Source organism: Actinocorallia sp. A-T 12471 (assembly GCF_033875155.1).
Taxonomy (GTDB): domain Bacteria; phylum Actinomycetota; class Actinomycetes; order Streptosporangiales; family Streptosporangiaceae; genus Actinocorallia.
In genome coordinates this window covers 1-115,343 of sequence record NZ_JAWZTE010000016.1, presented here as the reverse complement: position 1 = coordinate 115,343, position 115,343 = coordinate 1, and the positions used below count along the sequence as shown (strand labels likewise).

The following is a 115,343-nucleotide window of genomic DNA, read 5'->3' as shown; positions in this document are numbered from 1 at the left end:
CGTCCCGTCCGGGCCCGGGGGTCAGCCCTTCGGCTGGGAGACCGACTTGATGCTGATCGTGCCGGACGCGATGTCCGTCTTGATCTGGTCGAGCTCGGTCTTCAGGTCGGCGGGGACCTTGGAGTCGAACTCGTGGAACGGGGCGAGGCTCGTGCCGCCGTTCTCCAGGGTGCCGAGGTAGGAGCCGGTCAGCTCGCCGGAGCCCGCCTTGGTGACGGCCTGCTCGACCGCGCCGTTGACGTTCTTCATCACGGAGGTGAGGAAGACGTCGCAGTAGTCGGCGGCCGACTCACAGCCGTCGGTGTCCACCCAGATGACGCTCACCTTGCCGCCGGACTCCTTGGCCGCCGCCGCCGAGCCGAGGCCGGTGCCGCCCGCGACCGGGAAGATGATGTCCGCGCCCTGCTCGATGAAGCCCTTGGCGATGCTCTTGCCCTTGGCGAGGTCGCCGAACGCGCCGGCGATGGAGCCGCTGTCGGGCTTGGCCGGGTCCCAGCCGAGGACCTCGACCTTCTTGCCCTTCTTCTCGTTGAAGTACTGGACGCCCTCGTAGAAGCCGTCCATGAAGATGGTGACCGGCGGGATCGCCAGGCCGCCGTAGGTCGCGACCTTGCCGCTCTTCGACATCGACGCGGCGAGGTAGCCGGCCTGGAAGGAGCTCTGCGCGGTGTTGAACTCCATGCCGTAGATCTTCTGGCCCGCCACCGAGGGCGAGTCGACGATCGCGAACTGCTGGTCGGGGTGGGCCTTGGCCGCCTCGGTGGTGGCGTCGCCCATCAGGCCGCCGACCGTGACGATCGTGTCGCAGCCCTTGTTGACCAGCTCGTTGATGTTGGGGATGTAGTCGTTCTCGTTCGTGGAGGCCACGTACTCGGCCTTGCCGCTCGTCGCCTTCGCGCCGGCCTGCATGCCGACCCAGGCCGCCGCGTTGAACGACCGGTCGTCGATGCCGCCGGTGTCGGTGACCATACAGGCGAGGGGGCCCTCTGCGGTGCCCTCCTTGCTCTCGTCGGGCGCCTCTCCACAGGCCGAGACCAGCAGCGCGAGACCAGCCAGACCGGCTGCGAGCCGGATCCCCTTGGACACTTCTGCCTCCAGATTCGTCCGAGCCACGGCAACCCTTGCCTGGCTTGTCGATACCCCACAGGTTCACCGTCCGTGGCCGTAACAGTCGACATGCCCGGTTAACTTGTGGGCATACCGTTACGCAACAGCCGCGATCAGTTCATGGGGATCGTCATACGTGTGACGGTTACGATAACCAGCAAAGCGTAAGAAAGCGAGCCCCGCCCTGACCTGCTCCCGAGGGCTACGCTCGCGCCATGACCGCCATCGACTGGCCCGCGCTGAGGGCCGCCGCGACCGCCGCGATGAAGCGCGCGTACGCCCCTTATTCACATTTCCCGGTCGGCGCGGCAGCGCTGACCTCTGACGGCAGAATCGTCACGGGGAGTAACGTCGAGAACGCCTCGTACGGCATGACCCTCTGTGCCGAATGCAGTCTGGTGTCGGCTTTGTACGGCGCGGGAGCCCCCTCCGACGCCACATTCCCCACCCCGCCCCGGTTGCTCGCCGTAAGCGTCGTCGACGCCTCGGGCGCCCCCCTGACCCCCTGTGGCCGCTGCCGTCAACTCCTCCACGAACACGGCGGCCCCACCCTCCAACTCGAGACCACCACAGGCGTCCACCCCCTCTCCACCTACCTCCCCGACGCCTTCGGCCCCGAATATCTGTAACCAGAACTTAAACAACCACCCCCCTCCCCGGCCCGACCGGGCGGCGTCCGCGCACGCCCGTTCCGGGCTCCAGGCCAGGCGGGCGGCGTCCGGGACGCCCGGTCCGGGCGCAACCCCGGAGCAAGCCGACGTCGGCCACCCCAACAGAGCCGTCGGCCACCCTCAGAGATGGGCCGAGCGGAGCGAGGCCCGATACAGCGCGGATCGCACGGAGACGGAGAGGGCGCTCATCCAATACAGTCATACGTGTGACTCGATAAAGGAGGGGGGCTGGGTGGACGTCATTGATGTGATTGTCACCAAGCGGGATGGCGGGGTGCTCAGTACGGCTCAGATCGACTGGGTGATCGAGCACTACACGTCGGGGGTGGTGGCCGACGAGCAGATGGCGGCGTTGAACATGGCCGTCCTGTTGAACGGGATGAACCGGCGTGAGGTGTCGGACTGGACGAAGGCGATGATCCGCAGCGGTGAGCGGATGGACTGGTCGGGGCTCGACCGTCCGACGACGGACAAGCACTCGACCGGCGGCGTCGGCGACAAGATCACGCTGCCGCTCTCACCGACCGTCGCGGCGTGCGGCGGCGCGGTCCCGCAGCTTTCGGGGCGCGGCCTCGGCCACACCGGCGGCACCCTCGACAAGCTGGAGTCCATCCCCGGCTGGCGGGCGCAACTCTCCGGCCCCGAGATGCTCGCGGTGCTGCGCGAGGCCGGGGCGGTCATCTGCGCGGCGGGCGAGGGCCTGGCCCCCGCCGACCGGAAGCTCTACGCGCTGCGCGACGTGACGGGCACCGTCGAGTCGATCCCGCTGATCGCGTCCTCGATCATGTCGAAGAAGATCGCCGAGGGCACGTCCGCGCTGGTCCTCGACGTCAAGACCGGCTCCGGCGCGTTCATGAAGACCCCGGACCGCGCCCGCGAACTCGCCCGCACGATGGTCGAACTCGGCCAGGACGCCGGGGTGAACACCGTCGCGCTGCTCACCGCGATGGACCGGCCGCTCGGCCGCACCGCGGGCAACGCGCTCGAGGTCGCCGAGTCCGTCGAGGTCCTCGCGGGCGGCGGTCCCGAGGACGTCGTCGAACTCACCGTCGCCCTCGGCCGCGAGATGCTCTCCGCGGCGGGCATCTACGGCAAGGACCCCGCCGACGCCCTGCGCGACGGCACCGCCATGGACCACTGGCGGCGCATGATCGCCGCCCAGGGCGGCGACCCCGACGCGGCCCTGCCCGTCGCGCGCGAGACGCACACCGTGAACGCCCCCGCCACCGGCGTGCTCACCAGGCTCGACGCGCTCGCCGTCGGCGTCGCGGCGTGGCGGCTCGGCGCGGGACGCGCCCGCAAGGAGGACCCGGTCAGCGCGGGCGCGGGCGTCACCTGGCACGCGGTCCCCGGCGAGGTCGTCAAGGCGGGAAGCCCCCTTTTCACCCTCCACACGGACGAACCCGCCAGATTCGACCGCGCGCTCCTCGCCCTCGAAGACGCCTTCGACATCGCTCCCGACGGCACGCCCGACCTGCTGCCGCTGATCATTGAGAGGATCGTGCCGTGACGAGCGCGACAGTGCTGCCGACCCTCGCCGAGATCCGCCGCGCCCCCAAGGTGCTCCTGCACGACCACCTCGACGGCGGACTGCGCCCCGCGACGATCGTGGAGCTCGCCGCGCGCTACGGCTACACCGGTCTGCCCGAGCACGACCCCGAGCCGCTGCGCGTCTGGTTCCGCGACGCCGCCGACAGCGGTTCCCTCGAGCGTTACCTCGAGACGTTCACGCACACCGTCGCGGTGATGCAGACCGCCGACGCGCTCCACCGCGTCGCGTATGAGTGCGCCGAAGACCTCGCCGCCGACGGCATCGTGTACGCCGAGGTGAGGTACGCCCCAGAACAGCACCTCGCGGGCGGCCTCACCCTTGACGAGGTCGTCGAGGCCGTAGGCGCGGGCTTCGCTGACGGGGGCCGCGACCACGGCATCCGGATGCGCTCCCTCCTCACGGCCATGCGGCACCAGGCGCGCAGCCGGGAGATCGCGGAGCTCGCCGTCAGGTACCGCGACAGGGGCGTCGCCGGGTTCGACATCGCCGGGGCCGAGGCGGGCAACCCGCCGACCCGGCACCTCGACGCGTTCGAGTACCTCCAGCGGGAGAACGCGCACTTCACGATCCACGCGGGCGAGGCGTTCGGGCTCCCGTCGATCTGGCAGGCGATCCAGTGGTGCGGGGCCGACCGGCTCGGCCACGGCGTCCGCATCATCGACGACATCACCCCCATGGGCGACGGCGCGAAGCTCGGCAGGCTCGCGGACTATGTCCGGGACAAGCGGATTCCGCTGGAGATGTGCCCGACGTCGAACCTGCAGACGGGCGCTGCCGCGTCGATCGGTGAGCACCCGATCGGCATCCTCAGCAGGCTCAGGTTCCGGGTGACGGTGAACACCGACAACCGGCTCATGAGCGGGACGACGCTCTCGGAGGAGTTCCTGAAGCTCAGCCAGGCGTTCGGGTACGGATGGGAGGACCTGAGGTGGTTCACCCTTAACGCGGTGAAATCTGCGTTCATCGACTTCGATGAGCGGTTGGAGATCATCAACGGGATCGTCAAGCCCGGTTATCCCGACTTGCGCTAGGTTGAGGCGACCTAGATCTTGATGCGTCCCTCCGAGGTGAATCTCCGATGCGACCCTTCGAACCCGGCGATCCGGGGCTCGTCGGCGGGCTCTGGCTCAGCGGGCGGCTCGGTTCCGGCCCCCGCGGCGTCGTCTTCCTCGGCCGCAGGCAGGACGGCGGGGAGATCGCCGTCAAACTCCTGCACGCGCATCTCACGGAGGACCCCTCCGTCTGGGAGGGCTACCAGCGGGCGATGGAGACCCTGGTAGCCCTCGACATCCCGCACACGGCCAAGGCCCGCACGACCGGTCTGGTCGGCGCACGCCCGTACCTGATGTCGGATTACGTCGAGGGCACGCCGCTGTCGGAGGCCGCGCTCCCGCTCAGCCCGCCCGACCTGGAACGCCTCGCGATGGAGACGGCGACCGCCCTCGCCGCCCTGCACGCCTCGGGCATCGCGCACGGCGCGCTGACCCCGTCGAACGTCTTCCTGACCGGCGCCGGCGCGATCCTCACCGACTTCGGCCTCACCCCGCCCACCCCCGACGCCTTCACCCAAGACCTCAACGCCTGGGCCACCCTCATCACCCAGGCCGGTGCCCCCACCCCCCTCCCCCCACGCCTGGCCCCCCTCATCCAAGCCTGCTCCACCCCCACCCCACCCCCCGCCCAAACCCTCCTCCACCCCCTAACCCCACCCCCCACCCCCGCCCCCTTCGCAACCCCCACCCCCGCCGCCTTCGGAACCCCCGCACCTGACGCGTTCGCCACGCCCACCCCCGAAGCCGCAAACCCCGGAACCTCCGCCCCCGCCTCCTTCACCACGCCCGCCGCCGACGCCTCCGCCCCCGGAACCCCCGCCGCCTTCGCCGCCCCCACGCCCGACGCCGCCGCCCCGGGCACCCCCGCGCCCGCGCCCGCTACCTTCGGAACCCCCGCGCCTGACACCTTCGCCCCCGGGACCCCCGCGCCCTTCGCCGCGCCCGACGCCGCCTCGCCTCCCGGCACGCCCGCGCCCGCAACCTTCGCCGCACCCCACGCCGACGCCCTCGGGACGCCCGCCCCTGCGGCACCCGGTGCCGACGGCCCCGCAACCTTCGCCGCGCCCGATGCGGCCTTTCCGGGGACACCCGCAGCGTTCGCCGCGCCCAACGCCGACCCCTTCGGCACACCCGCCACCTCGCCCAACCCCGACGCCCTTGGGGCGTCCGGCTCCGCCGCGCCCGGGGCCGAGGCCCCCGGGGCCTTTGGCGCGCCCGATGCGGCCTTTGCGGGGACGCCCGCCGCGTTCGGCGGGGGTGGGCAGGAGAGTGATCCGCTTACCGCGTCGGCGTATGGAAGCGGCGGGCCCAGGACATTTGGCGCGCCTGTTGTGGAATCCGGGCAGGGCGGGCCTCTTGGTGGGCAGGCGCCGGGGGTCGCGGCGGCCGCCGCGTTCGACGGCGCGCCCGGCATGGACGCCGTGTCGGCGTCCAACGGGCGGGTCGGGGACGGGCTCGGCGCGCAGGCTCAGGACGGCGCTCCGGCCGCAGGGGCCGGGCAGGTCCCGTCGCTGGTGAAGGCCGCCTCGTCCGCACCCGCCGACGCGCCCGACCCCGCGCCGGGCTCCTCCGACGCCCCAGGCTTCGCCGACGCGTCCGCTGCGCCGACCTTCGCCGCTGACGCGTCCGCTGCGCCGTCCGCGCCCGGAACCGCTGCGGCCGCCCCTTCGGAGCCCGCGCCCGCCCAGGGGTTCTCCCTGCTCAAGGATGCCGCCGCGCCCGTCGAGCGGCCCGCTGGCGTCGTCACCGCCGCGTCCCTGCTCGCCGAGGCCGCCGCACCGCGCCCCGCGGCCCCCAGCGGCGAAGCCCTCGCCGCCGCAGCGGCCGCCGCCGCCCAGTCCGAGCAGAGCGCACCCTCCGAAGCTTTCACCGCCACCCCCGACCAACCCTCCACCTTCGCCGCACCGGACAAGCCCACCTTCAGCAGCACACCTGAGCAACCGTCCGGCTTCGGAAGCTCGCCCGCGCAGTCCTCAGGCTTCGCCGCGACGCCGGACCAGCTCGCCCTCGGGAACTCGCCCGAGCACGCCTCGGGCTTCGCCGCGACGCCCGAGCAGCCCGCCTTCGGCACCGCGCCCGAGCAGGCTTCCGAGTTCGCCGCCGCATCGCAGCATCCCGGGTTCGCGAACCCGTCCGAGCAGGCCGGCGGGGTCGCCGCGCCGTCGCAGCCGTCTGGGTTCGGGGGTTCGGCTGAGCAGGCGGGGTTCGCCGCGACGCCGGAGCAGTCGTCCGGGTTCGGGGTTGGGCCTGGGGCGGAAGGGCGTGGGGTTGGGGAGACCGTTGTTGAGCGGCTGCCTGAGGCCGGGGTGACCGTCGTGCAGGCGGTGGCCGCCGATCCCTATGCGACGTCCGTTGACGGGGGCGCGTTCGCCACCCGGGTCGAGCAGGGGCTGGGGGCCGAGGCCGTCGCGGACGGGGCGGGCGGAGAGGCGTTCGCCACGCGGGTTGAGCAGGGGCTCGGGGTCGGGGCCGTCGCGGACGGGGCGGGCGGGGGCGCGTTCGCCACGCGGGTTGAGCAGGGGCTCGGGGTCGGGGCGGTTGCGGGTGGGGAGCCTGCGGGCGGGTGGGGTGGGCCGGCGCAGCCGTGGGATGCCGGGTTGCTTGTGGGCGGCACAGCCGAGCCGCCGCGTAAGGGGCGGCGGGGGGCGCTCGTCGCCGTGGCCGCGTCCGTGACGGTCATGCTGGCGCTCGTCGGCGTGTTCGTGCTCACCCGCCTCGGCGGCGACGAGCCCGCCGACGCGTCGATCGCGAAGCCCGGCGTGCCCGCCGCGACCCAGACGCCCACCGCGACGCCCGAGCCGGAAGCGCCGACGCCCACGCTCGCGCCCGGCGAGGAGGCCCAGAACGGCGGTTCGCCGAAGCCCAAGCCGAAGCCGACGTACACGCCGCCGCCGCCCAAGCCGAAGCCGAAGCCCAAGGTGAACCTGATCGCCAACGGCGGCTTCGAGAAGGGCTTCGGCAAGTGGGAGCCGCGCGCCGTGGAGTTCCTCGGCGGCAAGAAGGCCCACTCGGGCGGCAAGGCGATCCTGCTGAAGCCGGGCGAAGGCTACGACTCGGCTGTCGAGCTCGTCGTGACGGGCCTGAAGCCGAACACCACCTACACCGTGGTCGGCTGGGTGACGGCCAACGGCGGCGCGACGTTCGTCGGCGCGAAGGACTTCGGCGGCGACGCGAAGTTCGCGAGCTCCACGAACAAGAAGTGGACCCGGCTGAGCGCCACGTTCAAGACGGGGAACCAGACGACGGCGCGCCTGTACTGCTGGCGGCAGCTCCCCGGCACGGGCGGCTGCGACGACATGGCGCTCTTCCGCAAGTAACCGCGATGCCCGCAGGCAAAGCGCCGCCCCCGGTTCGGGGCGGCGCGGTGGCGTCACGCCCCGGTGGACTCCAGGTCGTCCGGGACCGTCGCGCGCGGCACGTCGCACAGCGCGGTGAGTACCGTCGAGACGAGGATGCGCACCCCGACGGGGATGCAGCCTTCGTCGACGTCGAAGTCGCCCCGGTGCAGGTCGTATTCGGCCTTGCCAGGGGTGCGGACGCCGAGCCTGCCGTACGCGCCGGGCACGGCCTCGACGTAGTAGCCGAAGTCGTCGCCGCCGAGGCTCTGCGGCGCGGTCACGACCCTGTCGTGGCCGAGGACGGCCGAGCCCGCGTCGCGGAACATCTGGACGCTCGCGGAGTCGTTGACGGTCGGCGGCACCCCCCTGACGTACTCCAGGGACGCCTCGACGTCGTAGGCCCCGGCGACGGAGTCGAGCAGCGCGCGCATCAGTTCGGGGGCGCGGTGCCATGCCTCGTCGTCAAGGCAGCGGACTGTGCCTTCGGCGAGGCCCTGGTCGGGGATGGCGTTGGCGACCGATCCTGCGTTCATCCGCCCCCACACGAGGCTGAGGCTGGAGCGCGGGTCGACCCGGCGCGACAGCGCGGCGGGCAGTTCGGTGACGATCTTGGCGAGGGCGTAGACGAGGTCGGCGGTGAGGTGCGGCCGCGCGGTGTGCCCGCCGGGCCCGGTGACCTTGACGTACACCTTGTCGCAGGCCGCGGTGATCGGTCCCGGCCGGACGCCGAGTTCGCCGACCTCGAAGCGCGGCTCGCAGTGCAGTCCGAAGATCCGGTCGACGCCGACGAGCCCGCCGGCGGCGATCACGTCGAGCGCCCCGCCCGGGTTCTCCTCGGCGGGCTGGAACAGCAGCCGCACTCTCCCGGGCAGCAGGCCCTGTTCGGCCTGCCTGGCCAGGAAGAGCCCCGCGCCGAGCACGACTGTGGTGTGCACGTCGTGTCCGCACGCGTGGCTGATGCCGGGGACGGTGGAGGCGTACGACACGTCCTTTTCGTCCGGCAGGGGCAGCGCGTCGATGTCGGCGCGCAGCGCGATCGTCGGCCCGTCCGCCGGGCCGATGTCGCAGATCACGCCGGTGCCCTTGGGCAGGACCCGGGGTTCGAGGCCCGCCTCCTTGAGCTGTTCGACGAGGCGTGCCGTGGTGCGGTACTCGGTGAATCCGAGTTCGGGGTGCATGTGCAGGTCGCGGCGGAAGCCGATCAGGGCGTCGGCGTGCCGGTCGAGGTAGGCCGCGAGGTGACCGTTCAGGTCGAGACCTTCGGCGACCGGTGGTTCCAGGGACGGGATCACCCCTGGATGAAGCTGCGTCATGTGCTCCCCCTCAGGCATGACGGAGTCGACGGAGTCGGCGTCCGGCCCGGAGGACTCACCGTCAGGTCGTCCCTGCATGGACGACCTCCCGTGGCCCGACGAACCTGTTCTCGTCGAACTCCATGATCGTGGCTGTCACGACGTCCTCCAGGCTGCCGCCCTCGTCGCGGATCGCGCGCTGGCGCTCGTAGGAGGCGCCGTGTTCGAGGACATCGCCGACCACCTTCAGCTCCTGTGTGCATCCGAGGCGTTCTGCCACGGGGGCCAGCTCTGAGGCGAGTTCGTAGAGGTCGTCACGTAGCGGCGCGGTACGTCCGTAGTCATCAGTGATGATGATGGCGTCGAGCCCGTATCGGGTCGCTCGCCATTTATTATCACGGACAACCCAGGCCGCCGGGCGCGGAAGCGCATATCCGCGATCGATTTGCTGCTCGAATAGTGTGACGAGGGCCTGGCAGAGCGCTGTGACCATCCCTACCTCCCGCATTGTCGGGATTCCGTCGAACATGCGGATCTCCACAGTGCCGAAGTCGGGATGCGGCCGGATATCCCACCAGACTTCCTTGATCGACCGGATTGTCCCAGCGCGTAGCAGGGTGTCCATGTAACCCTCGAACTCCGCCCAGTCACCGAGCGAGTGCGGCGGCCCGGCCGTCGGCAGGTCGCCGAAGATGATCGAGCGGGCGGAGGCGAGGCCGGTGTCGTCGGCGTTCCAGAACGGGCTCGAAGCGGTCAGCGCCAGAAAATGCGGGAGGTACCGGGACATCGCATTGATGATCGGAATCGCCTTGTCCTGGTCCGTCACCCCGACGTGGACGTGCACCCCGAACGTCTGGATGCGGCGCGCGAGCCACTGCATCTCCTCGACCAGCTCGTGGTAGCGGGCCACGGGCGCCATGACGGCGTCACGCCAGTCGCTGATCGCGTGGCTCCCGGTGCAGGCGAGTTCGATCCCGCGCGGCTTGGCCGCCCCCCGCAGCCGTCCGATGGTCCGCCCGAGGTCGGCCATGATCTCCTGGACGGTGAAACACGGGTCGGTGACGACCTCGACGGTCGACTCCATCAGCTCGTGCCTGATCTTGGTGAACTTGCCCTCGCTCAGCTCCGGCAGCTCCCCGAGGACCTCCCCGGCCTCCTGCCTGAGCTGCCGCGTCTCCCCGTCAACGAGCTGAAGCTCCCATTCCACGCCGAGCGTGGCCCCACGGGACGGGTTAAACCGAATACCCACAACGCCTCCAGATCACCCGTAACGAGCCGGAAGCCCCGACCCATCCCCACGATCTGCCCGCTATCCCCTGTTTCCTACCCGCCCCGTCAGCGAGACGACCCTCACCCGGGGCGGGCGGGACGCGGGCTAGTCGGCCGGGGTGGTGAAGGCTTTGAGGAGGAGGTCGGCGGCGGTGGCCGGGGTGGTCTCGCCGGAGGCCACCTGGGATTCGAGGACGGAGGTCAGGGCGCGGACTTCCGGGTGGGTGTGCAGGGCGTGCAGCAGGCGATCTTCGACCATGGACCAGGTCCAGCGGATCTGCTGCTGACGGCGGCGGCGGTCGAGTTCGCCGGAGGCGCGCAGGTCCTCCTGGTGCGCCACGATCTGATCCCAGATCTCCGAAAGGCCGGTGCCCTCAAGCGCGCTACAGGTGAGCACAGGCACAATCCGGTCACTCCCCCGCAGGAGGCGCAGGGCCCCGGCGAGTTCGCGGGCCGCCTTCTTGGCCTCGAGCTCGTGCGGCCCGTCCGCCTTGTTGACGGCGATCACGTCGGCGAGTTCGAGGACGCCCTTCTTGATGCCCTGGAGCTGGTCGCCGGTCCTGGCGATCGTGAGGAACAGAAAGGAGTCGGTCATCTCCGCGACGGTGGTCTCGGACTGCCCGACCCCGACCGTCTCCACGAGGACGACGTCGTACCCGGCGGCCTCCATGACGACCATGGCCTCACGCGTCGCCTTGGCCACCCCGCCGAGCGTCCCGGCCGTCGGCGACGGCCGGATGAACGCGTCAGCACTCGCCGAAAGCCGCACCATCCGGGTCTTGTCGCCAAGGATCGAGCCGCCGTGCCGGGTGGACGAGGGGTCAACGGCCAGCACGGCGACGCGGTGGCCGCGTTCGATGAGGTGCATGCCGAGCGCGTCGATCGTCGTCGACTTGCCGACGCCGGGCACGCCGGTGATCCCGACACGCCGGGCGTTCCCGGCGAACGGCGTCAGCTCCGCCAGGACGGCCTGGGCGAGTTCGCGGTGGTCGGGCCGGGTGGACTCGACGAGCGTGATCGCGCGCGCGATCCACGCCCGTGAGCCCTCCCGGACACCGGTCACGTAGTCCTTGACGTCAGGCATCGCGGGTCAGCCGTGCCCGAGGGCCGCCGACAGCTCCTTCAGCAGGTCCAGCGCCGCCTCAGCGAGCACGGTGCCGGGCGGGAAGATCGCCGACGCGCCCGCCGCGCGCAGCTCGTCGAAGTCCTGCGGCGGGATGACGCCGCCCACGACGATCATGATGTCGGGACGGTCGAGCTCCGCGAGCGCGGCCTTCAACGCGGGCACCAGGGTCAGGTGCCCGGCCGCCAGCGAGCTCGCGCCGACGATGTGCACGTCGGCCTCGACCGCCTGGCGGGCGACCTCCTCCGGCGTCTGGAACAGCGGGCCGACGTCGACGTCGAAGCCGAGGTCGGCGAAGCCCGAGGCGATCACCTTCTGGCCCCGGTCGTGGCCGTCCTGGCCCATCTTGGCCACGAGGATGCGGGGGCGGCGGCCCTCGGCCTCGGCGAACTCGTCGGTGGCCGCGCGGGCGGCCTCGATGGCGGACACCTCTCCAGCCTCCTGCCGGTAGACGCCCGAGATCGTGCGGATCGTCGCGGAATGCCGACCGTACACCTTCTCCAGCGCGTCGGAGATCTCCCCGACCGTCGCCTTCGCGCGGGCCGCGTCGATCGCGAGCTTGAGCAGGTTGTGCTCGAGGTCGCCGACGACGTCGGACCCGGCGGCGGCCGTCAGCGCGGCCAGCGCCCGCCGGACGGCGTCGGGGTCGCGCTCGGCGCGCAGCCGCTCGAGCTTGGCGATCTGCTGCGCCCGGACTGAGACGTTGTCGACCTTGAGCACGTCGATCATCTCGTCGACGTCCGGCCGGTACTTGTTGACGCCGATGACCGGCTGCCGCCCCGAGTCGATGCGGGCCTGGGTGCGGGCCGCCGCCTCCTCGATGCGCAGCTTCGGCAGGCCCTCGTCAATGGCCTTAGCCATGCCGCCGTACTTCTCGACCTCCTCGATGTGCTCCCACGCGCGGGCGGCGAGGTCGTGCGTCAGCCGCTCGAGGTAGTAGGAGCCGCCCCACGGGTCGATCACCTGCGTGGTCCCGGACTCCTGCTGGAGCAGAAGCTGGGTGTTGCGGGCGATACGCGCGGAGAAGTCGGTGGGCAGCGCGAGGGCCTCGTCAAGCGCGTTGGTGTGCAGCGACTGGGTGTGGCCCTGGGTCGCGGCCATGGCCTCGATGCACGTGCGCGCGACGTTGTTGAACACGTCCTGCGCGGTGAGGGACCAGCCCGACGTCTGCGAGTGCGTGCGCAGCGACAGCGACTTGTCGCTCTTGGGGTCGAACTCCTTGACGAGCTTCGCCCACAGCAGGCGGCCCGCCCGCAGCTTGGCGACCTCCATGAAGAAGTTCATGCCGATCGCCCAGAAGAACGACAGGCGCGGCGCGAACGCGTCGATGTCGAGGCCCGCCGCCCGGCCCGCCCGGATGTACTCGACGCCGTCGGCGAGCGTGTACGCCAGCTCCAGGTCGGCCGTGGCCCCGGCCTCCTGGATGTGGTAGCCCGAGATGGAGATCGAGTTGTACTTCGGCATCTTCTGCGAGGTGTAGGCGAAGATGTCGGAGATGATGCGCATCGACGGCGCGGGCGGGTAGATGTAGGTGTTGCGGACCATGAACTCCTTGAGGATGTCGTTCTGGATGGTCCCCGCGAGCTGCTCCGGCTTCACCCCCTGCTCCTCGGCCGCGACCACGTAGAGCGCCAGGACGGGCAGGACCGCGCCGTTCATGGTCATCGACACCGACATCTTGTCCAGCGGAATCCCGTCGAACAGCTGCCGCATGTCGTAGATCGAGTCGATCGCCACCCCGGCCATGCCGACGTCGCCCGACACGCGCGGGTGGTCGGAGTCGTAGCCGCGGTGGGTGGCGAGGTCGAACGCCACCGACAGGCCCTTCTGCCCGGCCGCGAGGTTGCGGCGGTAGAAGGCGTTGGACTCCTCGGCGGTGGAGAAGCCCGCGTACTGCCGGATCGTCCAAGGCTGCGTGGCGTACATCGGGGCGTACGGGCCGCGCAGGAACGGCTTGATGCCCGGGTAGGTGCCCAGGAAGTCGAGGCCGTCGAGGTCGGCCGCGTCGTACAGCGGCTTGACGGCCACGCCCTCCGGCGTGTCCCAGGACGGACGCTCGCCCGCCGCGGACCGCCACAGCCCCTCGGTGACGGCCGGGGCCTCCGGCTCGCCGAGGGACAGGTTCGAGAAGTCGGGGATGCTGCTCATACCGTCACTCCAAGGTCCCGGAGAGTGTCCTCAAGGACGTCGATCGCGTTGCACCCGGCATAGACGTTGCCATCGACCCCGGCGTAGTCGCCCTTGCCCGCGAGCCACACCTTGACGGCCCCGCGCTCGCGCAGGGCGCGCGCGGTCTCCTCGGCCTGCTCGGCGTACAGCTTGTCGCTCGAGCAGATGACGGCGACGCCGCCGTCGAACTCGTCGGCGGAGCCGGACACGGTCTCGATGCCGCCCGCCTGGAACAGGTTGGCCGCGAACGTCGCGCGCGCGGTGTGCACGGCGACCGGGCCGAGCGTGGCGAGGAACACCTTCGGCCGGACGGCCTGGGCGTCGGAGATGTCGCGCAGCGCCTCGAAGTCCTGCCCGTAGGTGTGCCGGGGCAGGCCGCCGCCGAGCGGCTCGGGCGCGGGCGGACGCTCCGGCAGGGTCTCGCCCAGGTTGGGGAACTCGCTCAGGCCGGTCAGCGGGGCCTTGCGGCGCGCGACGTCCTTGCGCCGCGCCTCCCACGTCTCGGCGAGCGCGTTCTCCAGGAAGCCCGAGTCGAGCGCGGCGGCGAGCCCGCCCTCCTTCTCGATCTCGGTGAAGAACTCCCACGCGGCCTGCGCGAGCGCCTCGGTCAGCGCCTCGACGTACCAGGAGCCGCCCGCCGGGTCCACGACCCTGGCCAGCGACGACTCCTCGAGCAGGAGCGTCTGGTCGTTGCGCGCGATCCTGCGGGAGAACGCGTCCGGCAGGCCGAGCCGCGCGTCGAACGGCTGGACCGTGACGGCGTCGGCGCCGCCCACCCCCGCCGCGAAGCAGGCGACGGTGGTCCGCAGCATGTTCACCCACGGGTCGCGCCGCGTCATCATCGCGCTCGAGGTGACCGCGTGGATCGTCGCGGTGGTGTCGGCGACGCCGGAGAGCGAGGCGACCCGCGTCCACAGGCGGCGCGCGGCGCGCAGCTTGGCGATCGTGGCGAACTGCCCGGCGTGCGCGGCGTAGCGGAACTCGAGCTGGCCCGCCGCCTGGTCGACGGTGAGGCCGGCGTCGGTCAGCTCGCGCAGGTAGGCGACGGCGGCGGCCAGGACCGCGCCGAGCTCCTGGGCGTCGGAGCCGCCCGCGTCGTGGTAGACGGTCCCGTCGACCGCGAAGGTGCGGATGCCGGGGAACTCCGCGACGACCTTCTGCGCGAGGTCCACCGGGACCGGCACGAGGAAGCCGGTGCGCGCCGCCAGGCCCAGCGGGTCCGCGCCGAGGTTCCCGCGGGTGTCCGGCTTGGCGATCTTGAGGAACGCCTCGGCGGCCTGCCGCGTCTGCGGCCCGGCGTCGATGACGACCGGGGCCAGCTCGGTGTAGACGTCCTTCAGGACCTCGGCGAGCGCGGTGACGGGCAGGCCCGCCGCCCCGACCGTCAGCCAGACGGACGTCGCGCCGTTCTCCAGGTCGTCGTGGATCGCGGCACGGGTGGCCGCGGGGTTCGGGTCGTCGTGCCGCTGCCTGACGTCCCACCCGAACGACGTGCCCTCGCCGTCGCGCGGCGCGGTCGGGAAGGGCCGGGACGGCACCGCCTCGTCGGCGGTGTACAGCGGGGAGATCGGGACGCCGTCATAGGACCGCCTGGTCAGCAGGTCCTCGACGGCGTCGAGTGGGGTGTCCTCGGTGGCGGCTCCGGACTTGCGGAGTACGCCCTTCAATAGCTCCCGCCAACGCTCGCGCTCAGCTTGGGGGAAGGCAGATGCCAACTCCATGGAAGGGATCGTAGGCGAGCGCTTATGGGGCATCCGCGACCGGGGTGTCAAGATGCGCTCTTCCATGCTTTCCACCCGATACGCGCAAGAATCACAGCGAAGACCACATTGACTGCGGCCAGGATGTAGTGGATCACGTAGAAGGCCGTGGCGCGCCTCGGGCCGCTGCCGAGATTCTTGGCCAACATGATCCACTCGAAGACCATGAAGGCGGCCAGTGCCATCAGGAACAGGCCGGTCGGACGAGATTTCACCCTTAGAGACTATGGGTCTGTCCCGGCCGGGCGGTTTAGGCTCTCGTCTTCATGGGACTTCCATTGCGCGCGGCGTCCGCGCTCGCCGCCGCCTCGCTCGTCGCGCTGCTCACCCCCGGCACCGCCGTGGCGGCCGCGCCGCCGAGACTCGGGCAGCTGAAGAAGATCAAGGCGGGCTCCTGGATCATCGCCGACGCCGGGACCGGCAAGGTGCTGGCCGCCAAGAACCCGCACAAGCGGTTCCTGCCCGCGAGCACCCAGAAGGTGCTGACCGCGGTGACGCTGATCCCGCTGCTCGGCGCGGACACCGCGATCAAGCCGACCGAGGAGACGTGCTACCCCGAGGGCACCAAGGTCGGCATGACGCCCAAGCTGACCTACAAGGCGGCCGACCTGTTCCGCGCGCTGCTCATGGTCTCGGCCAACGACGCGGCGATGTCCCTGACGATCCCGCAGGGCGGTCTTGAGCCGACGCTCGACCTGATGAACGCCGAGGCCAAGCGGCTCGGCGCGAACGACACGCTCGCGGGCTCGCCCAACGGCCTCGACGTCGACCTCGGCCTGAGCGTCAAGACCCAGTACACGACCTCCTACGACCTCGCGGTGATCCTCAGGCAGGGCCTGACCATCCCCGAGTTCGTCGAGTACTCCCAGACGAACGACGCGACGTTCCCCGCGCTGCGCCCCGCCAAGGTCGACAAGGAGACGAAGAAGAAGACCAAGGCGAAGAAGTACAAGATGCCGATCTACTCGCACATCCGGATGCTGCCGACGCAGTCGCAGGCGTACGACGGGTTCCTCGCGGGCAAGAACGGCTACACCAACGCGGCGCGCCAGACCTTCGTGGGCGCGGCAGAACGCGACGGCCGCACGATCATCATCGCGCTGATGGCCGCCGACAGCCTGTGGGACAACGCCAAGACCCTGTTCGACTGGGGCTTCAAGAACGCCGACCTCGCCGAGCCCGTCGAGTCGCTGCCCGCGCAGCCCTCGCCCGAGCCGACCGGGCTCGCCGCTGGCCCGGACGCGACGACCGCCGCCGCGCCCTCCCCCGACGACTCCGAGGCCACGGTGCCGCTCGTGCTCGCGGGCGTGGGCGGCGGCTTCGCCGTCACCGCGGGCGCGGCGGTCCTGGTGATCCGACGCCGCCGCAAGCCCGCGCCCGTGCCCGGCCCGGGTCCCGGTCCCGGGCCGCTGGACTAGCGTCCCCGGGTCTCGATCTCGTTGTCCGACGGCTCCCGGTCGGGGACCTCGGTGACGGCGCGGACGCGGATCGGGCCGTGCCCGTCCGGGCGCAGGGTCACGGTGAGCGCGCCGCCGGGGGCGAGGCCGCGCGGCCAGACGCACGCGCCGCAGTCGGCCGGGGCGCGGTGGCGCGCGTCGAACTCGAGGGTGAGCCGCCCGGTCCGCGCCCGGCTGACGTTCTCGATCCTGACCTGACGCCGGTCGACGGTCACCCTGACGTCGGTCCCGTCGACGGGTTCGCGCACGACCGGCGGGGTGAGCGTCTCCACGGCACGGCCCGTCTCTTTGACGGGTTCCGGCAGCGCGAGCACGACCGCGCACACGAGCCCGCCGCCGAGCGCCCCGAGCCCGAACGGCAGCAGCGCGCCGAGCGCCGTCCTCGGCGGCCGCTCGTCCCCAGTGATCACCCTCGGCACCCCTTCGGTAACGGAACGCGAGAACGCGGACGTCATGAAGGTAGCGCGCCGGGCACGGGTTCAGGCAGCGGTTCCGCGACGCGTCCGCGCTCCCCCGCCGCGGCGGCGCGCAGCGCGCGCAGGAGCAGCACCGCGGCCGTCAGACTGGACAGGACGAGCGCCGCCTCGACCCGGACCAGCGCGGGCCCGGGCAGCAGGCACGCGGCCCCGAAGACCACGAAGGCGGCCGTCCAGCACAGGGCGTTCACCCGGTGCGCCCCGAGCGCGACGAGCCCCGCCTGGAAGACCTGGGCGACCATGCAGACCCCGGTGACGGCGGCGAGGACCACGAGATGGCCCCTGCCGAGCGTGAACCCGTCGCCGAACGCGATCTCCAGCGCGAGCGGCCCGGCCACGGCCGCCCCCACGACGCCGAGGGCCGCGACGGCCGAGGTGGCCGCGAGGACCCCGCGCAGCTTCACCGCGAACAGCGCGCGGTCGCCCGCCGCGAGCGCGCCCGCGAGGCCCGGCAGCAGCACCGCCTGCACCCCCTGGAACAGGAACAGCGGCACCCGGACGATCACGAACGCGGCGAGGAACCTTCCGGCGGTCCCGTCGGCGTCGCTGAGCACCTGGACCGCGACGGTCGGCGCGTGCGCGACGGCCTGGGCCGCGACCCCCGCGAGCAGCAGCCACCCGAGGTTCGCCGACAGCTCCGACCAGGCGGCGGGCGGGCCAGGACTCCCGGCTCCGCGCAGCCCCGGCAGCGTCACCGCGAGCGCGACCAGCGGCGCGGCCGCCAGCAGCCACAGATACGGGCCCGGCGCGGCGACCCCCGCGCCGAGCAGCAGCCCGCACGCGACGATCCGGACCGCGCCCTCGACGCCGAGCTGCCCCGAGTACCAGCCGAACCGCCCGGCCCCCGCGAAGACCCCACGGCTCACGTAACCGGCGGCCATGACCGTCATGGAGAGCGCGAACACCCCGGCGTGGACGAGGCCGCCGCCGAACAGCGCGGGGACCGCGAGCGGCGCGAGCGCGACCGAGGCGACCAGCAGCGCCGCGAGCACCGCGCCCGCCGCAAGCGCGACCCGGCCGACCAGCGGCCCGGTGCCCGTCCGACGGGCCCGCCGCGCCGCGAACGCCCGCCCGAGCTCCTGCTCGAACGGCAGGAACGCGCCGATCCCGAACGTGTACACCAGCGTCCAGAGCGTGGAAAGAGCCGCGAACTCTGCCGAACCGACCGCCCGGGCGCAGACCACAAGGTAAACGCTCGCCGACCCACCGAGCAGGACAAGCCCGACACCCATGCGTGCCGTGCCCGAGCGCACGGTTCTTGGTTCGTCCACGGCGAGGTCGCGTCCATCGGCTGGGGGAAGGAAGGGGCGGATCAGGCTTCCAGGGGTGCGAGTGTGGGCATGTTATGCCCTAAGTGTCACTGGACGGTGACCAGAGGCGGCGCGCTTGAAAGGTAATGTCCCGAGGATGAAGGGGCGTTTCGCGCGCTTGAAGGCCGCGTTCTCCGGCGAGGCGCTCGGCGCGCGGATGCGGGTCGCGCGGTCGAAGTACCGCTGGCTCGACCATCTGACGCGGACCTGGTCCTGCTACACCGCGCGCGGCGGCGACGACATGGCCGCCTCCCTCACCTTCTACTCGTTCCTGTCGTTCTTCCCGATGCTCGCGCTCGCCTACGCCCTGCTCGGCTACTCCCTGCACTTCAGCGACACGTTCCAGGGCTGGCTGATCACCGCGATGAACGACTACCTGCCGGGCCTCGCCTCCCGGCTCGACGTCGAGCGGATCGCCGGGGCGCGGGTCGGCGCGAGCGTCGTCGGGCTCGTCGGCCTGGCCTGGACGGGGCTGGGCTGGGCGGGCAACCTCCGCAAGTCGATCCGCACCCTGTGGGGGCTTGAGCCGAAGGCCCCCGGCAACTTCTTCGTGCTGCGGCTGCGCGACCTGTGGGTGCTGGCGTTCCTCGGCGTCATGCTGATCTGCTCGGTCGCCGCGACGACGTTCGCGACGAGCCTCACCGGCCGCGCGCTCGACTTCACCGGCATCGGCGGCATCTGGGCGACGCTCACGCTCCGCCCGATCTCCATCGTCGTCGCGCTGGTGTTCAACACGCTGATCTTCCTCGTCCTGTTCACCAGGCTCTCGGGGACCAAGGCGTCGTGGCGGCACGTGTTCAAGGGCGCGCTGCTGGCGGCCGTCGGGTTCGAGGTGCTGAAGACGCTCGCCGCGCTGCTGCTCGGCATGGTCACCTCCAACCCCGTCTACGCCTCGTTCGCGGTCCTGGTCGGCGCGCTGCTGTGGATCAACATCGTGTGCCGCCTGATCTTCCTCGCGGTCTCCTGGACGTCGACGCGCAGCGTGGTCCGCCGCGCCGACCACCCGACGCGTTCCGACCCGGACGCCGCCTAGCCACGCCCGTCAGTGGTGGAAGCCGGGCTGGTGCGGCGCGCCCATGCCGGTCGCCGGGATGCGGCGCAGCGCCCGTTCCATGTCGTCGGCCAGGAGCGAGATCTCGTCCTTGCCGATCCCGTGCCTGACCAGGACGCGCTGGATCGTCGTCGCGTCGCGGTCGGGCGGCAGCGGGTAGGACGGCACCTGCCAACCCCTGGTCCGTAGCTGCTCGCTCAGGTCGTACGGGGAGAACCCGACGCCGTCGCGCAGCTTGTAGCTGACGGCCGGGAGCGCGCCCTGGCCGTCATAGAGCAGGTCGAACGGGCCCATCGCCCTGATCCGCTCGGCCAGATAGCGCGCGGTGTCCGCGTTGGCCTGCGCGATCTTGCGGTAGCCCTCGTGCCCGAGCCGCAGCAGCGTGTAGTACTGCGCGACGACCTCGCCGCCCGGCCGGGAGAAGTTCAACGCGAACGTCGGCATGTCCCCGCCGAGGTAGCTGACGTCGAAGACCAGCTCCTTCGGCAGATGGTCGGCCGACGCCCACACCGCCCACCCGACGCCGAGCGGGGCCATCCCGTACTTGTGGCCGGAGGCGTTGATCGACGCGACGCGGTTGACCCGGAAGTCCCACACGAGGTTCGGCTGGAGGAACGGCGCGACGAACCCGCCGCTCGCGGCGTCGACGTGGATGGGGATGTCGAGCCCGGTCGTCGCCTCGATCCTGTCGAGCTCGGCCGCGATCTCCGCGACGGGCTCGTACACGCACGTGTAGGTGACGCCGAGGATCGCGACGACCCCGATGGTGTTCTCGTCGACGTGGTCGGCGATCTGGTGCGGCCGCAGCCCCGTCGCGCCCTTCTCCAACGGGATCTGCCGCATCTCCACGTCGAAGTACCTGCAGAACTTCTCCCAGCACACCTGGACGGGCCCGCACACAAGATTCGGCCGCCCGACGTCCTTCCCGGCCGCCTCCCGCGCCTTCCGCCACCGCCACTTCAGCGCGAGCCCCCCGAGCATCGCCGCCTCACTCGACCCCGTGGTCGAGCACCCCACGGTGTCGTCGGCCGCGCAGTTCCACAGGTCCGCCAGCATCCGCACACACCGCGCCTCGATCTCGGCGGTCTGCGGATACTCGTCCTTGTCGATCATGTTCTTGTCGATGCACAACCCCATGAGGTCCCGCACCTCAGGACTGTTGTACGTGGTGCAGAACGTCGCGAGGTTCTGCGCCGACTCCCCGTCAAGCCGCAACTCCGCCCGAACCGCCTCAAAGGCCGCCCGAGGATCACTCTCCCCCTCCGGCACCCGCCTCTTCGGCAACACCCGCTCCGCCAACGGCATGCTGAACACATCGTCCAACAAATCAGTCTTCACCCGAACCCGATGCAACCCCATACCCCCCGCCTACCCCACGCGTCCCCCGGCGAAAGGGACGCGCAGGCCGCTTGACGAGTTCTTTCCGCCGCTAGGACAGGCGGTGGGCGCCGGGGGCGGCGGTGGCGATGAGGTAGTCGGGGGTGGGCCAGGAGGAGGTGGTGAAGCGGGTGGTGATGGCTTCGCGGATGGTGTCGAGGGTGTCGGCGCGGGCCAGGATGATCACCGAGCCGCCGAAGCCGCCGCCGACCATGCGGCCGCCGCGCGCGCCCGCGCGGACGGCCGCCTCGACCGCGGCGTCGGCCTCGGGCCAGGAGACCTCGTAGTCGTCGCGCAGTGACAGATGCGAGGCGTTGAGCAGCGCGCCGACCTCGGCGATCGCGCCGGCCTTCAGCAGGCCGACGGTCGCCTCGACCCGGTGGTTCTCGGTGACGACGTGCTTGACGCGGCGGCGCAGCACCGGGTCCTTCAGCCGGGACAGCGCCTCGCCGAGGTTCTTGACGTCGCGCAGCGAGGCGACGCCGAGCTGCCGGGCTGCCTCCTCGCACTGGGCGCGGCGTTCGCCGTACTTGCCGTCGCCGAGCGCGTGCCGCGCGTTGGTGTCCACGATGAGAATCCGGAACCCGCCGAGCTCCAGCGGGATCTGGGACGACAGGCCGGAGCGGACGTCGAGGAGCAGCGCGTGTTCCGCGGTGCACAGCAGCGACGCCGACTGGTCGAGGACGCCCGTGGGCACGCCCGCGTAGGCGTTCTCGGCCCGCTGCGCGACCGGCACGAGCTCCTTGGCCGAAAGGCCCAGGTCGTACATGTCGTTGAGCGCGACCGCCGTCACGCACTCCAGCGCCGCCGACGACGAAAGCCCCGATCCGGCGGGCAGATCCGAGGTGAACCGCAGCGTCGCCCCGCCGACCGGGTGTCCCGCCTCGCCGAGCGCGCCCGCGACCCCCGCGACGTACGCCGCCCAGCCCTTCACCGAACCCGGCCGCAACCCCTCAAGCGGGACGATCTCCGTCTGCCCGCCCGAGTGCAGTTCGAGCACCCCGTCGTCGCGCCGCGCCGCCTCGGCCGTGATCCCCTGCGGCAGCGCGAACGGCAGGACGAGCCCGTCGTTGTAGTCGGTGTGCTCGCCGATCAGGTTGACCCGTCCCGGCGCGTGCCACACCCCGTGTTCGACGCTCACGCCGACTCCCCCCTCGCGAACGCCCAAGCGTCGGCGACCATCGCGCGCAGGTCGCGTTCCGGCTTCCAGCCGAGATCGGCTCTGATCCGCTCCGACGACGCCACGAGCACGGCCGGGTCGCCCGGTCTGCGCGGCCCGACCGAGACCGGGATCGGGTGGCCGGTGACCGCACGGCACACGTCGATCACCTCCTTGACCGAGTACCCGCTCCCGCTCCCCAGGTTGTAGATCAGGTGGGTGCCGGGCTCGGCGGCCGTCAGCGCGAGCAGGTGCGCATTGCCGAGGTCCACGACATGGATGTAGTCGCGCACGCAGGTGCCGTCGGGGGTGGCGTAGTCGTCGCCGAAGACGTCGACGCGCGGCACCTCGCCCGACGGGACCCGCAGCACGTTCGGGATCAGATGGGTCTCCGGATCGTGCCGCTCGCCGAACCTGCCGTGCGCCCCGGCGACGTTGAAGTACCGCAGCGACACCGCGCCGAACCGGTACATCCTGGCGAACTCCGTCAGGACGCCGTCGATCGCGAGCTTGGTCTGGCCGTACGGGCTCGTCGGCCGCGCGGGCGCGTCCTCGGGGATCGGGACGGCTTCCGGCTCGCCGTACACCGCCGCCGTCGAGGAGAAGACGATCTTGTGCACGCCGTGCGCGCGCATCGCCTCGAACAGCGCGAGCGACTCGCCCAGGTTGCGGTCCCAGTACAGCGCGGGCTCCCGCACCGACTCGCCGACCTGCGACTTGGCGGCGAAGTGCAGCACGGCTTCGAACCCGCCCTCGCCGAGCACCTCCGCGGCGGCCTCGCGCAGCGTCCCCCGGACGAACCGCGCCGCGCCGGGCACCGCGTCGGCGTGTCCCACGGACAGGTCGTCCAGGACGACGACCTCGTGCCCCGCCTCGATCAGCAGGGCCGCGACGACGCTGCCGACATATCCAGCACCACCCGTGACCAGCAGCTTCACCGTAAATGACCCTTCATCGACGTCGGCTCGGGCAGTAGATTGGCTCTGAGGAAGCCTAGCCATACCGCCGACGGAGGTCGCACGACGGCACCGGGGCCGACGTGCCGTTTACCCTTGCCGCCCCCGGGAGATCACGCTAAGGCGGCGCTCGGCCCAGGGCGGCCCCTCATCGGGTGCCGCGCCGCGGGCCGGGTCTGGGAGAATCGAAGCGGCAGGGGTTACCGGCGGAGGAAAAGAGAGATGACCATGAACACGCGCCCCCGGGTCCTGTCCGGGATCCAGCCGACGGCCGAGTCGTTCCACCTCGGCAACTTCCTCGGCGCGGTGCGGCAGTGGGTCCCGCTCCAGGACACCCATGAGGCGTTCTACTTCCTCGCCGACCTGCACGCGATCACCGTCGAGTACGACCCCGAGGTGCTGCGCAGGCGCACCCGCGCGTCGGCCGCGCAGCTGTTCGCCGCGGGCCTCGACCCCGAGAAGTCGACGGTCTTCGCGCAGAGCCAGGTGTTCGAGCACGCCGAACTCCAGTGGATTCTGAGCTGCCTGACGGGGTTCGGCGAGGCGTCCCGGATGACCCAGTTCAAGGACAAGTCGGCCAAGCAGGGTTCGGCCGCGGCAAGCGTCGGGCTGTTCACCTACCCGATCCTGCAGGCCGCCGACATCCTGCTGTACACCCCGCACGTCGGCGAGAAGGACTTCCAGGTCCCGGTCGGCGAGGACCAGCGCCAGCACCTCGAGCTCACCCGCACGCTCGCGGGCAGGTTCAACCACAGGTTCGGCCAGACCTTCGTGGAGCCGAACGCCTACATCCTCAAGGCGACCTCGAAGATCACCGACCTGCAGGAGCCGGACAAGAAGATGTCGAAGTCGGCGTCGTCGCCGCAGGGCATCATCAACGTCCTCGACGAGCCCGCCGCGATGCGCAAGAAGATCATGCGCGCGGTCACCGACACCGGCACCGAGATCAGCTACGACCCGGAGAACAAGCCGGGCGTGTCGAACCTGCTGACCATCATGTCGGCGCTCACCGGCACCCCGATCATCGAGCTCGAGGGCCACTTCCAGGGCCAGGGCTACGGCCAGCTCAAGAAGGAGCTCGCCGAGACCGCGCTCGGGGTCTTCACCCCGATCCGGGACCGCACGCTCGAACTGCTGGCCGACCCGGCCGAGCTCGACCGGATTCTGGAGAAGGGCGCGAGCCGGGCCGCCGAGGTCGCCGCCGGCACGATGGGCGTCGTGCGCGAGCGGGTGGGGCTGCTCAGGCGTGGAGCCTGACACGGTCATCGGGGTCTCCATCGAGGTCCCCGAGCCCTACGCGGACGCGCTGATCCGGGCGAGGGAGTCCTTCGGGGACCCGCTCGCCCGGCGTGTCCCGCCGCACATCACGCTCGTGCCGCCGATGCCGGTGAGCGCCGCGGAGATGCCCGCGATCATCGACCATCTGGCCAGGGCCGCCACGATGATCGACCCGTTCCGGGTGCGGCTGCGCGGCACCGGCACGTTCCGTCCGGTGACGCCCGTGGTGTTCCTCCAGGTCGCCGAGGGCATCGGCCCGTGCTCGCTGCTTGAAGAGAAGCTGCGCAGGCCGCCGCTGGAACGCGAGCTGTTCTTCCCGTACCACCCGCATGTGACCGTCGCGCACAACCTCGACGACGCGGGCCTCGACCACGCCTTCAAGGAACTCGCCGACTACCACGCGGTGTTCGAGTGCGCGGCCTTCCAGCTGTCGGAGCACGGGGGCGACGAGGACTGGCGGCTCGTGCGCGAGTTCCCCCTCGGCCCCCGGCTCGTCACACCTCCGCCAGCGCGCTAGGGCCGAGCAGCACCTTCAGGTCGCCCGCGAACGCCCCGTACTCGAGGCTCACCTCGTAGTCCGGCAGGTTGATCATCAGGACCCGCCGGTTCAGCATCTCAAGCCGCAGGTGCACCGGGTTGTCGCCAGGGTGCGCCTTGAGGATGCGCTTCAGCTCCTCCACGAGGTCGCGGTTCACCCGCTCCTCACGCAGCCCGATCACGACGGGGGTCTTGCCGTCGGCGCGGGCCGAGGAGATGTCGAGGAACTCGATGCCGGTGGCGGTGAACGAGACTGTCGCGTCCTCGCCGTTGTCGCGGGTCTTGATCCGGCCGGTCACCGACACGACGAGGTCGGGCGCGAGGTTCGGCCCGTACAGCTGGTAGGTCTGCGGGAAGCACGGCACCTCGATCGAGGCGTCGTGGTCCTCGATCTTGAGGATCGCCCAGACGTTGCCCTGCTTGGTGACCTTCTTGTCGACGCCCGAGATGATCCCGGCGATCCGGAACTCGCCCCGCGTGTCGACCTGGCCGTCGAGGATCGAGACGATCGTGTAGTCCCGGTTCTTCTCCAGAATCCGCTCGGCCCCGTTCAACGGGTGGTCCGACACGTACAGGCCGAGCATCTCCCGTTCGAAGGCGAGTTTGGTCTTCTTGTCCCACTCGACGTCGGGGACGGTGACGCTGAAGGCGTCGGCGGAGGAGTCGTCGGCGTCCTCGAACGCGCCGAAGAGCGAGTCCTGCCCCATCGCCTCCTTCTTCTTGACGTCGATGACGGAGTCGATCGCGGTGTCGTGCACCTGGATCAGGCCGAACCTCGGGTGGCCGAGGCTGTCGAACGACCCCGCCTTGATCAGCGATTCGATCGTCCTCTTGTTGCAGACGATCTGCGGGACCTTCTTCAGGAAGTCGTTGAAGTCGCTGAACTTGCCCTGCTCGGTGCGCGCGTTGATGATCCCGTTGATCGCGTTCTCACCGACGTTCTGGACCGCGCCCAGGCCGAACCTGACGTCGTCGCCGACGGCCGCGAAGCGGAGCAGCGACTCGTTCACGTCCGGCGGCAGGACCTTCAGCTTCATCCTGCGGCACTCGGCGAGGTAGATCGCCATCCTGTCCTTGTTCGTGCCGACGGACGTGAGCAGCGCGGCCATGTACTCGGCCGGGTAGTTGGCCTTCAGGTAGGCGGTCCAGTAGGACACCAGCCCGTACCCGGCGGTGTGCGACTTGTTGAACCCGTAGGAGGAGAAGGGTTCCAGGACGTCCCAGACGGCCTTGGCCATCTCCTCGGTGTAGCCGTTGTCGACCATGCCGGAGGAGAAGGTGGCCCACTGCTTGTCCATCTCCTCCTTCTTCTTCTTGCCCATCGCGCGGCGCAGGATGTCCGCGCCGCCGAGCGTGTACCCGGCGAGCTGCTGCGCGATGGCCATGACCTGCTCCTGGTAGACGACCAGGTGGTAGGTCGTGCCGAGGATCGGCTCGAGCGCGTCCTTCAGGCCCGGGTGGATCGGCACGATGTCCTGCTGGCCCGCCTTGCGCAGCGCGTAGTTGACGTGCGCGTTCGCGCCCATCGGACCCGGACGGCCGAGCGCCAGGACCGACGAGATGTCCTCGAACCGGGCCGGGGCGATCAGCTTGGTCAGGTCGCGCATCATCGAGGAGTCGAGCTGGAACACCCCGAGGGTGTCGCCGCGCGCCAGCAGCTCGTAGGTCTTCTTGTCGTCAAGCGACAGGTTGAGCATGTCGACCTCGACGCCGCGGTTCTTCTTGATGTTCTCGACCGCGTCGCCGAGGACCGTGAGGTTGCGCAGGCCGAGGAAGTCCATCTTCAGCGCGCCCATGGACTCGCTCGAGGGGCCGTCGAAGCCGGTGATGCGGGCGCCGTCGTCGGGGCGCATGACGACCGGCATGACGTCGACCAGCGGCTGCGAGGAGATGATGACGCCCGCCGCGTGCACGCCCGTGGTCCTGGTCAGGCCCTCGAGGCCGAGGGCGGTGTCCATGACGCGCTTGACGTCCTGGTCCTCCTCGTACAGGTTGCGCAGCTCGGACGCCTCGGCGTACCTGGGGTGCTTGGGGTCGAAGACGCCGTCGAGCGGGATCTCCTTGCCCATGACGGCGGGCGGGAACGCCTTGGTGATCTTCTCGCCGACCGCGAACGGGTAGCCGAGCACCCGCGCTGAGTCCTTGACGGCCTGCTTGGACTTGATCGTCATGAACGTCACGATCAGCGCGACGTTCTCTTCGCCGTACCGCTCGGTGACGTAGCGGATCATGTCGCCGCGCCGACGCTCGTCGAAGTCGAGGTCGACGTCGGGAGGGGAGATGCGCTCGGGGTTCAGGAACCGCTCGAACAGCAGCGAGTGCTCGATCGGGTCGAGTTCGGTGATCCGGGTCACGTAGGCGACCATCGAACCCGTCGCCGAACCACGGCCCGGACCCACCCAGATGCCATTGTCCCGGGCATAGCGGCAGATGTCGGCGACCACGAGGAAGTAGCCGGGGAAGCCCATGTTCTCGATGACGCCGAGCTCGTACTCGATCCGCTCGGTGATGTGCGCCGGGACGGGCTCGCCGTACCGCTCGGCCGCGCCCCTGTGCGACTCCTTGCGCAGCCAGCTCATCTCGGTCTCCCCCTCGGGGACCGGGAACTTGGCGTACAGGTCGCGGAAGGCGAAGACGTCGTCGTAGGACTCGACGCGCTCGGCGATCAGGAGGGTGTTCTTGCAGCCGTCCTGCCAGACGTCGGAGGTCGGGTTCAGGCCGCGCATCTCGTCGGCCGAGCGGACGTAGTAGCCGCCGCCGGAGAACCGGAACCTGTCGGGCGCGCTGATCAGGGAGTTCGTGCCGACGCACAGCAGCGCGTCATGGGCCGTCGCCTGGTCGGCGGTGACGTAGTGGGAGTCGTTCGTCACCAGCGGCGGGATGCCCAGCTCCTTGCCGAGCTTCAGCAGGTCCTCGCGCACCCCGGTCTCGATCGGGATGCCGCCGTGGTCCATCAGCTCGAGGAAGTAGTTCTCCTTGCCGAAGATGTCCTGGTACTTGGCGGCGTGCTCGCGCGCCTTGTCGTACTGGCCGAGCCGCAGCCGCGTCTGCACCGCGCCCGACGGACAGCCCGTCGTGGCGATGATCCCCTCGTGGTAGAGGTCGAACAGCTCGTCGTCCATGCGCGGGTACTTCTTCATCCGTCCCTCGAAGTTCGCGAGGGAGGAGATCCGGAAGAGGTTGCGCAGTCCCTGGGCGCTGTAGGCCCACATCGTCTTGTGCAGATACGTGCCCGACGCCGACACGTCGCCGCCCAGGCCCGTCTGCTCGTTGGACTTGCGCTGGTGCGGCTCGCCCCAGAACACCGGCTGCTTGTGGAACCGGGACTCGGGGCTCACATACCCCTCGATCCCGATGATCGGCTTGACCCCGGAGCCCTTGGCCTTCTTGTGGAACTCGTACGCGCCGTGCAGGTTCCCGTGGTCGCTCATGGCGATCGCGGGCATGCCCAGCTCGGCCGCCCGGTCCGTCAGCTTCCCGACCTTCGCCGCACCGTCGAGCATCGAGTACTCGGTGTGAACGTGCAGGTGGACGAAGGAATCAGCCATGATCGACAGACCTCTCGCAGGGCGGACGGGGGCGGTCTCACCTTAGCGCCGCCCCCGGGTTCCCCGGGTTCGAACAGAGGGGTCAGCGGGTGATCGGGAGGGTGACCTTCGACGTGTTGTTCTTCTTGCCGGGGTCGAGGATGTTGGGGGTCTGCAGGCCCAGGGTGACCGCGGGCTTCTGGCCCGGCTTGAGCTGCTTGGTGACGGTGAACCAGACCTTGAAGTTGACCGCCTTCTTGGCCGGGAGGGTCTTCCAGACGCACTTGAGGCCGTAGGAGACCTTCTTGCACGCCTTGGGGAAGCCGGTCGCCTTCAGCTTCTTGGCGGGGAACTTCACGTAGACGCGGGTCGTGCCGCTGGCGTCCGGGCCGGTGTTGGTCACCTGGACCTTGACCGACGCCTTCTTGCCGACGCGGTACTTGCCGTTCTTCGTCACCTTCACGCCGACGTTCGCGACGGGCTTGTCGGCTTTCTTGGCGAACGCGCGAAGCTGCTTCAGCGTCCCGGGGAACAGGTTCTGGTCACCGGGGAAGAGCGGCTTGTCGTTGCCGTTCCAGAACTGCCAGAACGTGTACTTGCTGAAGCCGCCGAGCATCGCGGGTTCCGGGTACTTCACCGGGTCCTTGTAGTTGGCGACCCACAGCGGGTTCGTCAGCGCGAACGCGGCAGTGCCGTTCGGCTCGGCCGGGGAGCCGGTGCAGTTGCGCCACCAGTTCTGGTTCGAGTACAGCATCGGGTAGCGGCCGGTGCGCTTGAAGTAGGTGTTCGAGAAGTCCCTGATCCAGGCGATCATCTGCTTGGGCGTCAGGTTGTAGCAGTCGACGCGCAGGCCCGGCACCTTCGGCAGGGTCGAGTACGGGTCGCTCTCCATGTCGAGCGCGCCCGGCAGGGACATGCCGTCGGGCTTCCAGCCGCCGCCGCTGTCCACGAAGAAGTTCGCCTGGGTCGCGCCGGACGACTTGTCGGGCCCGGCGAAGTGGTACGCGCCCTGGATGATGCCGTACTTGCGCGCCTCTTCGGCGTTGCGCGCGAAGTACGGGTCGACGTACGGGGTCGCGTTGTCGGCCGTCGAGGTGCCGCGGGTCGCCCGGATGATGGCGAACTTGGCGCCGTTGTCGGCGATGGTCTTCCAGTTGACGTTCGGGCCCTGCCAGTAGCTCACGTCCAGGCCGGGGACGGTGTTCGGCGGGGCCACGGGGGCGGCGTGGGCGACCGAACCGGTCAGGATGGTCCCGGCGGCTAGGGCGGTGGCGACCAGGATGCTTCCGGCGACGCGCGGCACAGCGCAACTCCCCTGCTGTTGACTTCGGAGTGCCAGCACCCTAGCGCACGATCTTGATAGGAAACTGTCGGAAACCGTGAGAAAGCGCTAATCCCGCTGCAGTCGGACGACTGGGACGGATGTGAACGCGCCGTTGTCCTCCGGAAACGTCTCGCCCACCTTCGCCGCGTCGACCGTCGCGAAAATCTCCACCGCGCGGCGTCCCGGCTCGGGGCGCGCCCGGAACGCGAACCCGACCATCGCGCCGGGGTCGAGCGCGGCCGCGTCGCAGACCACGCGGCGCGGGCCCGTCAGACAGCCCGACGGGACCTTCGTGAACCGCGCGCCGCGCACCGCGACAGTCACGCTCACCTTGCGGGCCGGCCGCTTGCCCTTGTTCAGCGCGCGGACGTGGAAGCGGAACGGGCCGTCCGAGCCGCGCGGGGTGCGCAGGCGTACGGCGAGGTCCGTGCCGGGCTTCACACGGACCGTCGTGCGCGCGCTTGCGCCGTCGGCCTCCGCGACGACCGTCTGACGGCCCCGCGCCGTCGGCTTGACGATGCCGGAGACCGTCACCGTGCTGACCGACTTCGGGGCGAGTGTGCCCAGGCCGCACCTGACGACGCGTTTCTTCTCCCGGCATCCGGCGGGAAGGCCGATGACGTCGATGCCGCGCGGCACCGTCACCGTGAGACCGACCTTCCGTGACGCGCTCGCGCCCCGGTTCGCGACCGTCACCAGAAAGTCGAGGACCCCGCCGGGACGGGCGTCGCCCCACGCGTCGACCTTGAGGCGGAGCGCCGGGGAACCCGTCGCCACCGCGGGCGCGGCCCCCACCAGCATGCCGCCGGAAAGCACCAACACCCCGCACCACGTCACAGCCCGCACGGGCACTCCTCCCCCTCAGCGCGCGCGGCACGATACCCGCGCCGCGCGCGGCCCGCCCGACGGGACACGCGACGTTGCCTTCCCTTGGGCGTACGGGGCCGCGCGGGGAAGGTAAGAAGGGGGGATGGAGGAGATCGCACCGCTGGTCCCGTGGATCGGCGACGGCCCGCTCGCCCCGCCCGCCGACGGCCCGCTCGACGGGCTGCGCGTCGCGGTGAAGGACAACATCGACGTCGCGGGCTGGCCGACGGGCGCGGGCAACCCCGTGTGGCTCGCCGAGCACGCGCCGCCCGGGGAGGACGCCGAGGTCGTCGCGCGGCTGCGGCGGGCGGGCGCGCCGATCGTCGGCAAGGCGCACATGGACGAGCTCGCCTACAGCCTCGCCGGGACCAACGTCCACTACGGCTCGCCCCGCAACCCGCTCGCGCCCGGCCACTACACGGGCGGCTCCTCCAGCGGGTGCGCCTCGGCTGTCGCGTCCGGGGACGCCGACGTCGGGCTCGGGTCGGACACCGCGGGGTCGATCCGCGTCCCGGCCGCCTTCACCGGCCTGTACGGGTGGCGGCCTTCGCACGCGCGTATGCCCGCTTCGGGGATGGTGCCTCTGGCCCCCACCTTCGACGTGCCGGGGGTGATGGCACGTGACGCCGCGACGCTGGAACGCGTCGCGCTCGCGCTGCTCGACCCGCCCGCGCAGCAGACCGTCGCGCTCGAATGGCTGCTCGTGCCCGACGACCTGTGGTCCGAGGTGCCGCAACGGGTCCGCGAAGCCTACGAGCCGGTCCTGGGGCGGTTGCGGGGGCTGCTGAAGGCCGACCGCACCCCCCTGTTCAAGCGGCCCTCCCAGTGGCGTGAGGCGATCGCGGCGTTCGCGACGGTCCAGGGCGCGGAGGCGTGGCGGCTGCTCGGGCCATGGATCAGCTCGACGACCCCCGCGTTCGGGCAGTCCATCGGGGCGCGGTTCGCGCACGCCGCGCGGCTGACCGACCACGACGTCGCGCCCGCCCGCGAGAAGGTCGACCACGCGGGGGCGAGCCTGCGGACCCGTCTACGCGGGAGCGTATTGGCGGTTCCTACCGTGCCGTTCACACCGCCCGCCCTTACCGAGGACTTCCCGCGCGTGCGTCTTCTGCCCTTCTCCTGCCTCGCGCCCTTGGCCGCCGCCCCCGCCGTCACCCTTCCGCTGGCGGAGCTCGACGGGCTGCCTCTGGGGCTCACCCTCATCACCCAGCCTTCGACCGACGAAGACCTCCTCGCCCTCGCCCGGACGTCTTTGGTCTAGTCCCGGTCCTGGTAGGGGTCGGTGATGTCGCGGAGGCGGGTGAGGGCGTCGCGCAGCGCGGCGAGGCGGCGCGGGCCGAGGTGGGCGAGCCACTCGGCCTCGACGGCGGCGGTGGCTGCGTCGGCGACGGGTCTTGCCGACTCGGCGCGCGCGGTCAGCCTGACGAGCCTGGCCCGCCCGTCCGACGGGTCGGGCACCCGCTCGACGTACCCGGCCCGCTCGAGCTGCTCCACGAGGTAGGCCGCGGTCTGCTTCGTCACCTGGGCGGACTCCGCGAGGTCGGCCGCGCGCGACCCGCCGGGGTCGATCCTGGCGAGCAGCCGTGCCTGCGCGGGCGTCAGCGGGTGCCCCGCCTCCTCTAGCGCGGCGAACACCCGGCGTTCCATCTCCCGGTAGGGGATGAACAGCAGCACCCCGAGTCCGAGCTCGTCGGGCACCGGCGCACCTCCTTGACGATGGTCAGAACCTCTGTCTAATTTAGACAGAGAGCCTGACTTTATTTCGGACCATGCTAGCGCAACGGACGGGAGCGGACATGGGTGCGTCAACGGACAGAAGCGATACCCCGGGCAGGATCACCATGGACGACGCGGAGATCTGGCGGCACATCGACGCCGAACGCGCCTCGCTCGCCGACTTCCTCGACGCCCTCACCCCCGCCCAGTGGGCGACGCCATCACTGTGCGAAGGCTGGACCGTCCGCGAGGTCGCCGCCCACCTCACCGCGGGCCCCACCGCCCGCCTCGGCGACGTCCTGGCCGGGGTCGTCAGGGCGCGCGGGAACTTCGACCGCTTCGTCGACGCCACGGCCCGCCGCGACGCCCGCAAACCCACCGCCGAGATCACCGCGACCCTGCGCGCCTCCTCCGGCTCACGCCGCCTCGCCCTCGGCCAGCGCCTGTCCTACGCCCTCCTGGACATCCTCATCCACGGCCAGGACATCGCACGGCCACTCGGCGTCGCCCGCCCGATGCCCCTGGAAGCCGCCCGCTTCAGCACCGACACCGTCTACCGAATGGGCTTCCCCTTCCACGCCCGCAAACGCCTCAAGAACGTCCGCCTGGTAGCCACCGACATCCCCTGGACCGCAGGCCAAGGCCCAGAAGCCACCGCCCCCATCGCCTCCCTGCTCCTCCTCGCCTCCGGCCGCCGCTCGGCCGTCGCCGACCTCACCGGCCCGGGCACAGCACTCCTCACCTGACCCACAAATCCCCCCGCACCATCTCATCTCTATGAAAACCGCCACCCAAGCGGACGCTCCGTTGTTATCTGGCATACACGGGGTTTCCGACAGCAGGGGAAGTGCGGATGCGGGCTCGGCGCACGGCGCGCAACGCCGCGATCGCGACGGCGGTCGTCGTCGGCGGGGTGGCGGGCAACCAGATTCTCAACGACGGCGAGTTCGCCTGGCCGTGGATCGCGCCCGCGTTCGGCGCGGCGCTCCTCGGCGTGCTCGGCACCGGCGCGTCCGCACCGGGCGGCGACACGGCGCTGCGCGGGAGGCTCAGCCGCTACCGACGGCAACTGCACGCCTCGGTCTCCGACATGGAGACGCTCGGGCTCGTCACCCGCGGCGAGTTCGTCCTGCGGATGAAGCACGTGTACGTGGACGTCGCGCTGCGCCCCAGGCCCGCGCGCGAGACGTCCGGCGACCCCGGCGTCGGCGTCCGGGCCGATCCCGGCGAACGCCGCCCGCTCGCGGACTTCCTCGACGGCGGACGCGTCCTGGCCGTCATCGGCAGCCCGGGATCGGGCAAGACCACACTCGTCCGGCACACCGCGCTCGCGCTGTCCGAGCCCCCGGGCCCGCCCTGGCGACGCGCCTTCCGGCGCGCGAGGCGGGTGCCCGTCCTGCTGTACCTGCGCGGCCACACCGCCGCGATCCTCTCCGGCGACGCCCGCGGGCTGCCCGAGGTCGCCGTCGCCGCGCCCTGGCTGCGCGGGGCCGTCGAAGCCGACTGGCTCGCCGGACACCTTGAGGCGGGCCGCTGCGTCGTCCTGCTCGACGGCCTCGACGAGGTCGCCGACGAGGCCGACCGGCGGCGCGTCGTCGCCTGGGTCCGCGACCAGATCGCCCGCTACCCCGGCAACGCCTTCGTCGTCACCTCACGGCGGCACGGCTACGAGTCCAACCCGCTGCCCAACGCCGACGTGCTCCAGGTCCAGCGGTTCACCGCCGACCAGGTCGCGGAGTTCCTGCACGGCTGGTACCGCGCGGTCGAACGCCGCGCCCGCGAGGGCTCCGACGCCGACGTCCGCGAAGCCGCCGACGCCCAGGCCGCCGACCTCGTCGCCCGGCTGCGCGCCAAACCGTCGCTGTACGACCTCGCCGCCAACCCGCTGCTCCTGACCATGATCGCCAACGTGCACCGGTACCGCGGCTCACTGCCGGGCACCCGGGCCGCCCTGTACGCCGAGATGTGCGAGGTGCTGCTCCACCGGCGTCAGGAGAGCAAGTCGCTCAGCGACCCCACGGGGTTGTCCGGGTCGCAGAAGGAGGCGGTCGCGGGCCACCTCGCCTTCCAGATGACCGAGCGCGGAGTCCGTGACCTCTCCGAGGCCGACGCCGTCCGCGCCGTCGAGGAGCCGTTGCGCGAAGCCGTCGGCGACCGGCCGGGGCTCGCGCTCCTGTTCCTCGCCGAGGCGACCCGCTGCGGCCTCCTCGTGGAACACGAACAGGGCTGCTACGCCTTCGCCCACCTGACCCTCCAGGAGTACCTGACCGCCGCGCACATCCGCGAACACCCCGACCTGCTGCCCCTGCTCCTCGACGGCGTGCATGACCCCTGGCTGCGGGAGACGACGCTGCTGTGGGCGTCACGGGCGGACGCCACCCCCGTCGTCCGCGCCTGCCTGGACAGGGGCACGGTCCCCGCCCTCACCCTCGCCTTCGCCTGCGCCGACGAGGCCCGCCAACTCCACCCCGCGACCCGCGCCGCCCTCAACGCCCTCCTCACCGAGGAGACCGGCCCCAACCCCGACCGCCGCCGCCTCATCAACGCCATCACCGCGGCCCGCGCCCTCCAGGACGTGATCCGCCTCCACAACGGCACCGAAATCTGCGCCCACCCCGTCTCCCAGGACCTCTGGACCCGCTACCTGCGCGAAGCGATTCCCACCGGACACCACCCCGAACCCGTCGCGCCCGGCCCGGCGACCGGCATTCCAGCGAGCGAGATCCTGCCGTTCCTCGCGTGGCTCAACCGCCTCTCCGAAGCGACCACCGTCTACCTCCCGCCGTCCCCCGCGATCCTCTCCGGCCCCGACGCCGCAACCCTCCCCGCCGCATCCGGCCACACCCTGTGGACCCTCACCGACGACATCCCCCGCCTCCACCGCACCCTGGGCGCCACCTGGCCCTACACCCCCTCCCCCCAACGCCTCGCCGCCTACCCCGACCTCGCCATGGACTGGCTCGACCCCTACCTGAAGCTCGACGCCCGGGGCACCGGCCTCCGCCGCCCCCACCTCACGGCCTACGCGCGCATCTTCGCCCTCGCCCCCTACGGCTCCGCCACGCTCCAGTTCGTGTTCGCCCTCGAGGCCGCCGCGCTCACGACCGCCGAGGACGAGTGCGCGGCCGACCCCCTCGTCGCCGAGATCATGCGTCCGGTGTTCACCCGCCGCGCCGGCGAACTGCACCGTCTCCTCGGCCCCCGGTCCGTGGTGGAGACCGACCGTCGGCTGAACGCGCTCCTCGTCGTCCTCGACCGCGCCACCGACTTCGGCATGATCGACGTGCTCCCCGAGGACCTCACCCCTCCCGTCCCGGACCGGCGCCTACACCGGGCATGGCTCATGAGCCCCGCCACTCGACTGCCGGACTCGGCGAACGACTGGACCGTCTCGCTGTCCCGCGTGCTCGACCGCCTGCGGGACTTCCCGGGCATCGCCCATCCGCCGTCGCGCGAGCCGCCGGCCCAGCAAGCGGCCATGATGCGGAACGCGCGCACCCGCCTGACACAGGAGACGGCGCAGCGCTACCTCATCGCCGAGCGCCAGAAGACGACCAACGCGCTGAAACGCTTCGCGGACACCTGCGTCGCCCTTGACGACGCCCGCGCGTTCCCGTCCGCCTTCGGCGCACCCGTCATCCCCTTCCTCGCCGAGGTGGAGCACAGCTGCGAGTACCTGGGACTGACCCGGCAGGGCATCGCCGACCCGGACCGGTCATATGGGCTCAAAACGGCGTGGAACGAGCCGTACGACGTGCCCACGCCGCCCGAGGACCCGCTCCGCGCCTTCGACGCGATCGTCGAGGGCGTCCCGGAAGGGCGCGGACGGCGGCTCGCCGTCGCCGCCCGCACGATCGTCGCCGGACAGCTCACCAGAACCGAACCCCAGGACGCCCGCCTGTACTTCGCCGCCGTCTTCCTCCTCGTGGCCGTCCGCGCCATGCCCTACTGCCGTGCCCAGGCCGCGAACGTCTCCGCCCTCATCCACACCCTCGTCGCCCTCACCCCGTCGGTGCGCCTGCCCCCGCCCCCCGAAGCCAACTCCCTCCTCTACCTGACCCGAGCCTGACCGCCCGCCGCCCGGATCAGAGGGTGAGGCCGAGGGAGGTGATGAGGTCGCGTATCTCGTCGTGGTAGACGCTCGCCGGGTCGTGGGTGAGGGTGCGCAGGTGGCCGTAGATCTCCAGGGCCATGAGGCCGTGCATGCGGCCCCAGACGCGCATGGTCAGGGCGAGTGCCGCGGGGGGCAGGTCCGGGAACTCCTCGCGGGCGTGGGCGACCAGGCCCGGGGTGAAGTCGGCCCAGTCGTAGTGCCGGTCGTCTCCTCGATGCGCCTGGGCGGTCGGCCAGGCGGCGGCGACAAGGCCGAGGAGGCCGGTGCAGGCGCGCAGTTCGGCGGCCTTGCCGGGGCCGTCCTCGGGTGGGTGGTAGCCGGGCACCGGGTCGCCGTAGATGAGCCGGAAGCCCTCGGGGTTGGCCAGCGCCCACTCGCGCATGGCCCGGGCCCAGGCCATGATCCGGCCGCCGGCGTCGGTCGGCGGTACGGCGTCCCGGGCGGACTCCCCCGCCTCGACCGCCGACGTGTAGAGGTCGCCGATCAGGGTGGTGATCAGGTCGTCGCGGGTGGCGAAGTAGCTGTAGATCGCGCCGGCCGTCATGCCCATCTCGCGGGCGATGGCGCGCAGCGAGATGGCGCCCGGACCGCCGTCGGCCATGAGCTGCAGCGCGATCGTCTTGATCTCGTCGCTGGTCTGCACGCGTAGCCGGGCACGTCGGCTCACGGTCTGCTCTTTCACGCTTGACACTCTACAGAGTTGGACTACTGTACGCCGTGTCGTTAACTGAACGGCGTGTAGTAAATCAACGGCATGTAGGTGACCATGGAATCGCATCGGCTACGCCTTGGGCTGCTCGCGTTGACGCAGCTCATCGTGGCTCTCGACTACAACATCGTGTACGTGGCGCTGCCCGACATCGGAAAGGCGCTGGGCTTCAGCCCGTCATCGGCGCAGTGGGTGGTCTCCGCCTACGCGATCGGGCTCGGCGGGCTCCTGCTGTTCGGCGGACGGGCCGTGGACCGGCTCGGACCGCGTCGGATGTTCATGACCGGGCTGGCGCTGTACGGCGTCGCGTCACTGGCCGGCGGCCTGGCGTCCGGATCCGGGCTGCTGGTCGCCGCCCGCGCGGTGCAGGGCATGGGCGGGGCCCTGCTGACGCCGGCCACCCTCACCCTCATCTACCGGGGGTTCGCCGAGGGTCCCGACCGCAACCGGGCGCTTGGCGCCTGGGGCATGGCGGGCAGCGCCGGGCTGGCCGCCGGGTCCCTGCTGGGTGGGGTGCTGACCAACTACCTGGGCTGGGAGTGGGTGTTCTTCGTCAACGTGCCCCTGGCCCTCGGCTGCGCGCTCGCCGCGCCACGGCTGCTGCCCGTCGACCCCGCCCGCACACCCGGCGCCTTCGACGTGCCGGGCGCGGTCCTGGCCACCGCGGGCTCGGCGCTGCTGGTGTTCGGGCTGGCCAGCGGCCCGGACTCCGGATGGGGGTCGCCGCGCGTCGCCGGAGCGCTGGCCGCTGGGGCGATCCTGCTCGCGCTGCTGCTTGTGGTGGAAGCCCGCACCCGCGACCCGTTGATCCCACTGCGCCTGGCGCGCGGCCGCTCCCTGGCCACCACCACCAAGGAGGTCGGCGGCGCGATGAGCCTCGCCGTCTTCGTCGCGATCGTCACCGGCTCGCACTCCCTCCTGCACGGCCTCCACATCGCAGGATGGACGGCCGCCGCCGTCACCGGCGCCCTGATTACCCTCGTACTTGCCGACCTGGGTCCGTCAGAAGGCGAGGGCGTCCCAGGGGATGTGTAGGGGGAAGGGTTCGGGGAAGTCGATGGCGGGGTCTCGGGGTTCCCATTCGCCGACCGCGACGTAGAAGGCCGGGCGCAGCGGCTTCACCTTGAGGTCTGTGGCCAGGACGCGCGCCAGTTCGTACGCGCGCACGACGGAGATGTCCCAGGAAGCCGCGGAGTCGAGCTCGATCTCCCAGTACCAGGGAATCCCGGCTTCGGCGTAGCGGTCCATCTTCCACACACGCCGCTTCGGCGTGTCAGAACCGGACAGCACCTCACCGGCTATGACGACGTCGGCCGCGGTGGTGTCCGCTCCCCGGGGCAGGCATCTGCGGACGAGGAAGTCAGGGGTCAGATAGCTGGACTTGTCTTCGGAGAAGAACACGTTAGTCTCCACGCCGACCTGCCAGCACGGCGGTTGGTCCCCCTCGCCGCGGGCGCGCATGGCGCGCCGGGCGTGGGCTTCCAGTGCGTTCCGCATGCGGACGGCGAACTGTTGGTGTTCCATGGGCCCGCGCCGGTTCCACACCACACGGCGATCCCACAACTCGATCTCCGCGACGATCTCTTCCGGCAGCCGCTGAAGCTGATCCCAGGTCAAGAACTCGGGAACGTCGGCACCGGGTACGTCAGGCGCATTCGTCGGCATCGCGTCTCCCCCGCTCCGACTCAGGTCAGGTCCACGATAACGGATCGTGCCCTAGTGCCTGGGCGGGATCAACCGCGCGTATTCCTCGCTGTTGTGTCTGGGGTGGGGTGATCGTTTGCTGGGTGTTGGGTGGGGGGTGGGGTTTTGGGGGGTGGGGTGGGGTGACGACGTTGGGGGAGGGGGTGGGACCTTGGCGGGGGCGCGAGGGGTGCTGGAGGGGAGGGCCGGGCTCATTACGGGGGCGGCTCGGGGGATCGGGCGGGCCATGGCGCTTGCGTTCGCCGGGGAGGGGGCGAAGGTCGTCGTCGGGGATGTCGATGATGTTGAGGGGCGGAAGACCGTTTCGCTTGTTGAGGAGGGGGGTGGGACTGCGGTCTTCGTGGCGGCTGATGCTGCCTCGGGGGAAGACTTGAAGCTGCTTGTCGCGGCGGTTGTTGATCATTATGGGCGGCTTGATTGGGCGGTCAACAATGCCGGGCTGGGGACGCCTGACGAGCCGGGGAGGGAGCCGGGGCCCGCGGAGTGGGCCAAGGTGATGGGGGTCGGGCTTGAGGGGGTGCGGGCGGCGCTGGCGCACGAGATCGAGCAGATGCGTCGGCAGGGGGGTGGCGGGGCGATCGTCAATACGGCGGCCTCGCCCAGGTTGAACGTGTCGGGCGGGCTGTCGCCGTGGGTGGCGGCGAAGTCGGGGGTGCTCGGGCTCACCATGGCGGCCGCGCTGCGGTACGCGCGTGACGGCATCCGCGTCAACGCGCTCAGCCCCGGACGCACCCTCACGCCCGCCGTCGAAAAGCAGATGGCCGAGGACCCCGAGCGCACCCGTGAGCTCATCGAACGCATCCCCATGGGGCGGCTCGCCACCCCGGAGGAGCAGGCGCAGGCCGCGCTTTGGCTGTGTTCGCCGCTTTCGTCCTATGTCACCGGCGTCGCGCTCAACGTCGACGGCGGCGCGTCGATCGCCTGAACCCGTCAAACCGTCTGAAGGAAGGCAACCGATGCGCGATCCGCGTCTGCTGCGCGTCACCGGGTACGCCGCGGCCGCCGCCATGGGCGGGTTCCTGTTCGGCTATGACAGCGCGGTCATCAACGGCGCGATCCACGGGATCGAGACGCGGTTCCCGGCCAACCCCGGCGTGACGGGGTTCGTCGTGGCCGCCGACCTGCCCGGCGCGGCGGTCGGCGCGGCCGTCGCGGGCCAGATCGCCGACCGGATCGGACGGCTCGGCGCGCAGCGCGTCGCGGGCGTCCTGTTCGCGGTGACGGCGATCGGCTCGGCGCTGCCGTTCACCGTGTGGGACCTCGCGGCGTGGCGGATGGCCGGGGGCGTCGCGATCGGCATGGCGTCGGTCATCGCGCCGACGTACATCGCCGAGGTCTCCCCCGCCGCCTACCGGGGCCGCCTGGCCTCGCTCCAGCAGCTCGCGATCGTGCTCGGGATCGTGGTGTCCCAGCTCGTCAACTATGTGCTCGCCGCGGTCGGCGACGGCTCGGCCGGCACAATCGGCCCCCTGCACACCTGGCAGTGGATGTTCCTGGTGAACCTGCTGCCCGCCGCCGTCTACCTGCTGCTCAGCACGGTCATGCCCGAATCGCCCCGCTATCTCGTGCGGGCCGGACGCGACGACGCCGCCCGCGCGATCCTCGACCGGATCGAGGGCGGCGACACCGCAGCGCACGTCGCACGGATCAAGGAGGCGCTCGGCCAGCGCAAGGCCCGGCTGTCGGACCTGCGCGGACCGCGCTTCCTGCTGCCCGTCGTCTGGACGGGCATCACGTTGTGCGCGTTCCAGCAGCTGTGCGGCATCAACGTGATCTTCTACTACTCCGCGACGCTCTGGCAGTCCGTCGGCGTCGAGGAGAGCGGATCGCTCCTGCTCAGCCTGTTCACCTCGGTCATCAACCTCATCGGCACGTTCGTCGCGATCTCCCTCGTCGACCGCCTCGGCCGCCGCCCCCTCCTCATGACGGGCTCGCTCGGCATGGCCGTGGCCCTGGCGACGACCGCCTACGCGTTCACCCACACGGTCGGCGGCGTCCTCCCGTTCGGCTGGGGCCTCACCGCGCTGGTCGGCGCGAGCGTCTTCGTGCTGTTCTACGCGCTTTCGTGGGGCGCGATCGTCTGGGTGCTGCTCGGCGAGATGTTCCCGCTGCGCATCCGGGCCGCCGCCATGGGCGTCGCGACGGCCACCCAGTGGCTCGCGAACTGGCTCGTCACGCTGACCTTCCCGAGCCTCAGCGCCTGGAGCCTGCCGGGCACCTACCTCATGTACGCGGCCTTCGCGGCGCTGTCGTTCGTCTTCGTCCGCCGCCGCATCGCCGAGACGAAGGGCCGCACCCTTGAGGCGATCTCCGGCGCGGCATGATCACACGGGCGTCAGTTCCCGCTCGATGGCGTCCAGGAAGGGCTCGAGGTCCTTCGGGGTACGCGAGGTGATGAGCGTGTAGCCGGTTTTGTCGGTCACTTCGGGGCTGTCCTGCCAGGACGCGCCCGCGTTGCCGAGGTCGGTCTTCAGCGACATGTACGACGTGACGTTCTTGCCCTTCACGACGTCGGCCTCGACCAGGGCCCAGGGGGCGTGGCAGATCGCCGCGACGGGGCGGCCGGACGACGCGAAGCTGCGGATGATCTCCAGGGCGTCGTCGTCCATGCGCAGGTTGTCGGCGTTGAGCGCGCCGCCGGGGATCAGCAGCAGGTCGTAGCCCGCAGGGTCGACCTCGCCGAGCGTCTCGGTCGGCTCGACCACGTCGCCGGGCTTCTCGTCCCCGACGAGCGTGCGGATCGGCTCCCGCGACGGGGCCGCGATCTCGACGTCCGCGCCGTCATCGCGCAGCCGCTCCACCGGGACGGTCAGCTCGTCCTGCTCCACCCCGTAGTTGGTGACGATCGCCAGAACCTTCGTTCCGTCCAGTCGTCCACCGCTCATGATCTTCTCCTCTCACTCGTCCGTCTCGCACTAGAACGACGAAAACCCGCAAAGTCCGCCCATACCAACCAGAACTTCCCGGCAAACCCGAAGGCCCCGAACCTCCCGCGAGGGAAGTCCGGGGCCTCCGGTGGCCTGGACGGGCGGATCAGGGACGCGTCAGAGCGTCAGATTCAGAGGAGACCCAGGGCCTTGACGGCGTCGCGCTCCTCGACGAGCTCGGCGACCGAGGCGTCGATCCGGGTGCGGGAGAAGTCGTTGATCTCCAGCCCCTGGACGATCTTCCACTCGCCGTTCTCGGAGGTCACCGGGAACGAGGAGATGATGCCCTCGGCGACGCCGTAGGAGCCGTCCGACGGGATCGCGGCCGACGTCCAGTCGCCCTCGGGGGTGCCGTTGACCCAGTCGTAGACGTGGTCGATCGCGGCGTTCGCGGCGGAGGCGGCCGACGACGCGCCGCGCGCCTCGATGATCGCCGCGCCGCGCTTGGCGACGGTCGGGATGAAGTCCTCGGCGAGCCACTTCTCGTCGTTGACGACCTCGGCGGCGTTCTTGCCCGCGACCTCGGCGTGGAAGATGTCCGGGTACTGGGTCGCCGAGTGGTTGCCCCAGATCGTCAGCTTCTTCAGCTCAGTGACCGGTACGCCGGTCTTGACGGACAGCTGGGACAGTGCCCGGTTGTGGTCGAGGCGGGTCATCGCGGTGAAGCGCGACTTGGGCACGTCCGGCGCGGCGGCCGACGCGATGAGCGCGTTGGTGTTGGCCGGGTTGCCCACGACGAGGACGCGGATGTCGTCGGCCGCGCCGTCGTTGATCGCCTTGCCCTGCGGGCCGAAGATGCCGCCGTTGGCCTCGAGCAGGTCGCCGCGCTCCATGCCCTTGGTGCGGGGGCGCGCGCCGACGAGCAGGGCGACGTTCGCGCCCGCGAAGCCGTCGGTCGGGTTGTCGAAGATGTCGATTCCCGCCAGGAGCGGGAAGGCGCAGTCGTCCAGCTCCATCGCGGTGCCCTCGGCGGCCTTCACGGCCTGCGGAATCTCCAGAAGGCGCAGCTTGACCGGCACGTCAGCGCCGAGGAGCTGCCCGGAGGCGATGCGGAACAGCAGCGCGTAGCCGATCTGGCCTGCGGCGCCGGTCACCGTGACGTTGACAGGGGTGCGAGTCATTTCGCGATCACTCCAAGATGGGCGGGATCTCTCGGTATCGAGATACTGCACCCGTCAGGCTATCGCGGCGCATCACGCGAAGAGCCGCGCACCCCCGGTGAGATGCGCGGCTCTGGTGCGCGGAGCCGTCCTCCCGTGCTGAGGACGGGCCCGCGCGGAACGCCTTACAGGGCGATCTTCTTCTGGAGGTTGACGTCCAGGGCGTGCAGGAACTCCTCGGTGGTCAGCCACGGGGTGTCGTTGCCGACGAGGAGGGCCAGGTCCTTGGTCATCTGTCCCGCTTCGACGGTCTCGATGCAGACCTGCTCGAGCTTGTGCGCGAAGTCGGTGACGGCCGGGGTGCCGTCGAGCTTGCCGCGGTGGGCGAGGCCACGGGTCCACGCGAAGATCGACGCGATCGGGTTCGTCGAGGTCGGCTTGCCCGCCTGGTGCTGGCGGTAGTGCCGGGTGACGGTGCCGTGCGCGGCCTCGGCCTCGACGGTCTTGCCGTCCGGCGTCATCAGCACCGAGGTCATCAGGCCGAGCGAGCCGAAGCCCTGCGCGACGATGTCGGACTGGACGTCGCCGTCGTAGTTCTTGGTCGCCCAGACGAAGCCGCCGTCCCACTTGAGCGCCGCGGCGACCATGTCGTCGATGAGGCGGTGCTCGTAGGTGAGGCCGGCCGCGTCGAACTCGGCCTTGAACTCGGCGTCGAAGATCTCCTGGAACAGGTCCTTGAAGCGGCCGTCGTAAGCCTTGAGGATCGTGTTCTTGGTCGACATGTACAGCGGGAAGTTGCGGTCCAGGGCGTAGCGCATGGTGGCGCGCGCGAAGTCCCGGATCGAGTCGTCGAAGTTGTACATGCCCATGGCGACGCCGCCGCCGGGGAACTTCGCGACCTCGAACTCCATCGGCTGCGAGCCGTCGTCGGGGACGTAGGAGATCGTCACGGTGCCGGGGCCGGGCACGACGAAGTCGGTCGCGCGGTACTGGTCGCCGTGCGCGTGTCGGCCGATGATGATCGGCTTGGTCCAACCCGGCACCAGACGCGGAATCGTCTGCATGACGATCGGCTCACGGAACACCACGCCGCCGAGGATGTTGCGGATCGTTCCATTGGGGGAACGCCACATCTTCTTCAGGCCGAACTCTTCGACGCGCGCCTCGTCCGGGGTGATGGTGGCGCACTTCACGCCGACGCCGTACTTCTTGATGGCGTTGGCGGAGTCGATGGTGACCTGGTCGTCCGTGGCGTCGCGGTGTTCGATGCCGAGGTCGTAGTACTTCAGGTCGACGTCGAGGTAAGGCAGGATCAGGCTGTCCTTGATGAACTGCCAGATGATCCGGGTCATCTCGTCGCCATCGAGTTCGACGACGGGGCCCTCTACTTTGATCTTGGGCATGGCTGGTGGCTTTCCCTTTCCTCGCCCCTGCGGTCCCTTGTAAGGCTCACTGGGGAGGGTATCCGAGGGGGCTCACAGGTCTAGACCGCCACCCCCGGTTTTCATTGCTTGACAAAGTTCTCACTTACCCGCCACGCGGCGCCAGGAAGGCAAGGACGGCGAGACCCGTGCCGAGAACTGCCATGGTCCCCACATCCGTCCATTTTTTGCGTGTGACGAGAAACCCGAGCCGTGACTCGGGGAGCCCGACGCGCAAAGCCGCGCCGAGCAGCATCGAGGCGGCCATCACATAGGTGCCGACGCGAAAGTTCTGCCAGGCGGTGAGAAGTCCGAGAAAGACGCCCCCGGCCACCAGGGCGTAGTACGCCTGGCCTTTGAGGCCCGAGGACTCCCGGGGGGCCGTGCGGCGACGCCGTCGGCCGCCCTCCTGCCCGCGCCGGGGCCGGCCTTCGCCGCCGGGGGGAGCGGCGGGACCCGGATGTTCGCCTGTCATCACCCGGTGATTTTACGCCCTGCCATGGCAAACCCCGCGACGGCCAAAGTGCTACCCACGAGTAGGTCGTGTGACGTTCCACGCGACGGGTAACCCGCACGACAGGGGTCGCTAACTGAGTGGGAGGAACCACAGTGGAGGGGCCGTTCATACGCATCGAGGAGAGCGGCGCGGTCGTGCCGCTTCGCCCCGACGTCACGACGGTCGGCAGAGGAAGGGGGGTGGACATCCGGCTTGACGACCCGAGCGTGGCAAGGCTGCACGCGGAGATCGTCCGGCGCGGACCGTACGTCTACGTGGTCGACATGGGCCTGTCGCGCACGGGGACAAGGGTCAACGGACGTCCGATCGCCCGCAGGGTCCTCGAAGACGGAGACGTGATCAGCTTCGGCACCGCCCGAGGCCGCTTGGGGGGCATCCCCCGTGAGGAGGTCGATCCGGAAACCGAACTGCGCAGGGCCGTCGCGCCCGAGCTCACCCGGAGGGAACTCGACGTGCTGACGGCGCTGTGCCGTCCCGCGCTGTCGGACGAGGCGTTCGTCGCCCCGGCCGCGGCCAAGGACATCGCGCTCGAACTCGTCGTGACGGAGGCGGCGGTCAAGCAGCACCTGCTGCGGCTGTACCAGAAGTTCCGCATCCCTGAGGGCATCAACCGCCGCACCCGCCTCGCCAACGAGGTGATCGCCATGGGCCTGGTGCGCCCGCTGCCGACGGTGCAGATACCGCCGCAGCGTCCCGCCATCCCCGTCCCCCCGGAGCCGCGCCGTCCGGGCATCGCCGCGCGGACCCCCGTCACCCGCCGGGCAAGCTGAGGAGGCCCCGCGCTTTCGGGCGCGGGTCAGCCTGACCGGAACCGGACGAGTGCCCAGCCGACATCGGGGTCGGCTGGGCGACCACACGATCGTTTATCCGAGCGACTTCTCCGCCTACGCCGTGCCTTCCGCCGACGCTGTGCCCTCCGCCGACGCTGTACCTTCCGCCGACTCGACGACGTTCGCCAGCAGCATCGCGCGCGTCATCGGGCCGACGCCGCCGGGGTTGGGCGCGACATACCCGGCCACTTCCGACACGGCGAAGGACACGTCGCCCGCCAGCTTTCCGTCCACCCGGGAGACGCCGACATCCAGCACGGCGGCGCCCGGCTTGACCATGTCCGCGGTGATCAGCCCGGGAACGCCCGCTGCGGCGACGATGATGTCGGCGCGGCGGGTGTGCCGGACGAGGTCGCGGGTGCCGGTGTGGCACAGCGTGACCGTCGCGTTCTCGGTGCGGCGCGTCAGCAGCAGCCCGAGCGGCCGTCCGACGGTCAGGCCGCGCCCGATCACCACGACCTCCGCGCCGTTGATCGGCACGTCGTAGCGGCACAGCAGCGCCACGATGCCCTTCGGGGTGCAGGGCAGCGGGGCTTCCTTGAGCATGACGAGACGGCCCAGGTTCACCGGGTGGAGGCCGTCGGCGTCCTTGGCCGGGTCGATCAGCTCGAGGACGCGCTGCTCGTCAAGGCCCTTGGGCAGCGGGAGCTGCACGATGTAGCCGGTGCACGCCGGGTCGGCGTTCAGCTCGGCCACGACCGCCTCGACCTGCTCCTGGGTGGCGTCCGCCGGCAGGTCCCTGCGGATCGAGGTGATGCCGACCTCGGCGCAGTCACGGTGCTTCATGTTCACGTACGCGTGGCTGCCCGGGTCGTCGCCGACCAGGACCGTGCCGAGGCCGACCGAGACCCCCCTGTCCCTCAGGGCGTCGACCCGCTGCTTGAGGTCAGCCTTGATCTCGGCCGCGGTGGCCTTGCCGTCCAGAATCGTTGCGCTCATCGCTCTCCTCGCCTGCGTCGCCCCATTGTCCCAGCGGTCGGCGGGTGGGCCGTCCGGGGGCCGGGCGGCTTAGGCGAGGGCGGGTGGGCGGACGCTATCGGGAGTGCTGCCGCGCAGGTCGCCGAGTTGCTCGCGGAGGAAGCCGCTCGAGCGGTCGATCGTGTCGGCGAGCTCGTCGTCCGGGCGGGTCCAGGTCGTCCAGACGATCTCGCCGCGCTCCTGGTCGAAGTCCCAGAAGCCGATCAGGCGGCCCCGGTCGAAGATCGCCTGGGCGGGCAGGCCGCGCAGGTCGCCGTGCTCGGGATCGAGGACGCCCGCGAGGTCGTGCCGCAGGTGGTGCAGGCCGTCCAGCGCGCTTACGACCGCGTAAGACGGGGTCGCCGGTCGGGTGAAGTCGCCGAACTCGTCGACGTCCTGGATCAGGAGGTCGCCGTCCACCTGCGGGTGCAGGTCGAGCGGGGCGACCGCGCCGCGCGCCGCCTGCTCCGACAGGCCGGAGAACCAGCGGAAGTTCGCCAGGGACGCCACCCCGATCCAGCGCCAGTAGTGCTCGGCGAGCGCCGTGCGCGCCTCGGCCGAGTCCGGCACGTGCGGCGGGGTCCAGCGGACGTACCCGTGCCGCTCCCTGTCCAGGCGGCCCTCGATCGGGACCCTTCGGATCTCGCCGGACGCCTCGAGCAGCGCGAGCGCCGCGCCGAGCGCGATCCGGCCCGCGTCGCCGTCCGGGAGCAGGCCGTGCAGGTCGAGCCGCGACGCCTCGATCGGCTCGTCGGTCATCGCGTCCTGGATGAGGCTGATGAGCCGGTCGAGCGTCTGGTGCGGGACGCCGTGGTCGTCACAGGAGTCGACCTCGGCGCGGGCGGCGGGCGCGGCCATGCGCAGGCCGAGCCCGTAATCCTCCTCGGGAAGTATGTAGGTGCGGCCGAGCGCCGTGCGGATCTCGCAGATCCTGCCGTCGGCGACCGCCGCGTCGGTGCCGTCGCGGCCTGTGCCGGAACGGCTGAAGATCGTCAGATAGGGGTTGAACCCCCCGACGGACCGGGCCCAGCCCGTCTGCGCGAGCACCTCGTCGGGGCCTGCACCGTCCAGTGACCCGTCGAGTCCCTGGCGGGCCGCCCAGAACGCCCTCAGCTTCTCTTCGTCCATAAAGCCAGGTGTTCCCCGAACGACCCGGAGGTTTCGGGGCTTTGTGGGGGTTTTGCGGGTTTTGTAGGGGTTTTGGCGCGCCTACTCGGCGTCGCGCGCGCCCCGCCGCTCGAGCACCCAGTCGGTGGCCTTCCACCCCGCCTGCCCGGCGATCATCGCCACGCCCACCGCGGCGGCGAACCCGATGTACTCCCGCCCCTCGGCGACCCATCCCGAGCTCTCCACCATCAGCCCCAGAACAGCTCCCACCGGCACTCCCCGTTGTCCAAGCCGACGTCAAATCCCCGCCAGAGGCTACCCAACCCGTCACGCTGCCCGCGCCGTTCGCCCGAAGCCCGTTCCGGCAAACCCCCCGAACCGGCATCTCGTAGATCAAAAACCCCAAACCCAGATGATTCACCCGGAATCTTGCGGGCTCCGCACCCGTTGTCCCGGGTGGAGGCCGGGTCTCGGCGCGGCCTCATGTAACCAAACAGGTAGGTTTTATGGAGATCCCCGTTCCGCACGACGGGGACGCGCTCCCGAAAGGACACGTCAATGTCCCACCCTCTGCTCGTCGACGCCGCCTGGCTGCACGAACACCTCGCCGACCCCGGCATCCGCGTCCTCGACGCGACGACCTTCCTCACCCAGCCGGAAGGCGACGGCTACTACGACGTCGAGTCAGGCCGTCAGGCGTATGAGAAGGCCCACATTCCGGGCGCGGCCTTCGCCGACCTCCTCCACGACCTCGCCGACCCCGACGCCGCCACCACCTTCACCGCCCTCGACAGCGCCGCCTTCGCCGCGAAGATCGGCGCGCTCGGCGTCGGCCCCGACACCCACGTCGTCATCTACGACCAGGGCCCCAATGTCTGGGCCACCCGCCTGTGGTGGAACCTCCGCTACGAGGGCTTCGACTCCGTCTCCGTCCTCAACGGCGGTCTCCCCGCCTGGACCGCCGCGGGCCACGAGACCCGCACCGGCACCGAGTCCTACCCCGCCGCCGAGTTCGTCGCCTCCCGCCGCCCCGAACTCCTCGCCACCCAGTCCGACGTCCTGGCCGCCATCGACGCCCCCGACACCATCCTGGTGAACTCCCTCGACCCCGACACCTTCTCGGGCAAGCGCGTCACCTACGCCCGCCCCGGCCACATCCCCTCAAGCGTCAACATCCCCTTCATCAACCTCGCCGACGCCAACGGTTTCAAGTCCCCCGAAGAAGTCCGCCCCCTCTTCGATTCCGCCAACACCCTCGACCCCACCAAAAAGGTCATCACCTACTGCGGCAGCGGCATAGCCGCCACCGGCCTCGCCTTCCACCTGGCCCTCCTAGGCCGCCCCAACGTAGCCATCTACGACGGCTCCCTGACCGAATGGTCCGCCAACCCCACCCTCCCCCTCCAAACCACCTAACCCCAGAGCCCCCACCCGGGGCCCCAAGCCCCGGGGCCGACACCCTCGACGCCGTCCCGGAGCCGCCCGGTTCGTTGACACTTAATAACGGAACTGTAAATACGGACTCGGCGGACTTGCGTGGACAGACCTACCGGTAAGTAGATTCTTTCCCGTCTGAACGCTCTCTGGCGGGCCCGCCTCTCGCTCAGGCTCCTTGTCACCACCCCGTGAGGAGTCACCCTGTGCGTCTGAAGCACGCCATCACCGTCGCCGTCGCCGCCCTCGCCGTCGGCGCGGTGGCCTCCCCCGCCTCCGCCGCCCCCGCCGAGTGGAAGCCGAGCCCCGCCGACTTCGCGAACTGTCCCGCGATCCCCCAGGGCGCGGGCGCCTGGGCCTGGAACTGCATCTCCATCGTCGTCACCGGCGGCCAGCTCAAGATGGGCTCGATCACCCAGAACATCACTGAGCCGATGACGATCCCCGTCGCCGTCGGCTGGCACGAGAACAAGGTGACGATGATCAGCCAGAGCGGCGGCTTCTCCGGCTCCTGGATCGACATCCCGAAGGAGTCCGCGCCGCTGGGCATCGAGGGCTTCCAGGTGCAGGTCCGCCAGGCCGGGCCGATCACCCCCGGCAAGATGCTGCTGCCCGAGACCCTCAGCCTGAAGCTCGGACTGCGCAGCGCCTCGCTGCCCGCCCTGCTCGCCCCCGGCTGCTCCCTCGGCACCGACGCCGCGCCGATCACCGTCAACGCGGGCCTGTCCGGCCTCAAGCTCGGCCTCAAGAACTGGACCCCGGTGATCACCGCCAAGCTCGCCGACGACGCCTTCGTCGTGCCGAAGGCCACCGACTGCGGCCTCCTCACCGGCACTATCAACTCCCTGATGAAGCTCCCCAGCCCCTCCGGCGCCAACACCATGGCCCTCGACGCAAGCATCCGCATCAACAACTACGCCTTCGGCGACCAAACCACCCTCTTCGCCACCCAAAACACCATCAAATAACCCCACCCCACCCCCACCCCCTCCAAACCAACCACCCCAGGAGCCCCCATCCGGGGGCTCCCTCTAAGTCTCGGAGGGTCGCTGCCGACTCGACGAGTCCCGCGCGCTCCAGTGCGTCGAGGATCTCCGCGAAGGTCTTGGGTGGCCTGTTCCGGGCCTCCGCGATCTGGTGGACGCAGGAGCGCAGGGTGCTCTCGGCAAGGCCAAGTTGGTCGAGGACGAAGTCGTCGGGGCCCTTAGCCTCCAATCCGTACGGCGCGAGAGCGGCGGCGGGGAAGTCCCTGAGGTTCGAGGTCACGATCACTTCGGCACCACACCTGATCGCGGCGGCGACAACGTGCCGGTCGTCGGGGTCGGGGAGCTTGATCCCGTCGATCAGCCCCTCGTACCCCTCGACCAGCGCCCCGGGTACGGCGGCGTTCATAAGCTCGCGAAGGCGAGCCCACTTCTCCCCGGAGATGTCCGGTCGGTTCGCGGCGGCGTTGCGGATCATCTCGTCAAGGATCGCGTTCGACCAGTACGCCCGGACCAGGCCGGACCGCGCAACGCGGATCAGAAGATCACGGACTTCGTTGCCATAGAGCACGTTGGCGTCGTAGAGCACCACGAAGGCCATCAGTAGAGGTCCAGGTCCTCGGTGAGGGTGATCAGGGCGTCGGCGGCCTTGCGGGTGCGGGCCTCGGTGGCGTGTTTGTAGGCCATGAGGTCGTCGAAGCGGATGCGGCGGTGTCGGCCGACGAGGCGGTAGGGGATCTTGTCGTCTTCGAGGAGGGCGATGAGGTAGGGGCGCGAGACGTTGAGGACGTCGGCCGCCTGCCGGGTCGTCAGTTCGGCGTGGTTGGGGACGAGGGTCACGCCCCTGCCTTCGGCGAGCTGCGCGAGCATGTACGCGAACATCGTCACGGTGTCACGTGGCAGGACAAGAGCGTCCTCACCCGCCAACTCCACGTGCACACGGACGTCATCGTCACCTGGATAAGCCGCCAGGAAATCCTTGATCCGGCGCAGCGCCCGTCCCGCGTCCTGCGCGCTGACCTGCCCGGGTTCCAGCGACTTCGGTGTGCTCACCGTCATGACGCACCCCCTCCCATCTGCAGTATGTGCACCAAACGCAATAAGTGCAACCCCAGTGTTCCAGGGCCCCGGGAATGCGGACGCCCCCGTCCGGTGTGGACGGGGGCGGTCGGGTGGGTTAGTGGAAGAAGTGGCGGGTGGAGGTGAAGTAGAGGGTGGTGGCGGATTTTTCGCAGGTGGTGATTACTTCTTCGTCGCGGATGGAGCCGCCGGGTTGGACGATGGCGGTGATGCCGGCGGTGATGAGGATTTCGGGGCCGTCGGGGAAGGGGAAGAAGGCGTCGGAGGCGGCGACGGAGCCGGGGGCTCGGTCGGCGGCGCGTTGGACGGCAAGGGAGCAGGAGTCGACGCGGTTGACCTGGCCCATGCCCACGCCGACGGAGGCGCCGTCCTTTGCCAGGAGGATGGCGTTGGACTTGACGGAGCGGATGGCCTTCCAGGCGAACTGAAGGTCGGCGAGCTGTTCCGGGGTCGCCGCGGGGCCCGCCTTGAGGGTCCAGTTGACGGAGTCGTCGCCGGGGGCGGTGATGAGGTCGGCGGACTGGACGAGGAGGCCGCCGCTGATCTGGCGGAGCTCGGGACGCGGCTCGCGGGGGAGGTCCTCGGCGACCAGGAGGCGGATGTTCTTCTTGGTCTGGAGGATCTCCAGGGCCTCGGGCTCGAAGGCCGGGGCGACGACGACCTCGGTGAAGACCGGCGCGATCTGCTCGGCCATCTCCCTGGTGACGGGCCGGTTCGCCGCGATCACGCCGCCGTAGGCCGAGACGGGGTCGCAGGCGTGCGCCTTGCGGTGCGCCTCGGCGATGTCCGCGCCGACGGCGATGCCGCACGGGTTCGCGTGCTTGATGATCGCGACGGCCGGTTCGCTGAAGTCGTAGGCGCTGCGCCGCGCGGCGTCGGTGTCGACGTAGTTGTTGTACGACATCTCCTTGCCGTGCAGCTGCTCAGCACCGGCGAGCCCACCCGAGCCGGTCGTGTACAGCGCGGCCTTCTGGTGCGGGTTCTCCCCGTACCGCAGGACGGCCTTGCGCACGGCGGTGGTCCCGGTGAAGTCGGCCCAGCCGGACTCGACGGCGGTCTCGTCGGGCGCGTACGTCTCGGCGAACCACGACGCGACGGCCACGTCATAGGCCGCGGTGTGCGCGAACGCCTCGGCCGCGAGCCGCTTGCGCTGCTCGAACGTGAACCCGCCCGCCGCGACGGCCTCAAGCACATCCCCGTACCCCGACGGCGACGTCACCACCGCCACCGACGGGTGGTTCTTGGCGGCCGCCCGCACCATCGACGGCCCCCCGATGTCGATCTGCTCGACGCACTCGTCGGCCGACGCCCCCGAGGCCACGGTCTCCGTGAACGGGTACAGATTCACCACAACAAGGTCAAAAGGCTCGACCTCGAGCTCCGCCAACTGCGCGACGTGCTCGGGCAGCCTCCGGTCCGCGAGAATCCCTGCGTGGACGCGCGGGTGCAGGGTCTTGACGCGCCCGTCGAGGCACTCGGGGAACCCGGTGAGCTCCTCGACCTTGGTGACGGGCACACCCGCGGCGGCGATCCGGCCCGCCGTGGAGCCGGTCGAGACGAGCTGGACGCCCGCCTCGTGCAGGCCGCGCGCCAGTTCCTCCAGTCCGGTCTTGTCGTAGACGCTGACCAGGGCGCGCTTGATGGCGATCCGGCTCACGGCTGGGACCCCTCCTCGTTCTCCTCCGCGCCCGCGGGGGCGCAGACGCTGCACTTCATGGACACGTGGCGTTCGTCACGGTGGGTCCAGCCGTTGCGGGCGAGCCTGCCGATGACGTCGATGAACAGCCGCCGCTCGACCTGTTTGATCTTCTCGTGCAGGGATTCCTCGTCGTCGTGCCACCCGACCTTGACGGCCTCCTGGGCGATGATCGGCCCGGTGTCGACGCCGGCGTCGACGAAGTGGACGGTGCAGCCGGTGACCTTGACCCCGTACGCGAGCGCGTCACGGACGGCGTGCGCGCCGGGGAAGGCGGGAAGCAGCGCCGGATGCGTGTTGACGACGGTGAACCGGTCAAGGAACCGCGGCCCGAGGATCTTCATGAATCCGGCGGAGACCACGAGGTCGGGCGCGTGTTCCGCGACGCGCGCGGTGATGGCCTTGTCCCAGTCGGCGCGGGACGGGTGCGCCCCCACTGCCTCGACAAACGTGGGAAGTTCCGCCTGCTTTGCCCGGTCGAGTCCGGCGATATCAGGACGATCCGCGCCCACGGCAACGACCTGGGCCCCATAAGCTGGGTCCGCGCACGCGTCGAGCAGCGCTTGAAGATTCGTCCCCGCACCGGAGACGAGAACGACGAGCCGGGCGGTCAACGGAACTCTCCTGACGGAAGATCGTTACAGGTCAGGGGTTGTTCCCCCGGGACCTCGGCGGAACCGATTCCGCCGTGAGGACTCTATCTTCCGCGCGGAAGATCCATTGCAGCGGCCGTGTACGGCGGCGACGACCCAGGAGGAATTCGGTGAACGAGCAGGGCCCAGTGACCCCCGACACGCGAAGCCGGGCGGGCCTGCGCGCTCTCTGGCTCGGCCTGGGCGCCGTGGTGTTGACGATGTTCATCCCGCCCGCCGCGCTGATCATCGGGATCTTCGCGATCATCGTCGCGGTCCGCACCCGCAAGGCCGCCGCCAAGGGCGAGAAGACCCCCGGGGTGATCGCGGGCGCGGTCTTCGGCCTGTTCGCGACGGTGTTCTCGGCGGCGTCGCTGATCCTGAGCGCGATCCTGTGGACCGAGATCAACGGCCTGAACGACTGCAAGCAGGTCGTCAACACGCGCACCGACGAGCGCGCGTGCAACGACCAGTGGATCCCGAAGATCGAGGACAAGCTGAACATCCCGAGGGGCACCTTCGAGAAGTACGGCTACGACGACCTTCTCTAGACCTGTTCCAGACCTGTTCTCAAGGTCAGTCGCGGCGGCGGAGGATCGGCTCGGACTCCACGAACGCGAAGGGGTCGTCGTCGGCCCTGCGCTGCCTCGGCTGCGGCACCTCGGGGGCGACGGGCTCGGTGACGATCTCGTCCTCTTCGTCCTCGTAGTCGTAGACGTACTCGGGCTCGGCCTCACGCCGCCGCCGACGCCGTCGCTTCGGCCTTTTTTCCCGGAACATCCACCAGTTGACGATCCATGCCGCGACGGCCGCCGCGAGCCCGACCTCGAGCGCGGTCAGCAGCCCGACCCGCCACGCCGACGGCCCCATCGTCGCCATCCGCTCGTCGCCGAGCGGGCCGCCGGACAGCGCGGCGAGGCCCGTCATGACGGCCCCGGTGATCACGCCGGACAGGAACCCCCACAGCGGCGCGGCCTCGTAGACGGTGCTCGGGAACGACCGCACGGTCAGCGCCCCGCCGACGATCCCCGCCGCGAAGGGCGCAAGCAGCGCCAGCAGGGAGACCAGCGGTGCGGGCCCCGGCTCCGGCAGCGCAGCCAACGGGGGAAATGTCGGAAGCGCCCCGAGGAAGACCCCGGTGGGCGACACGCTGGTGCCCGCGCCGACCGCGAACCCCGGCCCGACGGCGAACGACACGCCCCAGATGATCGCGTTCGGCAGGTACAGCAGCTCGACGAGCAGCAGCAGGCCGCCGCCGAGGCGGCCCGGCGCGAGCAGCGCGTACAGGTCGGCCGCTTCCCGGTAGTTGACGGCCAGCGACGCCCCCACGAGGATCGCGCCCGCCGCGATCAGCACGGCGAGCGCGCCGAGCACGCCGGTGAGCACCGAGCGCGGCCGTTCCGGCAGCAGCCGCAGCAGCGCGCCGACGCCGGAGCGCACCCGTCCGCGTGAGGCGGAGATCGCCCGCGCCGCGCCCAACCCCCCGGCGAGGACGGCGAGCGTGAAGGCGGAAAGGAACGCCTGCCAAGGCGACGGCTTCAACGCGGGCATCTGCGCGATCAGCGCGAGCGCCACGGCGAACGTCGCGTAGGGCGCGGCGAGCAGCAACGCGACCTGCAGGACGCCCACCCGCTGCCGATACCGCGTCTCGGCCGCCCGGATGATCCACCCGCCGCTGCGATAGAGCAGCGCCGCGGGCAGCAGCGTCAGCCCGAGCGGCAGCAGCCCGACCCGACCGACCTCGGCCTCGAACCCCGCATGATGGGCGACGAGCCAGAAGTTCACGGCGAGCCGGAACACCCCCGGCAGACCGTCGCCGAACGTCGTGTCATGCGACGCGGTCGCCCAGCCCGCCAACGTCACGGTGGTGAGGATCACCAGCCCGAGCGCGACCGACCACGCCGCCGCGACCATCCCCGTCACCGCGAGCGGCCGCGCCTGCGGCACCCCGCCGCGCCCCGGCGGCGGCCCCGACCTCCCCCGCCGCGCCCCCTCCGCCTCCTCCAACGCCCTTCCCCCGGCCCCCGCACGCTCCCGCACTTCGGACCCCACCCCACCACGCTCCCGCACTTCAGCCCCGGCCCCGCCACGTTCCCGCACCCCGGCCCCGGCCCCGGCCCCGGCCCCGGCCCCGGCGGCACCCGACGCCCGCGCCGTGTTCCCCGCGCCACCCGGCTGCCGCGCTTCGGACCCCGCCCCGCCACGCTCTCGCGCCCCGGCCCCGCCCGACGCCCGCGCCGCGCCCCCCGCCCCACCCGGCTGCCGCGCTTCAGACCCCGCCCCGCCGCGCTCCCGCGCCCCGGCCCTGGCCCCGGCCCCGGCCCCGGCCGCACCCGACGCCCGCGCCGCGCTCCCCACCCCACCCGGCTGGTGCGCCCCGGACCCCGCGCCGCCCGGCTGCCCGGCCCTCCGCGACGCCGACGCCGACGGGCCCGCCGCGTCGCCCGACGCGGCCCGTGCCTCGGTGTCCGGCAGGGGCGGTGCGGTCTCCCCGTCGCGGACGACGCGAAGCCTTCGTCCGGGCTGCTCGGCGTTGCTCATGGGTTCATGCTGGCAGCCCCACCCCGCCCGCACCCCGCCCCCACCCGGCGTGTCGCATGACCTACCGCACAATTCCCCCCAACCCCCCAAACCGCTCGCCCGGCACAGCAAAAAGGCCGTCCCCAAGGGGGACGGCCTTTCACGACCTCGGGGTCCGTGCGGACTAGAGGTTCTGCATGATCTCGCGCATCAGGCGGGCGGTCTCGCTGGGGGTCTTGCCGACGCGGACGCCGACCTTCTCCAGCGCGTCCTTCTTGGCCTGGGCGGTGCCGGCCGAGCCGGACACGATCGCGCCCGCGTGGCCCATCGTCTTGCCCTCGGGGGCGGTGAAGCCCGCGACGTAGCCGACGACCGGCTTGGTGATGTGCTGCTCGATGTACGCGGCCGCACGCTCCTCGGCGTCGCCGCCGATCTCACCGATCATCACGATCGCGTCGGTGTCCGGGTCGTCCTGGAACGCCTGGAGCGCATCGATGTGCGTGGTCCCGATGACGGGGTCGCCGCCGATGCCGACGCAGGTCGAGAAGCCGAAGTCGCGCAGCTCGAACATCATCTGGTAGGTCAGCGTGCCCGACTTGGACACGAGGCCGATCCGTCCGGCGGGGGTGATGTCCGCCGGGATGATGCCCGCGTTGGACTTGCCGGGCGAGGCGATGCCCGGGCAGTTCGGGCCGATGATGCGGGTCTTGCCGCCCTTGGCCACGGCAAGCGCCCAGAACTCGGCGGAGTCCTGCACCGGGACGCCCTCGGTGATGACGACGGCGAGCGGGATCTCGGCCTCGATCGCCTCGACGACCGCGTCCTTGGTGAACTTCGGCGGCACGAAGACGACGGACACGTCCGCGCCGGTGGCCTTGATGGCCTCGGCGACGGTGCCGAAGACCGGCAGTTCCTTGCCCTCGAGGGTGACGGTCGTCCCGGCCTTGCGGGCGTTGACGCCGCCGACCACGTTCGCGCCGGAGCGCAGCATCCTGGCGGAGTGCTTGGAGCCCTCCGAGCCGGTGATGCCCTGGACGATGATCTTGCTGTTCTCAGTCAGCCAGATGGCCATTACGCACCTACCGCAGCGAGTTCGGCGGCCCGGCGGGCCGCGTCGTCCATGGTCTCGACCTGCTCGACGCCCTTGAGCGCGGCGTCGTTCAGGATCTGCCGGCCGAGCTCGGCGTTGTTGCCGTCAAGGCGCACGACGAGCGGGCGGTCGACGGTCTCGCCGCGCGAGCCGAGCAGCTCGTAGGCGGCGACGATGCCGTTGGCGACCGCGTCGCACGCGGTGATGCCGCCGAACACGTTGACGAAGATCGACTTCACCGACGGGTCGGAGAGGATGATCTCCAGGCCGGCGGCCATGACCTCGGCCGACGCGCCGCCGCCGATGTCGAGGAAGTTGGCGGGCTTGGGAGATCCGGGGAACTCCTCGCCCGCGTAGGCGACGACGTCGAGGGTCGACATGACCAGGCCCGCGCCGTTGCCGATGATGCCGACGTTGCCGTCGAGCTTCACGTAGTTGAGGTCCTTCTCCTTGGCCTTGGCCTCGAGCGGGTCGGCGGCGGCCTTGTCCTCGAGCTGCTCCTGGCGGGGCTGGCGGAAGGCGGCGTTCTCGTCCAGCGAGACCTTGCCGTCGAGCGCGCGCACCTGGTCGTCGGCGGTGAGGATCAGCGGGTTGACCTCGACCAGCGTGGCGTCTTCCTTGGTGAAGACGGTCCACAGCTTGGCGATGATGTCGGCGGCGCCGTCGATCGCGATCTCGGGCAGCCGGCCGGCGACGGCGATCTCGCGGGCCTTGGCCGCGTCGACGCCCTCGAGCGCGTTGATCTGGATCAGCGCGAGCTGGTCGTGCGGGACGTCCTCGATCTCCACGCCGCCCTCGACGGTGCAGATCGACAGGTAGGTCCGGTTGGCGCGGTCGAGCAGGAAGGAGAAGTAGAACTCCTGCGCGATGGCGCTGCCCTCCTCGACCAGGACCTTGTGGACCGTGTGGCCCTTGATGTCCATGCCAAGGATCTGGGTGGCGAGGGCTTCGGCCTCGTCCGGGGTGTCGGCGAGCTTCACGCCACCGGCCTTGCCACGGCCGCCGGTCTTGACCTGGGCCTTGATGACGACCTTCTTGCTGCCGGCCGCGAACAGCTCGGTAGCGATCGCCTTGGCCTCTGCCGGGGTGTGGGCGACCTTGCCGGTGGGCACCGGTACGCCGTACTCGGCGAAGAGTTCCTTCGCCTGATGTTCGAACAGGTCCACGAGGAGACGTCCTTCTGAAGGGATGACGGGTGATGACCGCACGTGCGGTAATCACGGCGGTCCGCTCCGGCAGGCAAGCCTAGCCAACGAGTTCGACGGCCCCCGCCAGCGGGGTTGCTTACCGTCGGGTAGTCGGGGGAATGGAACCGTCATCTGATGATTTGGCAGCCTCTGATCTACTAGCTGCGGATTCACCGGTGAATTTTTGGGGGGCTGCCGGATGTGGCGACGCCGGGCGCGGCTAACTGTGGCACTCATCACCCTTGCCGCCGCCGCGACGTGCAGCGCCCGCGACCCTTTGTCCGGCCCGCCCGGATATGAGAGTCCGGGGCTTGTCGGAGGCGGCGGTTGGCCTTACGCGCAGGCCGCGGTCAGCCCCGAGGACGCCGAGGGCGCGTCGTACATTCTCGACAGTTCAGTTCTGCGGCTCGCCGACGGCAGGGTGATGCTCATCCCACACGGCAGCACCCAGCCCGTGACTGTCCCGATCACCGACCCGAGGGTCGGCGCGGCCGTCAAGGGCGACCGCGACTGGCTGAACTCTGGAACGGTCCCGGGGGCCTCGCTCGAGCACCGGGGCATGGCCGCGCGCGCCCTGCTCGACCTGCGGCTGCTCACCAACGAGACAGGCGCGTCGACGGCGTCGTGGTACGGGATGTGGAACTACGTGTGGCCGCGTGACGCCGCCTTCCACGCCGCCGCGTTCGCGGTGACAGGGCATCTCCCGGAAGCGCGCTCGGTGCTGTCGTTCCTTGCCCGCGTGCAGGGCGGCGACGGCAGCTGGGACACCCGGTACCGCACCGACGGCAGCGCGGTGGACGACGGCCGCGCGATCCAGCTCGACGAGATCGGCTGGGTGCTGTGGGCCACCTGGTTCACGTCGCGGTTCGACCCCGGCGGCGAGGAGACCGCGCCCTGGCGCATGGTGAAGGCCGCCGCCGACTGGATCGCCGGGAACCTCGGCCCCGACGGGCTGCCGCCGGCGGGCTCTGACTACTTCGAGCGCAGGCCGTCGGCCGAGCAGGACCCGGGCCGTCCGACGCTCGGGGTGTCCGCGCCGCTGCTCGCGGGCCTGCGCTCGGCGACCGCGCTCGCCGACGAGGGCGGCCACCGCCGCGAGGCCGCACGCTGGGGCAGCGCCGCCAAGACGCTCGATGAGGCGATCCGCCGCGAGTACGGCCCGCACGGCTACCCCCGCTCGCCCATCGACGGCGGCGACATGGACGCGTCTGTGACGTTCCTCGCACCCCCGTACGCGCCGCGCGACCTCGGCGTCGACTTCGCGCTCGGCCGCGCCGCGGAACGGCTCGGCCTGGAGAACGGCGGCCTGCTGCCCGGCGAGAACTGGGCGGGCTCCCAGACGACGGCCTGGACCCCGGAGGTCGCGATGTTCGCCCTCGCCGACGCCGCATCAGGCCGGACCGTCCAGGCCGGAGCCTGGCTCGACTGGCTCGCCGCCCACCGCACCTCCCTCGGCGTCCTCCCGGAGAAGGTCGACGCCGACCACCGCCCCGCCTCCGTCGCCCCCCTCGGCTGGACCGCCTCCCTCGTCCTCCTGGCCCTCCACGCCCTCACCGACCCCCTCCCCACCCCACCCACCCCCAACCCCCCACCAACACCCCAAGCTAAGCGCGCACTCACGCCCCGCACCCACACGCCGCCGCACGACGTCGGCCAAGCGCGCTCACGCCCCGCACCCCACGCGCCACCAACAGCGCGAGCTAAGCGCGCTAGCGCCACGCACCCAACGCGCGGCCGTACAACGCGCGCCAAACGCGCTCACGCCCCGCACCCCACGCGCCACCAACAGCGCGAGCTAAGCGCGCTAGCGCCACGCGCCCAACGCGCGGCCGTACAACGCGCGCCAAGCGCGCTAGCGGCCCATGCGCGACGCGCCGCCGAGCAACCGGGTCAAGCGCGCTAGCGCCACGCGCCCGACGCGCGGCCGTACGACGCGCGCCAAGCGCGCTAGCGGCCCATGCGACGCGCTGCCGAGCAGCCGGGTCAAGCGCGCTGGTCGTCTGGGGTTTCTGTGAGGGCGGCGGTGATGTCGGGGTCGGCGGGGTCGAGGGCGTGGGCGCGGGCGAGGTCGGCGGCGGCCTCGGTGTGGCGGCCTGCGGCGCGCAGCGCCAAGGCGCGGTTGAACAGGAGGCCGGGTTCCTGGTTGAGCTCGACCGCGCGGCCCAGGTCGGCGATCGCGGCCTCGACGTCGCCGCGCTCGTAGGCGAGCATGCCGCGTCCCGCCCAGGCGACCGCGAGCGACGGCTCGGTCCGCACCGCCCGGTCGAACGCCGCCCGCGCCCTGCCGACGTCGCCCGCCGCGTGCTCGATCTGCCCGAGCGCGCACAGCAGATACGGGTTCCCCGGATCGACGGCGAGCCCGTGGTCCACGTCGGCGCGCGCCCTGTCGTACTCCTCGACGGCCGTGAGCAGCCCGGCCCGGTTGGCGAGCGCGTCAACGAAGTCGGGGTCCAGTTCGAGCGCGTAATCCAGGTCGGCCAGCGCCCCCTCAAGATCACCGCGCGCGTACCCGATCTCCGCGCAGTTGTAGTACGCCTCGGCGAAGGGCGGCCCGACCCGCGCGGCGGTCCTGTAGTCGGCCAAGGCATCGTCCTCCCTACCGAGCTTCGCAAGGAGGTTCCCCCGGTCCACGTAGTAGTCGGGATATCCCGGGTCGGCCGCTATGACCGCGTCCAAGTCGGCAAGCGCACCCTCGAGATCCCCGACGCGCACCCGCAGCTGAGCCCGGTTGGCGCGCAGCACAAGCCGGTGAATGCGCTGCGCCCCCTCAGGCAGGTCGGCGTCCGCGAGCGCGATGGCCGCCTCAACCAGCTCCATCGCCTCCCCCGAGCGTCCGCGCCGCGCCTGGATGAGCGCCTTGCCGTTCATGTCGAAGCCGAGCTTGACCGCGCGGTCCGGCCGGTCGGGCAGCAGCCCGCACAGCGCGATCCCGATGTTCACCCAGGCCAGCGCGGCCTCGAGGTCGCGCCGCGCCGGATCGTGGTGACGGGTGAGCAGCATCGCGCTCGTGTACGCCATGGTCGACTGCCGCGCGGGGTCGGTGGTCCGCGCGCGTGCCTGGCACAGCAGCTCCTCGGCCTCGTCCTCGCGCTCCAGCGCCCCTAGCCCGACCGCGACGGCGTGCACGATCGCCCACCAGTCGGCGGTGTCGGGCTCGGCAAGGGCGAGGCCGCGCCGGCCGATCTCCACAACGGCGTGGTGGCACCCGCGCTCCTGGCACCACTCGACGGCGGCGCGCGCGGCGGCGGGCCCCTCGACGGCCTGCCCGGACGGCCCGCCCCAGAACGGCGCGGGCCCCTTGGGCGCGGGCCCGGAAAGGTCGCACACGATGACGGTGAGGCCGGGCACCCTGCGCACGAGCACGTCGACTATCTCGCGGTCGACGGGGTCGGCGGCGGCGTACCCGGTGACGAGGAAGGACGCGGGCGCGGCGAGCGCGTCGCGGACGAACTCGGCGAACCCGTTGGCGACGCGCAGGGTCCGCTGCGGCGCGGGGATCAGAATCCGCTCGGCCCGGGGAACCGTGTCGCTCAAGGTCGTCCTGACGAGCGGAACGGGCAGATCGGGCGCGATGGCGCGCAGTTCGATGTCGCGGGCGGCGATCACGTCGGGCGACGCCGACGGGAACAGCGCGCGGGCGAGGACGGCCGCGGCGGCGTAGGGCCCGCCGGTGTGGCGGTCGGCGTCGGCGGTGGCGAGCAGCGGGGGGACGCCGGGTGGCGGAACCGGCGTGTCGACCGTCATGAGGGGCACGGGTGTCTCCGGGTTTTCTGGCGGCGGACGCGGACGCTGGTGGACCGGTCCCGTGCGGACGGGACCGGCCCCCCGGTCACGCGTGTTTGGCGCTCGCCTTGCCCCGCAGTGAAACCATGCCCTTCTTGTGTACGACGACCTGCTTCACGAACCAATCCCTCCCTGGAAACGGCGAAGCCCCGGCGACGCGGAACACCCGTGCCACCTGCTCGGTAGGGCTACCGCCCTGGTTCCGCCATAGATCAACAGAGAAGCACTATTGCGGTATTCGTCGTGGTTCCCTAAGCTCTGACCGCTTTCGGACATGTGTTACTAATTTGACGAAACCAAATGACGAAGACCCCCTCAAATGAGGGGGTCTTCGCGGTCCGCGCCTAGGGCGAAAAGTCCTTGATTCCCATGTCACCCGTGTGCTGGGCAGCCGGGACGGCAGCGCGCGGTGTGCCGCACGAGAAGCGTCGCCAGAACCCGCGCGGCGAAGTTCAACACGGCGCGGACGACAGGTCCGGTGCCGGGAATGTAAGGCGCGCCCTGTCCCGACCATTCGACGAGGGTCCCGTCGCCTTTCGGAGTGAGCCGCACATCGGCCCGATAACCCTTGATCGGACGCGGAAACAGCATCGTGTAGGCATAATGCTCGCCCGGCACATACGCCACACACTGCTCCCGGACGGGGAAGATCGCACGGACCGCGCCGACCCCGTCGGGCTCGGGGGACCCGTCGACGGCACGGCGGGCGCGGGTCGGCAGCCGCATCCACACCGGCCATGCCTCGGCGATCGCGAGGTGCCGGAACACCCGGTCGGGGGCGGCCGTGGTGAGGGCGGAGAATGTCGCGTTCTGGAGCATGCGCCGACTGTAAGGCCGTGCTTACGCCAGCGACAAGGGCCCGTCTGTCGGCGGTCGGCCATACACTCGAAGGCGATGTCGACTGCAACCTCTCACCCTCTCCTTGACGGGCTGAACCCGCAGCAGCGCGCCGCCGTGGTCCACGCGGGCGGCCCCCTGCTCATCGTCGCGGGCGCGGGCTCCGGCAAGACAAGGGTGCTCACGCACCGGATCGCCTATCTGCTGTCGGAGCGTGACGTCCACCCCGGCCAGATCCTCGCGATCACCTTCACCAACAAGGCGGCCGGGGAGATGAAGGAGCGCGTCGACGCCCTCGTCGGCCCGCGCTCGCGCGCCATGTGGGTGATGACCTTCCACTCCGCCTGCGTGCGCATCCTGCGCCGCGAGGCGTCCCGCCTGGGCTTCCCGAGCTCGTTCTCCATCTACGACCAGGCCGACTCGCAGCGGCTGATGGCCCTGGTCTGCCGGGAGCTCGACCTCGACCCCAAGCGCTACCCCCCGAAGTCGTTCTCCGCGCAGGTGTCCAACCTCAAGAACGAGCTGATCGACTACGAGACGTTCAAGACGCGCGCGACCACGCACATGGACCAGACCCTGGCCGAGGCGTACGAGATGTACCAGGCGCGCCTCCAGCAGGCCGGCGCGATGGACTTCGACGACCTCATCATGACCACGGTCAACCTCCTCGACATCTTCCCCGACGTCGCCGAGCACTACCGGCGACGCTTCCGGCACGTCCTCGTGGACGAGTACCAGGACACCAACCACGCCCAGTACGAGCTGGTGCGCAAGCTCGCCGCGCCCGTCGAGGGCCTCGGCCCGGCCGAGCTGTGCGTGGTCGGCGACGCCGACCAGTCGATCTACGCCTTCCGCGGCGCGACGATCCGCAACATCCTCGAGTTCGAGCGCGACTACCCCGACGCGACCACGATCCTGCTCGAGCAGAACTACCGCTCCACCCAGACGATCCTTTCCGCCGCCAACGCCGTCATCGAGCGCAACGGCGACCGCAAGCCCAAGCGGCTCTGGTCCGACCAGGGCGAGGGCGAGAAGATCACCGGCTACGTCGCCTCCAACGAGCACGACGAGGCCGCGTTCGTCGCGGGCGAGATCGACAGGCTCGGCGACGAGCACGGCGTCAAGCCAGGCGACGTCGCCGTCTTCTACCGCACCAACGCGCAGTCCCGGGTGTTCGAAGAGGTCTTCATCCGCGTCGGGCTGCCCTACAAGGTCGTCGGCGGCGTCCGGTTCTACGAGCGCAAGGAGATCCGCGATCTCCTCGCCTACCTGCGCGTGCTGGCCAACCCCGAGGACACCGTCTCGCTGCGGCGCATCCTCAATGTCCCCAAACGCGGCATCGGCGACCGCGCGGAGGCGTGCGTCGAGGTGCACGCGGCACGCTCGCGGATCTCGTTCTGGCAGGCGCTGCGCGAGGCCAAGACGGTCCCGGGCCTTGCCACCCGCTCGCTCAACGCGATCAACGAATTCGTCGCGCTCCTTGACGAGCTGCGCGCGCTCGTCCCCGGGCACGGGCCCGCCGAGATCGTCCAGGCGGTCCTCGACAAGACGGGCTACCTCGCCGAGCTGAGGGCGTCCAAGGACCCGCAGGACGAGACCCGGGTGGAGAACCTCCAGGAGCTGGAGAACGTCGCCCGCGAGTTCGAGGACCTGCTGGCCGACGGCGACGACACCCGCGAGGAGGGCGACGCCGAGCCGCCCAACCCGCTCACCGCGTTCCTCGAGCGCGTCGCGCTCGTTGCCGACTCCGACCAGATCCCCGACGACGGCGAGGGCGTCGTCACCCTGATGACGCTGCACACCGCCAAGGGCCTCGAGTTCCCCGTGGTGTTCCTCACCGGCATGGAGGACGGCGTCTTCCCGCACCTGCGCGCCCTGGGCAACCCCAAGGAGCTCGAGGAGGAACGCCGCCTCGCCTACGTCGGGATCACCCGGGCGCGCGAGCGGCTGCACGTGTCGCGGGCGCAGATGCGCTCGTCCTGGGGCGCGCCGCAGTCCAACCCGGTGTCCCGGTTCCTCAAGGAGATCCCGCAGCACCTCGTGGTCGAGAAGGTGGCGGAGATCACCGCCGCGCCCGCGCTGGCGGCCGCCGCGTCACGCCCGGGGGTGCGGTCGCCGGGCAACCGGGCGGTGCCGAACCTCGCCGTGGGCGACCGCGTCACGCACGACAAGTACGGGCTCGGCACGGTCGTGTCCGTCGACGGCGTCGGCGACAAGGCCGCGGCGTCGGTCGACTTCGGCGGCGACTACGGGGTGCGGCACCTGCTGCTGCGCTTCGCGCCGGTCGAGAAGCTGTAGCGCGCTAGCCGCAGGTCGCCGCGAGGGAGTCGGGCTCGGCGGCCTGCGGGGACTCGCCGTCAGTCGGCGTCGCGGTGGGCGACGGCGTCGCGGCGGCCGGGCTCACCGCCGCGGTCGGCTTGGCGGGCTTGGCCAGGGTCTCGATGACCTTGGCGCGGATCAGCTCCCAGTCCGGGTAGGCGGTGCTGATCAGCGGCGGCACGAACTGGACGCTCTTGACGTCCTTGCCGCGCATCTTCTTCGACAGCCTGATCAGCGGGGGCAGCGAGTTGCCCGGAAGGTCGGTGGACACCGCGCGCTTGGCGGCCCCGGCGATCCCGTGGAAACGGGTCAGCAGCGTGCCGGGGTCGGCCTGCTGCGACAGCGCGTAGAGCAGGCACTTCTGCCGTGACATGCGGTTGTAGTCGTCGCTGTTCGTGCGGGTCCTGCCGAACCACAGCGCCTGCTCGCCGGTGAGGATCTGGTCGCCCGCCGGGATGCGGCCCTGGTTCTGCCTGCCGTAGATCAGCTCCTCGGTGACGTTCACCCTGACCCCGCCGACGGCGTCGACGAGCTCGGCGAACCCGGCCATGTCCACCATGACGTAGTAGTCGACCTTGAGGCCGAGAATCCCTCCGACGGTCTCCTTCAGCAGCTCAGGACCGCGCTTGCCGTCGGCCACCCCGGGGACGATCTCCGGGTGGTCCTCGGCCCACTGGAAGACCTCGTTGAGCAGGCCGGGCGTGCCCGCGCCGTCGCCCTGGAAGCCGTCGGGGAAGGCCGCGCGCGACACCGGCGTCGGCATCGGCACGTCCTCGAGGTTGCGCGGGAGGCTGAACAGCGTGGTCGTGCCATTGCGGGTGTCGATGCTGGCGACGGTCATGCTGTCGGTCCGCACACCGGGCCGGTTGGGCGCGGCGTCGGCCCCGATGAGCAGCAGGTTGATGCGTTCCACCCCGCCGAACGGGTTCTTGCGGGTGCTCTTGGCGAAGACCTCGTCCACGAAGTCCTGGGAGACGCGGGTCAGCTCCACCGCGTACGCCAGCGGCGCGGCGACCGCGAGGCACAGCACCACGACCAGCGCGACGAGCACCGGACGCCCCGGCGACACGAGCTGGTAGGACCGCACGATGACCGCCGCCCACACCGCCCCGACGACCACGATCCCCAGCCGCAGCACGTTCAGCCACTGCGGCTGCACGAACCATTCGGTCGCGTTCTCCCGCAACGGCCACACCAGCAGCGCCACCCCCACGGTGAGCGCGACCTGAAGCGCGAGCAGCAGCGCCCCGGTCACCCGCCGCCCGGTCGCGAAATGCGCGGTGCCCCACACCACGGCCGAGCCCAGGGTGATCCAGATCGCACGCTTCATCCCCGCCAAGATACCTTCGCCCCGCCTCACACTCCCGAACACCCGTCAAGACAAAAGACGCCTGACGCCGGAGAAATGTTGCCATACCTCCCAAAAAACCCGATCTTGCGGCGCTGCGTGAACCCTTCGGCGGCCTTGTGGAGAAGCAGAATGTGACACTTCTCCCTACGCACAATAGTTCCGACAATCCGGACCCACCCGTCCCGCTCGCCCCCGACCCGCCCCGGGAGCCGTCGGACGGCGCGCTGATCGTCGCGTCGCGCGAACGGCCCGAGCTGTTCTCCGTCCTGTTCGACCGGCACTCCGGCGCCCTCTACCGGCACGTCTCCCGACGCGTCGGGCCCGAGGCCGCCGAGGACGTCGTCGCCGAGACGTTCCTTGTCGCGTTCCGCAAACGGGGGCGTTACGACCCGGCTTATCCCGTCGCCCTTCCCTGGCTGTACGGGATCGCGACGCGGCTCGTCGCCCGGCATCGGCGCGAGGAGACCACCCGGTACCGCGCCTTCTCGCGCGCCCACACGTCACCGTCCGTGGCCGCCGAGGACGAACGCGTCGTGACCGATCTCACAGCCGTCTCGGCGGGCCCGTCACTCGCCGCGGCCCTCGCCGCGCTGTCCCAGGGCGACCGCGACGTCCTGCTCCTCATCGCCTGGGCCGACCTCACCTACGAGGAGACAGCCCGCGCGCTGTCCATCCCCGTCGGCACCGTCAGGTCCCGGCTCAACCGCGCCCGCCGCAGAACCCGCGCCGCCCTCGGCGTCAACCCCCTGGAGCTTGACTGACATGGACGACATGACGGAACTGCGCACCCTCGGCCGCACCCTCGAACACGCCCCTCCGTCCGGCCTTTCCCGGCCCGAGTTCACCGGCCGGACCCGTCGCCTCCGCGGCTGGCCCGCGCTCGCCGTCGCCGCGGCGCTGACCGCCGCGACCCTCACGGTCCCCGCCCTCCTGTGGCCCACCGGCGAATCCGCGCCCGCCGTCTCCCAGACGGGTGACGGGCACGTCGCCGCGCTTGTCGAACGCGCCTCGGACCCCTCCGCGTGGCCCTCCGCCGACCCGTCCGACGGGCCCCAGGTCGTCGTGACCCAGGCCGACACCCCTGACGGATGCGCGCCCGACGCCACGCCCTACCGGCTGTGCCGGGAGGCCGCCCATCCCGTCGCCGACGCGGAAGGGCTCGCCGGATGGGCCTCGGTGACGACGTCACGGCTGCCAAAACCGGGGCATATGCGCTGCCCAGGCGACTCAGCCGATCGCTGCGACGCGATCGAACCCGCGCTGCTCGCCGATCTCGTCAAGGAGCTCAGGGACCTCGCGAGCAACACGGCCGGAACCGACAACGCCGCCGCCTTCCGAAAAGTCCACCTCGCCCTGTTCAGCACACTCCGCGAAGAACGCACCCGGGAAAAGCTCGCCGACGCGCTCGCCCTGATCCCCGGCGTCACCACCGACGCCGACGCGCACGACTGGATCGGCCGTCCCGTGACGTCCTACGCGTTCACCACGCCCGACGGGGTGCGCCAGGAGGTCTTCCTCGACGCGAAGACCGCCCATTACCTCGGCAGCCGGGAGACAAGTGCGCAAGGCAAGACCGTGTACACGTCGGCGGTACTGAAGCTCGCCCTCGCCGATAGCCCTTAGACGAGGCGGCGGGCGGCGGCCCAGCGGCTGAGCTCGTGCCGGTTCGACAGCTGGAGCTTGCGCAGGACGCTGCTCACATGGGTCTCGACCGTTTTGACCGAGATGAACAGCTCCTTGGCGATCTCCTTGTAGGCGTAGCCGCGCGCGATGAGCCGCAGGACCTCGCGTTCGCGGGCGGTGAGCTGGTCGAGTTCGGGGTCGGCGGCGGGGGCGTCGGTGGCGCTGAACGCGTCAAGGACGAACCCTGCCAGACGCGGCGAGAACACCGCGTCCCCGTCGGCGACCCTGCCGATCGCCTCGGTCAGCTCGGGCCCCGAGATCGTCTTGGTGACGTACCCGCGCGCACCGCCCCGCACGACGCCGATGACGTCCTCGGCCGCGTCCGACACCGAAAGCGCGAGGAACCGCGTCGTCTTCGACGGCAGGACCCTGCGCAGCACCTCGACGCCGCCGCCGCCCGGCAGGTGCACGTCGAGCAGCACCACCTCCGGCTCGGTCGCGGTGATCACCGAGACCGCCGAGTCGACGTCGTCGGCCTCGCCGACCACCTCGATCTCCGGGCCGAGCTCGGCGCGCACACCGGTCCGGAACATCTGGTGGTCGTCCACCAACACCACACGCGTCACTTCTTCAGCTCCAACCTGATCTCGGTGCCCTCGCCGGGCGCGCTGCGGACCCGGGCGGTACCGCCGTGCCGTTCCATCCGGCCGATGATCGAGCCTCGCACGCCCATTCTGTCGTCAGGGATGGCGTCAAGGTCGAATCCCTTGCCCCGGTCCCTGACGAAGATCTCCAGTTCGTCCCCTGAGACCTCCGCGTACACCGAGATGTTCGGCGCGCCGGAGTACTTCGCGGCGTTGACCGTCGCCTCGCGCGCCGCCTGGATCATCGCGCCGATCCGGTCGTCGAGCGGGCAGTCGCCGACGCACACGACCTCGATGGGGACGCCGTGCAGGTCCTCGATCTCGGCGGTCGCCTCCTTCACCGCCGCCGCGAACATCTGCGACGAGTCCGACTTCGGCTGGTACAGCCAGGCGCGCAGGTCGCGCTCCTGCGACCTGGCGAGCCGCGCGACCTCCTTCGGGTCGTGCGCCCTGCGCTGGATGAGCGTCAGCGTGTGCAGCACCGAGTCGTGGATGTGCGCGGCGACCTCCGCCCGCTCCTGCGACCTGACGCGCTCGGCCCGCTCGTTGTCCAGTTCCTGCCACAGCTTCACCAGCCACGGCGTGATGACGACCGTCACGCCGGTGAGGATGATCGCGGTCGCCAGCAGGACCTGCGGGATCTCCTGCGGCGACACCCGCTGCGCGAAGAACCCGCCGATCCCGGCCGTCACCAGCAGCGCCCCGAGCAGGCTGCGCCACCACATGCCCTGCGGCAGCGCCGCGAGCCGTTCGCGCTGGTCGCGTCCGGCCTGCTGCCACAGGATCACCGCGCCCATCCCGACGACGAGCAGCGGCCACAGGGCGATCTGCGCGATCCCGGACACACCGGTCACCAGCGACAGGGCGCCCCCGAGCAGCGCATACGCCAGCAACTGCGCGGGGTCGCGTCGCTTGGCCTCCTCCTCGCGCGCCGCGGTGAGTATCCAGAACGCCCCATAAGCCGCTATCCCGTAAGCCCCCGCCGCCCCCAGCACCACGAACGCCAACCGCACGACGACCGGCTCAAGCCCGAACTGCCCCGCCAACCCGGCACATACCCCCGCGAGCAGCCGCCCGTCCCGCCGCCGCTCCAACCGAACAATGCCGTCAGTCCCCATGCCCTCGATTCCACACCCTCCCAGGCCACCCCGCATCAGGGCCCGCCCCCCATTTCCCCTCAGGGTCCCCCACCGACCCCGACCCCGCGAACTGGGGGTTCGCCGGATGGGCGAATCAGGGTCGGGTCAGGGCTGTCCCGGATGGCGGGGGGCGACGGGGCAGGGGACGATAAGGGGCATGACGACCGACAGGCTGGCCCGGGGGGCCGAGGGGCGCCTCGTCGCCGGGGTGTGCACCGGGATCGGGAGGTACACCGGCATCGATCCGCTGGTGTTCCGGATCGGGTGGGGGGTGCTGGTCTTCGTCACCTGGACCGCGATCCCGCTCTATGTGCTCGCGGCGGTGCTGATGGCCGAGCCGGGCGGCGGGCCCGGCGTCGTCGAGCGGAGCGCGCGGCGGGTCATCCCGGGGTCGGCGGTGCTCGCGCTGCTCGGGATCGCGCTCGCGGGCGGCGTCATCCTCGACGTGGTGCTCAGCGGCGCGGCCGGCGGGCTCGACGCGGGCGCGCTCGGCGCGATGATGATCCTGCTGCTCATCGGCATGATCGCGCAGACGCGCGGGGTCGACCTCGTGGAGACCGCGCGGACCCTGCCCGAACGGCTGCGCGGCGAACCCCTCACCCCCCAGACCGTCCCGGCGGCGACGGCTTCGGCCGCGACGTACGCGGGGCCGTCGGAGTGGATCGACCTCGCGACGCTCCGGCCGATCCCCGCCCAGCCGCCGTCCGGGGTGCAGATCGACCTGAACCGGATGAAGACCCCCGAAGCGCCGGTGGAGCCGTCCGGGGCCACGTCGCCGCAGCCGCCGCGCAGGCGCGGGACGCCCTGGCTGACCCTGACGACCCTCGTCCTCGCGGGGGCGGCGGCCTGGGCCGTCAGCGCGACCCGGCTGAACCCGGACCACCTCCAGCAGCTCGCGTTGAGCGCCGCCCTCGCCGTCGTCGGGCTCGGCCTCGTCGCCGGGACCTGGTTCGGCAGGCCGCGCGGGCTCGTCGGCGTCGGGGCGCTGCTGTCGATGGCGCTGCTGGCCAGCGCCGCGACCACGGAACTACCGCCAGGAAGCAGGTTCGGCGACGTGGAATGGCGGCCGGTCGACCCCAACGCGACGACCCAGCCGTACCGCCTCGTCGCCGGCAACGGCACACTCGACCTCACCACCCTCGCGCTCAACCCCGGCGACCGCTACCGGGTCGACGCCAAGCTCGGCGTCGGCGGCATCCGGATCGTGCTGCCCGCGCACGCCCGCGTCGAGCTGCACGCCGCGACGAACCTCGGCGACATCACCGTCGAAAAGAAGATCAACAGCGGCCCGCGCGCCCGGGTGGACCAGGTCCTCGACGGGTCGGGCCAGAACCCGCCGACGCTCGAGGTGCACGTCAAGGGCATGCTCGGCGATGTGGAGGTGATCCGCGGTGGCGGATAAGACGGACAAGACAGTGGCGCACAGGACCGACCCCGGCGCGTTCGCCGCGGGGATCTTCTACCTCGTCGTCGCCGGGCTGTTCGGCGGGGCCGCCCTGGCCTGGCTCGACCCCGTGCCGCTGAAGTACCTCGTGCCCGGCCTCGCCGTCGGGTACGCGGCGGTGCTGATGATCGGCGTGCTCAGCCGGGGGCGGCGCGGTCAGGCGTAGGCGTGCAGGGTGACCGCGTAGCCGTCGCCGGGGTTGACGACCTCGTGCATCCGGTCGCCCGCCTGAATCCGCACCCGGTTGGCGCGCAGCGGCCGGACGGTCGCGCCGTCGTCGCCGACGACGACCTCGGCGAGCTCGCCCGCGATCACCGCCATCGCCTGGAGGTGGCCGCCGTGGTCGTGCGCGGGAAGCCGGAAGCCCGGCGCCCAGATGATCAGGGTGAGCCCGTTGTCCAGATCCACCCGGACCCGCTCATCCGGGACGAACTTCACCCGGTGCCACCACTCGTCGGGACGTGCCGCGGCCTGGCTGACCCGCCAGGCCAGCTGGCCCACGGTCGGCGGGGCGTCGGAGATCACCGGCGCGGCGGCGGCCATGGTGATGTCAGGGAAAGTCTCGGCCTTCAACGAAAGATCCTTCGGGTGGTCGACTGACGGGGCGGAGTACGCGGGTCAGCGACAACAACACGAGAAGGCGGAGAACATGCGGGCAACTTTACCCGGCATCGCCGCCCGCGTCATGCGAACCCCCGGACAGACCCGTCACGGACCTCCTGTGGCAGCCGCTGCCCGCGCGACGTAGGGTTTCGCGCGGAACCAGGGAGGCCCGATGGAATTCGACACCGAGTTCGCGCTCACCGCCGACGCCGACACCGCCTGGCGCGCCCTCCTCGACGTCCCGCGCGTCGCGCCGCTCATGCCCGGCGCGGTCCTCGACGCGTCCGAGGACGCCGAGCACCACGGCAGGGTGAAGATCAAGTTCGGCGCGACGACGATCACCTTCAAGGGCGTCGTCCGCACCGCGGTCGTCGACGACCTCACCCGCACCGCGATCTTCGAGGCCACCGCCCGCGAGGCCCGCGGCGCGGGCACCGCCGAGGCCGTCTTCCAGGCCACGGTCCTCCCCACCCCCGACGGCTGCCGCGTCATCCTCCACACCCGCGCCACCTTCACCGGCCGCGCCGCCGCCCTCCCCACCCCCCTCATCCAAGAAACCGCCACCAAACTCCTCACCCGCTTCGCCACCTCCCTAACCCCCTCCCTAACCCCCCAAGACCCCCCCTCAGAACCCCTCCCACAGCCCCCCGGCACCGCCGACGAGCCCTCCGAACCCCTCGCCCAGGCCCCGAGCCCCACCGACGAGCCCTCCGAACCCGTCGCGCAGGAGGCAGGCCCCGCCGACGGGCCCTCCGACCCGAGCCCTTCGGACGGGCCCTCCGAGCAGGAACCCGACCCCGCACCCTCCTCGGCACCCCTCACTCAGGACCCGAGCCCCGCCGACGGACCCTCCGAACCCCTCACGCGGGAGGTCGCCGAGCCGACGGATCCGACCGACGAGCCGGACAAAGCGGACGCACCCTCCCAGCCCCTCGCACAGGAGGCGGACCCCGCCGACGAGCCCTCCGAGCCCGTCGCGCAGGAGGCGGGCCCCGTTGGCGGGCCCTCCGAGGCCGTCGCGGGGGAGGTCGCTGAGCCGACCGTCTCGCCGGAGGAGGCTGGGCACGTTGTGGGCGGGGGCGGCGCGGCGTTGGCCGATGTTCCGGCTGTGGATCCGGTGGTGCCGCCGCGTCCTGAGCCGGAGGGGCCGATCACGGCCGGGGGGTTGATCGATGAGGTCGGGGTCGGCGGGAAGCGGGTGTGGCGGCTTGTGCCGGTGGCGGCGGTCGTGGTGGCGCTGCTCGTCGTGGTGCGGGCCGTGACGCGGCGGCGGGCCGGCTGATCAGGGCGACAGGAGCCGGTCGACGGCCCGACGGGCCGCCCGCCCGGTCTCCGCGCCGGTGTAGCGGGCCGCGAAGGCGGCGAGCGCGTCACCGTGCCGGGAGACGACGTCGTCAAGCGCGCTAATGCGGTCCACGAGCTCCGACGGGTCCCGCACGACGGGCCCAGGAACCGTCTCCTCGTACGGCACGAGGAACCCGGGGTGCCTGCGGTGCGCGTCGAGGTCGTAGGGGTGGAACACCATGGGCCGCCCGGTCAGCGCGTACTCGAACACCGCCGACGAGTAGTCGGTCACCAGCACGTCCGCGATCAGGTACAGGTCGGCCATGTCGGGATACCAGGTGACATCGCGCAGGAAAGCGTCATCGCGCAGCCCGGTCCCGCCCGTGTCCGGATGCGCCCGGATCAGCAGCACATGGTCGCGCCCGAGCCGCGCCCTCGCCTCCTCGAGGTCGAGCCGCAGCTCGAATCGCGCGACCGACCCGTGCCCCGCCCCCGCCCGCTTCGCCGGGGCGTACAGCACGACCCGCCGCCCCAAGGGAAGCCCGAGCCTTTCCCTGACGCGCACGGCCCGCTCCCCCGCGTCTGCCGCGAGGAGCACGTCCCCGGCCGCCGTCCCGACCTCGAGCACCTCCCCCTCATGCCCGAGCCCCTCCCGCAACAGGGCAGAAGCCCCCGAACCAGGAGAAAGCACAACATCAGCCGACACCCCCGGCGGTTCGGCCGCACGCAGCAGCGGCGTACGCCCGGTCCGCATCCAGGTCCTTCCTTCGCCCGACCTGTGCCAGGGCTGTGGAGGCCCGTCACTGACGACGTACCGTGCGCGCGCTAGAAGCCGGTAAGCCTCCCGCGTACCCGTCCCGACTATCCGCGCCCCTTCCGGCGCGGCGAAGCCGTCGTCGGAGCTGAGCCACACAAGGTCGAGCCCGGTAGCGCGGCCGCGCAGCTCCTCGAAGACCGCGCGCGGCCCGCCCGCGCAGGTCGCCCCCCTTCCGCTCAGGAACACCGCGGTGTCCGTCACGGGTTCGGCGCGGTACCTCGGGTAGTCCACCTCGCGCAGCCTTCGCTGCGCGTACGCGCCGCGTTCGTCGTCGGCAAGCGCGCGCGCTGCGTGCAGCCTGAACCCCTCGCCGTACGTGGGCCGGTAGACGCGTCCGCCAAGGGGCAGTGCGGGAGGCAGCACAGGCAGCAGCCGCCGTTCCAGCACAACCGGCCGCTCCACCTCCCCGCTGACGGCAAGGAGCTCCCATGTCCCGCTGGCGAGCGGCGCGGGCCCGAGCGGCCCCGGCAGCGCCGACGGGTCGACCACGATCCGGAACGCACGTCCCGTCCAGCGCACGGTGAGCCTGTGCCGCGCGTGCCCGCGCCGCAGGACGACCTCGTCCGGCTCGTCGGCCCCCGGCGAGCGTTCTCCGTCGAGCGCGAGCGCGTCGTGCTCCCAGCGCAAGTCGGTGAGCGTGAGCCCGGCGGGCCTGACGACGACGGCGGCGGCCCCGTACCGGGTCCGGGTGACGGCGAGTTCCGTCGCCCCGTCGGCCCAGCGGATCTCGGCGACCGAGGGCTCCACGAGGGGCGTGAACTTCTGCTCCGACGCCGCGATCCGCAGCTCCCACTGGGCGCTCCCGGCGAAGGACTCGCCTCGCGAGGTGTTGAGCTTCGCCAAGGGGACCTCCGCGGTGAAGATCTGGCCTTCGCGCCGCGCGGGGAAGGCGATCCTGCGCGTCCCGCACGTCGCGACGAGCGCGGCCTCTCCCGGCGCGGACGCCCAGCCCCGCATGGTGAGCACGCCTTCGGGCGTCACGGACGTCGACGTCACGAGCGACCGTACGCGCCGCACCCTGACGAACAGCCCCTCGTCGTCGTACATGGCCTGCGCCCGGAACCCGACCCCTACGTTGAGGTACGGCGTCCAGGAGGCACGTCCCGCAGCCGGACGGTTCAGGGTCGCGGTCCGCTTGAGCCCGCCAGAGGACAGCTCAAGGTAGATCCGCCAGTCCCCGCGCGGAAGCGCCGGGATCTCCAGGACGAACCCTGAGTGGTCGTGGCTGACCGCCGACTGCTCGGACTCCACGGTCGCCTCCGGCGCGCGCACCCTGCGCAGCGCGCAACGCTGCCGCTTGCCCGTCTTGCCTTCGACGGCCCAGGCGCGCATCCGGTCTTCCGCCCTGGTCTCGATCCGCGCGATGTAGGCGTATCCCTCGATGAGCAGAAGGTCGCCGTCCCACCAGACGTCCTTGACGCGGGTGCTCAACGCGAGCTCCGACGTCACGTCGTACATGTCGTCGGGTACGGCGACCCGGCTGTCGCGCAGGAAGGGGTAGTCGGCGAGCCAGCGTCTGCGCAGCTTCCCGTAGGGCCGGACGGGCGCGGACTCGGCTTCCGCCTCGAACCTGAGGACCTCGCCCAACTCGTCAAGGAGTCCCTGGCCAAGGAGGTGGTTGCGAAGTCGCGCGTAGGCGGGCAGGTCCTTGCCCGCGCTCTCGTCAAGGCCGCCCACGAACTCGCGGATACGGGCCGCGGCCTCGGCGTCGCCGGACGCGTCGATCGCCCACGCGAGCTTGGGGAGGTCGAACTCCAGGGTGAACCTGTCGAACGCGGGCAGCGCCTCAGCCGCCTCGGCGGCTATCACCGCGCGCATCTCGCGCAGTACGGCGAGCCTGTCCCAGGCGTTGGCGGGCTCCCCGGAACGCTCGGTGATCGACGCTTCCCCAGCGTCGCGTACACGCCACAGGTACACGGGCCCGCTGATGACGTCCACACTGCGCGCCTTCACGTGCGAGCGCAGCGCGACGGGGATGTCCTCGTAGAGCCCGGCGGGGAACGCGAGCCCGTTGCGGTCCCAGAAGGCGCGCCGCCACACCTTGTTCCAAACGATCCGGTCGGCTACTAGGTCGGGGAAGCGGCTGATGTGGGTGGCGAGCCTGTCCCCGGCGAAAGCCGCCCGGTGCAGGGGCGAGTGCCGTACGCCGCGGCTGCCGAACCTGCGCAGCCCGCCGGACGCGAGGTCGGAGCCGGTCCGGTCGAGCGAGCCGATGAGGCTGGTGTAGGCGTCGCGGTGGACGAGGTCGTCCCCGTCCACGAAGGCGAGCAGTTCGCCGCGCGCTTGGGAGACGCCGAGGTTGCGGGCCGGGCCCGGCCCCCGGTTCTCCTGCTGGATCAGCGTGAACCGCCGGTCCTTGTGCGTGTACGACTTGGCGACCAGCGCGCTTCCGTCGGTCGACCCGTCGTCGACCATGATCACTTCGAGGTCGGCGAAGGTCTGCGCGGCAAGGGAGTCGAGGCACGCGGGAAGGTACCGCTCGACGTTGTAGATCGGGACGACGACGCTCAGCCGAGGGCTCATCTGGCCTTCCTCTTGCGCTTCTTGCGGGACACGCCGAAGACCCTGTCGTCGCGGGACCTGTCGAAGACCCGGCCGAGCACCCGCGTCGAGGCGAGGCCGTCGTCCAGCGGGCAGAACCGGGCGGCGAACCCGGCGCTCGAGCCGGACGGGTCGCGCAGCGCGGCGGCCAGTGCGGACATGTCATCCAGAACGGGACCGGGCCCCTCGACATGGACGTCGAAGTAGTTCCTGCGCTCGACCGGCCGGTGGCAGTACACCGGACGGCCCGTGACGGCGAAGTCGAACATGAGCGCGGAGACGCCCGTGACGAGCACGTCGGCGGCGAGGCACAGGTCGGTCGGGTCGTGGTCGGCCGCGGCGAGGAACACCGTGTCGGGCACCTCGGCCCGCAGCGCGCGGGTGTCGAGCGAACGGTCGTGCAGGACGATCCTGGCGTCGGCGGGCAGCCCGAGCCGCGCCCGCGCCGCGCGCGTGCCCTCGGTGAGGTCCAGCGCCGCCAGGACGTCGTTGCGCGGGTAGCCGGACTCCACCACCGGGCCGTCGTAGTCGAAGGCCCTGCGGAGGATCTGGGTGCTGTAGGCGTTCGGGGACACCAGGTGGTCCCACTGGGCGACGTCCGCGGCGATCCGCTCCTGCCGCGCGGCCTCGGCGAACCCGCGCGGCTCCCTCGGGTCGAACCCCACGCCGGCGAGCGGCGCGCCGTGCCACGTCTGCAGGTAGACCTGGCCTTCGCGCTTGCGGAACCACTCGGGGAGCAGCCCGTCGCTCACCACCCACCGGGACGTCGCCAGGGCCGCGTAGTGCTCGGCGCTGTCCCGGACGACGCAGTCGACCCCCTCCGGGACGGCGAAGGAGGCGTCGCGCGCGACCCACAGAAGGTCGAGGTCGGGACGGCGTTCGCGCAGCGCGTCGAAGAGGGCCCGTGGGCTTCCGGAGCAGCGCGCGCCCTCATGGGCCTCGAAGACGACGCGGTCGAACAGGGGCCGCGCGCGCAGCCTCGGATAGTGCTGCTCGGCGAGCCTGCGCTGGTGGAAGCCGCCGCGTTCCTCGTCGCGCAAGCCGGGTCGGACCCTTAGCCGCAGACCGTCGCGTGCGGTGACGCGGAGGTCGAACTCGGCCCTGCGGTGGCCGCGCGGGCCGGGGAGCCGCGCGGCGGCGGTCCGGTCGATGGTCGCGGGGACGCCTTCGCCGTCTACGACGTCCCACTCGCCGCCGCCTATCGGGACGAGGTCGTCAAAACGGATGGGGATGTCGCCGTCGGCGTCGCAGGGCAGGGCGCGCAGGTCGCCGGTGCCGGTGTGCCGCAGCCACAGGCCGTCGCCGCCGCACAGGTCGCCGGACAGAAGCACGCCCGCGCCCTCCGGCTCGGCGCGCAGCACCCGCGGGCCCGGCGGACGCTTCCGCAGGGCGAGGACGCCGTCCTCGTCGCGGACCAGGACGAGCCCGCAGGACGCGACGGGGGGCAGGTCGCCGGCCGTCAGGGGGGTGTCGCCGAGCCTGAGGGGCGTCCACGCGGCGCTGAGACCGCCGAGGGGGACCCGGACGCGGAATCCGTCCTGTCCGGTCCACTCGAGGGGTATCGCGGCCGCTCCGGCCGTCAGGGGGCCTTCCTCGCCGGGGGCCCATCCGGTGAGGACGAGGTCGCCGTCCTCGACCGAGCAGCCCGTCACCAGCGCGCGCAGCGGACGCAGCCTCAGCGCGAACGTCCGCGCGCACACCGGCTGCGCCCACAGGCCGGTCTCGACCCGCACCCCGGCCGGCCGGGCGCGCCGCCCGTCGGACGTCCCCGCGGCGTAGGCGGTCCGGCGTACGCCGCGGTGCGACAGCGTCACCTCGAGCCGCCACTCCCCCGCGTCGAGCCGCGCCGCGTCAACGATGGCGACGAAGCCGCCGCCACGGTAGGAGGCCGCCGCCTGCGCGGAGCGCGCCGTGAGGTCCGGCCTTTCCGCGCGCTGGAAGTCGACGGGTACGCGGCGTCTGCCTCCGGCCTCCACGAGGGTCAGCTTGAGGTCGCCGTCCCCGGTGCCGGGCAGGTCGAGCAGCTCGATGTAGGCGTGGCCGGTGATGCGCAGCAGGGAGCCGTGGACGTGCTCGACCTCGTCCACGGCCGTCGTGAACGTCATCTCTCGGGAGGCCCGTAGGAGTTCCTGCGGTACGCGGTTGTCGAACAGCTGCGGATAGTGGTGGTACCAGGTCCGCCAGAGCATGCCGCGCTGGATGACGCCCGCGCGCGTCCCCCAAGCCTGCTCGTACCGGGTCACCTCAAGGAAGTCATCGAGCAGGCCCTCCGCCGTGAGGTGACAGCGCATCCGGTGCATGACGGGCACGTCGTGGAAGATGTCGCGCGAGACGCAGGACAGGTAGGCGTGGGCGGCGGCGAAGAGCTCGCGCCTGCCCTCCTCGACCTGCGCGACGGCGTGCAGCACCCGCACCAGCTCGCCGGTGACCGCGCTGCGGTCGAACTCCGCCCGGGTGCGCGGCGCGTGCTCGGCGAGGTGCGCCGACGCCTCCGCGAGCGCGCGCACCAGCGCGAGCAGGTCCTGCCGTACCGGCGCGGGATGCCCGTGGACGAGTTCGGGCAGCACGTCGGTCCGCGCGGCGAGGACATGGGCGGCCACGCCGAGCAGGAGGGCCGCTTCGGGCCCGTCACGGAAGGACAACCCGTGCCTGTCCCAGAACGAGCGCCGGAAGACCTTCGCGCCCAGCGTGCGGTGGTGCAGCACCAAGGGCTCGCTGCGCAGGCCGGGCTCCGTACGCGCCCCGCCGAACAGCCCCTCCGGATAGCGGACCCCTACGGCCCTGCCTATCGCCAGGTCGGAGCCGGTCCGCTCCAACGACGCCACAAGCGGCAGCGGAGAGAGCAGGTCACCCGGGTCGGCGAAAGCGAGGTAGGAGCCTGTGGCGTGGCGGACGCCGACGTTACGCGGCTCCTCCCCGGCCTCGCCCTTGACGAGGACGAAGCGCTCGTCCCCCGTCGCGTACTCCTTGGCGATCGTGTCCGCGCCGTCGAGGGATCCGTCGTCCACCATCACCACGCGCAGCCCGACCGCGCCGGACGCCCCGACCCCGGACAGGGCGTCGAGGGTGTCGGCGAGTCCTTCGCGGTCCCGGAAGGCGACCACCACGCTCAGCACGGGCGGCACGTCACATCCCCTTGAACACGTGCTCGATCACCCGGGCCGCCGCGCCCCCGTCGTCGAACGGGCAGAACTCGGCGCGGAACGCCTCGTCCGCGCCCTGCGCCACCCCCGCGCGCAGCGCCGCGACGACGTCGCCGGACGTCCGCAGCAGCGGTCCCGGGGCCTTCTCCTCGAGGTCCAGGTACAGGCCGCGCACCTGGTCGCGGTAGCGCTCAAGGTCGGGCGCGAACACCACGACGGGACGGCCCGTGCCCGCGAAGTCGACCATCGCCGAGGAGTAGTCGGTCACCAGGACGTCGGAGATCAGCAGCAGATCGGCGGCGTCAGGGTAGGCCGACACGTCGCGGACGAAGGCGTCAGGACGGGGCCAGCCCGCCCCCTTACGGGCGTTGCGGTGGGCCCGTACCAGCAGGACGTGATCGCCGTCCAAGGCCCGGCGCGCGTCATAGACGTCAAGGGCGAGTTCCTGCGGGGTCCCCGAGAAGCGCAGGTCGTCACGCCACGTCGGCGCGTACAGGACGATCTTCTTGTCTTCCGGGATTCCCAGCATCGCCCGTACGGCGGCGGCCCTCTCCTCCTTGCCCGGACGGTAGAGCACGTCGTTGCGGGGATACCCGACCTCCAGGACCTCCCCCTCGTAGCCGTACGCGCGGCGAAGGATCGGCGTCGCGTACGGGTTCGGGGACACCAGGTAGTCCCACTGCGGCGTGTCACTCCGGATGTGGGCGAAGGCCGCCTCACGCCGGTCGGCCATCGCCTCGATGTCGAGGCCGAGGTGCTTGATCGGGGTGCCGTGCCACGTCTGGAGGTACACCTGGCCCTCGCGCTTGCGGAACCAGCGCGGCATCCGCACGTTCCCGACGACGTACCGCGCGCGGGCCATCACCTCGTAGTGCGCCCGCGACCCCGCCAGGACGACCTCGCTGCCCGACGGCGGCGTGAACTGGCCGTCGGCGCTGATCCAGACGAACTCGAGGCCCAGGTCGCGCATGGCGAGCTCGTCATGGACGGCCCGGGGGTTGCAGGACGCGGCGCGGCCGCTCATCGAGTCGAAGACCACGAGGTCGAGCAGCGGCAGCGCCCTGCGTCCCGCGTAGTGGCCCGACTGAAGGCGCTCCTGCGCGCGCGGGCCCTTCTCGTCGGGCGCGTGGTTGGGCGTTACGGCCAGGACAAGGCGGGTCCCGCGCTGTCGCGGCGTGAAGACGTGCAGCCCTTCGATGCGCCGCTGCGGCAGCCTCCTGCCCGTCCATACGGCGTCGCGCAGCTCCCAGTGGCCGCTCGCCAGAGGGATCTCGTCCCCGAAGGACAGCACGCGCGTGCAAGGCACCCTGACGCCTTCGGCGGTCCCCGGGACGGTCACCTCACGTCCGGTCTCGCGGTGCCGTAGGACGAGGCTCTGCGGGGTGTGGGAGCCGGACAGCAGAAGGTCGCCCTCGGACGTCCACGTGACGAGGTCTATCCGGAACTCGGCACGCCCGTTCTCCTTGAGCCGGGCCATGGCCCGCCGGACGGGGGCCGGCACGTGGGCGGTGGACCAGCGCAAAAGCTTGAGGACGGGCACAGGACACCTCTCCTATCGCCACTCAACGTCATGATCAGCGCACAGAAAGTAACAACACGATGGCCGACCCGCCACCGTGAGCCACCGGCGCGCAGGCGTGACCGTGACGCTCAGCATGGTCACATTGCGCACCCGCTGCTCACGTTGAGTGAGTAGATGGAGGTCCCTTGACGCAATCTTGAGGTTGCGCCCGCCTCATGATCCGCCCGGTCAGGCGGCTATGTGGACTTTCCAATCCTTGTCCCGCACCGCGCGGCGCATCGTCTCGGCGAGCAGGCCGAACTCCTCGGCGCGCGGGGACGTCGCGCGGTGGATGAGCCCGATGCGGCGGTAGGGCGCGGGCTCGGCGAAGCGGTACAGGGCCATGCCCGCGCGGCCGGACTCCATGGGAACCGCCGACTCCGGCAGCAGCGTCACGCCGAGTCCGCCCGACACGAGATGCACGAGCGTCGAAAGGCTCGTCGCGTAGGTCGCCGCGGCGGCTTTCGCGCCGACCTCCCGGCACACCTCGAGCGCCTGATCCCTGAGGCAGTGGCCTTCGTTGAGCAGGAGCACGTCGAGGTCGCCGAGCAGATGCCGCTGCACAGGCTCGTCCACCTCAAGCGCGCACGGGGCGGCGAGCACGAACTCCTCCCGGTACAGCTCGTGCTCCACGATCCCGGGAACCGTCACGGGCAACGCGAGCACGACGACGTCAAGACGTCCAGCGAGAAGTTCTGTGACGCATGTCGCTGTCTGCTCCTCCCGCACCGAAAGCTCAATGTCGGGAAAATCACAATTAAGAGCGGGCAGCAGGGTCGGCAGCAAATAAGGCGCGACGGTAGGAATGACCCCCAGCCGCAATGGACCGGCCAAAGGTCCCTTGTCCGCCGCGACCTCCTCTGCCATGCGGTCGAGTTCGGCCAGTACGATCGCCGCCCGGCGCGCCACGATCTCCCCCGCGGGCGTGAGCAGCACCTTGCGTGTGGTGCGTTCCACAAGCCTCGTGGCCAGCGCGTCCTCGAGCGCGGCCACCGCCGCCGACAGGGCGGGCTGGCTCATGCGCAGCGCCGCGGCGGCGTCGCGGAAGTGGAGATAATCCGCGACGGCGAGGAACGCCCTCAATTGGGCGATCGTCGGACGACTGATAGCGAACTCCTATCAAGAAACCACTGTTCCCTCGATTTCCCCCATGACGATACCTGCGAGATCCTGACTGCCGTCACCGACCCCATTCAACGGTCAGCCTCACCACCGGCGACAAGTTCCCCGAGTTCTCCCTGACTACTTCGCCTCGGCGATGGGCATCATCGCCTGCGGCTGCGCCGTCTCCGCCACCCTGCGCCTGCGCGGTGAAGAGTCCTCCTTGCACCTCGAACCCCTCATGGCCACACCCACCGGACGGCTGCGCTGGGCCGCCGCGCACCTCACCACGGCAGCGGCGGGATCCGCGGCGATCCTCGCGGCCGGCGGGCTCGCCGCAGGAGTCGTGCACGCCCTCGGCGCGGGCGAGGCCCACGACGCGGCCCGCGTCCTGGGCCTCGCCCTGGCCCAGATCCCGGCCGTCTGGGTCCTCGGCGCGGTCGGTGCGGTCCTGTTCGGGCGCTGCCGCGCCTCACCGCCCTCTCCTGGGCGGCGGTCGGGGCCGCCGCGCTCCTCATGCTCTTCGGCGCGGCCCTCGACCTCGACCCGGCGCTGCTCGACCTGTCACCGTTCGCCCACGTCCCGAAGCCGGGCGCCGACTTCACCCTCGTCCCGCTCGCCGTCCTGATCTGCCTCGCCCTGGCCCTCACCGCGCTGGGCCTCACCGCCTTCCGGCGCCGCGATCTGCCCGTCGGCTGAGACCGCACCGCCGCCGCGGCGTCGCGGCGCCGCCTGTGCTCCAGGGCGCGCTGGTGCCGGGTGCGGCCGGCATGCACCCGCGCCCCAATGAAGGTAAGGACGCTCCGGCACTGTGCCCCGGCCCGTCAGCGCCGGGCGCATCGACACACCGTCGAGACCGGGCGACACGGGTGCTCCGGCGACGTCCGCGAGCGTGGGCAGCAGGTCGTAGTGCGCGATAGGGACGGTGCTCCGCTTCCCGGCGGTCGCCGCCGGCAGCCTCGGCGACCAGGCGACGAGCGGGATGCGGATGCCGCCCTCGTACAGGCTGCGCTTGTAGCCGCAGAACAGGCCCGCCACTGCGAAGAAGTCCGGGTCGACGCCCTTCTCCTCGTGCGGCCCGTTGTCGCTGGTGAACACGATGACGGTGTCGTCGGCCAAACCGAGTTCGGTGGCCGTGTCGATGACGCGGCCGACGTAGGCGCCCAGGAGACCCACCTGGGCGGTATGCGCCCGGTCGGGGCCGCTCCACTCCGTGTCGGTGTAGGCGCCCAGATCGGGGATGGTCGAAGGCGCGTGCGGCAGGGTCGGGGCCGTCCTCGTCGGGTCCGAAGCCCCACTTGCCGAACAGGCCGGTGCGGTAGCCGAGCCCGGCCAGCACGGACGCGAACGTGGGATCGGCCCCGAGCGGGAGGTCCCGTGGCGCGGCGGGCTGCGGCGCACCGCGGTGTGGCCCGAGTGCGGCCCGGTGAACAGCGACGCCCGGTCCGGCGCGCAGACCGGAGAGGAAGCGTACGCGTCGGTGAACATGAGGCCCTCGGCGGCCATCCGGTCGATCCGCGGCCTCGCGATCTTCCGCTGCCCGTAGGCCCCGATCTCTCCCCAGCCGACGTCGTCGCCCAGGATGACGATGAAGCCCGTGCAGGTCATGTCGAACTGCGCGCATAGTGCCAGTCGGCCCGGCGGGTGGTGACGGCTTGCAGCCATCTGGCTGGTATCCGGTTGGGGGTACCACCCAAACGGCCGCAACCCCGGACACATGTCCGGGGTTGTTCGCGTTTTTAGGGTAGGTCGGTTCTGTGGTGTGGCCTGCGTGCCATCGCGGGTTGCCCGTGGGCGGGGCTCTGCCACTAAAGGCACATGAGTGGACCCGAGAGTGCCGGAGCCGGGCCGCAGGAAGTCCCGGGAAAGATAGTGCGAGGACGCCGTGACCCGTGCCAGGGCCGCCGATCTACCATTCGTAGAGTCATGATTGGTAAGTGAGTCGGGAGGGCCACCGGCAGGACTGGTGGGGGCCTGGAGAGCTCGAGTGGACACTTCGAGCGGGGCCAGCGGATTTTTGCCTGCGAAGAGATCGGGTCCGAGACGTTCGCGCCCGTCCGGCTTTTGCGCTCCTCGGCCCGAGGGAGTCCACCGTTCCGCCGCTGTTCTTTCGGAAGATCTCGCCTGGGGAAGCGTCGAATTGACTGTCGGGGCCTGGCCGGGAGAGCCTCTCCGTTAACGCGAAAAACGGCTGCTTGACGTGAAGATTAGACAGACGCCATATTAACTGTGCTCCGATGATCGAGCATCGTCAGAGCGCTGGAATCGTCCTGCGGACGTGTGGGACGCGATGAGCTCAGCCCTGGGTGGTGTTCGAGGCTTGCAAGGGCAAGCGCTCGGAAGGCTGGTACGCACACTGCGGCGGTTACGTGGGCGGAGAAACCTGAGGTCTCTCCGCCCTCGCCGACCGGGATTCAGCCGAGCGTGCTTCGGCTGAACGCCTACCGGGGGTTCAGCCGGGTGTTCTTCGGCTGGGCCCCCTCTGCTGACGCTTGGAGAATGAGATGTGGTTTCGACGGATCGGCGTGCTTTCGGTTCTCTCGTCGGTTCTCCTCGGGTGCTCGGCCGCGCCGGGGGCTCCGGAGGGGGCCGATGGTACGAAGGGGTCGGATTCGCGGCTTGAGATCAGCAGGCCGCTGGACGCCTATCTGCCGACCGAGGAAGAGCGCGCGAACCTGGGCACGGCCGTGACGCGGCTGACCAACGCGTGCCTCGAGAAATTCAACATCGCGGACCTGCACCACGTCCGCCCGTTCCTCCACCTCGACGGGATCCTGGACGACCAGCGGCCGCTCGGCTATTTCACCGTGCAATACGCTGAGAAATACGGATACCATTCACCGCCCGTTGAGTTCCCGCAGGAAGTGGCCGAGCAGGGGGAGAAGACCGGCCCCTCGACGTCTTCGTCGGCCGAGGAGATCAACGTGGCGTACGGCGGGATCCAGGAGTACGCGGGCAAGCCCGTCCCGGCCGACGGGTGCCGAGGAGAAGCGATGCGGACCCTGTCGAAGGGATCTCCGTCCGGCAGCTCCTCCAAGGAGTCCGAGAGCGATAGGGAGAACTATCTCCTTCATCTGCGGGCCGAGTCGTCAGAGCGGTCGATCGCCGATCCCGCCTACCTCGACATGCAGGAGAAGTGGCGGTCGTGCATGCGGAGCAAAGGCTATTCGTTCGCCTCGCGGAACAAAGCGGCCGACAACCCCGACTGGAACACCGCCAAGGCGTCGCCGAAGGAGATCCGGACCGCCACGGCGGATGCCGAGTGCATGGACCAGGTCGATTACCTGGACATCTTCCTGAAGCTGATCGTGAAGAACGACGAGGTCCTCGTCGAGGAGAACGGCGAGCGCCTCCAGGAGATCAAGGAGATGTGGCAGACCCGGGTGCGCAACGCCAATGACCTCGTCTCCGGCGGCTGACCACGCCGGGAAGCGGTCGAGCACCGCCGAGCCCAGGAAGCGCAACCCGACGAACATGGCGGAGATGGACGAGAACCCCGGCGGCGCGCCGCGCGCCGCGAAGACGACCGCGGTGCGCACCGCCCGGAGAAGGCGGTGGCTGCTGGGCGGGGTCGCGCTGGCCGTCGCGGTGTCGGGGGCGGGGCTGGGGGCCTCGTCGCTGATCAAGTCGCCGCAGCAGGTGGCGGCGGAGGCGGGGCCGCCCGAGGCGTCGGTGATCACGGTGGCGGTGGAGAAGCGGCGGCTCACCCAGCGGGTCGTGGCGCGCGGGATCGTGACGCCGACCAGGGCCGTCGAGGTGGTGCCGGTGGCGTCGGGCGGGGCTGGGAAGCTCGTCGTGTCGAAGCCGCCGCTGAAGGTCGGGGCGCGGGTGCGGGCGGGGGACGTGGTGTCCGTCGTGTCCGGGCGGCCGATCGTCGCTCTGCCGGGGAAGGTGCCTGCCTACCGGGATCTGCGGGACGGGATGAAGGGCGACGACGTCCTTCAGGTCCAGCGGGCGCTCGCGGGAATCGGATACGGCGTCTCCGACACACCCGGCGTGTACGGACCTTCCACGCAGGCGGCGGTGAAGCGCCTGTATGAGGACAGAGGGTTCGATCCCATTCAGGAGAAGCGCGCGACGCCGGCGCCGGCCGGCCCGGGTGAGCCGGCCAAGCCCCGCAGAACAACCGTGCTGCCCTCCGGCGAGGTGTTGTTCGTGCCGGTGTTCCCGGCGCGGGTCACGAAGGTGAAGGCGCGGCTCGGGGCCGTGGTGGAGGGGCCCGTGCTGATCCTGGCCGCCGGGAATCTGCGGGTGGACGGGCTGCTGAGCCCGTCCGACCGCAAGCTCGTCCGCAAGGGCGACAAGGCGATCATCATGGACGAGATGACCGGGAAGGAGCATCCGGGGCGCGTCGTGTCGATCGGCGCCTTCACCTCGGGTGACGACGGCCAGGGCCATCCCCTCGGCGTCAGGCCGACCGGGGACCTCCCCGACGCCCTGTCCGGCCTCGACGTGCGGCTGACGATCGAGTCGGCCTCCACCGAAGGGAAGGTCCTCGCCGTCCCCCTGTCGGCGATCTTCGCGACGGCCGACGGTTCCACGCGGGTCGTGCGGATGACGTCCGACGGCAGCGGGGAGCGCGTCGAGGTGACGACGGGGGCGCAGGCCGACGGGTTCGTCGAGGTGTCCGGCGACCTCGCCGAAGGGGATCTCGTCGTCGTCTCCGAGGAAGCCGCGCCGTGATCCCGACGCTCGCCGGGCCGCCCGTCATCGAGTTCGACGGCGTCGGCCTGACCTATCCCGGCCCGCCGCCTGTGCCGGCACTGCACCCGGCGCGGCTGCGCGTCTCGCGCGGCGAGTTCGTCACCGTGGTCGGGCCGTCCGGCTCGGGGAAGTCGACCTTCCTCAATGTGACGGGCCTGCTCGACCGGCCGACCGAGGGCGTCTACCGGCTTGACGGCATCGACACCGCGGCCCTGGGCGAGGCCGACCGGACCGCGCTGCGGGGCCGCAGGATCGGGTTCGTGTTCCAGTCGTTCCATCTGCTGCCCCAGCGCACCGCCGTGGAGAACGTGATGCTCGCGCAGGTGTACACGGGGGTTCCGCGCCGGCGGAGGCGGGCGCTCGCGGTCGAGGCCCTTGAACGCGTCGGCCTGGCGCGGCGCATGGAGGCGGCGGCGTCTCGGATGTCGGGCGGAGAGCGTCAACGCGTGGCGATAGCGCGCGCGCTGGTGGGCGAGCCGAGCCTGCTGCTGTGCGACGAGCCGACCGGCAACCTCGACTCGGGCACCGCCGAGCGCGTCCTCGGGCTCTTGGAGGACCTGCACGCCTCGGGTATGACCCTTGTCGTGGTCACCCACGATCCAGGGGTGGCCGCGCGCGGCGCGCGCTCGGTCGTGATCCGCGACGGCCGGCTCACCGAGGGGCTGACGGGCGCATGAGGCGCGCTCCGTTCCGTGCGGGCCGCCGCCCGCGTCCGGTGGAGCCGACGGTGTTCGGGCTCCGTGATCTGCTCGACGAGGCGCTCGCCGCGATGCTGGCCCGTCCCGGCCGGGCCGCGCTGACGGTGCTGGGCACGCTGCTGGGCGTCGCCGCGTTCGTCGCCGTCCTCGGCCTGACGGCGACGGCGTCGGGCCAGATCTCGGCGCGGTTCACCGCCCTGTCGGCGACCGAGGTCCTCGTCGAGGACGCGCCCGAGGATCCGGCGACCGCCGACGAGCCGTATCCGGCTGACGCCGAGGCCCGGCTGACGAGGCTCAACGGCGTCCGGGCGGCCGGCCTGTTCTGGCAGCCGTCCACGGGCGACGAGACGCCTCTGGTGTACGCCCGCCCGCCCGGCCTCGGCGACCCGGGCGAGCAGTTGACGGTGACCGCGGCCTCCCCCGGTTATCTCGACGCCGTGCACGCCGCCTTCCGGGCGGGTCGCGGCTTCGACTCCTGGCATGAGAAGACCGGTGCGCGCGTGGCGGTCCTGGGGCGGGCGGCCGCGGCCCGGCTCGGCATCACGCGCGTCGAAGAGCAGCCCGCGGTCTTCGTGGGCGACACGGCCTTCACCGTCATCGGCGTGATCGACGACGTGGAGCGGCACGCCGAGACACTGCTGTCCGTCCTCGTCCCGGCGAACACCGCCTCGGCGCTGTGGGGGGCGCCGGAGACGGCGGGCGGCATGGCGCCCAAACTGCTCATCGACACCGAGCTCGGGGCGGCCCGGCTCATCGGAGACCAGGCGCCCCTGGCGTTGCGCCCTGACCAGCCGGGCCGTTTCAAGGTGACGGTTCCGCCCGACCCCAAAGAGCTCAAGACCGGGGTGAACGCCGATCTCGGCACGCTGTTCCTCGCCCTGGCCGCCATCTGCCTTCTCATCGGCGCGGTCGGCATCGCCAACACGACCCTGGTCGCCGTCCTGGAGCGCACAGGCGAGATCGGCCTCCGCCGCGCGCTTGGCGCCCGGGGACGTCACATCGCCGCCCAGTTCCTCGCGGAGTCCGCGTTCCTCGGGCTGCTGGGCGGCCTCACCGGCGCCTCCCTGGGCGTCGTGGCCGTCGTCGCCACCGCGGTCGCCCAGCGGTGGACGCCAGTCCTGGAGCCGCTGACCGTTCTGCCCGCCCCCCTCATCGGCGCGCTCACGGGCCTGGTCGCCGGCCTCTACCCGGCCTGGCGCGCCACCCGCATCGAACCCGTTGAGGCGCTCCGCCGCTGACCCGCACCCCCGGACCCGCCCCGGCGAGGGGACGGCCCGCGGCGCGGACCCAAACGGCGGCCGGCCACCGCTGATGCGGCGCTGGGGGAGGAGGTGGTGGTCGGGGTGGACGGGGAGGCCGGACGCCTCGACGGGCTCGTCGAGTACTACCGCCGCGTCGCCGGCGAGCACCCGGACTGGGCCGACTACCGGGCCGCGATGGTCCGCCAGGCACACCTCCTACCTGCACAGGCACCTCGGCCATGCCACCGAACACGCACCTGGTATCGACCCGATCGGCCCTTTGGCGTATGTTGGGGACCTCTCGTAGTGATCTGTGCCACCTTTGCGCCGACCCCGGCGCGTTGATAGATCCTGACTATCAACAACACGGGGTTTTCTCGATTTCTCTTGTCAATGATCGTCGGGCAGCCTTGTCCCGTCTGCATCGGCCATTAGGTCGGTGCTTCCTCAGGCTTCCCACCGACTCAAGGTGGGCTCGCGATCACAGAGTGGAGTTGAGCCAGTGCTCTCCATCGGCGACAAGTTCCCCGAGTTCTCCCTGACGGCCTGCGTCTCCCTCGACGCGGACAACGCCTTCAAGACCATCACGCGTGACACCTACGAGGGTTGGAAAGTGGTGTTCTTCTGGCCGAAGGACTTCACCTTCGTCTGTCCCACCGAGATCGCCGAGTTCGGCCGTCTCAACGAGGAGTTCGCCGACCGCGACGCCCAGGTGCTCGGCGCGTCCGTCGACAACGAGTTCGTGCACTACAACTGGCGCAAGAACCACCCCGACCTCACCGACCTGCCCTTCCCGATGCTCTCGGACCTCAACCGCGAGCTCGCCTCGGCGCTCGGCATCCTCACCAAGGACGGCGTCGCCCAGCGCGCCACCTTCATCGTGGACCCCGACAACGAGATCCAGTTCGTCATGGTCACCGCGGGCTCCGTCGGCCGGAACGTCAAGGAGGTCCTGCGGGTCCTCGACGCGCTGCAGTCCGACGAGCTGTGCCCCTGCAACTGGAACAAGGGCGAGAGCACCCTCGACGTCAACAAGCTGCTCGCGGGCGCCTGATGAGCATCGACGACCTCAAGTCGGCTCTCCCATCCTACGCCAAGGACATCAAGCTCAACCTGGGTTCGGTGACCACGACCTCCCAGCTGACCGAGCAGCAGCTCTGGGGCACCGTCCTGGCCTGCGCGCTGGCGACCAAGAGCGCGCGGGTCATCTCCGCGGTCTCGGCCGAGGCGGGCGACTACCTCAGCGCCGAGGCGTTCGAGGCGGCCAAGGGCGCCGCCGCGATCATGGCGATGAACAACGTCTACTACCGGGCGACGCACCTCATCGGCGACGAGACCTACGCGACCCTCCCCGCGAAGCTGCGCATGAGCATCATCGCCAAGCCGGGCGTCGACAAGGTCGACTTCGAGCTGTGGTGCCTCGCGGTCTCGGCCATCAACGGCTGCGGCCGCTGCCTCGAGTCCCACGAGAAGGTCCTGCGCGACGGCGGCCTGTCCCGTGAGCTCATCCAGGAGGCCCTGCGCATCGCCGCCGTGGTGAACGCCACGGCCGCCGTGCTGGAGTCCGAGTCGGCCCTCACCCCCGCCTGACGACCCCGCACCCTGAGCCTCCGAAGGCCCCCACCGCAACCCGCGGCGGGGGCCTTCGTCATGAAACGCCCGAAACGCCGAAACCACTGGTCAGCGAACCGAAAGAAGTTATCCACAGATCCGGCCGCCCCCCGTTCCGACGGCCGCACACCGGCCACAATCGCGTCATGAAAACAACACGTGAACCCACACGACGCACCCCCACCGAACTCACCCCACCCACCACACCACCCCAGACCATCCCGCCGAAACACCGCCCCAACACCCCCTCGAACACCTCCCCGCCCCGGCACCGGGCCCCCAACGCCCCACCCTCCGGGCAGCACCCGAAACGCCGCCCGGGAAGGCCCTCACCCCCGCCGCAAAACTGCCGCCCACCCCGCCACACAAGCCACCCAAACCCACCACCAACCCCCTCCCATCACCCACCAGAAATCCCCCTGACCCCCACCTCCCAGCCGAACTGTCCGGACGAACCTGCCCGGGGGGATCTGTTCGGGGAGCGCGTCCGGGCAGGTGGGGACGGGGGTCCCATGCAGGCAGGACACCTCTGCGGCGAAGGTGGGAGGTATCACCAGGACTCCCAGATCACTGGGATTGAAGATCATCGGGCTTTGCAGGAGGGCGCGTGGACGAGATCAGCCGATGGGCCGAACGCACGATGCGGGGCCGTCCGGTTCCAGAGGATCTGATCCTGCTCGCCCGCATCCAGGCCGACCGTTCCCCCGACGCCGACTTCGAGTCCGACCCCCTCCACGCCATGGAGGTCACCGTCCTCACCCCCGACCACGCCGCCCAGATCCCGCCGGAAGCCGCCGCCCACCCCCACTTCGCCCCGATCCTCACCCTCCCCAACGGCCACACCCTCGGCTACTGGCTCCCACCCACCGCAACCCCTCCCCCCACCCCCCAAATCGCCGCCCTGACCGACACCGGAACCCTCTACACCCCACCCCGAGGCACAACCCTCACCGAATCCCTCGCCATCGAACTCACCCCCCACCCCGCCGCCTTCCGCCACCTGGCCCGCCGCCTCTCCACCTCCGGCCTCCCCCTAACCGCCCACCACCCCTCCCAACTCCCCACACCCCACCCCAACCCCCACCCCAAAGCCGCCTAACCCCACCCAAAAAGCCCCCAACCCCAACCCACACCCAAGCCCAAGGCCCCCGACCCCAACCACGCCCGGCCCTCAGAACCCCGGCCCAAACACACCCCGACCCCTCAGCGACCGCGCCCAAACACCGACCAGCCCCAACAGCAACCGGCCCGAGACCCTGAGGACTTTCGCAGCCAGGGATGCCGCCGCCAAAGGGGGCCATCGCGCATGCTGTGCAGCGCACAGGGCACCCACCACCCCTACCCACCAGACTCAAGCGCATCCACCCAAAGGCCACCACCCCCACCAGCGCCCCGCCCCAACCGCCACCGCGTCCAACAGCGCCCCGCCCCAACGGCCACCGCGCCCGACGACGACCACGTCCGACGATGACCAGGCACGAGGGCAGCCGACCCAATGGCGACCGGGCCGAGCGCGTCCGGCTTCGACGGTGACCGAGCTGAGGGCCGCTGGGTCGAACGCCGCCCGAGCCAAGCAAGACCCGGCCGAACACCGGCCGGGCCCAACGACCACCGAGTCCAACGCGACTGGGGCTGAGGGCTATCGGCCCAACGCGAGCGGGCCCAAGCGCTACCCGCCCGATGGCGACCGGAACCAGGCGCGGCCCGGGCCCGACGGCGACCCAGTTTGAGAGGGGTCCCGGTTGAGGCGGCGGACCGGAACGCGCGCCCTTCACGCGGGCGTGGCTAGCCGGGACGCTCTGAGGACGTCGCGACCGGACCCAAGCGAGGCCGGGCTTGAGGGCAACTGCGTCCGACGGCGACGGCCAACCCAACGGCGACCGAACTCGAACGCGTCCGCGTCCGCGGGTTACTAGGCATGAGGGCGGCCGACCCGACGACGACCGGGGCCGACGGTGACCGGGCCTAAGGGCCATTGGCCCGAACGCCACCGGAGACAAGCGTGACCTGGGCCGGTGGCGGGCGGGCCCAACGACCACCGGGGCGAAACGCGACTGGGGCTGAGGGCTACCGGCCCAATGCGAGCAGGCCAAGCGTGGCCCGGCCTGATGGTGACCGGGGCCAGCGCGGCTGGGCCCGATGGGGACCCGGTCTGAGGGGACCCGGTCTGAGGGGGCTGATCGGGAAACGTGTGTGCTTCACGCGGGCGTGGCGAGTCGGGGTGCTCTGAGGGCGTCGCGGCCGGAGCCAAACGCGTCCGGGCCCGACGGCGGCCGCGTCCGATGGCGGCCGCGTCCGATGGCGATCAGGCATGAAAGCGGCCGACCCGACGGCGACCGGACCTGAGGGCCGCCGGGCCCAAACGCCGCCAGCCCGGCCCAAGCACGACCCTGCCCGACAGCGGGCGGGTCACAAGGACCGGGCCCGGCAGCGACCGGTCTGAGGTCTGCCGGCTCAACACGCCTGGACTTGAGCGCGTCCGGTCACTACAGCGACCGACCCGACGATGATCGCGCGGAAGGCGACCGCGCCCGACAGCTACCAGGCACTAGAGTGGCCAACCCGATGGCGACCGGGCCCGAACGTGTCCGGGTTCGATGGTGACCGAGCTGAGGGCCGTTGGGCCCGAACGCCGCCGGAGCCAAGCACGACCCGGCCGGGTCCGACGGCCATCGGGCCCGAATGTGACTGGGGCTGAGGGCTGCCGGGTCGACGTGAGCGGGCCCAGGCGCGATCTGGACCGATGGTGACCGGGGCTGAGCGCGGCTGGGCCCGACGGCGGCCCGGTCTGAGGGAGACCCGGCCTGGGGGACCCGGCCTGGGGGCGACCCGGCCTGAGGACCCGGCCTGAGGGGGCTGATCGGGAAATGTGTGGGCTTTACGTGGGAGTGGGTAGTTGGGGTGTTCTGAGGGTGTTGCGGTTGGGGGCGCTGTCGTTGAGGGGGTGTTGGGGGTGTTGTGCGGGGTCGTGGGTTGGGGTGGGTGGGGGTGGGGCTGTCGCGTGTTGGTTGTGTGTGTCCGCTGGGTGGCGGGTGGGTGGGTGCGATCCGTAGGTAGGGGCGTTGGGTTGGGGTGGGTGGGGGTGGGGGCGTCGCGGGTTGGGTTGCTTGTGGCTGGCGGGGTTGGGCGCGGGTGGGGATGCGACGGGGCGGGCGGGGGTGGTGGCGTGTGGGAGGACAGCGGGGTCGGCGGGTTGTCCGGGTTTGGCTGGGGGCGGCGCGTGCTGGTTGGTGCGTGCCGGGCGGGCGTGGGTGGTGGAGCGTGGGTGGGAGTCGGGATGGGTGGGAGGGCGTCGCGTGCTGGTTGGTTTGTGCTGGGCGGGTGACGGGATGGACGGGGGCCGTCGCGTGCTGTCTCGTGCGTGCTGTTTTGTGCGTGCTGTCTTGTCTGTGCTGTGCTGGGTGGCTGTGCTGGGTGGCTGTGCTGGGTGGGTGGGTGGCGTGGGTGGAGGCGTCGTGGGGTGGGGTGGGGTGGGGTCGTGTTGGGGTGGGGTTGTGTGTGGGGGTGTTGGGGTGAAGGCTTTGGCTTGGGGAGTGCGGGCGGGGCTGTCGCGGGGGGTGGGGTGAGGGGCTGTCGTGGGGGGTGGGTGGGGGCGGGGGCGTTGGAGTGGGGAGGTCTTGGTTTGTGGGGGGGTGTTGGGTTGTGGGGGGTGTTGGGTTGGGGGGTGGGTGGAGGGGTGGGGGGAAGGGGGGTGGAGGGGGAAGATCCTTATGTTGGACTGAGGTGGGGGGGAGCATCATGGGAGGATGGGGGTGGGGCGCGTTACGCCCGGGTCAGCCGCTTTTTCACATGTCTAGGAGTCCCGCGTATGCAGCTGTCGATTGTCGTCGCCCAGGCTGACGTTCCGGCGGACGGGATCGCGGGATGGGCGACCGACCTGATCGAGAAGGTCGGCGGGCCGGGGGCCGGGTTGCTGATCGCCCTGGAGAACCTGTTCCCGCCGCTGCCCAGCGAGGTGATCCTCCCGCTGACGGGGTTCACCGCGGGACAGGGCAAGATCACCCTGTTCGAGGCGCTGTTCTGGACGACGCTCGGCGCGGTCGTCGGCGCGTTCGCGCTGTACTGGATCGGCAGGCTGATCGGCCGTGAGCGCATGTACTGGGTGTGGGAGCGGATGCCGCTCGTGAAGGTCTCGGACCTGGAGAAGACCGAGGCTTGGTTCGTGAAGCACGGCACGAAGGCCGTGTTCTTCGGACGGATGGTGCCGATCTTCCGGAGCCTGATCTCGGTTCCCGCGGGCGTCGAGAAGATGCCGATGCACACGTTCCTGCTGCTGACGACGTTCGGCAGCCTCATCTGGAACACGATCCTCGTGATGGCCGGCTACTGGCTCGGCGACCAGTGGCACATCGTGGAGACCTACGTCGGCGTCCTGTCGAAGATCGTGCTCGTGGTCGTGGTGGTCGCGGTCCTGGTCTACGTCGTCGCGCGGTTCCGCGGCCGGGGCGGCAACGGCGCGTCGACCGCCAAGCACCGCGCCTCCTGACGAAGCGAGACGCGCCAAAACGCCGAACGCCCGGGTCCCCCCGCGAAGGGGGCCCGGGCGTTCCGCTGTCCGACGGCCTCACGAATCCGACGGCCTCACAAGGCCGTGTCAGCGGCTACTTCTTCTTGGGCGCGCGGTACTTCTTCCAGATGGCCCGGACGCGGTCGTGCTGACCCTTGGTGAACTCGGTCATGCACGCGTCGGTCCCGTAGTCCATGTAGTTGTGGATCGGGTCGATGCCCTCGGTCGGGCAGGTGTCGGGGTTGGCGTCGACCGGGCATCCGGCCGTCGGCTCGCCCTGGTCCGGGGTGTCGGCGACGCGGTCGCCGGCGACGCACCCGCTCTGGTACGGGTAGTCACGGCCGAAGGTGTGGTACAGCCCGAGCCAGTGGCCGACCTCGTGCACTGCGGTGTTGCCGAGGTTGTAGCCCTGGAACGCGCCGCCGGGCAGGGTCTTGTAGTGCAGGACCGTGCCGTCGAGCTTGGGCGACTTCTTGGCCTCCCACGGGAAGCGCGCCCAGCCGAGGAGCTCGTTGCCGAGGTCGGCGGTGTAGATGTTCAGTGACGCCTTGCCGCCCTTGTGCAGCTTGCGCTTGTAGGTGGTCTCGTACTTGAGGGCGTTCTTGAACCAGGTGCCCTTGTTGGTGTACGTGATCTTCTTGACAAAGAAGTTGATCTTCAGATTGTGGCCCGCGACGCCGCCCTTGTACGCCTTGTCAAGGACCGCGATCTGGGAGTTGACCTGCTTCTTGGTCAGCTTCCCCTTCTTCCCGTAGTGGATCACGTGGAAGTAGACGGGGATGTGCAGCCACTTGGTGGCGCGCTGCGACGTGGAACGCGACAGCAGGTCCTGCTTGGTCAGCTCGAATTGGATCGCGGCCTCGACCTTGGGGTCGATCGAGCTGTGCGGCTCGACGGACTTCGACCCGTTCACGACGCGGGCGACGCTCGCCTCATCGGCGTGGTCGTGGTCGTGGTCGTCGGCGTGCGCGACCGGCGCGACGACGGACGTCGCACACTCCTCGGCCACGGCGGGCGCGGGCGAGGCGAGTGCGGTGCCGGTCGCGAGCTGCGGAACGGAGGCGGTCGCCGCGACGGTCAGGCCGAGTACGACCAGCTTCCCTACGCTCTTCACTTGGCTCCTCGGGGGGGTCGGGGTCGGGGGTTGGATCAGGGGGGATGCAAATCTACAAGACGCCTCCGTCACTATGCCGTGATTACTGATACGAACTCAGTGATTACTGACATGAAGCCAGTGATTCCCGACATAGGGCGGAGACCCCGCTGCTCAGTTGCCCGCACTCTGCGTTCACCCAGCGTGCGGGGCATCTAGAATTAGTTGACTCCGCTTTCCCGCGAAAGGTTCTCCGTGCCCGCCACCAACACAGTGTCCGCCACCGAACAGTCGTTCGACACTGTCCTCGTCGTCGACTTCGGCGCGCAGTACGCCCAGTTGATCGCGCGGCGCGTCCGCGAGTGCCACGTGTACAGCGAGATCGTCCCGTCGACGATGCCGGTCAGCGAGATGCTGGCCAAGAAGCCGAAGGCCATCATCCTGTCCGGCGGCCCGTCCTCGGTGTACGAGCCGGGCGCGCCCGCCGCGCCCGAGGGCCTGTTCACCACGGGCGTGCCGGTCTTCGGCATCTGCTACGGCTTCCAGGTGATGGCGCAGACGCTGGGCGGGATCGTCGAGCGCACCGACGTGGCCGAGTACGGCCGCACCGACCTCGACGTGATCGAAGGCGGCTCCCTCCTTGAGGGCCTTCCGCTCGCGCAGAAGGTGTGGATGTCGCACGGGACGTACGCGTCCAAGGCGCCCGAGGGCTTCACCGTCACCGCCACCACGTCGGTCACGCCGATCGCCGCGTTCGAGAACCCCGAGGCCGGCCTGTACGGCGTCCAGTTCCACCCCGAGGTCATGCACACCGAGCACGGCCAGACGGTCATGCGCCGCTTCCTCGAGCTCGCGGGCGTCCGCCCGAACTGGACGATGGTGAACATCGCCGAGGAGTCGATCGAGGCGATCCGCCGCCAGGTCGGCGACAAGCGCGCTATCTGTGGCCTGTCCGGCGGCGTCGACTCCGCGGTCGCGGCGGCGCTGGTGCAGCGCGCGATCGGCGACAAGCTCACCTGCGTGTACGTCGACCACGGGCTGATGCGCAAGGGCGAGTCCGAGCAGGTCGAGAAGGACTTCGTCGCCGCCACCGGCGTCGACCTGCGCGTCGTGGACGCCGAGGAGCGCTTCCTGTCCGCGCTCGCGGGCGTCAGCGACCCCGAGGAGAAGCGCAAGATCATCGGACGCGAGTTCATCCGCGTCTTCGAGGCAGCGGCCCGCGAGATCTCCGCCGACGGCGACGTCGAGTTCCTGGTCCAGGGCACCCTGTACCCCGACGTCGTGGAGTCCGGCGGCGGCACGGGCACCGCGAACATCAAGTCGCACCACAACGTCGGCGGCCTGCCCGACGACCTCGAGTTCTCCCTGGTCGAGCCGCTGCGCGCGCTGTTCAAGGACGAGGTCCGCGCGCTCGGCGAGCAGCTCGGCCTGCCCGGCGAGATCGTCTGGCGGCAGCCGTTCCCCGGCCCGGGCCTCGGCATCCGGATCATCGGCGAGGTCACCCGCGAGCGGCTGGACCTGCTGCGCGAGGCCGACGCGATCGCCCGCGAGGAGCTGACCCGCGCGGGGCTCGACCGCGACGTCTGGCAGTTCCCGGTGGTGCTGCTCGCCGACGTCCGCTCGGTGGGCGTGCAGGGCGACGGCCGCACCTACGGCCACCCCGTCGTGCTGCGCCCGGTCAGCAGCGAGGACGCCATGACCGCCGACTGGTCGCGCCTGCCGTACGACCTGCTCGAGCGGATCTCCACCCGGATCACCAACGAGGTGCGCGAGGTGAACCGGGTGGTGCTCGACGTCACCAGCAAGCCGCCCGGCACTATCGAGTGGGAGTAGTCCCGCCCTTCAGCACGAGGTCCATGCCGCTGCGGTAGACCTCGGCCGGCACCCGGTCGGGGTCGAGCAGGTGTTGCAGCGCGAGGCCCATCTCCATGGCCATCGCGTGCGTGGCGCGGCTTGCCGCGGCTTCGGCGTCGGCGTCGGCCGCGTCCTCCGGCGTGATCCTGCGGGCGATCTCGCGGCGCTGCTCCTCGGCCCATTCTGCGAGCCGCCAGCCGGCCGCGCCGTCGCGCATGCCGTAGAGCCAGAACTCCACGAGGAGCTGGGCGAGGAGCCTGTCGTCCTCGGACGCGTCGACCCAGCGGCCGTGCAGCCGCGGCGCGTGCGACGCGCAGCGTTCCATGAGCGCGATGACGAGGTCAGGCTTGCCCGCGAAGTTGGAGTAGACGGCGCCCTTGGTGAGGCCCGCGGTGTGCGCGACGTCGTCGAGCGCCGCCACGTGGATGCCGCGTTCGGCGAACAGTCTCTGCGCCGCGTCAAGCAGGGCCTTGCGCGTCTGGATCCTCCGATCCTGTCGGCCTTTCCGTGGCTTCTGCCCCACCGCACCGGTCATCGCCGCTCCTCCCCAGAAGTCTCACCTTCGAGATACACCGGGAGGGCTTGGTCGTTCCACACTTTACTGATGTGGAACGGTCTAAACCGCTGCGATCATGTGGTCTGACCACAGATGACCGCTTGGCCATTGTTAGTTACTTGCGGGTATCCAAAGCTGGCCACTCGGTCATATGCTGACGTTCATGGCAACCCAGACGGCTTCTCCGAGCCCCCTCTCCGACGCGGCCATCGCCAGGATCACCGCTCTGGTGACCTCGGACGGGGGCAGCACCGTCATCAACGCGCCGTACACCGGCGAGCCCCTGGCCGTGATCCCCACCTCGTCGGCGAAGGACGTGGAGAGCGCCTACGCCAAGGCGCGCGCCGCCCAGCGCGCCTGGGCCGCGCTCAGCCCCGCCGACCGGGCCCGCCCGGTGCTGCGCTTCGTCGACGCCTTCCTCGCCCGCCGCGACGAGATCCTCGACATCCTCCAGTGGGAGACGGGCAAGGCACGCCGCCACGCCTTCGAGGAGTTCCTCGACGTGGCCCTCGGCTCCCTGCACTACGCGCGCAAGGCCCCGAAGCTGCTCGCGGCCAAGCGCCGCCAGGGCGCGTTCCCGCTCATGGTGAAGACGCGTGAGCTGCGCCACCCCAAGGGCGTCGTCGGGATGATCACGCCGTGGAACTACCCGATCAGCATGGGCGTCGGCGACACCGTCCCCGCGCTGCTCGCGGGCAACGCCGTCGTGCACAAGCCGGACACCCAGACGGCGCTCAGCGTGCTGTGGTGCGTCAACCTGATGATCGAGTGCGGCCTCCCGAAGGACCTGTGGCAGGTCGTCCTCGGTGAGCCGGGCGAGATCGGCGACCCGCTCATCGACGCCGCCGACTACGTCTCCTTCACCGGCTCCACCCGCGCCGGACGCGGCATCGCCGAGAAGGCCGCCCCGCGCCTCATCGGCTACTCGCTCGAACTCGGCGGCAAGAACCCGATGATCGTGCTGGAAGACGCCGACCTCAAGCGCGCGGCGCGCGGCGCTATCCGCGCCTGCTTCTCCAACGCCGGCCAGCTGTGCATCTCCATCGAGCGGCTACTGGTCCACGAGAAGGTCTTCGACGCCTTCCTCGCCGAGTTCAAGGCCGAGACCGAGAAGATGAAGCTCGGCTCCGCGCTCGACTTCGAGGCCCAGATGGGCTCCCTCACGCACAAGCGGCAGCTCGACACCGTCTCGGCGCATGTCGAGCAGGCCGTCAAGGCGGGCGCGACGCTCGTCGCGGGCGGCAAGGCGCGGCCCGACCTCGGCCCGCTGTTCTACGAGCCGACGATCCTCACCGACGTCACCACCGACATGGACCTGTGCGCGGGCGAGACCTTCGGCCCCGTCGTCAGCGTCTACAAGTTCGCGACCGAGGAGGAGGCCGTCACCCGCGCCAACGACACCTCCTACGGCCTGAACGCCTCGGTGTGGACCCGGAACCTCGCGCGCGGCCGCAGGGTCGGGTCGCGCATCCAGGCCGGGACCGTCAACGTCAACGAGGGCTACGGCGCTGCGATGGCGTCGCACGACGCGCCGATGGGCGGGATGAAGCAGTCGGGCGTCGGCCGCAGGCACGGCGCGGAAGGGCTGCTGCGCTTCACCGAGGCGCAGACCGTCGCCTCCCAGCAGTTCATGGAGCTCGACGCGCCCCCGAACGTCGCCTACCAGACGTACGCCGATCTGCTGACCGGCGCGATCAAGACCCTCAAGCGGTTCCACCTGAAGTGAGAGGCGCGGGAATGGACGACAGCGCGCACAAGGACTACGACGTCCTGGTGATCGGCTCGGGGTTCGGCGGCAGCGTGACCGCGCTCCGGCTCACCGAGAAGGGCTACCGCGTCGGCGTCATCGAGGCGGGCCGCCGGTACGACACGCGCGGCGAGGGCACCGGGGACAGGCCGCTGCCCAAGACGTCATGGCGGCTCGGCTCCTACGTGTGGGCCCCGCCGCTCGGGCTCACCGGCATCCAGCGCATCCACCTCGTGCGCGGCGCGAAGGGCGGCATGGTGACGGTGCTGGCCGGGGCCGGCGTCGGCGGCGGCTCCCTGAACTACGCCAACACCCTGTACGTGCCGCCCGCGCCGTTCTTCGAGGACGCGCAGTGGGGCCACATCACCGACTGGCGTGACGAGCTCGCCCCCTTCTACGACCAGGCACAGCGGATGCTCGGGGTGGTCCAGAACCCCGCGCTCACCCCCGCCGACCGGGTCATGAAGAAGGTCGCGGAGAAGATGGGCAAGGCCGACACCTTCCGGCTGACGCCCGTCGGCGTGTTCTTCGGCAAGCACGGCGGCTCCCGTGAGGCCGACCCGTACTTCGGCGGGGAAGGGCCCGAGCGCGTCGGCTGCACCCAGTGCGGCGAGTGCATGTCGGGGTGCAGGCACGGGTCGAAGAACATGCTCACAGAGAACTACCTGTATCTGGCGGAGAAGGGCGGCGCGCGCATCATGCCGCTGTCCCGGGTGACCGACGTGCGGCCGATCGACGGCGGCTACGCGGTCGACCTCGTCCGGACCGGGACCCCGTTCCGCAACCGGAAGACGCTGACGGCCGAGCACGTCGTCTTCGCCGCCGGGACGTACGGGACGCAGAAGCTGCTGCACAAGCTGAAGGCGTCGTCGCTGCCGAAGCTCTCCGACCGCCTCGGCGTCCTCACCCGGACGAACTCCGAGGCGATCCTCGGCGCGGAGCGTTACAAGTACGCGGGCGAGGACTTCTCCAAGGGCGTCGCGATCACCTCGTCCTTCCACCCGGACGAGCACACCCACATCGAACCCGTCAGGTACGGGCACGGCTCGAACCTCATGGGCATGGTCCGCTCGCTGCTCATCGACGGCGGCGGAAAGCCCCGCTGGCTGAAGTTCCTCGGCGAGGTCGCGCGCCGCCCGTGGGACCTGCTGCGGCTGGCGAACCTGCGGCACTGGTCGGAGCGGACGGTCATCGCGCTCGTCATGCAGACGCGCGACAACTCGATCACCGTCCACGGCCGCAAGGGCCTGTTCGGGTGGGGCGTGCGGGCCGAACCGGGCCACGGCGAGCCGAACCCGACGTGGATTCCGGTCGGGCACGAGGCGGTCAGGCTGATGGCCGAGGAGACCGGCGGGCTGCCCGGCGGCAACTGGGGCGACCTGTTCGACATCCCGCTCACCGCGCACTTCATCGGCGGGTGCGTCATCGGCGACTCGCCCGAGACCGGCGTCATCGACCCTTATCACCGGGTGTACGGCCACCCCGGCCTGCACATCGTCGACGGGTCGACGATCTCGGCGAACCTCGGCGTGAACCCGTCGCTGACGATCACCGCGCAGGCCGAGCGGGCCATGGCACTGTGGCCGAACCGGGGCGAAGGCGACAAACGCCCCGAACTCGCGACGCAGTACCTGCGCCTCACCCCGATCGCGCCGAAGAACCCCCTGGTCCCGGCGACGGCCCCCGCCGCCTACCGCCTCCCGATCGTCGGCATCTCCTAACGGCTCAGATCGCGGCCGTCGGGACTATCTCCGGCGCGCCCCTGAGCAGGGCGTCGGCCTCCTGGTCGTCCTCGGACGACTGGGAGGCGCGCTCGGCCTCGATGCCCGTCCGGTAGTACTCGATCTCGCGGCGGGCCTGCTCGGCGCTCCAGCCGAGCACCGGCGCGACGAGTTCGGCGGTTTCCTCCGCCGCGCCGAGCCCACGGTCCCAGGTCTCGAACGAGATCCTCGTGCGCCGCGACAGGATGTCGTTGAGGTGCCGCGCGCCCTCGTGCGACGCCGCGTAGACGACCTCCGCGCGCAGGTAGTCGTCGGCCCCGGTGAGCGGCCTGCCCAGGTCGGGGCGTTCGGCGACGAGCGCGAGCAGGTCGTCGATGAGGGTGCCGTAGCGGCGCAGCAGGTGTTCGATCCGCGCGACGTGCAGCCCGGACGAGGCGGCGAGCCGGTACCGCGAGTTCCACATCGCCTGATATCCGGCCCCGCCGACGAGGGCGACCCTGTCGGTACACGACGCGGCGATCCTGCCGTCGAGCCCGTGCACGACGGCGTCGACGGCGTCCTTGGCCATCACCCGGTACGTCGTGTACTTGCCGCCCGCGATCATCACCAAGCCAGGGACGGGATGCGCGACGACGTGCTCGCGCGACAGCTTCGACGTCTCGTCGGACTCCCCCGACAGCAGCGGCCGCAGCCCCGCGTAGACGCCCTCGACGTCGTCATGCGTCAGCGGGACCGTGAGGAACGCGTTCACATGGTCGAGCAGGTAGTCGATGTCGGCCTTGGACGCGGCCGGGTGCGCCTTGTCGAGCGTCCACGTGGTGTCGGTGGTGCCGATGATCCAGTGCCGCCCCCACGGGATCACGAACAGCACGGACTTCTCGGTGCGCAGAATGATCCCCGACGAGCTGTGAATCCGGTCGCGCGGCACGACGAGGTGGATGCCCTTGGACGCCCGCACATGGATCTGCCCGCGTCCGCCCACGAGGTCCTGGATGTCGTCGGTCCACACGCCCGTAGCGTTGACGACCTGCTTGGCCCGCACCTCGAGCTTGTCGCCCGACTCGAGGTCGCGCACCCGCACGCCCGTGACGCGCTCGCCCTCGCGCAGGAACCCTACGCACTGCGTACGCGACGCGATCTGCGCCCCGTACCCGGCGGCCGTACGCAGCACCATCATGACGTACCGGGCGTCATCGACCTGCGCGTCCCAGTACTGCACCGCGCCCGTGAACGACGCCTTCTTCAGTGACGGCGCGACCCGCTGCGCCTGCCTGCGCGACAGATGCCTGTGCCCCGGGACACCGCGCGTCGCGCCCATCGAGAAGGACAGCGCGTCGTACAGCGCGACCCCCGCCCCGACGTAAGCGCGCTCCCACACGTGATGCGTCATCGGGAACAGGAACGGCACGGGACGCACGAGGTGCGGCGCGATCCGCTGGAGCAACAGGCCGCGCTCGGTCAACGCCTCACGTACGAGATCAAAGTTGTACTGCTCCAAATACCGCAGACCACCGTGAATCAACTTCGACGACCGCGACGACGTCCCCGAAGCGAAGTCCCGAGCCTCAACGAGCGCGACCTTCAACCCCCGCGTCACGGCATCGAGCGCCACCCCCGCCCCCACGATCCCCCCGCCCACCACAACGACATCGAACTCCTCAGCGGCCATCCGCCCGAGCGCGTGCTCCCGCTCCCCAGGACCCAGCTTCGACGCGCCCAGACCGATCATGTCCCCACTCCCCCGCCCTCGGCTTTCCCGTTGTCCGTTCCCAAGCTAGATCCCTTCGCAACCCCCAGAACAGCACCCCCCAACAACAATTACCCACCGGTAACACCCCCTCACCCAACCCCACCCCAAAAGCCGGCCCCGAGCGCCCAACGACGCTCAACCCCGGCGAAAAACCCCCAACCCCGGGCACGACCCCAACCGCGCGGACGCCCAGGCCGCACAAGCCCCGCCACACCGCGCCACGCGCGGAAGACCCGGAAGCACAACGCCCACCCGGCCGCGCCGCGCTCGACCGCGCGCGGAAGCGCGGGAAGCGCAAGGCCCCGCCCGGGTGTCGTCAGGCGGTTGGGCGGGGCCGTTGGGGTGTTACTGGGGGGTGACGACTACCTGGACGCGCTGGAAGTCCTTCACCTCGGTGTAGCCGGAGGTGGCCATCGCGCGCTTGAGCGCGCCGATGAGGTTCATCGAACCGTCGGCCACGTGGGAGGGGCCGAACAGGATCTGCTCGAGGGTGCCGATCGTGCCGAGGTCGAGGCGGGTGCCGCGCGGCACGTCGCCGTGGTGTGCCTCGCTGCCCCAGTGGTAGCCGCGCCCGGGGGCCTCGGTCGCGCGCGCGATCGGCGAGCCGACCATGACGGCGTCCGCGCCGCACGCGACGGCCTTGGCGATGTCGCCCGACGAGCGCATCCCGCCGTCGGCGATGACGTGCACGTACCGCCCGCCGGACTCGTCGAGGTAGTCCTTGCGCGCCGCCGCGACGTCCGCGACCGCCGTCGCCATCGGCACCGCGACGCCGAGCACACCGCGCGTGGTGTGCGCCGACCCGCCGCCGAAGCCGACGAGCACGCCCGCCGCCCCGGTCCGCATCAGGTGCAGCGCCGCCTGGTAGGTCGCGCACCCGCCGACGATGACGGGCACGTCCAGCTCGTAGATGAACTGCTTGAGGTTCAGCGGCTCGGCCCGCCCCGACACGTGCTCGGCCGAGACCGTCGTGCCGCGGATCACAAAGAGGTCGACGCCCGCGTCCACCACGGCCTTGGACAGCTTCGCCGTCCGCTGCGGCGAAAGCGACGCCGCGACCGTCACGCCCGCCTCGCGCACCTCGGCGATCCGCTGCCCGATCAGCTCCTCCTTGATCGGCGCGCTGTAGACCTCCTGGAGGCGGCGCGTCGCGCGCGACTCGTCAAGCGACGCGATCTCCGCGAGCAGCGGCTCGGGGTTCTCGTACCGCGTCCACAACCCCTCAAGATCGAGGACGCCGACGCCGCCGAACCGCCCGATCTGGATGGCGGTCGCCGGGCTGACGACCGAGTCCATCGGCGCGACGAGCAACGGGATCTCGAACCGGTAGGCGTCGATCTGCCAGGCGACGCTGACCTCCTCGGGGTCGCGCGTCCGACGGGACGGGACGATGCCGATCTCGTCAAAGGCATAAGCCCGGCGCCCGCTCTTGCCGCGCCCGATCTCCACCTCAGCAGCCACCATCTAGCCCTTCATAAGTGCGGCCCCGCAGGGCCGCGCGACCTCGTCACCCCTCGGGAGGGTGCTCGACGCAAAGCCGAACCCGGCGAGTCTATCGACCCTGGTAGTTGGGGGCTTCCACGGTCATCTGGATGTCGTGGGGGTGGCTCTCCTTGAGGCCCGCCGACGTGATCTGCATCAACCTGCCGCCCTCCTGGAGGTCGGCGATCGTGCGGCTGCCGGTGTACCACATCGCCTGGTGCAGCCCGCCGACGAGCTGGTGCGCGACCGCCGCGAGCGGGCCGCGGTAGGGCACCTGGCCCTCGATGCCCTCGGGGATCAGCTTCTCCTCGGACGTGACGTCGCCCTGCGCGTAGCGGTCCTTGGAGTAGGACTTGCCGCGCTCCCGGTTGCGCATCGCGCCGAGCGAGCCCATGCCCCGGTACATCTTGTACTGCTTGCCGTGTACGAACACCAGGTCGCCGGGGGACTCGTCGACGCCCGCGAGCAGCGAGCCGAGCATCACCGTCGACGCGCCCGCCGCGATCGCCTTGCCGATGTCCCCTGAGTACTGCAGGCCGCCGTCGCCGATCACCGGCACCCCGGCCGGGGCGCACGCCCGCGCTGCCTCGTTGATCGCCGTGATCTGCGGCACGCCCACCCCCGCGACGACGCGCGTGGTGCAGATCGAGCCGGGCCCCACCCCCACCTTGACGGCGTCCGCCCCGGCGTCGACCAGCGCCTTGGCCCCCGCATAGGTCGCCACGTTGCCGCCGATCACCTGCACCCGCGAGTTCGCCTTGATCTTGGCGATCGTGTCGAGCACGCCCTTGGAGTGGCCGTGCGCGGTGTCCACGATGACGGCGTCGACGCCCGCGTCGATGAGCGCCTGCGCCCGCTTGATCGACTCCTCGCCGACGCCGACGGCCGCCGCCACGACGAGCCTGCCCTCCTCGTCCTTGGTGGCGTTGGGGTAGCGCTCGGTCTTGGTGAAGTCCTTGACGGTGATCAGGCCCCGCAGGCGGCCCTCGCCGTCGATCAGCGGCAGCTTCTCGATCTTGTTCTTGGCGAGGAGCGCGAACGCCTCCTCGCGTCCGACGTTCTCCGGCGCGGTGACCAGCGGCATCGGCGTCATCACCTCGGCCACCGGACGGGACATGTCCGTCTCGAAACGCATGTCCCGGTTGGTCACGATGCCCAGGAGTATGCCGCGTTCGTCCGTCACGGGGACGCCGGAGATCCGGTAACGCGCGCACAGCTCCTCCACGTCGGCCAGCGACGCGAACGGCGTACACGTCACCGGGTTGGTGATCATGCCGGCCTCGGACCGCTTGACCGTGTCGACGTACTGGGCCTGCTCGGCCACCGAAAGGTTGCGGTGCAGCACGCCGATGCCGCCCTGCCTGGCCATCGCGATGGCCATCCTGTCCTCGGTGACGGTGTCCATCGCCGCCGACAGCAGCGGGATCTTCAGCTCGATGCCCCTGGACAGCCGGGTCGTGGTGTCGGCGTCACCGGGCTGCATGTCGGAGAAGCCGGGGAGGAGAAGGACGTCGTCGAAGGTCAGCCCCACGGGAGCGAACTTGGCGACGGGATTGATCGCGGCGGCGTCCGAGGCGGGGTTCATGATCGGCCTTTCCTGCGGGGTTGGCGGCTTTTGGTTACCCATCGTAGGGGTAACACCCTCCGGGACCTGCGACTTCCCGCCATCCCCGCCAGCGCAGTAGTTTGGGACTGTGCACGACGAGACTCCGCTCGACCCGTTCGCCGGCGACCCGGACGACCCGGCCGCCGCCCTCGGCGAGCTCGAAGAGATCGCTCCGCTGAGCTCGGCGGAGCGTGACGACGTGCTCGCCGACCTCGCCGACCTCGAGGTCTTCCGCACCCTGCTGGAACCGCTCGGTGTGCGCGGTCTCACGGTCGACTGCGAGGACTGCGGCCGAACCCACTACATCGACTGGGACCTGCTGCGCGGCAACCTCAGACAACTCCTCGACGAGGGCCAGCCCCGCGTCCACGAACCCGCGCTCGACCCCGACCCCGTCGACTACGTCACCTGGGAGTACGCCCGCGGGTACGTCGACGGCGTGATCGACAGCGAAGAGGGCAAGGGCTAGCCGGCCCTCACGCGCTCTGCCTCGGGTCCTCCAGGGCCTCCATTGCCGCCGCCATCGCGCGCAGCCTGGCCAGCGCCCTGTGCTGCGCGACCCGCACCGCGCCCGCGCTCATGCCGAGCACCGTCCCGGTCTCCTCGGCCGACAGCCCGCGCACCACCCGCAACAGCACAAGCTCCCGCTGCTGCGCCGGCAGCCTGCCCAGCATCTCCCTGGCCTGCGCCGCCTCCAGATACCTGACGACGGTCTCCTCAGGCCCCGGCCGCTCATCCGGGCCGTCCGGCAGATCCTCCGTCGGCACCGCCGTCCTGATCGCCGCCCGCAACGCGTCGGCGATCTTGTGCGCGGCGATCCCGAACACGAACGACGCGAACGGCCGCCCCATGTCCCGATACCGCGGCAACGCCGACAGCACGGCGATGCACACCTCCTGCGCGACGTCGTCCGCCGCGTGATACTGCCCCGAAACCCGCCCGAGACGCGCCCGGCAGTACCGCACCACCATCGGCCGCACCTGCCCGATCAGCACCTCGGTGGCCAACTCGTCCCCCTGAACCGCGAGCACCGCAAGCTCCCGCAGATCGGGCTCATTCTCCCCGTTACGGACCGGCCCCGGCCCAAGCCGATGATCGGTCCCGACGATCGCAGCCTCCGTCACGAGAGCACTATGCCCACCCGAAAGGTTCAACTCTTCACAGATAACGGCCACGAAATGGTCACGTTGCTTATGGCCGGCGGGACGGTCCGCTCGCCTGGCGGCTCGCGGACCGTCCCGCCGGCTGTTCGGGCGCTTCGCGATCCTGGGACTGCCCTCCGGCCCTGGGGGGCCTCCGGGCAGCCCCAGGGCGCCCTCACACACCCCCCGCAACCCCCCACCCCCCGACCCTTTCCAAACCCCCACCGCATCCCGCCATAACCACCCCCCTTAACCCACCACAAATCCCCAAAAACCCAACCCCACCCCCAACCCACCCCAAATTCCAAACCCCCAACCACACCCCCCACCGCCCCCCAAAATCCCCACACCACAAGCACCCCCAGAAGCCACCGGGAAGGCCCACCCAGAGAGACATCACGGGGGTTTGGTCAGGGCCACGCAGAGAGAAGTCCCGGGGGTTCGGTCAAGGCCACGCAGAGAGAAGTCCCGGAGGTTCGGTCAAGGCCACGCAGAGAGAAGTCCCGGAGGTTCGGTCAAGGCCACGCAGAGAGAAGTCCCGGAGGTTCGGTCAGAGCCGCGCAGAGAGAAGTCGCGGGGGGTTGGTCAGGGCCGCACAGAGAGAAGTCACGGGGGTTTGGCCACGGCCGCGCGGTGGGGGGTGGCGGGGGGTGCCGTGAGGGCGCCCTGGGCTGCCCCGGAGGCCCCCAGGGCCGGAGGGGCAGCCCAGGATCGCGAAGCGCCCGAACAGCCGAAAGGCCGACCCGCGAGCCGCCAGGCGAGCGGGTCGGCCTTTCGGCCATAAATGCAGCCTTTCGGCCAAAAAGGCTAGTGCCCGTGGCCGTGGCCGTGGCCGCTGGCGGGGGCGGGGGCTTCCTCTTCGGGCTTCTCGACTACGAGGGCCTCGGTGGTGAGGAGCATGCCGGCGATGGAGGCGGCGTTGGTGACGGCGGAGCGGGTGACCTTGACGGGGTCGATGACGCCCGCGGCCTTCAGGTCGCCGTACTCGCCGGTCGCGGCGTTGTAGCCGTGGCCGGTCTGCAGCTCCTGGATCTTGGAGACGACGACGTAGCCTTCCTGGCCGGCGTTCTCGGCGATCCAGCGGGCGGGCTCGACGAGCGAGCGGCGCAGCGCCTCGGCGCCGGTGGCCTCGTCGCCGGTCAGGCCGAGGGAGTCGAAGCCGTCCTTGGCGACGTGCGCGAGCGCGGAGCCGCCGCCGGAGACGATGCCCTCCTCGATCGCGGCGCGGGTCGCGGAGATCGCGTCCTCGAGCCTGTGCTTCTTCTCCTTCAGCTCGACCTCGGTGGCCGCGCCGACCCGCAGGACGCACACGCCGCCGGCGAGCTTGGCCAGGCGCTCCTGGAGCTTCTCGCGGTCCCAGTCGGAGTCGCTGTTGTCGATCTCGACCTTGATCTGGCGGACCCGGTCGGAGATGGCCTGCGCGTCGCCGAGGCCGTCCACGATCGTGGTGCTGTCCTTGGTGACGGTGATGCGGCGGGCCTGGCCGAGCACGTCGAGGCCGACGCTGTCGAGCTTGAGGCCGATCGCCTCGGACACGACCTGGCCGCCGGTCAGGATCGCGATGTCGCCGAGCATCGCCTTGCGGCGGTCGCCGAAGCCGGGGGCCTTCACCGCGACGGACAGGAACGTGCCGCGGATCTTGTTCGCGACGAGCAGCGCGAGCGCCTCGCCCTCGACGTCCTCGGCGATGACCAGCAGCGCGCGCTTGCTCTGCGCGACCTGCTCGGCCAGCGGCAGGAACTCGGTCACGTTGGAGATCTTGCCCTCGACGACGAGCACGTAGGCGTCCTCGAGGATCGCCTCCATGCGCTCGGGGTCGGTCACCATGTGCGGGGACAGGTAGCCCTTGTCGAACTGGAGGCCCTCGGTGAACTCGAGCTCAAGCCCGAAGGTGTGGGCTTCCTCGACGGTGATGACACCGTCCTTGCCGACCTTGTCGAACGCCTCGGCGATCAGCTCGCCGATCTTGGCGTCCTGCGCGGAGATCGTGCCGACGTGCGCGATCGCCTCCTTGTTGTCGACCTCGGTGGCCGACTTCAGGAGCAGGTCGGAGACGTGCTTGGCGGCGATGTCGATGCCGCGCTTGAGGCTGAGCGGGGACGCGCCCGCCGCCACGTTGCGCAGGCCCTCGCGGACCAGCGCCTGCGCCAGGACGGTCGCGGTGGTGGTGCCGTCGCCCGCGACGTCGTTGGTCTTGGTGGCGACCTCCTTGACGAGCTGGGCCCCGAGGTTCTCGTAGGGGTTCTCCAGCTCGACCTCACGGGCGATGGTCACGCCGTCGTTCGTGATGGTCGGAGCGCCGAACTTCTTGTCGATGACGACGTTGCGGCCGCGCGGGCCGATCGTCACCTTCACCGCGTCGGCGAGGGCGTTGACGCCGCGCTCGAGGGCGCGCCTGGCGCCCTCGTCGAACTCAAGGATCTTGGCCATTTTTTCGGGTTTTCCCTCTGTCTGCCGTGTGAAGCGCGCCGCCCCGGCCGCCCGGAGGGCCGCCGGGGCGGACGACGCGAGCCCGAGGGCTCTTACTTCTCGATGATCGCGAGGACGTCGCGAGCGGACAGGACGAGGTACTCCTCGCCGTTGTACTTGACCTCGGTGCCGCCGTACTTGGAGTACAGGACGACGTCGCCCACGGCGACGTCGAGCGGCACGCGGGCGCCCTTGTCGTCGACCCGGCCGGGTCCGACGGCCAGGACGGTGCCCTCCTGCGGCTTCTCCTTGGCGGTGTCGGGGATGACCAGGCCGGAAGCGGTGGTGGTCTCGGCCTCGAGCGGCTGGACCACGATGCGGTCCTCAAGCGGCTTGAGGGCAACCTTGGTGGCGGTCGACACGTCGAACCTCCCCTTCGGATGTGAAGTGTGCGTACGTACGTAGGAGGCGACCTCGACCGGCCTGTCGTCGCGGGTGCCAGACCGGGCTCGTCGCTTTGGCACTCTCCACAGGAGAGTGCCAGTCGTGAGATTATTCCGTGCCCCGACACCAGTCAACCGGACTCTCTGTCACCGGGCCGGCTCTACCGTTGGGGGATGGAGACCGAAGCCTTCGCGGCGCTGCTCACCCCCGCCGGGCAGGAGGTTCTTGCCCAGGCCATGGCCGCCGACACCTCCGAGGGCGGGCTGCTCGCGTCGGCCTCGCGGCTACGGGGCACTCACCCCGCCGAACTCGTCGGCGCGGCGTTGACGCAGGTGCGGTTGCGGGTCAGGGCGGCCGCCAAGTTCGGTCCTGACGCGGCGCGCATGTACTTCACGCCGCGCGGCCTCGAACAGTCGACCCGGTCGGCCGTCGCCGCCTACCGTGCGTCACGGTTCACCGGGCCGGTCCTCGAACTGTGCTGTGGAATCGGCGCGGATCTGCTGCACCGGGCCCGTGCCGGGGTCGCCGGGACGGGCGTGGACCTCGATCCGCTGACCGTCGCCGTCGCGCGCGCCAACCTCGCGGCCTTCGACGTCGACGGGATCGCCGGCGTCCGGCTCGGCGACGCGCTCGACCAGGACCCGTCCGGCTTCGCCGAGGTCTTCGCCGACCCCGGCAGGCGCACCGCGCGCGGCCGCGTCTTCGACCCCAAGTCCTACGAGCCCCCCTTGGACGACCTCCTCACGCTCGCCATGAAGGCCCCCGGCGCGTGCGTGAAGGTCGCCCCCGGCATCGCCTACGAGGCGATCCCCGAAGGGGCGAGCACCGAGTGGATCTCCGAGGACGGCGACGTCAAGGAAGCCGCCCTGTGGCTCGGAACGCTCGCGGTAGGACCCGTCCGCAAGGCGACCCTGCTGCGCGGCGGCGAGGTCAACTCCCTCGAACCCGACCCCAGGACAACCGTCCCGTCCGTCCGCCCGTGGGGCCGCTACCTGTACGAGCCCGACGGAGCCGTCATCCGGGCCCACCTCGTCGGCGAGGCGGCCGCCCTCGTGGACGGCGGCCTGGCCGACCCGCGCATCGCCTACATCACCTCCGACGCCCTCGTCCGCACCCCCTACACAGCCGCGTACGAGATCCACGAGGTGCTGCCGTTCTCCGTCAAACGCCTCAAAGCCGCCCTGCGCGCCCACGACGTCGGCGTCCTCACCCTCAAGAAGCGCGGATTCGCCGCCGACCTCGACAGGCTCCGCCGCGACCTGCGCCCGTCGGGTTCGCGGGCCGGAACCGTCGTGCTCACCCGGATCGGCGACGCCCCCGTCGCGCTCGTGTGCGCGCCCGTCTGAGGCGCCCGTCTGAACGCCGTCTGAACCGCCGCCTGAAAGCTCCGTCCGAAAAGCGCGGCGCAAGGCGCGGTTCAGGATAGGGCAAACAATGCGGCGGGCAAATGGAATCACTTTTCCCCGGCGGGCCAATAATTCGTGGTTCCGGCCCGCGACGGCACCGGAGCACCCCGGTTCCGTTTCCCCGGAAACCACCCCGGAACCCCCGCCGCACCTGCGGCAGAACACCCACATCAGCTGCCCGAACCCAAGAGATCCGGCTTTTCTCACTAAGCAGATGATCTACCGCTTCATCCATGATCCCAGCGCATTCCAACGCCGTCTTATCGCTTTGTGATCAAGCACTAAAGTGAGCACTTCACATCAATGCACGAGCCCTTCGGTTATTCAGGGGGCACGGGCGTGAGAAGGGGCATGCGTTGGAAACGAATCACAACTTCCTGCAGACGGGGGGTCAACCGGTCTCGGACCGGATGCGGGAGTTGCTCGCCCGGGCGGCGCAAGACCACGTGTACGAATCAAGGTCGCAGGGCCAGGTCCTGGACGAGATCCGCCAGCGGCTCGAAGGCATGGAGTGGCTGCTCCGCGAGGTCAGGGAACGCGAACTCAGCAGCCTCACCGGCCAGCTCGACGGGGTCCGCGGCCAGGTCGAGGAACTGACCGGAAAGGCGCCCGACTGGGCCGAAGGGCTCGGCGAGCACCTCGAGGCCGTCGGCGAGCGGATCAAACCCGTCAGCGAACTCCCGGCGCTGTGGGCCGACGTCGGCGTCGTCGCCGAGAACGTCGACGAGAGCCTCACCAGGCTGCAGTCCGTCATGGACTCCGCGCAGCACATCGCGGACGCCACGGCCGCGGCCTCCCAGCGCATGGAGGAGATGACCAAACGCCTCGACAAACTCCAGGGCGCGATGGAGGCCGCCTCCGTCAGGTTCAACCGGCTCGACAAGTCGCTCGCCGAACTCGGCCACCGCTCGGAGAAGCTGGAACACACGGTCACCGGAATCACCTCCCGGGTCGAGCAGTCGCTGTCGGACATGGCCGAGCGCGTCGACCAGGGCCTCGGCTCCCTCGGCAGCCGCGTCGAGGGCCTGGGCGGCAGGCTGGAGGGCCTCGACGGCCGCCTCGACGGACTCACCGGCAAGATCAACGGCTTCGACAGCCGCTTCGACGCCCTCGGCGAACGGATCGGCCAGCTCCCCGCCGCACTGGAGATCAACGAGATCCACCGCAGGCTCGCCGAACTGGCACAGCGCCCGTACGTCGACTACAGCGAGCGGTTCGACGAGCTGGAACGCCAGGTCAGCACCGTCACCGACCCGCTCATCGTGGAGCTGCGCAGCAGGCCCGACCGCGGCGAGATCGAGGACACCGTGTCCAAGATCGTCGAGAGCGCGTACAGCGGGCTCAGCAAGCGGCTCGAGGAGACCGGGCGCGACGTGCAGGACGACGTCAAGCGCAGGCTCGAAGGCGCGCAGGACGACGTGTCCCGCAAGTTCGAGCACGTCCGCGAGGACATCTCCAAGAAGTTCGAGGACATCCACCTCGACGTCGCCAAACGCGTCGAGGGCGTCTTCGACGAGGTCGTCAAGCGGTCCGATGCCGTGCACGACGAGGTCACCAAGCGGACCGACGCCGTCCACGAGGAGGTCGCCAAGCGGTCCGAGGCGATGCAGACCGAGCTCGGCAAACGCGTCGAGGGCGTGCAGGCCGAGGTCGGCAACCGGGTCGGAGCCGTCCACGAGGACGTGCTCAAGCGCCTCGCCACCCTCGAGGAGACCATGCTCGCCCTCGCCGAGGCGCTGCTCCGCCCCCGCAGGGACGGCAAAGAGTAGCCGCGCCTGATTCACGGCGCCTGAGGCACACGGCCTTACGGAGGGAGCGTCCGACGCCCCTCCGTAAGGCCACGTGCGCGATCAGGAAAGTGTTACGTTCAGCTTCCGCAAAATCACTCCTCTTCCCCTTCGGAATCCGTTTACATGGACCCCGTGACCACCGCCGACACCACAGCCCGCCCCACCAGGGCCCTGCCGCTGGGCAGGCCGCCCAGCGCGGCGACCCTGCGCTGGGTGTGCGAGTGTCTTGGCGCCGGCAGCGTGGTCAGGCTCCAGCGTCCACTCACCGGCGGGGCGAGCCGCACCAACCACGCGCTGCTCGTCGAGACCCGCTCCGGCAGCGTCCACCGGCTCGTGCTGCGCCGCTGGACCGAGTGGGACCCCGAGTACCCGCCCGAGCGCGAGATCGCCGCCCTGCTGCTGCTCGCGGGGTGTGAGATCCCCACCCCGCAGCTGATCGCCGCAGACCCGTCAGGGGGACGCTGCGACGCGCCGGCGCTGCTCATCACCCGGCTGCCGGGACACCCGCCGCGGCCGCTGCCCGAGGACCTGTCCGAGTACCTCATCCAGCTCGCCGCCGCGCTCGTCACGCTGCACGACGTCAAGGGCGCGACCACCATGCCGCCCTACACGCCGCACAACCGCCTGGTCGTCCGCAGGCCGCCGTTCCACGCCCGCAACCCCGGCGTGTGGGACAAGGCCCAGGAGGTCGTCGCCGAACCCCAGCCGGAGTTCGTGCCGCACTTCATCCACCGCGACTACCACCCGGACAACTCCCTGTGGGCCAACGGACGGCTCCAGGGCGTCGTCGACTGGGACAAAGCCTCCTACGGTCCCATCGGCGTCGACGTCGCGCACATGCGCTGGAACCTCGTGGCCCGCTACGGCCCGGACGCCGCCGACGCCTTCTCCGCCGCCTTCGAACAGGTCCGCGGCAACTACGACCACCACCCCTACTGGGACCTCCGCACGGTCATCGACCTGCTCCCCGAGGACCCCGCCCACCTCCCCGCCCCCCTGGTCGACCGCCTAGAAGA

General features: G+C 70.8%; 92 protein-coding genes. 41 read left to right on the top strand and 51 right to left on the bottom strand.

Translation table 11 applies throughout. The features are described 5' to 3' along the window. Positions 1 to 21: 21 nt before the first annotated feature. The gene (locus R9X44_RS32315) at positions 22 to 1,086 is read right to left on the bottom strand and encodes a BMP family ABC transporter substrate-binding protein (RefSeq protein ID WP_319818154.1); all 1,065 of its coding nucleotides are present in this window, start codon (positions 1,084 to 1,086) and stop codon (positions 22 to 24) included. 236 nt (positions 1,087 to 1,322) lie between these two features. Here R9X44_RS32315 and R9X44_RS32310 point away from each other — a divergent pair, with 236 nt between their 5' ends. From R9X44_RS32310 to R9X44_RS32295, 4 genes are all read left to right on the top strand, one after another. Continuing rightward, a complete protein-coding gene (locus tag R9X44_RS32310) occupies positions 1,323 to 1,736 on the top strand; it encodes a cytidine deaminase (protein WP_319818153.1) in 414 nt (137 codons plus the stop codon). Positions 1,737 to 2,010: 274 nt separating this feature from the next. Further along, positions 2,011 to 3,288, top strand: coding sequence for a thymidine phosphorylase (locus R9X44_RS32305; protein WP_319818152.1), 1,278 nt, complete (start codon positions 2,011 to 2,013; stop codon positions 3,286 to 3,288). Then, complete coding sequence (locus R9X44_RS32300) at positions 3,285 to 4,361, top strand: adenosine deaminase (RefSeq protein ID WP_319818151.1); 1,077 nt, start codon at positions 3,285 to 3,287, stop codon at positions 4,359 to 4,361. Before R9X44_RS32305 ends, R9X44_RS32300 begins: the two co-directional genes overlap by 4 nt. 47 nt (positions 4,362 to 4,408) lie before the next feature. Next, positions 4,409 to 7,699 (top strand): protein kinase domain-containing protein, encoded by a 3,291-nt coding sequence (locus R9X44_RS32295; RefSeq protein ID WP_319818150.1) that lies wholly within the window; start codon positions 4,409 to 4,411, stop codon positions 7,697 to 7,699. 53 nt (positions 7,700 to 7,752) lie between these two features. On the opposite strand, the gene R9X44_RS32290 is transcribed toward R9X44_RS32295, so the two are convergent. The 6 genes from R9X44_RS32290 to R9X44_RS32265 form a co-directional block, all read right to left on the bottom strand. Further along, positions 7,753 to 9,033 (bottom strand): amidohydrolase, encoded by a 1,281-nt coding sequence (locus tag R9X44_RS32290; protein WP_319818185.1) that lies wholly within the window; start codon positions 9,031 to 9,033, stop codon positions 7,753 to 7,755. Between the two features lie 61 nt (positions 9,034 to 9,094). Then, the gene (locus tag R9X44_RS32285) at positions 9,095 to 10,261 is read right to left on the bottom strand and encodes a glutamate--cysteine ligase (protein WP_319818149.1); all 1,167 of its coding nucleotides are present in this window, start codon (positions 10,259 to 10,261) and stop codon (positions 9,095 to 9,097) included. A 126-nt stretch (positions 10,262 to 10,387) separates the two neighbouring features. Continuing rightward, positions 10,388 to 11,365: a methylmalonyl Co-A mutase-associated GTPase MeaB gene (meaB, locus tag R9X44_RS32280; RefSeq protein ID WP_319818148.1), complete on the bottom strand. Its 978-nt coding sequence runs from the start codon at positions 11,363 to 11,365 to the stop codon at positions 10,388 to 10,390. Between the two features lie 6 nt (positions 11,366 to 11,371). Beyond that, a complete protein-coding gene (scpA, locus tag R9X44_RS32275; protein WP_319818147.1) occupies positions 11,372 to 13,552 on the bottom strand; it encodes a methylmalonyl-CoA mutase in 2,181 nt (726 codons plus the stop codon). Then, complete coding sequence (locus R9X44_RS32270; RefSeq protein WP_319818146.1) at positions 13,549 to 15,294, bottom strand: methylmalonyl-CoA mutase family protein; 1,746 nt, start codon at positions 15,292 to 15,294, stop codon at positions 13,549 to 13,551. Before R9X44_RS32270 ends, scpA begins: the two co-directional genes overlap by 4 nt. 47 nt (positions 15,295 to 15,341) lie before the next feature. Continuing rightward, entirely contained in the window at positions 15,342 to 15,548 is a 207-nt protein-coding gene (locus R9X44_RS32265) for an SCO4848 family membrane protein (protein WP_319818145.1), read from the bottom strand. Between the two features lie 51 nt (positions 15,549 to 15,599). On the opposite strand from R9X44_RS32265, the gene R9X44_RS32260 reads away from it, so the two are divergent. Continuing rightward, positions 15,600 to 16,751 (top strand): D-alanyl-D-alanine carboxypeptidase family protein, encoded by a 1,152-nt coding sequence (locus R9X44_RS32260; RefSeq protein ID WP_319818144.1) that lies wholly within the window; start codon positions 15,600 to 15,602, stop codon positions 16,749 to 16,751. Here R9X44_RS32260 and R9X44_RS32255 read toward each other — a convergent pair. Both R9X44_RS32255 and R9X44_RS32250 read right to left on the bottom strand, forming a co-directional pair. Beyond that, positions 16,748 to 17,200 (bottom strand): hypothetical protein, encoded by a 453-nt coding sequence (locus R9X44_RS32255; protein WP_319818143.1) that lies wholly within the window; start codon positions 17,198 to 17,200, stop codon positions 16,748 to 16,750. The two genes, R9X44_RS32260 and R9X44_RS32255, sit on opposite strands and share 4 nt — an antisense overlap. Positions 17,201 to 17,241: 41 nt before the next feature. Further along, on the bottom strand, positions 17,242 to 18,537 hold the full coding sequence (locus R9X44_RS32250; RefSeq protein WP_319818142.1) for a hypothetical protein: 1,296 nt from the start codon (positions 18,535 to 18,537) through the stop codon (positions 17,242 to 17,244). Positions 18,538 to 18,673: 136 nt separating this feature from the next. On the opposite strand from R9X44_RS32250, the gene R9X44_RS32245 reads away from it, so the two are divergent. Beyond that, positions 18,674 to 19,609 carry a YihY/virulence factor BrkB family protein gene (locus R9X44_RS32245; protein ID WP_319818141.1) on the top strand — a complete coding sequence of 312 codons (936 nt, stop codon included), beginning with the start codon at positions 18,674 to 18,676 and terminating at the stop codon, positions 19,607 to 19,609. A gap of 9 nt (positions 19,610 to 19,618) precedes the next feature. On the opposite strand, the gene R9X44_RS32240 is transcribed toward R9X44_RS32245, so the two are convergent. From R9X44_RS32240 to galE, 3 genes are all read right to left on the bottom strand, one after another. Next, positions 19,619 to 20,932, bottom strand: a complete 1,314-nt coding sequence (locus R9X44_RS32240; RefSeq protein ID WP_319818184.1) for a glutamate decarboxylase — start codon at positions 20,930 to 20,932, stop codon at positions 19,619 to 19,621. Between the two features lie 124 nt (positions 20,933 to 21,056). Next, on the bottom strand, positions 21,057 to 22,145 hold the full coding sequence (gene galK / locus R9X44_RS32235) for a galactokinase (RefSeq protein WP_319818140.1): 1,089 nt from the start codon (positions 22,143 to 22,145) through the stop codon (positions 21,057 to 21,059). Then, complete coding sequence (gene galE / locus R9X44_RS32230; RefSeq protein ID WP_319818139.1) at positions 22,142 to 23,101, bottom strand: UDP-glucose 4-epimerase GalE; 960 nt, start codon at positions 23,099 to 23,101, stop codon at positions 22,142 to 22,144. The genes galK and galE overlap by 4 nt, the downstream gene beginning before the upstream one ends. 240 nt (positions 23,102 to 23,341) lie before the next feature. Here galE and trpS point away from each other — a divergent pair, with 240 nt between their 5' ends. Then, positions 23,342 to 24,376, top strand: coding sequence for a tryptophan--tRNA ligase (gene trpS, locus R9X44_RS32225; RefSeq protein ID WP_319818138.1), 1,035 nt, complete (start codon positions 23,342 to 23,344; stop codon positions 24,374 to 24,376). Then, positions 24,366 to 24,914 carry a 2'-5' RNA ligase family protein gene (locus R9X44_RS32220; RefSeq protein WP_319818137.1) on the top strand — a complete coding sequence of 183 codons (549 nt, stop codon included), beginning with the start codon at positions 24,366 to 24,368 and terminating at the stop codon, positions 24,912 to 24,914. Before trpS ends, R9X44_RS32220 begins: the two co-directional genes overlap by 11 nt. Here R9X44_RS32220 and dnaE read toward each other — a convergent pair. The 3 genes from dnaE to R9X44_RS32205 form a co-directional block, all read right to left on the bottom strand. Further along, entirely contained in the window at positions 24,892 to 28,482 is a 3,591-nt protein-coding gene (gene dnaE, locus R9X44_RS32215) for a DNA polymerase III subunit alpha (protein WP_319818136.1), read from the bottom strand. The two genes, R9X44_RS32220 and dnaE, sit on opposite strands and share 23 nt — an antisense overlap. Positions 28,483 to 28,564: 82 nt before the next feature. Continuing rightward, entirely contained in the window at positions 28,565 to 29,764 is a 1,200-nt protein-coding gene (locus R9X44_RS32210) for a GH25 family lysozyme (RefSeq protein ID WP_319818135.1), read from the bottom strand. A gap of 87 nt (positions 29,765 to 29,851) precedes the next feature. Next, on the bottom strand, positions 29,852 to 30,631 hold the full coding sequence (locus R9X44_RS32205) for a hypothetical protein (RefSeq protein WP_319818134.1): 780 nt from the start codon (positions 30,629 to 30,631) through the stop codon (positions 29,852 to 29,854). A gap of 124 nt (positions 30,632 to 30,755) precedes the next feature. Between R9X44_RS32205 and R9X44_RS32200 the strand changes: the two genes are divergently transcribed. Beyond that, positions 30,756 to 31,913: an amidase family protein gene (locus R9X44_RS32200; protein WP_319818133.1), complete on the top strand. Its 1,158-nt coding sequence runs from the start codon at positions 30,756 to 30,758 to the stop codon at positions 31,911 to 31,913. On the opposite strand, the gene R9X44_RS32195 is transcribed toward R9X44_RS32200, so the two are convergent. Further along, positions 31,910 to 32,350 carry a MarR family winged helix-turn-helix transcriptional regulator gene (locus R9X44_RS32195; protein ID WP_319818132.1) on the bottom strand — a complete coding sequence of 147 codons (441 nt, stop codon included), beginning with the start codon at positions 32,348 to 32,350 and terminating at the stop codon, positions 31,910 to 31,912. The genes R9X44_RS32200 and R9X44_RS32195 overlap by 4 nt on opposite strands. Positions 32,351 to 32,493: 143 nt before the next feature. Between R9X44_RS32195 and R9X44_RS32190 the strand changes: the two genes are divergently transcribed. Together R9X44_RS32190 and R9X44_RS32185 are read left to right on the top strand one after the other, a co-directional pair. Beyond that, on the top strand, positions 32,494 to 33,114 hold the full coding sequence (locus R9X44_RS32190; RefSeq protein ID WP_319818131.1) for a maleylpyruvate isomerase family mycothiol-dependent enzyme: 621 nt from the start codon (positions 32,494 to 32,496) through the stop codon (positions 33,112 to 33,114). A 107-nt stretch (positions 33,115 to 33,221) separates the two neighbouring features. Beyond that, positions 33,222 to 36,437: an NACHT domain-containing protein gene (locus R9X44_RS32185; protein WP_319818130.1), complete on the top strand. Its 3,216-nt coding sequence runs from the start codon at positions 33,222 to 33,224 to the stop codon at positions 36,435 to 36,437. 16 nt (positions 36,438 to 36,453) lie between these two features. Here the strand turns inward: R9X44_RS32185 and R9X44_RS32180 are convergent, their stop codons facing one another. Next, on the bottom strand, positions 36,454 to 37,164 hold the full coding sequence (locus R9X44_RS32180; RefSeq protein ID WP_319818129.1) for a TetR/AcrR family transcriptional regulator: 711 nt from the start codon (positions 37,162 to 37,164) through the stop codon (positions 36,454 to 36,456). Between the two features lie 84 nt (positions 37,165 to 37,248). Between R9X44_RS32180 and R9X44_RS32175 the strand changes: the two genes are divergently transcribed. After that, positions 37,249 to 38,226, top strand: a complete 978-nt coding sequence (locus R9X44_RS32175) for an MFS transporter (RefSeq protein ID WP_319818128.1) — start codon at positions 37,249 to 37,251, stop codon at positions 38,224 to 38,226. Here the strand turns inward: R9X44_RS32175 and R9X44_RS32170 are convergent. After that, positions 38,194 to 38,808 carry a Uma2 family endonuclease gene (locus tag R9X44_RS32170; protein WP_319818127.1) on the bottom strand — a complete coding sequence of 205 codons (615 nt, stop codon included), beginning with the start codon at positions 38,806 to 38,808 and terminating at the stop codon, positions 38,194 to 38,196. The two genes, R9X44_RS32175 and R9X44_RS32170, sit on opposite strands and share 33 nt — an antisense overlap. A gap of 184 nt (positions 38,809 to 38,992) precedes the next feature. Between R9X44_RS32170 and R9X44_RS32165 the strand changes: the two genes are divergently transcribed. Together R9X44_RS32165 and R9X44_RS32160 are read left to right on the top strand one after the other, a co-directional pair. After that, positions 38,993 to 39,820: an SDR family NAD(P)-dependent oxidoreductase gene (locus tag R9X44_RS32165; protein WP_319818126.1), complete on the top strand. Its 828-nt coding sequence runs from the start codon at positions 38,993 to 38,995 to the stop codon at positions 39,818 to 39,820. Between the two features lie 31 nt (positions 39,821 to 39,851). Next, on the top strand, positions 39,852 to 41,219 hold the full coding sequence (locus R9X44_RS32160; RefSeq protein ID WP_319818125.1) for a sugar porter family MFS transporter: 1,368 nt from the start codon (positions 39,852 to 39,854) through the stop codon (positions 41,217 to 41,219). Here R9X44_RS32160 and R9X44_RS32155 read toward each other — a convergent pair whose 3' ends face one another. From R9X44_RS32155 to R9X44_RS32140, 4 genes are all read right to left on the bottom strand, one after another. After that, a complete protein-coding gene (locus tag R9X44_RS32155) occupies positions 41,220 to 41,780 on the bottom strand; it encodes a type 1 glutamine amidotransferase domain-containing protein (protein ID WP_319818124.1) in 561 nt (186 codons plus the stop codon). 173 nt (positions 41,781 to 41,953) lie between these two features. Next, a complete protein-coding gene (locus tag R9X44_RS32150; protein ID WP_319818123.1) occupies positions 41,954 to 42,943 on the bottom strand; it encodes a malate dehydrogenase in 990 nt (329 codons plus the stop codon). A gap of 164 nt (positions 42,944 to 43,107) precedes the next feature. Beyond that, positions 43,108 to 44,325, bottom strand: a complete 1,218-nt coding sequence (locus R9X44_RS32145; RefSeq protein ID WP_319818122.1) for an NADP-dependent isocitrate dehydrogenase — start codon at positions 44,323 to 44,325, stop codon at positions 43,108 to 43,110. Positions 44,326 to 44,449: 124 nt separating this feature from the next. Further along, positions 44,450 to 44,818 (bottom strand): DUF3017 domain-containing protein, encoded by a 369-nt coding sequence (locus R9X44_RS32140; RefSeq protein WP_319818121.1) that lies wholly within the window; start codon positions 44,816 to 44,818, stop codon positions 44,450 to 44,452. Between the two features lie 134 nt (positions 44,819 to 44,952). Between R9X44_RS32140 and R9X44_RS32135 the strand changes: the two genes are divergently transcribed. Next, complete coding sequence (locus tag R9X44_RS32135) at positions 44,953 to 45,630, top strand: FHA domain-containing protein (protein ID WP_319818120.1); 678 nt, start codon at positions 44,953 to 44,955, stop codon at positions 45,628 to 45,630. Between the two features lie 114 nt (positions 45,631 to 45,744). On the opposite strand, the gene R9X44_RS32130 is transcribed toward R9X44_RS32135, so the two are convergent. The 3 genes from R9X44_RS32130 to R9X44_RS32120 all read right to left on the bottom strand — a co-directional run bounded on the left by R9X44_RS32130 (position 45,745) and on the right by R9X44_RS32120 (position 48,024). Continuing rightward, positions 45,745 to 46,629 (bottom strand): bifunctional methylenetetrahydrofolate dehydrogenase/methenyltetrahydrofolate cyclohydrolase, encoded by an 885-nt coding sequence (locus R9X44_RS32130; protein WP_319818119.1) that lies wholly within the window; start codon positions 46,627 to 46,629, stop codon positions 45,745 to 45,747. Between the two features lie 69 nt (positions 46,630 to 46,698). Next, the gene (locus tag R9X44_RS32125; RefSeq protein WP_319818118.1) at positions 46,699 to 47,775 is read right to left on the bottom strand and encodes a DNA glycosylase AlkZ-like family protein; all 1,077 of its coding nucleotides are present in this window, start codon (positions 47,773 to 47,775) and stop codon (positions 46,699 to 46,701) included. Positions 47,776 to 47,856: 81 nt separating this feature from the next. Further along, positions 47,857 to 48,024, bottom strand: a complete 168-nt coding sequence (locus R9X44_RS32120; RefSeq protein WP_319818117.1) for a hypothetical protein — start codon at positions 48,022 to 48,024, stop codon at positions 47,857 to 47,859. Positions 48,025 to 48,312: 288 nt separating this feature from the next. Here R9X44_RS32120 and R9X44_RS32115 point away from each other — a divergent pair, with 288 nt between their 5' ends. Then, positions 48,313 to 49,170 carry a sulfurtransferase gene (locus tag R9X44_RS32115; RefSeq protein WP_319818116.1) on the top strand — a complete coding sequence of 286 codons (858 nt, stop codon included), beginning with the start codon at positions 48,313 to 48,315 and terminating at the stop codon, positions 49,168 to 49,170. 224 nt (positions 49,171 to 49,394) lie between these two features. Then, positions 49,395 to 50,156, top strand: coding sequence for a hypothetical protein (locus R9X44_RS32110; protein ID WP_319818115.1), 762 nt, complete (start codon positions 49,395 to 49,397; stop codon positions 50,154 to 50,156). Here R9X44_RS32110 and R9X44_RS32105 read toward each other — a convergent pair. From R9X44_RS32105 to purN, 4 genes are all read right to left on the bottom strand, one after another. Further along, positions 50,149 to 50,772, bottom strand: a complete 624-nt coding sequence (locus tag R9X44_RS32105) for a PIN domain-containing protein (protein ID WP_319818114.1) — start codon at positions 50,770 to 50,772, stop codon at positions 50,149 to 50,151. The two genes, R9X44_RS32110 and R9X44_RS32105, sit on opposite strands and share 8 nt — an antisense overlap. Then, complete coding sequence (locus R9X44_RS32100) at positions 50,772 to 51,230, bottom strand: helix-turn-helix domain-containing protein (RefSeq protein WP_319818113.1); 459 nt, start codon at positions 51,228 to 51,230, stop codon at positions 50,772 to 50,774. The genes R9X44_RS32105 and R9X44_RS32100 overlap by 1 nt, the downstream gene beginning before the upstream one ends. 118 nt (positions 51,231 to 51,348) lie before the next feature. Further along, complete coding sequence (gene purH, locus R9X44_RS32095) at positions 51,349 to 52,908, bottom strand: bifunctional phosphoribosylaminoimidazolecarboxamide formyltransferase/IMP cyclohydrolase (protein WP_319818112.1); 1,560 nt, start codon at positions 52,906 to 52,908, stop codon at positions 51,349 to 51,351. After that, positions 52,905 to 53,561, bottom strand: a complete 657-nt coding sequence (purN, locus tag R9X44_RS32090) for a phosphoribosylglycinamide formyltransferase (protein WP_319818111.1) — start codon at positions 53,559 to 53,561, stop codon at positions 52,905 to 52,907. Before purN ends, purH begins: the two co-directional genes overlap by 4 nt. Positions 53,562 to 53,710: 149 nt before the next feature. Here purN and R9X44_RS32085 point away from each other — a divergent pair, with 149 nt between their 5' ends. Next, positions 53,711 to 54,130, top strand: coding sequence for a hypothetical protein (locus R9X44_RS32085; RefSeq protein ID WP_319818110.1), 420 nt, complete (start codon positions 53,711 to 53,713; stop codon positions 54,128 to 54,130). Positions 54,131 to 54,155: 25 nt separating this feature from the next. On the opposite strand, the gene R9X44_RS32080 is transcribed toward R9X44_RS32085, so the two are convergent. From R9X44_RS32080 to sucC, 3 genes are all read right to left on the bottom strand, one after another. After that, on the bottom strand, positions 54,156 to 56,120 hold the full coding sequence (locus R9X44_RS32080) for a DUF6350 family protein (RefSeq protein ID WP_319818109.1): 1,965 nt from the start codon (positions 56,118 to 56,120) through the stop codon (positions 54,156 to 54,158). Between the two features lie 163 nt (positions 56,121 to 56,283). After that, the gene (gene sucD / locus R9X44_RS32075; RefSeq protein ID WP_319818108.1) at positions 56,284 to 57,171 is read right to left on the bottom strand and encodes a succinate--CoA ligase subunit alpha; all 888 of its coding nucleotides are present in this window, start codon (positions 57,169 to 57,171) and stop codon (positions 56,284 to 56,286) included. Continuing rightward, the gene (gene sucC, locus R9X44_RS32070) at positions 57,171 to 58,355 is read right to left on the bottom strand and encodes an ADP-forming succinate--CoA ligase subunit beta (RefSeq protein ID WP_319818107.1); all 1,185 of its coding nucleotides are present in this window, start codon (positions 58,353 to 58,355) and stop codon (positions 57,171 to 57,173) included. Before sucC ends, sucD begins: the two co-directional genes overlap by 1 nt. 247 nt (positions 58,356 to 58,602) lie before the next feature. Here sucC and R9X44_RS32065 point away from each other — a divergent pair, with 247 nt between their 5' ends. After that, positions 58,603 to 60,279 (top strand): glycoside hydrolase family 15, encoded by a 1,677-nt coding sequence (locus R9X44_RS32065; protein ID WP_319818106.1) that lies wholly within the window; start codon positions 58,603 to 58,605, stop codon positions 60,277 to 60,279. Positions 60,280 to 60,359: 80 nt separating this feature from the next. Here R9X44_RS32065 and R9X44_RS32060 read toward each other — a convergent pair whose 3' ends face one another. After that, complete coding sequence (locus R9X44_RS32060; protein WP_319818183.1) at positions 60,360 to 62,120, bottom strand: tetratricopeptide repeat protein; 1,761 nt, start codon at positions 62,118 to 62,120, stop codon at positions 60,360 to 60,362. Between the two features lie 411 nt (positions 62,121 to 62,531). Next, positions 62,532 to 62,978 carry an SRPBCC family protein gene (locus tag R9X44_RS32055; RefSeq protein WP_319818105.1) on the bottom strand — a complete coding sequence of 149 codons (447 nt, stop codon included), beginning with the start codon at positions 62,976 to 62,978 and terminating at the stop codon, positions 62,532 to 62,534. 75 nt (positions 62,979 to 63,053) lie between these two features. Here R9X44_RS32055 and pcrA point away from each other — a divergent pair, with 75 nt between their 5' ends. After that, a complete protein-coding gene (gene pcrA, locus R9X44_RS32050; RefSeq protein ID WP_319818104.1) occupies positions 63,054 to 65,294 on the top strand; it encodes a DNA helicase PcrA in 2,241 nt (746 codons plus the stop codon). A gap of 4 nt (positions 65,295 to 65,298) precedes the next feature. On the opposite strand, the gene R9X44_RS32045 is transcribed toward pcrA, so the two are convergent. Beyond that, a complete protein-coding gene (locus tag R9X44_RS32045) occupies positions 65,299 to 66,645 on the bottom strand; it encodes an LCP family protein (protein ID WP_319818103.1) in 1,347 nt (448 codons plus the stop codon). A 152-nt stretch (positions 66,646 to 66,797) separates the two neighbouring features. On the opposite strand from R9X44_RS32045, the gene R9X44_RS32040 reads away from it, so the two are divergent. Then, complete coding sequence (locus R9X44_RS32040; RefSeq protein ID WP_319818102.1) at positions 66,798 to 67,427, top strand: RNA polymerase sigma factor; 630 nt, start codon at positions 66,798 to 66,800, stop codon at positions 67,425 to 67,427. 1 nt (position 67,428) lies between these two features. Continuing rightward, positions 67,429 to 68,289, top strand: a complete 861-nt coding sequence (locus R9X44_RS32035; protein ID WP_319818101.1) for a hypothetical protein — start codon at positions 67,429 to 67,431, stop codon at positions 68,287 to 68,289. Here the strand turns inward: R9X44_RS32035 and R9X44_RS32030 are convergent. After that, positions 68,286 to 68,915: a response regulator transcription factor gene (locus tag R9X44_RS32030; RefSeq protein ID WP_319818100.1), complete on the bottom strand. Its 630-nt coding sequence runs from the start codon at positions 68,913 to 68,915 to the stop codon at positions 68,286 to 68,288. The genes R9X44_RS32035 and R9X44_RS32030 overlap by 4 nt on opposite strands. After that, positions 68,912 to 70,051 (bottom strand): PspC domain-containing protein, encoded by a 1,140-nt coding sequence (locus tag R9X44_RS32025; protein WP_319818099.1) that lies wholly within the window; start codon positions 70,049 to 70,051, stop codon positions 68,912 to 68,914. Before R9X44_RS32025 ends, R9X44_RS32030 begins: the two co-directional genes overlap by 4 nt. A 178-nt stretch (positions 70,052 to 70,229) precedes the next feature. Here R9X44_RS32025 and R9X44_RS32020 point away from each other — a divergent pair, with 178 nt between their 5' ends. Both R9X44_RS32020 and R9X44_RS32015 read left to right on the top strand, forming a co-directional pair. Beyond that, positions 70,230 to 71,474: a PspC domain-containing protein gene (locus R9X44_RS32020; protein WP_319818098.1), complete on the top strand. Its 1,245-nt coding sequence runs from the start codon at positions 70,230 to 70,232 to the stop codon at positions 71,472 to 71,474. Next, positions 71,464 to 71,682 carry a hypothetical protein gene (locus R9X44_RS32015; protein ID WP_319818097.1) on the top strand — a complete coding sequence of 73 codons (219 nt, stop codon included), beginning with the start codon at positions 71,464 to 71,466 and terminating at the stop codon, positions 71,680 to 71,682. The genes R9X44_RS32020 and R9X44_RS32015 overlap by 11 nt, the downstream gene beginning before the upstream one ends. Here R9X44_RS32015 and R9X44_RS32010 read toward each other — a convergent pair. Further along, positions 71,673 to 72,089 carry a cysteine dioxygenase gene (locus R9X44_RS32010; protein ID WP_319818096.1) on the bottom strand — a complete coding sequence of 139 codons (417 nt, stop codon included), beginning with the start codon at positions 72,087 to 72,089 and terminating at the stop codon, positions 71,673 to 71,675. The two genes, R9X44_RS32015 and R9X44_RS32010, sit on opposite strands and share 10 nt — an antisense overlap. 202 nt (positions 72,090 to 72,291) lie before the next feature. Here R9X44_RS32010 and R9X44_RS32005 point away from each other — a divergent pair, with 202 nt between their 5' ends. Then, positions 72,292 to 73,401 carry an SRPBCC family protein gene (locus R9X44_RS32005; protein WP_319818095.1) on the top strand — a complete coding sequence of 370 codons (1,110 nt, stop codon included), beginning with the start codon at positions 72,292 to 72,294 and terminating at the stop codon, positions 73,399 to 73,401. On the opposite strand, the gene R9X44_RS32000 is transcribed toward R9X44_RS32005, so the two are convergent. From R9X44_RS32000 to R9X44_RS31985, 4 genes are all read right to left on the bottom strand, one after another. Continuing rightward, on the bottom strand, positions 73,402 to 76,743 hold the full coding sequence (locus R9X44_RS32000) for a CDP-glycerol glycerophosphotransferase family protein (RefSeq protein WP_319818094.1): 3,342 nt from the start codon (positions 76,741 to 76,743) through the stop codon (positions 73,402 to 73,404). Continuing rightward, on the bottom strand, positions 76,740 to 79,886 hold the full coding sequence (locus R9X44_RS31995) for a CDP-glycerol glycerophosphotransferase family protein (protein WP_319818093.1): 3,147 nt from the start codon (positions 79,884 to 79,886) through the stop codon (positions 76,740 to 76,742). The genes R9X44_RS32000 and R9X44_RS31995 overlap by 4 nt, the downstream gene beginning before the upstream one ends. A 1-nt stretch (position 79,887) precedes the next feature. Further along, entirely contained in the window at positions 79,888 to 81,444 is a 1,557-nt protein-coding gene (locus tag R9X44_RS31990; RefSeq protein WP_319818092.1) for a CDP-glycerol glycerophosphotransferase family protein, read from the bottom strand. Positions 81,445 to 81,654: 210 nt separating this feature from the next. Then, entirely contained in the window at positions 81,655 to 82,548 is an 894-nt protein-coding gene (locus R9X44_RS31985) for a hydrogen peroxide-inducible genes activator (RefSeq protein ID WP_319818091.1), read from the bottom strand. 175 nt (positions 82,549 to 82,723) lie between these two features. On the opposite strand from R9X44_RS31985, the gene R9X44_RS31980 reads away from it, so the two are divergent. After that, positions 82,724 to 83,194, top strand: coding sequence for a hypothetical protein (locus R9X44_RS31980; protein WP_319818090.1), 471 nt, complete (start codon positions 82,724 to 82,726; stop codon positions 83,192 to 83,194). Here the strand turns inward: R9X44_RS31980 and R9X44_RS31975 are convergent. Continuing rightward, positions 83,131 to 84,174, bottom strand: coding sequence for a sulfatase-like hydrolase/transferase (locus R9X44_RS31975; RefSeq protein WP_319818089.1), 1,044 nt, complete (start codon positions 84,172 to 84,174; stop codon positions 83,131 to 83,133). The genes R9X44_RS31980 and R9X44_RS31975 overlap by 64 nt on opposite strands. A gap of 896 nt (positions 84,175 to 85,070) precedes the next feature. Here R9X44_RS31975 and R9X44_RS31970 point away from each other — a divergent pair. The 8 genes from R9X44_RS31970 to R9X44_RS31935 all read left to right on the top strand — a co-directional run bounded on the left by R9X44_RS31970 (position 85,071) and on the right by R9X44_RS31935 (position 95,306). Then, a complete protein-coding gene (locus R9X44_RS31970) occupies positions 85,071 to 85,985 on the top strand; it encodes a hypothetical protein (protein WP_319818088.1) in 915 nt (304 codons plus the stop codon). Positions 85,986 to 86,049: 64 nt separating this feature from the next. Continuing rightward, a complete protein-coding gene (locus tag R9X44_RS31965; RefSeq protein WP_319818087.1) occupies positions 86,050 to 87,249 on the top strand; it encodes a peptidoglycan-binding protein in 1,200 nt (399 codons plus the stop codon). Then, positions 87,246 to 87,947 (top strand): ABC transporter ATP-binding protein, encoded by a 702-nt coding sequence (locus R9X44_RS31960; RefSeq protein WP_319818086.1) that lies wholly within the window; start codon positions 87,246 to 87,248, stop codon positions 87,945 to 87,947. The genes R9X44_RS31965 and R9X44_RS31960 overlap by 4 nt, the downstream gene beginning before the upstream one ends. Then, a complete protein-coding gene (locus R9X44_RS31955; RefSeq protein WP_319818085.1) occupies positions 87,944 to 89,206 on the top strand; it encodes an ABC transporter permease in 1,263 nt (420 codons plus the stop codon). Before R9X44_RS31960 ends, R9X44_RS31955 begins: the two co-directional genes overlap by 4 nt. Positions 89,207 to 89,711: 505 nt before the next feature. Then, entirely contained in the window at positions 89,712 to 90,263 is a 552-nt protein-coding gene (locus tag R9X44_RS31950; protein WP_319818084.1) for a peroxiredoxin, read from the top strand. Then, positions 90,263 to 90,799 (top strand): carboxymuconolactone decarboxylase family protein, encoded by a 537-nt coding sequence (locus R9X44_RS31945; protein WP_319818083.1) that lies wholly within the window; start codon positions 90,263 to 90,265, stop codon positions 90,797 to 90,799. The genes R9X44_RS31950 and R9X44_RS31945 overlap by 1 nt, the downstream gene beginning before the upstream one ends. A 628-nt stretch (positions 90,800 to 91,427) precedes the next feature. Further along, positions 91,428 to 91,919, top strand: coding sequence for a hypothetical protein (locus R9X44_RS31940; protein WP_319818082.1), 492 nt, complete (start codon positions 91,428 to 91,430; stop codon positions 91,917 to 91,919). A 2,709-nt stretch (positions 91,920 to 94,628) separates the two neighbouring features. After that, positions 94,629 to 95,306, top strand: coding sequence for a DedA family protein (locus tag R9X44_RS31935; protein WP_319818081.1), 678 nt, complete (start codon positions 94,629 to 94,631; stop codon positions 95,304 to 95,306). 115 nt (positions 95,307 to 95,421) lie between these two features. Here the strand turns inward: R9X44_RS31935 and R9X44_RS31930 are convergent, their stop codons facing one another. Beyond that, positions 95,422 to 96,441, bottom strand: a complete 1,020-nt coding sequence (locus R9X44_RS31930; RefSeq protein WP_319818080.1) for a zinc metalloprotease — start codon at positions 96,439 to 96,441, stop codon at positions 95,422 to 95,424. Between the two features lie 234 nt (positions 96,442 to 96,675). Here R9X44_RS31930 and guaA point away from each other — a divergent pair, with 234 nt between their 5' ends. Then, positions 96,676 to 98,253 (top strand): glutamine-hydrolyzing GMP synthase, encoded by a 1,578-nt coding sequence (guaA, locus tag R9X44_RS31925; RefSeq protein ID WP_319818079.1) that lies wholly within the window; start codon positions 96,676 to 96,678, stop codon positions 98,251 to 98,253. Here guaA and R9X44_RS31920 read toward each other — a convergent pair. Then, complete coding sequence (locus tag R9X44_RS31920; RefSeq protein ID WP_319818078.1) at positions 98,237 to 98,809, bottom strand: TetR family transcriptional regulator; 573 nt, start codon at positions 98,807 to 98,809, stop codon at positions 98,237 to 98,239. The two genes, guaA and R9X44_RS31920, sit on opposite strands and share 17 nt — an antisense overlap. Positions 98,810 to 98,993: 184 nt before the next feature. Between R9X44_RS31920 and R9X44_RS31915 the strand changes: the two genes are divergently transcribed. Next, a complete protein-coding gene (locus tag R9X44_RS31915) occupies positions 98,994 to 100,556 on the top strand; it encodes a succinic semialdehyde dehydrogenase (RefSeq protein ID WP_319818077.1) in 1,563 nt (520 codons plus the stop codon). Positions 100,557 to 100,567: 11 nt separating this feature from the next. Next, positions 100,568 to 102,298, top strand: coding sequence for a GMC family oxidoreductase (locus R9X44_RS31910; protein WP_319818076.1), 1,731 nt, complete (start codon positions 100,568 to 100,570; stop codon positions 102,296 to 102,298). Between the two features lie 4 nt (positions 102,299 to 102,302). Here R9X44_RS31910 and glpD read toward each other — a convergent pair whose 3' ends face one another. From glpD to guaB, 3 genes are all read right to left on the bottom strand, one after another. Then, positions 102,303 to 104,027, bottom strand: a complete 1,725-nt coding sequence (gene glpD / locus R9X44_RS31905) for a glycerol-3-phosphate dehydrogenase (RefSeq protein WP_319818075.1) — start codon at positions 104,025 to 104,027, stop codon at positions 102,303 to 102,305. A 366-nt stretch (positions 104,028 to 104,393) separates the two neighbouring features. Further along, positions 104,394 to 105,512: a GuaB3 family IMP dehydrogenase-related protein gene (locus R9X44_RS31900; protein WP_319818074.1), complete on the bottom strand. Its 1,119-nt coding sequence runs from the start codon at positions 105,510 to 105,512 to the stop codon at positions 104,394 to 104,396. Positions 105,513 to 105,600: 88 nt separating this feature from the next. Beyond that, complete coding sequence (gene guaB / locus R9X44_RS31895; RefSeq protein WP_319818073.1) at positions 105,601 to 107,115, bottom strand: IMP dehydrogenase; 1,515 nt, start codon at positions 107,113 to 107,115, stop codon at positions 105,601 to 105,603. A gap of 109 nt (positions 107,116 to 107,224) precedes the next feature. Between guaB and R9X44_RS31890 the strand changes: the two genes are divergently transcribed. Then, positions 107,225 to 107,605: a DUF5319 domain-containing protein gene (locus R9X44_RS31890; protein WP_319818072.1), complete on the top strand. Its 381-nt coding sequence runs from the start codon at positions 107,225 to 107,227 to the stop codon at positions 107,603 to 107,605. A 7-nt stretch (positions 107,606 to 107,612) separates the two neighbouring features. Here the strand turns inward: R9X44_RS31890 and R9X44_RS31885 are convergent, their stop codons facing one another. The 3 genes from R9X44_RS31885 to groES all read right to left on the bottom strand — a co-directional run bounded on the left by R9X44_RS31885 (position 107,613) and on the right by groES (position 111,109). Next, a complete protein-coding gene (locus R9X44_RS31885) occupies positions 107,613 to 108,245 on the bottom strand; it encodes a sigma-70 family RNA polymerase sigma factor (RefSeq protein WP_319818182.1) in 633 nt (210 codons plus the stop codon). A gap of 840 nt (positions 108,246 to 109,085) precedes the next feature. Continuing rightward, the gene (gene groL / locus R9X44_RS31880) at positions 109,086 to 110,708 is read right to left on the bottom strand and encodes a chaperonin GroEL (RefSeq protein ID WP_319818071.1); all 1,623 of its coding nucleotides are present in this window, start codon (positions 110,706 to 110,708) and stop codon (positions 109,086 to 109,088) included. Between the two features lie 92 nt (positions 110,709 to 110,800). Next, a complete protein-coding gene (gene groES / locus R9X44_RS31875) occupies positions 110,801 to 111,109 on the bottom strand; it encodes a co-chaperone GroES (RefSeq protein WP_319818070.1) in 309 nt (102 codons plus the stop codon). Positions 111,110 to 111,304: 195 nt separating this feature from the next. Between groES and R9X44_RS31870 the strand changes: the two genes are divergently transcribed. The 3 genes from R9X44_RS31870 to R9X44_RS31860 form a co-directional block, all read left to right on the top strand. Then, positions 111,305 to 112,477 (top strand): class I SAM-dependent methyltransferase, encoded by a 1,173-nt coding sequence (locus R9X44_RS31870; protein ID WP_319818069.1) that lies wholly within the window; start codon positions 111,305 to 111,307, stop codon positions 112,475 to 112,477. A 506-nt stretch (positions 112,478 to 112,983) separates the two neighbouring features. After that, complete coding sequence (locus R9X44_RS31865) at positions 112,984 to 114,306, top strand: hypothetical protein (RefSeq protein ID WP_319818068.1); 1,323 nt, start codon at positions 112,984 to 112,986, stop codon at positions 114,304 to 114,306. A 144-nt stretch (positions 114,307 to 114,450) separates the two neighbouring features. Further along, positions 114,451 to 115,343 (top strand): aminoglycoside phosphotransferase family protein (locus tag R9X44_RS31860; protein ID WP_319818067.1); only part of this gene is annotated, 893 nt, incomplete at its 3' end.

What these genes read in the sequence shown, in the direction of transcription:
- R9X44_RS32310 (WP_319818153.1), top strand. Translation starts at nt 1,323, where the DNA reads ATGACCGCCATCGACTGGCCCGCGCTGAGGGCCGCCGCGACCGCCGCG.
- R9X44_RS32295 (WP_319818150.1), top strand. Translation starts at nt 4,409, where the DNA reads ATGCGACCCTTCGAACCCGGCGATCCGGGGCTCGTCGGCGGGCTCTGG.
- R9X44_RS32290 (WP_319818185.1), bottom strand. Translation starts at nt 9,033, where the DNA reads ATGACGCAGCTTCATCCAGGGGTGATCCCGTCCCTGGAACCACCGGTC.
- meaB (WP_319818148.1), bottom strand. Translation starts at nt 11,365, where the DNA reads ATGCCTGACGTCAAGGACTACGTGACCGGTGTCCGGGAGGGCTCACGG.
- scpA (WP_319818147.1), bottom strand. Translation starts at nt 13,552, where the DNA reads ATGAGCAGCATCCCCGACTTCTCGAACCTGTCCCTCGGCGAGCCGGAG.
- R9X44_RS32270 (WP_319818146.1), bottom strand. Translation starts at nt 15,294, where the DNA reads ATGGAGTTGGCATCTGCCTTCCCCCAAGCTGAGCGCGAGCGTTGGCGG.
- R9X44_RS32260 (WP_319818144.1), top strand. Translation starts at nt 15,600, where the DNA reads ATGGGACTTCCATTGCGCGCGGCGTCCGCGCTCGCCGCCGCCTCGCTC.
- R9X44_RS32245 (WP_319818141.1), top strand. Translation starts at nt 18,674, where the DNA reads ATGAAGGGGCGTTTCGCGCGCTTGAAGGCCGCGTTCTCCGGCGAGGCG.
- R9X44_RS32240 (WP_319818184.1), bottom strand. Translation starts at nt 20,932, where the DNA reads ATGCCGTTGGCGGAGCGGGTGTTGCCGAAGAGGCGGGTGCCGGAGGGG.
- trpS (WP_319818138.1), top strand. Translation starts at nt 23,342, where the DNA reads ATGACCATGAACACGCGCCCCCGGGTCCTGTCCGGGATCCAGCCGACG.
- dnaE (WP_319818136.1), bottom strand. Translation starts at nt 28,482, where the DNA reads ATGGCTGATTCCTTCGTCCACCTGCACGTTCACACCGAGTACTCGATG.
- R9X44_RS32200 (WP_319818133.1), top strand. Translation starts at nt 30,756, where the DNA reads ATGGAGGAGATCGCACCGCTGGTCCCGTGGATCGGCGACGGCCCGCTC.
- R9X44_RS32190 (WP_319818131.1), top strand. Translation starts at nt 32,494, where the DNA reads ATGGACGACGCGGAGATCTGGCGGCACATCGACGCCGAACGCGCCTCG.
- R9X44_RS32185 (WP_319818130.1), top strand. Translation starts at nt 33,222, where the DNA reads ATGCGGGCTCGGCGCACGGCGCGCAACGCCGCGATCGCGACGGCGGTC.
- R9X44_RS32175 (WP_319818128.1), top strand. Translation starts at nt 37,249, where the DNA reads ATGGAATCGCATCGGCTACGCCTTGGGCTGCTCGCGTTGACGCAGCTC.
- R9X44_RS32160 (WP_319818125.1), top strand. Translation starts at nt 39,852, where the DNA reads ATGCGCGATCCGCGTCTGCTGCGCGTCACCGGGTACGCCGCGGCCGCC.
- R9X44_RS32155 (WP_319818124.1), bottom strand. Translation starts at nt 41,780, where the DNA reads ATGAGCGGTGGACGACTGGACGGAACGAAGGTTCTGGCGATCGTCACC.
- R9X44_RS32150 (WP_319818123.1), bottom strand. Translation starts at nt 42,943, where the DNA reads ATGACTCGCACCCCTGTCAACGTCACGGTGACCGGCGCCGCAGGCCAG.
- R9X44_RS32145 (WP_319818122.1), bottom strand. Translation starts at nt 44,325, where the DNA reads ATGCCCAAGATCAAAGTAGAGGGCCCCGTCGTCGAACTCGATGGCGAC.
- R9X44_RS32140 (WP_319818121.1), bottom strand. Translation starts at nt 44,818, where the DNA reads ATGACAGGCGAACATCCGGGTCCCGCCGCTCCCCCCGGCGGCGAAGGC.
- R9X44_RS32130 (WP_319818119.1), bottom strand. Translation starts at nt 46,629, where the DNA reads ATGAGCGCAACGATTCTGGACGGCAAGGCCACCGCGGCCGAGATCAAG.
- R9X44_RS32125 (WP_319818118.1), bottom strand. Translation starts at nt 47,775, where the DNA reads ATGGACGAAGAGAAGCTGAGGGCGTTCTGGGCGGCCCGCCAGGGACTC.
- R9X44_RS32115 (WP_319818116.1), top strand. Translation starts at nt 48,313, where the DNA reads ATGTCCCACCCTCTGCTCGTCGACGCCGCCTGGCTGCACGAACACCTC.
- R9X44_RS32105 (WP_319818114.1), bottom strand. Translation starts at nt 50,772, where the DNA reads ATGGCCTTCGTGGTGCTCTACGACGCCAACGTGCTCTATGGCAACGAA.
- R9X44_RS32100 (WP_319818113.1), bottom strand. Translation starts at nt 51,230, where the DNA reads ATGACGGTGAGCACACCGAAGTCGCTGGAACCCGGGCAGGTCAGCGCG.
- R9X44_RS32080 (WP_319818109.1), bottom strand. Translation starts at nt 56,120, where the DNA reads ATGAGCAACGCCGAGCAGCCCGGACGAAGGCTTCGCGTCGTCCGCGAC.
- sucD (WP_319818108.1), bottom strand. Translation starts at nt 57,171, where the DNA reads ATGGCCATCTGGCTGACTGAGAACAGCAAGATCATCGTCCAGGGCATC.
- R9X44_RS32060 (WP_319818183.1), bottom strand. Translation starts at nt 62,120, where the DNA reads ATGACGGTCGACACGCCGGTTCCGCCACCCGGCGTCCCCCCGCTGCTC.
- R9X44_RS32055 (WP_319818105.1), bottom strand. Translation starts at nt 62,978, where the DNA reads ATGCTCCAGAACGCGACATTCTCCGCCCTCACCACGGCCGCCCCCGAC.
- pcrA (WP_319818104.1), top strand. Translation starts at nt 63,054, where the DNA reads ATGTCGACTGCAACCTCTCACCCTCTCCTTGACGGGCTGAACCCGCAG.
- R9X44_RS32045 (WP_319818103.1), bottom strand. Translation starts at nt 66,645, where the DNA reads ATGAAGCGTGCGATCTGGATCACCCTGGGCTCGGCCGTGGTGTGGGGC.
- R9X44_RS32035 (WP_319818101.1), top strand. Translation starts at nt 67,429, where the DNA reads ATGGACGACATGACGGAACTGCGCACCCTCGGCCGCACCCTCGAACAC.
- R9X44_RS32025 (WP_319818099.1), bottom strand. Translation starts at nt 70,051, where the DNA reads ATGGGGACTGACGGCATTGTTCGGTTGGAGCGGCGGCGGGACGGGCGG.
- R9X44_RS32020 (WP_319818098.1), top strand. Translation starts at nt 70,230, where the DNA reads ATGACGACCGACAGGCTGGCCCGGGGGGCCGAGGGGCGCCTCGTCGCC.
- R9X44_RS32005 (WP_319818095.1), top strand. Translation starts at nt 72,292, where the DNA reads ATGGAATTCGACACCGAGTTCGCGCTCACCGCCGACGCCGACACCGCC.
- R9X44_RS32000 (WP_319818094.1), bottom strand. Translation starts at nt 76,743, where the DNA reads ATGAGCCCTCGGCTGAGCGTCGTCGTCCCGATCTACAACGTCGAGCGG.
- R9X44_RS31980 (WP_319818090.1), top strand. Translation starts at nt 82,724, where the DNA reads ATGGGCATCATCGCCTGCGGCTGCGCCGTCTCCGCCACCCTGCGCCTG.
- R9X44_RS31975 (WP_319818089.1), bottom strand. Translation starts at nt 84,174, where the DNA reads ATGACCTGCACGGGCTTCATCGTCATCCTGGGCGACGACGTCGGCTGG.
- R9X44_RS31970 (WP_319818088.1), top strand. Translation starts at nt 85,071, where the DNA reads ATGTGGTTTCGACGGATCGGCGTGCTTTCGGTTCTCTCGTCGGTTCTC.
- R9X44_RS31965 (WP_319818087.1), top strand. Translation starts at nt 86,050, where the DNA reads ATGGACGAGAACCCCGGCGGCGCGCCGCGCGCCGCGAAGACGACCGCG.
- R9X44_RS31955 (WP_319818085.1), top strand. Translation starts at nt 87,944, where the DNA reads ATGAGGCGCGCTCCGTTCCGTGCGGGCCGCCGCCCGCGTCCGGTGGAG.
- R9X44_RS31945 (WP_319818083.1), top strand. Translation starts at nt 90,263, where the DNA reads ATGAGCATCGACGACCTCAAGTCGGCTCTCCCATCCTACGCCAAGGAC.
- R9X44_RS31935 (WP_319818081.1), top strand. Translation starts at nt 94,629, where the DNA reads ATGCAGCTGTCGATTGTCGTCGCCCAGGCTGACGTTCCGGCGGACGGG.
- R9X44_RS31920 (WP_319818078.1), bottom strand. Translation starts at nt 98,809, where the DNA reads ATGACCGGTGCGGTGGGGCAGAAGCCACGGAAAGGCCGACAGGATCGG.
- R9X44_RS31915 (WP_319818077.1), top strand. Translation starts at nt 98,994, where the DNA reads ATGGCAACCCAGACGGCTTCTCCGAGCCCCCTCTCCGACGCGGCCATC.
- R9X44_RS31910 (WP_319818076.1), top strand. Translation starts at nt 100,568, where the DNA reads ATGGACGACAGCGCGCACAAGGACTACGACGTCCTGGTGATCGGCTCG.
- glpD (WP_319818075.1), bottom strand. Translation starts at nt 104,027, where the DNA reads ATGATCGGTCTGGGCGCGTCGAAGCTGGGTCCTGGGGAGCGGGAGCAC.
- R9X44_RS31900 (WP_319818074.1), bottom strand. Translation starts at nt 105,512, where the DNA reads ATGGTGGCTGCTGAGGTGGAGATCGGGCGCGGCAAGAGCGGGCGCCGG.
- guaB (WP_319818073.1), bottom strand. Translation starts at nt 107,115, where the DNA reads ATGAACCCCGCCTCGGACGCCGCCGCGATCAATCCCGTCGCCAAGTTC.
- groL (WP_319818071.1), bottom strand. Translation starts at nt 110,708, where the DNA reads ATGGCCAAGATCCTTGAGTTCGACGAGGGCGCCAGGCGCGCCCTCGAG.
- R9X44_RS31870 (WP_319818069.1), top strand. Translation starts at nt 111,305, where the DNA reads ATGGAGACCGAAGCCTTCGCGGCGCTGCTCACCCCCGCCGGGCAGGAG.